The organism is Arcticibacter sp. (genome assembly GCF_045629565.1).
GTDB lineage: Bacteria > Bacteroidota > Bacteroidia > Sphingobacteriales > Sphingobacteriaceae > Arcticibacter.
On record NZ_JAZQRL010000028.1, the window covers coordinates 1 to 115343 of the forward strand.

104 protein-coding genes, 6 tRNA genes and 1 riboswitch (1 of these 111 running past the window's edge) are annotated in these 115343 nt (G+C 44.5%); of the genes, 44 read left to right on the forward strand and 66 right to left on the reverse strand.

Annotated elements, in window-relative coordinates; genetic code table 11:
• On the forward strand, window positions 1-1201 hold a 1201-nt coding region (locus tag ACKI5J_RS02950), incomplete at its 5' end, for a pseudouridine synthase (protein WP_407426345.1).
• An 83-nt stretch (window positions 1202-1284) separates the two neighbouring features.
• The gene (locus ACKI5J_RS02955) at window positions 1285-2406 is read left to right on the forward strand and encodes a lactonase family protein (protein WP_407426347.1); all 1122 of its coding nucleotides are present in this window, start codon (window positions 1285-1287) and stop codon (window positions 2404-2406) included.
• Between the two features lie 16 nt (window positions 2407-2422).
• Here ACKI5J_RS02955 and bshA read toward each other — a convergent pair whose 3' ends face one another.
• Window positions 2423-3562, reverse strand: coding sequence for an N-acetyl-alpha-D-glucosaminyl L-malate synthase BshA (gene bshA / locus ACKI5J_RS02960; RefSeq protein WP_407426349.1), 1140 nt, complete (start codon window positions 3560-3562; stop codon window positions 2423-2425).
• A 65-nt stretch (window positions 3563-3627) separates the two neighbouring features.
• Complete coding sequence (locus ACKI5J_RS02965) at window positions 3628-5448, reverse strand: serine hydrolase domain-containing protein (protein ID WP_407426351.1); 1821 nt, start codon at window positions 5446-5448, stop codon at window positions 3628-3630.
• Window positions 5449-5783: 335 nt separating this feature from the next.
• Between ACKI5J_RS02965 and mutL the strand changes: the two genes are divergently transcribed.
• The 6 genes from mutL (at window position 5784) to ACKI5J_RS02995 (ending at window position 12760) form a co-directional block, all read left to right on the forward strand.
• Window positions 5784-7634 (forward strand): DNA mismatch repair endonuclease MutL, encoded by a 1851-nt coding sequence (mutL, locus tag ACKI5J_RS02970; RefSeq protein WP_407426353.1) that lies wholly within the window; start codon window positions 5784-5786, stop codon window positions 7632-7634.
• A gap of 21 nt (window positions 7635-7655) precedes the next feature.
• Entirely contained in the window at window positions 7656-8378 is a 723-nt protein-coding gene (locus ACKI5J_RS02975) for a rhomboid family intramembrane serine protease (protein ID WP_407426355.1), read from the forward strand.
• Window positions 8379-8431: 53 nt separating this feature from the next.
• Complete coding sequence (locus tag ACKI5J_RS02980; RefSeq protein WP_407426357.1) at window positions 8432-9229, forward strand: rhomboid family intramembrane serine protease; 798 nt, start codon at window positions 8432-8434, stop codon at window positions 9227-9229.
• A complete protein-coding gene (locus tag ACKI5J_RS02985; protein ID WP_407426359.1) occupies window positions 9226-10353 on the forward strand; it encodes an endonuclease/exonuclease/phosphatase family protein in 1128 nt (375 codons plus the stop codon). The genes ACKI5J_RS02980 and ACKI5J_RS02985 overlap by 4 nt, the downstream gene beginning before the upstream one ends.
• A gap of 25 nt (window positions 10354-10378) precedes the next feature.
• Window positions 10379-11839, forward strand: a complete 1461-nt coding sequence (gene cysS, locus ACKI5J_RS02990; RefSeq protein ID WP_407426361.1) for a cysteine--tRNA ligase — start codon at window positions 10379-10381, stop codon at window positions 11837-11839.
• 66 nt (window positions 11840-11905) lie between these two features.
• A complete protein-coding gene (locus tag ACKI5J_RS02995; protein ID WP_407426363.1) occupies window positions 11906-12760 on the forward strand; it encodes a hypothetical protein in 855 nt (284 codons plus the stop codon).
• Window positions 12761-12853: 93 nt separating this feature from the next.
• On the opposite strand, the gene ACKI5J_RS03000 is transcribed toward ACKI5J_RS02995, so the two are convergent.
• The 3 genes from ACKI5J_RS03000 to ACKI5J_RS03010 form a co-directional block, all read right to left on the reverse strand.
• A complete protein-coding gene (locus ACKI5J_RS03000) occupies window positions 12854-14041 on the reverse strand; it encodes an iron-containing alcohol dehydrogenase (RefSeq protein WP_407426365.1) in 1188 nt (395 codons plus the stop codon).
• Window positions 14042-14129: 88 nt separating this feature from the next.
• Window positions 14130-15092, reverse strand: a complete 963-nt coding sequence (locus ACKI5J_RS03005) for an AAA family ATPase (protein WP_407426367.1) — start codon at window positions 15090-15092, stop codon at window positions 14130-14132.
• Window positions 15092-16459, reverse strand: a complete 1368-nt coding sequence (locus ACKI5J_RS03010) for a peptidylprolyl isomerase (RefSeq protein ID WP_407426369.1) — start codon at window positions 16457-16459, stop codon at window positions 15092-15094. The genes ACKI5J_RS03005 and ACKI5J_RS03010 overlap by 1 nt, the downstream gene beginning before the upstream one ends.
• 221 nt (window positions 16460-16680) lie before the next feature.
• Here ACKI5J_RS03010 and ACKI5J_RS03015 point away from each other — a divergent pair, with 221 nt between their 5' ends.
• Complete coding sequence (locus ACKI5J_RS03015) at window positions 16681-17178, forward strand: hypothetical protein (protein WP_407426371.1); 498 nt, start codon at window positions 16681-16683, stop codon at window positions 17176-17178.
• Window positions 17178-17753 carry an RdgB/HAM1 family non-canonical purine NTP pyrophosphatase gene (rdgB, locus tag ACKI5J_RS03020; protein WP_407426373.1) on the forward strand — a complete coding sequence of 192 codons (576 nt, stop codon included), beginning with the start codon at window positions 17178-17180 and terminating at the stop codon, window positions 17751-17753. Before ACKI5J_RS03015 ends, rdgB begins: the two co-directional genes overlap by 1 nt.
• 33 nt (window positions 17754-17786) lie before the next feature.
• Here the strand turns inward: rdgB and ACKI5J_RS03025 are convergent, their stop codons facing one another.
• Window positions 17787-19817 carry an OstA-like protein gene (locus ACKI5J_RS03025; protein WP_407426375.1) on the reverse strand — a complete coding sequence of 677 codons (2031 nt, stop codon included), beginning with the start codon at window positions 19815-19817 and terminating at the stop codon, window positions 17787-17789.
• 82 nt (window positions 19818-19899) lie between these two features.
• Here ACKI5J_RS03025 and tilS point away from each other — a divergent pair, with 82 nt between their 5' ends.
• Together tilS and ACKI5J_RS03035 are read left to right on the forward strand one after the other, a co-directional pair.
• On the forward strand, window positions 19900-21237 hold the full coding sequence (gene tilS / locus ACKI5J_RS03030; protein ID WP_407426377.1) for a tRNA lysidine(34) synthetase TilS: 1338 nt from the start codon (window positions 19900-19902) through the stop codon (window positions 21235-21237).
• 1 nt (window position 21238) lies between these two features.
• A complete protein-coding gene (locus ACKI5J_RS03035) occupies window positions 21239-21724 on the forward strand; it encodes a hypothetical protein (protein WP_407426379.1) in 486 nt (161 codons plus the stop codon).
• Between the two features lie 43 nt (window positions 21725-21767).
• Here ACKI5J_RS03035 and ACKI5J_RS03040 read toward each other — a convergent pair whose 3' ends face one another.
• Entirely contained in the window at window positions 21768-22730 is a 963-nt protein-coding gene (locus ACKI5J_RS03040; RefSeq protein WP_407426381.1) for an isopenicillin N synthase family dioxygenase, read from the reverse strand.
• A 158-nt stretch (window positions 22731-22888) separates the two neighbouring features.
• Here ACKI5J_RS03040 and ACKI5J_RS03045 point away from each other — a divergent pair, with 158 nt between their 5' ends.
• The 3 genes from ACKI5J_RS03045 (at window position 22889) to ACKI5J_RS03055 (ending at window position 26251) form a co-directional block, all read left to right on the forward strand.
• On the forward strand, window positions 22889-24982 hold the full coding sequence (locus ACKI5J_RS03045; protein WP_407426383.1) for a nitrite reductase: 2094 nt from the start codon (window positions 22889-22891) through the stop codon (window positions 24980-24982).
• A gap of 1 nt (window position 24983) precedes the next feature.
• Window positions 24984-25676: a bifunctional precorrin-2 dehydrogenase/sirohydrochlorin ferrochelatase gene (locus ACKI5J_RS03050; RefSeq protein WP_407426385.1), complete on the forward strand. Its 693-nt coding sequence runs from the start codon at window positions 24984-24986 to the stop codon at window positions 25674-25676.
• 71 nt (window positions 25677-25747) lie between these two features.
• Window positions 25748-26251 (forward strand): RrF2 family transcriptional regulator, encoded by a 504-nt coding sequence (locus ACKI5J_RS03055; protein ID WP_407426387.1) that lies wholly within the window; start codon window positions 25748-25750, stop codon window positions 26249-26251.
• A gap of 162 nt (window positions 26252-26413) precedes the next feature.
• Here ACKI5J_RS03055 and lnt read toward each other — a convergent pair whose 3' ends face one another.
• From lnt to rsmI, 3 genes are read right to left on the reverse strand one after another with little or no spacing between them, the layout of a single operon-like run.
• Window positions 26414-28030 carry an apolipoprotein N-acyltransferase gene (gene lnt, locus ACKI5J_RS03060; protein ID WP_407426389.1) on the reverse strand — a complete coding sequence of 539 codons (1617 nt, stop codon included), beginning with the start codon at window positions 28028-28030 and terminating at the stop codon, window positions 26414-26416.
• Window positions 28031-28672 (reverse strand): PH domain-containing protein, encoded by a 642-nt coding sequence (locus tag ACKI5J_RS03065; RefSeq protein WP_407426391.1) that lies wholly within the window; start codon window positions 28670-28672, stop codon window positions 28031-28033.
• Window positions 28662-29372, reverse strand: a complete 711-nt coding sequence (rsmI, locus tag ACKI5J_RS03070; RefSeq protein ID WP_407426393.1) for a 16S rRNA (cytidine(1402)-2'-O)-methyltransferase — start codon at window positions 29370-29372, stop codon at window positions 28662-28664. Before rsmI ends, ACKI5J_RS03065 begins: the two co-directional genes overlap by 11 nt.
• Before the next feature lie 69 nt (window positions 29373-29441).
• On the opposite strand from rsmI, the gene serS reads away from it, so the two are divergent.
• Entirely contained in the window at window positions 29442-30713 is a 1272-nt protein-coding gene (serS, locus tag ACKI5J_RS03075) for a serine--tRNA ligase (protein ID WP_407426395.1), read from the forward strand.
• A gap of 612 nt (window positions 30714-31325) precedes the next feature.
• Entirely contained in the window at window positions 31326-31694 is a 369-nt protein-coding gene (locus tag ACKI5J_RS03080; RefSeq protein WP_407426397.1) for a response regulator, read from the forward strand.
• On the opposite strand, the gene recO is transcribed toward ACKI5J_RS03080, so the two are convergent.
• Together recO and ACKI5J_RS03090 are read right to left on the reverse strand one after the other, a co-directional pair.
• The gene (gene recO, locus ACKI5J_RS03085) at window positions 31684-32412 is read right to left on the reverse strand and encodes a DNA repair protein RecO (RefSeq protein WP_407426399.1); all 729 of its coding nucleotides are present in this window, start codon (window positions 32410-32412) and stop codon (window positions 31684-31686) included. The two genes, ACKI5J_RS03080 and recO, sit on opposite strands and share 11 nt — an antisense overlap.
• Window positions 32413-32453: 41 nt before the next feature.
• Window positions 32454-32729, reverse strand: coding sequence for a signal peptidase (locus ACKI5J_RS03090; protein WP_407426401.1), 276 nt, complete (start codon window positions 32727-32729; stop codon window positions 32454-32456).
• A 193-nt stretch (window positions 32730-32922) separates the two neighbouring features.
• On the opposite strand from ACKI5J_RS03090, the gene ileS reads away from it, so the two are divergent.
• The 4 genes from ileS (at window position 32923) to ACKI5J_RS03110 (ending at window position 38158) form a co-directional block, all read left to right on the forward strand.
• Window positions 32923-36315 carry an isoleucine--tRNA ligase gene (gene ileS / locus ACKI5J_RS03095; RefSeq protein WP_407426403.1) on the forward strand — a complete coding sequence of 1131 codons (3393 nt, stop codon included), beginning with the start codon at window positions 32923-32925 and terminating at the stop codon, window positions 36313-36315.
• Window positions 36316-36318: 3 nt separating this feature from the next.
• Window positions 36319-36702, forward strand: coding sequence for a TraR/DksA family transcriptional regulator (locus tag ACKI5J_RS03100; protein WP_407426405.1), 384 nt, complete (start codon window positions 36319-36321; stop codon window positions 36700-36702).
• Window positions 36702-37352: a lipoprotein signal peptidase gene (locus ACKI5J_RS03105; protein ID WP_407426407.1), complete on the forward strand. Its 651-nt coding sequence runs from the start codon at window positions 36702-36704 to the stop codon at window positions 37350-37352. Before ACKI5J_RS03100 ends, ACKI5J_RS03105 begins: the two co-directional genes overlap by 1 nt.
• Window positions 37353-37459: 107 nt before the next feature.
• Window positions 37460-38158 (forward strand): SIMPL domain-containing protein, encoded by a 699-nt coding sequence (locus ACKI5J_RS03110; protein WP_407426409.1) that lies wholly within the window; start codon window positions 37460-37462, stop codon window positions 38156-38158.
• A gap of 49 nt (window positions 38159-38207) precedes the next feature.
• Here the strand turns inward: ACKI5J_RS03110 and ACKI5J_RS03115 are convergent, their stop codons facing one another.
• The 8 genes from ACKI5J_RS03115 to ACKI5J_RS03150 form a co-directional block, all read right to left on the reverse strand.
• A complete protein-coding gene (locus tag ACKI5J_RS03115) occupies window positions 38208-38576 on the reverse strand; it encodes a response regulator (protein ID WP_407426411.1) in 369 nt (122 codons plus the stop codon).
• A gap of 101 nt (window positions 38577-38677) precedes the next feature.
• On the reverse strand, window positions 38678-39151 hold the full coding sequence (locus ACKI5J_RS03120; RefSeq protein WP_407426413.1) for a DUF4112 domain-containing protein: 474 nt from the start codon (window positions 39149-39151) through the stop codon (window positions 38678-38680).
• Window positions 39152-39153: 2 nt separating this feature from the next.
• Window positions 39154-39984 (reverse strand): alpha/beta hydrolase, encoded by an 831-nt coding sequence (locus tag ACKI5J_RS03125; RefSeq protein ID WP_407426415.1) that lies wholly within the window; start codon window positions 39982-39984, stop codon window positions 39154-39156.
• 139 nt (window positions 39985-40123) lie between these two features.
• Window positions 40124-41416 (reverse strand): sugar MFS transporter, encoded by a 1293-nt coding sequence (locus ACKI5J_RS03130; RefSeq protein ID WP_407426417.1) that lies wholly within the window; start codon window positions 41414-41416, stop codon window positions 40124-40126.
• 30 nt (window positions 41417-41446) lie between these two features.
• A complete protein-coding gene (gene nagB / locus ACKI5J_RS03135; RefSeq protein ID WP_407426419.1) occupies window positions 41447-43366 on the reverse strand; it encodes a glucosamine-6-phosphate deaminase in 1920 nt (639 codons plus the stop codon).
• A gap of 152 nt (window positions 43367-43518) precedes the next feature.
• Complete coding sequence (locus ACKI5J_RS03140) at window positions 43519-44583, reverse strand: LacI family DNA-binding transcriptional regulator (protein ID WP_407426421.1); 1065 nt, start codon at window positions 44581-44583, stop codon at window positions 43519-43521.
• A 134-nt stretch (window positions 44584-44717) separates the two neighbouring features.
• Window positions 44718-46472, reverse strand: a complete 1755-nt coding sequence (locus ACKI5J_RS03145) for an energy transducer TonB (protein WP_407426423.1) — start codon at window positions 46470-46472, stop codon at window positions 44718-44720.
• 1 nt (window position 46473) lies between these two features.
• A complete protein-coding gene (locus tag ACKI5J_RS03150) occupies window positions 46474-46845 on the reverse strand; it encodes a BlaI/MecI/CopY family transcriptional regulator (protein ID WP_407426689.1) in 372 nt (123 codons plus the stop codon).
• Window positions 46846-47094: 249 nt separating this feature from the next.
• Between ACKI5J_RS03150 and ACKI5J_RS03155 the strand changes: the two genes are divergently transcribed.
• Window positions 47095-47799, forward strand: a complete 705-nt coding sequence (locus tag ACKI5J_RS03155) for a PRC-barrel domain-containing protein (RefSeq protein WP_407426425.1) — start codon at window positions 47095-47097, stop codon at window positions 47797-47799.
• Window positions 47800-48401: 602 nt separating this feature from the next.
• Here ACKI5J_RS03155 and ACKI5J_RS03160 read toward each other — a convergent pair.
• The 6 genes from ACKI5J_RS03160 to ACKI5J_RS03185 form a co-directional block, all read right to left on the reverse strand.
• Window positions 48402-48476, reverse strand: a tRNA-Val gene (locus ACKI5J_RS03160).
• A gap of 322 nt (window positions 48477-48798) precedes the next feature.
• On the reverse strand, window positions 48799-49059 hold the full coding sequence (locus ACKI5J_RS03165) for a hypothetical protein (protein ID WP_407426427.1): 261 nt from the start codon (window positions 49057-49059) through the stop codon (window positions 48799-48801).
• 309 nt (window positions 49060-49368) lie between these two features.
• Window positions 49369-49443 (reverse strand) — tRNA-Val (locus ACKI5J_RS03170).
• Window positions 49444-49535: 92 nt separating this feature from the next.
• On the reverse strand, window positions 49536-50045 hold the full coding sequence (locus ACKI5J_RS03175; protein WP_407426429.1) for a glutathione peroxidase: 510 nt from the start codon (window positions 50043-50045) through the stop codon (window positions 49536-49538).
• Between the two features lie 31 nt (window positions 50046-50076).
• Window positions 50077-51717 (reverse strand): NAD+ synthase, encoded by a 1641-nt coding sequence (locus ACKI5J_RS03180; protein WP_407426431.1) that lies wholly within the window; start codon window positions 51715-51717, stop codon window positions 50077-50079.
• A gap of 36 nt (window positions 51718-51753) precedes the next feature.
• Window positions 51754-52374 (reverse strand): outer membrane beta-barrel protein, encoded by a 621-nt coding sequence (locus tag ACKI5J_RS03185; protein WP_407426433.1) that lies wholly within the window; start codon window positions 52372-52374, stop codon window positions 51754-51756.
• A 23-nt stretch (window positions 52375-52397) separates the two neighbouring features.
• On the opposite strand from ACKI5J_RS03185, the gene gldB reads away from it, so the two are divergent.
• Entirely contained in the window at window positions 52398-53429 is a 1032-nt protein-coding gene (gldB, locus tag ACKI5J_RS03190; RefSeq protein WP_407426435.1) for a gliding motility lipoprotein GldB, read from the forward strand.
• 1 nt (window position 53430) lies between these two features.
• Here the strand turns inward: gldB and ACKI5J_RS03195 are convergent, their stop codons facing one another.
• From ACKI5J_RS03195 to ACKI5J_RS03205, 3 genes are all read right to left on the reverse strand, one after another.
• Window positions 53431-54093: a hypothetical protein gene (locus ACKI5J_RS03195; protein ID WP_407426437.1), complete on the reverse strand. Its 663-nt coding sequence runs from the start codon at window positions 54091-54093 to the stop codon at window positions 53431-53433.
• Between the two features lie 71 nt (window positions 54094-54164).
• Window positions 54165-54386 (reverse strand): hypothetical protein, encoded by a 222-nt coding sequence (locus tag ACKI5J_RS03200; protein ID WP_407426439.1) that lies wholly within the window; start codon window positions 54384-54386, stop codon window positions 54165-54167.
• Window positions 54387-54452: 66 nt separating this feature from the next.
• Window positions 54453-55445, reverse strand: coding sequence for an aldo/keto reductase (locus ACKI5J_RS03205; RefSeq protein WP_407426441.1), 993 nt, complete (start codon window positions 55443-55445; stop codon window positions 54453-54455).
• A gap of 147 nt (window positions 55446-55592) precedes the next feature.
• On the opposite strand from ACKI5J_RS03205, the gene ACKI5J_RS03210 reads away from it, so the two are divergent.
• On the forward strand, window positions 55593-56048 hold the full coding sequence (locus tag ACKI5J_RS03210) for a hypothetical protein (RefSeq protein WP_407426443.1): 456 nt from the start codon (window positions 55593-55595) through the stop codon (window positions 56046-56048).
• A 71-nt stretch (window positions 56049-56119) separates the two neighbouring features.
• Here ACKI5J_RS03210 and atpG read toward each other — a convergent pair whose 3' ends face one another.
• The 8 genes from atpG to ACKI5J_RS03250 all read right to left on the reverse strand — a co-directional run bounded on the left by atpG (window position 56120) and on the right by ACKI5J_RS03250 (window position 61907).
• The gene (gene atpG, locus ACKI5J_RS03215; RefSeq protein ID WP_407426445.1) at window positions 56120-57010 is read right to left on the reverse strand and encodes an ATP synthase F1 subunit gamma; all 891 of its coding nucleotides are present in this window, start codon (window positions 57008-57010) and stop codon (window positions 56120-56122) included.
• Between the two features lie 62 nt (window positions 57011-57072).
• Entirely contained in the window at window positions 57073-58647 is a 1575-nt protein-coding gene (gene atpA / locus ACKI5J_RS03220) for a F0F1 ATP synthase subunit alpha (RefSeq protein ID WP_407426447.1), read from the reverse strand.
• 71 nt (window positions 58648-58718) lie between these two features.
• Window positions 58719-59264 (reverse strand): ATP synthase F1 subunit delta, encoded by a 546-nt coding sequence (atpH, locus tag ACKI5J_RS03225; protein WP_407426449.1) that lies wholly within the window; start codon window positions 59262-59264, stop codon window positions 58719-58721.
• A gap of 26 nt (window positions 59265-59290) precedes the next feature.
• Window positions 59291-59800: a F0F1 ATP synthase subunit B gene (atpF, locus tag ACKI5J_RS03230; RefSeq protein WP_407426451.1), complete on the reverse strand. Its 510-nt coding sequence runs from the start codon at window positions 59798-59800 to the stop codon at window positions 59291-59293.
• Window positions 59801-59888: 88 nt separating this feature from the next.
• Window positions 59889-60104, reverse strand: coding sequence for an ATP synthase F0 subunit C (gene atpE, locus ACKI5J_RS03235; protein ID WP_109417643.1), 216 nt, complete (start codon window positions 60102-60104; stop codon window positions 59889-59891).
• 35 nt (window positions 60105-60139) lie between these two features.
• Complete coding sequence (atpB, locus tag ACKI5J_RS03240; protein ID WP_407426453.1) at window positions 60140-61273, reverse strand: F0F1 ATP synthase subunit A; 1134 nt, start codon at window positions 61271-61273, stop codon at window positions 60140-60142.
• Window positions 61274-61293: 20 nt separating this feature from the next.
• Complete coding sequence (locus ACKI5J_RS03245; protein ID WP_407426455.1) at window positions 61294-61626, reverse strand: hypothetical protein; 333 nt, start codon at window positions 61624-61626, stop codon at window positions 61294-61296.
• Window positions 61627-61664: 38 nt separating this feature from the next.
• A complete protein-coding gene (locus tag ACKI5J_RS03250) occupies window positions 61665-61907 on the reverse strand; it encodes an AtpZ/AtpI family protein (RefSeq protein WP_407426457.1) in 243 nt (80 codons plus the stop codon).
• A gap of 121 nt (window positions 61908-62028) precedes the next feature.
• Here ACKI5J_RS03250 and ACKI5J_RS03255 point away from each other — a divergent pair, with 121 nt between their 5' ends.
• The 3 genes from ACKI5J_RS03255 to uvrC are packed head-to-tail and all read left to right on the forward strand — an operon-like array spanning window position 62029 to window position 68817.
• A complete protein-coding gene (locus ACKI5J_RS03255; protein WP_407426459.1) occupies window positions 62029-64716 on the forward strand; it encodes a tetratricopeptide repeat protein in 2688 nt (895 codons plus the stop codon).
• Between the two features lie 4 nt (window positions 64717-64720).
• On the forward strand, window positions 64721-66979 hold the full coding sequence (locus ACKI5J_RS03260; protein WP_407426461.1) for a penicillin-binding protein 1A: 2259 nt from the start codon (window positions 64721-64723) through the stop codon (window positions 66977-66979).
• Between the two features lie 11 nt (window positions 66980-66990).
• Window positions 66991-68817 (forward strand): excinuclease ABC subunit UvrC, encoded by a 1827-nt coding sequence (uvrC, locus tag ACKI5J_RS03265; RefSeq protein WP_407426463.1) that lies wholly within the window; start codon window positions 66991-66993, stop codon window positions 68815-68817.
• On the opposite strand, the gene gldN is transcribed toward uvrC, so the two are convergent.
• The 8 genes from gldN to ACKI5J_RS03305 all read right to left on the reverse strand — a co-directional run bounded on the left by gldN (window position 68809) and on the right by ACKI5J_RS03305 (window position 76831).
• Window positions 68809-69681, reverse strand: coding sequence for a gliding motility protein GldN (gene gldN / locus ACKI5J_RS03270; RefSeq protein WP_407426465.1), 873 nt, complete (start codon window positions 69679-69681; stop codon window positions 68809-68811). The genes uvrC and gldN overlap by 9 nt on opposite strands.
• Window positions 69682-69687: 6 nt before the next feature.
• Window positions 69688-71211, reverse strand: coding sequence for a gliding motility protein GldM (gene gldM / locus ACKI5J_RS03275; RefSeq protein ID WP_407426467.1), 1524 nt, complete (start codon window positions 71209-71211; stop codon window positions 69688-69690).
• Window positions 71212-71248: 37 nt separating this feature from the next.
• On the reverse strand, window positions 71249-72067 hold the full coding sequence (gene gldL / locus ACKI5J_RS03280; RefSeq protein WP_407426469.1) for a gliding motility protein GldL: 819 nt from the start codon (window positions 72065-72067) through the stop codon (window positions 71249-71251).
• A gap of 27 nt (window positions 72068-72094) precedes the next feature.
• A complete protein-coding gene (locus tag ACKI5J_RS03285; RefSeq protein WP_407426471.1) occupies window positions 72095-73411 on the reverse strand; it encodes an SUMF1/EgtB/PvdO family nonheme iron enzyme in 1317 nt (438 codons plus the stop codon).
• 159 nt (window positions 73412-73570) lie between these two features.
• Window positions 73571-74335 carry a uroporphyrinogen-III synthase gene (locus ACKI5J_RS03290; RefSeq protein WP_407426473.1) on the reverse strand — a complete coding sequence of 255 codons (765 nt, stop codon included), beginning with the start codon at window positions 74333-74335 and terminating at the stop codon, window positions 73571-73573.
• Window positions 74336-74341: 6 nt separating this feature from the next.
• On the reverse strand, window positions 74342-75292 hold the full coding sequence (locus ACKI5J_RS03295) for a DUF4271 domain-containing protein (RefSeq protein WP_407426475.1): 951 nt from the start codon (window positions 75290-75292) through the stop codon (window positions 74342-74344).
• A 61-nt stretch (window positions 75293-75353) separates the two neighbouring features.
• Window positions 75354-75755 (reverse strand): hypothetical protein, encoded by a 402-nt coding sequence (locus ACKI5J_RS03300; RefSeq protein ID WP_407426477.1) that lies wholly within the window; start codon window positions 75753-75755, stop codon window positions 75354-75356.
• Between the two features lie 20 nt (window positions 75756-75775).
• Window positions 75776-76831, reverse strand: coding sequence for a nucleoid-associated protein (locus ACKI5J_RS03305; protein ID WP_407426479.1), 1056 nt, complete (start codon window positions 76829-76831; stop codon window positions 75776-75778).
• A 95-nt stretch (window positions 76832-76926) separates the two neighbouring features.
• Here ACKI5J_RS03305 and ACKI5J_RS03310 point away from each other — a divergent pair, with 95 nt between their 5' ends.
• Window positions 76927-77832, forward strand: a complete 906-nt coding sequence (locus ACKI5J_RS03310) for an AEC family transporter (protein WP_407426481.1) — start codon at window positions 76927-76929, stop codon at window positions 77830-77832.
• Between the two features lie 68 nt (window positions 77833-77900).
• Here ACKI5J_RS03310 and ACKI5J_RS03315 read toward each other — a convergent pair whose 3' ends face one another.
• Window positions 77901-78098, reverse strand: coding sequence for a hypothetical protein (locus tag ACKI5J_RS03315; protein ID WP_407426483.1), 198 nt, complete (start codon window positions 78096-78098; stop codon window positions 77901-77903).
• Between the two features lie 227 nt (window positions 78099-78325).
• Between ACKI5J_RS03315 and ACKI5J_RS03320 the strand changes: the two genes are divergently transcribed.
• From ACKI5J_RS03320 to ACKI5J_RS03340, 5 genes are all read left to right on the forward strand, one after another.
• Window positions 78326-78913 (forward strand): TetR/AcrR family transcriptional regulator, encoded by a 588-nt coding sequence (locus ACKI5J_RS03320; protein WP_407426485.1) that lies wholly within the window; start codon window positions 78326-78328, stop codon window positions 78911-78913.
• A 90-nt stretch (window positions 78914-79003) separates the two neighbouring features.
• Window positions 79004-80353, forward strand: coding sequence for a TolC family protein (locus ACKI5J_RS03325; RefSeq protein WP_407426487.1), 1350 nt, complete (start codon window positions 79004-79006; stop codon window positions 80351-80353).
• Between the two features lie 6 nt (window positions 80354-80359).
• Window positions 80360-81490 (forward strand): efflux RND transporter periplasmic adaptor subunit, encoded by a 1131-nt coding sequence (locus tag ACKI5J_RS03330; protein ID WP_407426489.1) that lies wholly within the window; start codon window positions 80360-80362, stop codon window positions 81488-81490.
• A gap of 24 nt (window positions 81491-81514) precedes the next feature.
• Complete coding sequence (locus ACKI5J_RS03335) at window positions 81515-84715, forward strand: efflux RND transporter permease subunit (RefSeq protein ID WP_407426491.1); 3201 nt, start codon at window positions 81515-81517, stop codon at window positions 84713-84715.
• A gap of 128 nt (window positions 84716-84843) precedes the next feature.
• On the forward strand, window positions 84844-85860 hold the full coding sequence (locus ACKI5J_RS03340) for a LacI family DNA-binding transcriptional regulator (RefSeq protein WP_407426493.1): 1017 nt from the start codon (window positions 84844-84846) through the stop codon (window positions 85858-85860).
• On the opposite strand, the gene uxuA is transcribed toward ACKI5J_RS03340, so the two are convergent.
• Together uxuA and ACKI5J_RS03350 are read right to left on the reverse strand one after the other, a co-directional pair.
• Window positions 85857-87044 carry a mannonate dehydratase gene (gene uxuA / locus ACKI5J_RS03345; protein WP_407426495.1) on the reverse strand — a complete coding sequence of 396 codons (1188 nt, stop codon included), beginning with the start codon at window positions 87042-87044 and terminating at the stop codon, window positions 85857-85859. The genes ACKI5J_RS03340 and uxuA overlap by 4 nt on opposite strands.
• A 20-nt stretch (window positions 87045-87064) precedes the next feature.
• Entirely contained in the window at window positions 87065-87907 is an 843-nt protein-coding gene (locus tag ACKI5J_RS03350) for an SDR family oxidoreductase (RefSeq protein WP_407426497.1), read from the reverse strand.
• Window positions 87908-88094: 187 nt separating this feature from the next.
• Between ACKI5J_RS03350 and ACKI5J_RS03355 the strand changes: the two genes are divergently transcribed.
• A complete protein-coding gene (locus ACKI5J_RS03355) occupies window positions 88095-88682 on the forward strand; it encodes a Crp/Fnr family transcriptional regulator (RefSeq protein ID WP_407426499.1) in 588 nt (195 codons plus the stop codon).
• Between the two features lie 5 nt (window positions 88683-88687).
• Here ACKI5J_RS03355 and yiaK read toward each other — a convergent pair whose 3' ends face one another.
• Complete coding sequence (gene yiaK, locus ACKI5J_RS03360; protein WP_407426501.1) at window positions 88688-89659, reverse strand: 3-dehydro-L-gulonate 2-dehydrogenase; 972 nt, start codon at window positions 89657-89659, stop codon at window positions 88688-88690.
• Window positions 89660-89762: 103 nt separating this feature from the next.
• Here yiaK and ACKI5J_RS03365 point away from each other — a divergent pair, with 103 nt between their 5' ends.
• Together ACKI5J_RS03365 and ACKI5J_RS03370 are read left to right on the forward strand one after the other, a co-directional pair.
• Entirely contained in the window at window positions 89763-90485 is a 723-nt protein-coding gene (locus ACKI5J_RS03365) for a pirin family protein (RefSeq protein ID WP_407426504.1), read from the forward strand.
• The gene (locus tag ACKI5J_RS03370; protein ID WP_407426506.1) at window positions 90485-90787 is read left to right on the forward strand and encodes a hypothetical protein; all 303 of its coding nucleotides are present in this window, start codon (window positions 90485-90487) and stop codon (window positions 90785-90787) included. The genes ACKI5J_RS03365 and ACKI5J_RS03370 overlap by 1 nt, the downstream gene beginning before the upstream one ends.
• Here the strand turns inward: ACKI5J_RS03370 and ACKI5J_RS03375 are convergent.
• The 3 genes from ACKI5J_RS03375 to ACKI5J_RS03385 all read right to left on the reverse strand — a co-directional run bounded on the left by ACKI5J_RS03375 (window position 90768) and on the right by ACKI5J_RS03385 (window position 92800).
• Window positions 90768-91373, reverse strand: coding sequence for a thioredoxin family protein (locus ACKI5J_RS03375; RefSeq protein WP_407426508.1), 606 nt, complete (start codon window positions 91371-91373; stop codon window positions 90768-90770). The two genes, ACKI5J_RS03370 and ACKI5J_RS03375, sit on opposite strands and share 20 nt — an antisense overlap.
• 1 nt (window position 91374) lies before the next feature.
• Window positions 91375-91818, reverse strand: coding sequence for a TlpA disulfide reductase family protein (locus ACKI5J_RS03380; RefSeq protein WP_407426510.1), 444 nt, complete (start codon window positions 91816-91818; stop codon window positions 91375-91377).
• Between the two features lie 154 nt (window positions 91819-91972).
• The gene (locus tag ACKI5J_RS03385; protein WP_407426512.1) at window positions 91973-92800 is read right to left on the reverse strand and encodes an energy transducer TonB; all 828 of its coding nucleotides are present in this window, start codon (window positions 92798-92800) and stop codon (window positions 91973-91975) included.
• A 259-nt stretch (window positions 92801-93059) separates the two neighbouring features.
• Here ACKI5J_RS03385 and purL point away from each other — a divergent pair, with 259 nt between their 5' ends.
• Window positions 93060-96728 (forward strand): phosphoribosylformylglycinamidine synthase, encoded by a 3669-nt coding sequence (gene purL / locus ACKI5J_RS03390; RefSeq protein WP_407426514.1) that lies wholly within the window; start codon window positions 93060-93062, stop codon window positions 96726-96728.
• Between the two features lie 59 nt (window positions 96729-96787).
• On the opposite strand, the gene xth is transcribed toward purL, so the two are convergent.
• Window positions 96788-97597 (reverse strand): exodeoxyribonuclease III, encoded by an 810-nt coding sequence (gene xth, locus ACKI5J_RS03395; protein ID WP_407426516.1) that lies wholly within the window; start codon window positions 97595-97597, stop codon window positions 96788-96790.
• Window positions 97598-97820: 223 nt separating this feature from the next.
• Here xth and ACKI5J_RS03400 point away from each other — a divergent pair, with 223 nt between their 5' ends.
• On the forward strand, window positions 97821-98138 hold the full coding sequence (locus ACKI5J_RS03400) for a hypothetical protein (RefSeq protein ID WP_407426518.1): 318 nt from the start codon (window positions 97821-97823) through the stop codon (window positions 98136-98138).
• A gap of 107 nt (window positions 98139-98245) precedes the next feature.
• On the opposite strand, the gene ACKI5J_RS03405 is transcribed toward ACKI5J_RS03400, so the two are convergent.
• From ACKI5J_RS03405 to ACKI5J_RS03460, 12 genes are all read right to left on the reverse strand, one after another.
• Window positions 98246-98404, reverse strand: a complete 159-nt coding sequence (locus ACKI5J_RS03405; protein WP_407426520.1) for a FeoB-associated Cys-rich membrane protein — start codon at window positions 98402-98404, stop codon at window positions 98246-98248.
• 216 nt (window positions 98405-98620) lie between these two features.
• Entirely contained in the window at window positions 98621-99739 is a 1119-nt protein-coding gene (locus tag ACKI5J_RS03410; RefSeq protein ID WP_407426522.1) for an ABC transporter permease, read from the reverse strand.
• Entirely contained in the window at window positions 99736-100842 is a 1107-nt protein-coding gene (locus tag ACKI5J_RS03415; RefSeq protein WP_407426524.1) for an ABC transporter permease, read from the reverse strand. The genes ACKI5J_RS03410 and ACKI5J_RS03415 overlap by 4 nt, the downstream gene beginning before the upstream one ends.
• A gap of 10 nt (window positions 100843-100852) precedes the next feature.
• Window positions 100853-101599 (reverse strand): ABC transporter ATP-binding protein, encoded by a 747-nt coding sequence (locus ACKI5J_RS03420; RefSeq protein WP_407426525.1) that lies wholly within the window; start codon window positions 101597-101599, stop codon window positions 100853-100855.
• Window positions 101596-102516 carry an ABC transporter ATP-binding protein gene (locus ACKI5J_RS03425; protein ID WP_407426527.1) on the reverse strand — a complete coding sequence of 307 codons (921 nt, stop codon included), beginning with the start codon at window positions 102514-102516 and terminating at the stop codon, window positions 101596-101598. The genes ACKI5J_RS03420 and ACKI5J_RS03425 overlap by 4 nt, the downstream gene beginning before the upstream one ends.
• Complete coding sequence (locus tag ACKI5J_RS03430; protein WP_407426529.1) at window positions 102513-103457, reverse strand: HlyD family secretion protein; 945 nt, start codon at window positions 103455-103457, stop codon at window positions 102513-102515. The genes ACKI5J_RS03425 and ACKI5J_RS03430 overlap by 4 nt, the downstream gene beginning before the upstream one ends.
• Window positions 103458-103459: 2 nt before the next feature.
• A complete protein-coding gene (locus ACKI5J_RS03435) occupies window positions 103460-104728 on the reverse strand; it encodes a TolC family protein (protein WP_407426531.1) in 1269 nt (422 codons plus the stop codon).
• Window positions 104729-104738: 10 nt separating this feature from the next.
• Window positions 104739-105356, reverse strand: a complete 618-nt coding sequence (locus ACKI5J_RS03440; RefSeq protein ID WP_407426533.1) for a TetR/AcrR family transcriptional regulator — start codon at window positions 105354-105356, stop codon at window positions 104739-104741.
• A gap of 428 nt (window positions 105357-105784) precedes the next feature.
• Window positions 105785-105856 (reverse strand) — tRNA-Glu (locus ACKI5J_RS03445).
• Window positions 105857-105891: 35 nt separating this feature from the next.
• Window positions 105892-105967, reverse strand: a tRNA-Met gene (locus ACKI5J_RS03450).
• A gap of 70 nt (window positions 105968-106037) precedes the next feature.
• Window positions 106038-106109: transfer RNA gene (locus tag ACKI5J_RS03455), tRNA-Glu, on the reverse strand.
• 42 nt (window positions 106110-106151) lie between these two features.
• Window positions 106152-106224: transfer RNA gene (locus ACKI5J_RS03460), tRNA-Met, on the reverse strand.
• Between the two features lie 132 nt (window positions 106225-106356).
• Here ACKI5J_RS03460 and era point away from each other — a divergent pair.
• The 3 genes from era to ACKI5J_RS03475 all read left to right on the forward strand — a co-directional run bounded on the left by era (window position 106357) and on the right by ACKI5J_RS03475 (window position 108832).
• A complete protein-coding gene (gene era / locus ACKI5J_RS03465; RefSeq protein WP_407426535.1) occupies window positions 106357-107235 on the forward strand; it encodes a GTPase Era in 879 nt (292 codons plus the stop codon).
• Between the two features lie 87 nt (window positions 107236-107322).
• The gene (gene der / locus ACKI5J_RS03470) at window positions 107323-108624 is read left to right on the forward strand and encodes a ribosome biogenesis GTPase Der (RefSeq protein WP_407426537.1); all 1302 of its coding nucleotides are present in this window, start codon (window positions 107323-107325) and stop codon (window positions 108622-108624) included.
• A 1-nt stretch (window position 108625) separates the two neighbouring features.
• Window positions 108626-108832, forward strand: coding sequence for a hypothetical protein (locus ACKI5J_RS03475; RefSeq protein ID WP_407426539.1), 207 nt, complete (start codon window positions 108626-108628; stop codon window positions 108830-108832).
• A 9-nt stretch (window positions 108833-108841) separates the two neighbouring features.
• On the opposite strand, the gene ACKI5J_RS03480 is transcribed toward ACKI5J_RS03475, so the two are convergent.
• Window positions 108842-110455 (reverse strand): S41 family peptidase, encoded by a 1614-nt coding sequence (locus ACKI5J_RS03480; RefSeq protein WP_407426541.1) that lies wholly within the window; start codon window positions 110453-110455, stop codon window positions 108842-108844.
• Window positions 110456-110576: 121 nt separating this feature from the next.
• Between ACKI5J_RS03480 and ACKI5J_RS03485 the strand changes: the two genes are divergently transcribed.
• From ACKI5J_RS03485 to metH, 3 genes are all read left to right on the forward strand, one after another.
• A complete protein-coding gene (locus ACKI5J_RS03485; RefSeq protein WP_407426543.1) occupies window positions 110577-110747 on the forward strand; it encodes a hypothetical protein in 171 nt (56 codons plus the stop codon).
• A gap of 211 nt (window positions 110748-110958) precedes the next feature.
• Window positions 110959-111525 (forward strand): hypothetical protein, encoded by a 567-nt coding sequence (locus tag ACKI5J_RS03490; protein WP_407426545.1) that lies wholly within the window; start codon window positions 110959-110961, stop codon window positions 111523-111525.
• 62 nt (window positions 111526-111587) lie between these two features.
• Window positions 111588-111701, forward strand: a riboswitch (SAM riboswitch).
• Window positions 111702-111772: 71 nt separating this feature from the next.
• Window positions 111773-115343 carry the 5' portion of a methionine synthase gene (gene metH, locus ACKI5J_RS03495; protein ID WP_407426691.1) on the forward strand. Its footprint extends 113 nt past the window's final position, so only the first 3571 of its 3684 coding nucleotides appear in the window; its start codon is at window positions 111773-111775; its stop codon lies beyond the right edge, outside the window.

A 115343-nucleotide genomic window follows, 5' to 3' on the forward strand; every position in this document is an offset into this window, starting at 1 on the left:
ATTTGGTGGCGATAAGAGAGAAGGATTTTCAGGAGGGCGCCCGCAGGGTGACCGTCCGTATGAAAAAAAGCCTTTCGAAAGAAGACCCCTCGGCGAGGATAGAAGAGGAGGCGAAAAGAAATCGTTTGAAAGAAGACCATCAGGCGATGATAGAAGAGCAGGAACAGCAGGAAGCAGACCGCAAAGCGACCGTCCTTTTGAAAGAAAACCGTTCGGCAGTGATAGAAAGCCTTTCGGAGAAGACAAGAGAGAGAGACGTCCATACGGCGATGACAGAAAGCCGGGAAGACCATCTGACAGGCCACAGTCGGACCGTCCGTACGAGAAGAAGCCTTTTCGTGCTGATGAGAGAAGAAGTGGCGACAGACGGCCTGCAGACCGCCGTACAGATACAGGTGAGAACCGTAACTGGACTTCAGAGGAGCATGTAGGCAAACCTAATCTGCGACTCCGTAAGAAAACGACAGCACCTTCAGCGAATTCAGACCTGATCCGTTTGAACAGATACATTGCAAATGCCGGGATATGCTCGCGAAGAAAAGCAGATGAGCTGATTGAAGCAGGCGTTATCAGTGTAAACGGTGAGAGCATCACAGAGCTTGGCCATAAGGTCAACCCGATGAAAGACGTCATTCGTTACAATGGGGAGACTCTGAAGCGTGAAAAGATGACCTATGTGCTTTTGAACAAGCCCAAGGATTACATCACCACCACTGAGGATCCACAGGAACGCAGAACGGTTATGCAACTGGTCGAAAAAGCTTCAAAGGAGCGTATCTACCCTATCGGAAGATTGGATAGGAATACGACAGGTCTGCTATTGATGACGAATGATGGTGACCTTGCTGACAAGCTTTCTCATCCACGTAACAATATTACCAAGATCTACCAGGTAGAGCTTAATAAGAGCTTAAGTCAGGGAGATCTGAATAAAATCGCTTTCGGTCTGGAACTGGAAGATGGCCTGATCAAGGTTGACGAAATAAGTTACGTAGCGGGAGGAAGCAAGAAAGAGGTCGGCGTTCAGATTCATAGCGGTAAAAACCGTATTGTAAGAAGAATATTCGAACATCTTGGTTACGAGGTGGTGAAACTAGACAGGGTTGTATATGCAAACCTTACGAAGAAAGACCTACCAAGAGGCCGATGGAGATATCTGGAAGAGAAAGAAATCATCCAGCTTAAACATCTGATAAAATAAAAAAAACAAAACCCCGGAACATTTCGGGGTTTTGTTTTTTATAGGGGGTATAAAGTGTTTATCTTAGTGTATAACCCTTATAAATGAAAAGAAACATCTTCATTCTGCTTATGGCATCTATTACTGTTGGAAGCACGTACGCACAAAAGCGAAATCTCGTTATCGGTACCTATACGAAAAACGGAAAGAGCGAAGGCATCTATGTTTATGAGTTTGATAGCCAAACGGGCAAAGCAACTTATAAGAACAAGGCGACCGGGGTTACTAATCCATCTTATCTGGACATCAGCAAGGATGGAAAATTTGTTTACGCGGCGAATGAAAACAAAGAAGGCGGCGTAAGCGCGTTTTCTTTTAATCCTGTCAGCGGAGCCCTGCAGCTTCTGAACAGCCAGCCAACACATGGTAGCGCAGCTTGCTATATTGACATAGATAATAGCAGGAAATTTGTGTTTTCAGCAAATTACGGCTCCGGTAACCTGGTTGTATATCCTGTGCAGAAAGACGGATCACTGGCCGAGGCGGCACAGGTAATTCAGCATACAGGCAGCAGTGCCGACAAATCCCGTCAGGAGTCTCCGCACGTGCATTCGACCATCCTTTCACCAGACCAAAAGTTTCTCCTGGTCAGCGACCTGGGTACTGATAAAATTTCAAGCTATGCTTTCGACGACAGGAATATTAAGAAGCCATTAAGCCCGGCTGATCCTCCTTTTGCTACTGCGGCGCCCGGGAGCGGACCAAGGCACCTGGACTTCCACCCCAACAGCCGTTTTGTGTATGCACTGATGGAAATGACGGGGGATGTTATTGTCTATTCTTATAAGAACGGCACGATGAATACCGTTCAGACTATTTCCATGCTTGCGCCGGAATTTAAAGGAAAGACGGGGGCAGCGGACATCCATGTGTCGCCGGACGGAAAGTTTGTATATGCCTCTAACCGGGGCGACGCAAATGAGATAGTCGTATTTGCTATTGACCAGGGTACAGGGAAGCTCAGGCTTGCAGGCCGGCAGTCAACGCTTGGTAAAACGCCAAGGAACTTTGTCATTGATCAGGCAGGCAATTATCTACTGGCCGCTAATCAGGACAGCGACCAGGTGGTGATATTCAGGAGAGACCAGCAGAGTGGCTTGCTAACGGATACCGGTGAACGAATCGACGTAGGTATGCCCGTTTGTTTAAAGCTAACCGGAAAATAAAAAGTTTACGGTGCCCTTATTTGGTCACCGGGCTTTTTTCCAACACCTGTCTGTAATAATCCTCATAGATCGGAAGGATAAAACTCAGGTCAAATTCTTTAGCCCTGGCCAGCGCATTCGCTTTAAACTCTGCCAGGCGCTCTCTGTCTTCGAGAATATAAATGGCATTTCGTGCCATATCTTCCACGTCTCCGACATCGCTCATAAAACCGGTAACACCCTGTACATTCAGTTCTGGCAAGCCCCCCGCGTTTGAGGAAATAACAGGTACCTGACAGGCCATAGCTTCCAGTGCAGCTAGTCCAAAGCTTTCTGATTCGGAAGGCATCAGGAAAAGATCTGCAACGGAAAGGATTTCTTCCACTGCTTCTTGCTTTCCAAGGTATCTGACATTGTCGCAGATGCCGAGTTCCCGGCACAGCCTCTCGCAATTTGCGCGGTCAGGTCCATCCCCTACCATCAGCAGCTTGGAAGGAATGGTTTCGAGCACTTTATGGAACACCCGAACAACATCCTTTGCTCGCTTCACTTTTCGAAAGTTAGATGTATGAACCATTATCAATTCATTGTTTGGCGCTATTGCCTTCTTGAAATGGTCCTTTCGCTTTTGACTGAAACGGGTGAGATCAATGAAATTGGGAATCACTTTGATATCATTAGTGATTTCAAAATGATCGTAGGTATCTTTTCGGAGGTGCTCTGATACAGCTGTTACGCCGTCAGATTTGTTAATAGAAAATGTAACAACGGGTTTGAATGTGACGTCCTTCCCTACCAGCGTAATATCTGTCCCGTGCAAAGTGGTTACCACAGGTATATTTATTCCGTATGTAGCCAGGATCTGCTTGGCCATAAACGCTGCAGAGGCGTGAGGAATGGCGTAATGCACATGCAGCAGATCGAGTTTTTCGAACCGCACCACATCTACCAGTTTGCTGGCCAGAACCAGTTCGTACGGCGGATAATCAAATAATGGATACTGAGAAACAGACACTTCATGGTAAAACAAATTCTCCGAGAAGAAGTCTAGTCTGGCTGGCTGACTGTAGGTGATAAAATGGACCTGATGTCCGTTATCTGCCAATGCCTTGCCCAGCTCAGTGGCCACTACTCCGCTTCCGCCAAATGTCGGATAGCATACGATTCCAATTTTCATTTCGCAAAATAAAAGGAAAAAGATGAAGATATTGTTTGGTTCGGGTAAATTAAATAGCTCGCGGACTATAAAACGGCTTTATTAATTGCCTTATAGATAGCGTCCTGGATTTTGGGTCTTACCCGAAGACTGCTCAGCTTGTTAGCGGGTTGCTGATATAACCGGTTTGACAAAAATATATAGATGAGTTTACTTTTGGGATCCACCCAAACACATGTGCCGGTAAAGCCGGTATGCCCATAGGTCTGTGGAGATGCGAGTTCTGACGGGTATCTGTTAGCCGGGTCAGGGTCCCACCGGTCGAATCCAAGCCCCCTCCTGCTGATATCGCTCTGCCGGCTGGTGAACATGTCTATTGTTGATGGCTGAAAGTACTGCTTCCCCCCATAGATTCCACCGTTCAGCATCATTTGGAACAGGATTGCCAGGTCGTTTGCTGAAGAGAATAGTCCTGCATGTCCGGCAACTCCGCCTGCAAGTGCCGCTCCCTGGTCATGCACATATCCCTCAATAAGGGTTTTTCTGAAGTACGTATCATTCTCTGTGGGTACAATCTCGGACTTACTGAAGCGCATGCGGGGAGTGAAACCGGCATATTTCATACCAAGTGGTTTATAAAATTCGTTTTGTACATACTGATCCATGGGCTCGGAGGTCTGCTGTTCAATGACTTCCTTCATGAAATACATACTCAAATCGCTATAGACGTATTTGCCTGCGGGACGCAGTCCGCTGTTGAGCATTCTTGGCAGCATAACGTCATTGTAGAAATTGCGTCTTATGTAATAGTTGTCGGCTACCTTAACCGGAAACACATCGGAAGAGTCGCGGCTATACTCTCCAGGCTTCAGTGAACTGTGAAAAGGAATGTACGATACCAGGCCAGCCTGGTGCAGCATCAGGTCGCGAACGGGAATGGACCTTTTGTTAGTTTCTCTTGATAAGGGCACGTAATAGCCCATAGTAGAATCAAGACTCAGCTTATTTTGCTCATAAAGCCGCATGGAAGCAATGGTTGTTGCTGCTATCTTGGTGACTGAAGCCAGGTCAAAAATATCATCAATGCGTGTTTCCCTTGTCTTTTCGTATGTATGAGACCCGTAAGCCTTGTCGAATATTACCCGGCCATCTTTCACTACCATCACCACAGCGCCTGGGGTGACACGCTGAGCAATTGCCGATCTGACAATATTGTCTATCGGCTTTTCCAGATCGCCGGAATTTATTCCGAGCTCTTCGGGTACGGTGTAAGAAAGTCTGATCGATGCGGTATGAAAGCCGTCTCCAGCCTTAAATTTTGGTGAGACCGTTACCGGTAATTTTGAGCCCGCCGCCGCTCCGCCGAATATAAGCTGGGCCGTAAGGCTGGCGGAAGAGGGGGAATCTGATGCCGACCAGATGACGGGAGATTCCAGACTGTCGAGCCGGGCCAGAATATTAGCGGGACCGTAAAGGACCACGATAAGCTGCTTGCTGCGTTCCATATCCTGGAGGAACCTCCTGGTGCTCTCTTTATAAATGGCTTCCTGGCCGACCTGCACGATAACTGAATGATAGAGTTTCAGATCAGCACCCAGCAGATTCAGATCAGCGTGGGAGTTGTACGCTTCTGCAGAAAAGCGGTCGACTGCTGTGTATTTATTGGCAATGCTGTCGAAAGTCGTTGCGTTTACAGATCCAATATTCACACTCGCAAAGCGTTTATTGTCCAGATCAATCACCGGGACAAGTGAAGAATCGTTGTTTAATAACACCGTTGATTGACGACTTGCTTTCATTTGTTCCAACCAGGTCAGGGATGGATTATGACAAGATGACGCAAATGAGCTGAGCGTGATAAACAGGGAAAGGATGGATATTGAGGAGTATAAACAGTACTTAAACATATAAAACTTGATAGATTATGACTTAAACGAATTTTTAAGAAATAATTGTCTTAAAACAAGAAAGCCCGGGGGATCCCCGGGCCTGGTTAGTTTGAGTGTTTTTCCCATCTCAAAGACAGCTCGGCTTCTGGCCGGCTTACGAGGCAAGCCATTTTAATGAATTTTAAAGCTGAGTGGTTAACTAAATATTAGTTGTTGATTAAGAGTTTGTAAACATGAAAGTCTGAAAAAAAAATGAACAATACAAATATTACTTACATATTTTGTAAAATGAAGGATACGAAGATGAGCAGGATGATGCTGGTTTATTTTGATTATTTTTGCCATTAGAAATTATGTCTGATATTATACAGCTTTTACCAGATTCCGTTGCCAATCAAATAGCCGCGGGCGAGGTAGTACAGAGACCATCTTCGGCAGTCAAGGAACTGGTTGAAAATTCAATAGATGCGGGTGCCGGAAAAATCCAGTTAATCATCAAGGATGCAGGTAAATCCCTCATTCAGGTTATTGATGATGGATGCGGTATGAGTATTACGGATGCCCGGATGTGTTTTGAGCGTCACGCGACGTCCAAGATCCGGAAGGCAGGGGACCTCTTCGCCATCCGGACTATGGGTTTCCGAGGGGAGGCCATGGCTTCTATTGCAGCGATCGCGCAGGTAGAAATGAAGACACGCCGTCATGAGGACGAACTGGGAACTCATATCTGTATCGAGGGATCGGAGATTGTGAAACAGGAACCTGTATCTTGCAGTGCGGGCACGAGCATCAGCATAAAGAATCTTTTCTTTAATACACCGGCCAGACGCAATTTCCTGAAGGGGAACCCTGTGGAACTGCGCCATATAATAGATGAATTTCAGCGCATCGCACTGGCTCATCCCGAAATACATTTCACGCTTCATCATGATGGTAACGAAATGTTCCATCTGCCTAAGGCTAGCCTGAAGCAGCGAATTGTTCATTTGTTTGGGAATGCCTACAACCAAAAGCTTGTTCCTATTGAAGAAGATACCAGCATCATCGCGGTTAAGGGCTTTATTGGGAAGCCGGAGTTTGCCCGCAAAACGAGAGGAGAGCAGTTCTTTTTTGTAAACAAGCGCTTTATAAAGGACCCCTACCTGAATCATGCCGTGGTTACAGCTTATGAGGAATTACTGCCTGAAGACAGCTTTCCGCTTTACGTCCTGTTTATTGACATCGACCCGGCGAAGATTGATATTAATGTACATCCGACGAAGACGGAGATAAAGTATCAGGACGAAAAGGCCTTGTATGCCATCATCAGGTCTGCAGTTAAGCGCTCGCTGGGACAATACAACATCACTCCGACGCTCGACTTTGATCAGGAGACCGGCTTCAGCCACATGATCACCCAAAAGGCTCCAGAGGAGATCGTGCCACCACAGATCACTTTCAACCCGGATTTCAACCCTTTCCAGGCTGACAAAAAAAGTGGAAGATCTACTTCATACTCCCGCAATCTCGGCGAAGATCAGGGTGAGGTGAGCAAAAACTGGGGATCTCTTTATGAGATTGTTGACGAAGCCAGGGACAGACAGCAACAAACAATTCTCGAAATTGAAGATGCTGAGGCTGCACAGATAAAAAAGGAAGGCCGTCATTTCTTCCAGCTTCACAGCAGATTGATTATTTCGCCGATCAAGTCGGGTTTCATGCTGATTGATCAGCAGGCTGCGCATGAGCGCATCCTCTATGAGCGTTTTTTGCAGCAGCTTGAGAACCGTCAGGGTGCCAGTCAGCAAAGTTTGTTCCCACAAACGGTCACGCTTAACGCGGCGGACTTTGAACTGGTAAAAGAGCTCCTCCCCGACATACAGTCTCTGGGCTTCCAGATCAGGGAGTTTGGGAAGAACACCGTTATTGTAGAAGGCATTCCTGCAGATATCAGTGCAAATGTGAGCGAGGTGGAGATGCTTGAACATCTAATTGAAGGATTTAAAAACAATTTAACCTTGCTGCGCTTGGATAAACGGGATAATCTGGCGCGAACACTCGCACGGAACGCAGCCTTGAAGGCAGGCACCAGGTTATCTCAGGAAGAAATGAACAACCTGATCGATCAACTGTTTGCTTGTGAGAGACCTAACTCTTCTCTGACGGGTAAGCCGGTTATCATTAAATACTCCATTGAGGAGCTTTTACAGAAATTTGAAAAATAGAACCTTACTTCAAGGAAACGAATGAACAGTTACAGACAGTCACCTTTTTCCAATATTTCACCGGTCGTTAAGAACCTGCTGATCATTAATGCTATCTTCTATCTGGCTACCATGCTGTTTATGAAGAATGGGCAGTCGCAGCTTATTCCGCTATTTGGTGTCTTTTACTTTGACTCTGAACTATTCAGAATCTGGCAGCCTGTGACCTACATGTTCATGCATAGTGACCAGTCTTTTGCGCATATCTTGTTTAATATGTTTGCTTTATACAGCTTCGGATCTGCTTTAGAGTATATTATGGGCTCAAAGCGTTTTTTGAATTTCTATCTTATAACCGGGCTGGGTGCTCTTGCACTGCAGATGATCGTTCAGGCTATTGAGGTTCATTCGGTTGTGGGCAGCATTACCGTTGACATCCGGTCTTTTCCGTTTCAAAGTCAGGAGGATTTGAATAAAGTCGCGTCGATATACTTAACACCAATGGTGGGTGCTTCGGGAGCCATCTTCGGTTTGCTGGTCGCATTCGGACTGCTGTTTCCGAATGCTGAATTATTTTTATTATTTATTCCCGTTCCGGTAAAAGCTAAGTATATTATTCCCGTTTATGTCGTTATAGAATTATTCCTGGGTGTAGGGCAATTTTCGGGTGACTCTGTCGCACATTTTGCACACCTGGGCGGAGCATTATTTGGTTTTATCTTAATAAAATATTGGAGGATTCACCGTCCCGGAGGTTTTATATGAAAAGATCGGCTGTCAGCGAACTTTGGTATAAGGTGGCTCAATCAGGAAGCCGCATGAACTTATTTATAGGAATCAACACCGCAATCTTTGTCGTAGTTGGATTCATTTCTGTTGCTGAATGGTTATTTACCCGCAACACGGCAACAGCAAATCTTATAAAAGAATATATCTCTATGCCTGCGTATCTCCCGGAGCTTCTGTACAAGTTCTGGACGCCACTGACTTATATGTTCGGTCATTCGGGATTTTTCCATTTTATATTTAACATGCTATGGCTGTACTGGTTCGGCCAGATCTTCGAAGATTTTCTAAGCGCCAGACAGCTTACATTTACTTATTTAAGCGGCGGGCTGGCAGGCGCTGTCCTTTTTATCGCCTTTTATAATATCTTCCCTGCCTTTTCAGATATTCTTCCGGTGGCAACCCTGATTGGCGCTTCTGCAAGCGTGATGGCTGTCGTTGTGGCTACTGCTACGCTGCTGCCAGATTATAGCATCAGGCTACTTTTATTTGGCAATGTAAAGCTGAAGTTCCTGGTTATAGCCTTTATCGTCATCGACATTATTGGTATTGCTGAACTAAATGCAGGAGGCAGTATTGCACACCTGGGCGGCGCGCTGATGGGATTTATCTTTATTAAGCAACTCCAGAACGGAAACGACTGGAGTAAGATCTTCGCCAAGAAGAAAAAATTAAAGGTTGCTGCTACCAACTACGGCCATAAGGTTCCTGCCGGTCTTCCTGACCAGGAAGTGATTGACAGTATACTCGATAAAATATCCAGATCGGGGTACGACAGCCTGAGCCGCAAAGAGAAGGAAGAATTATTCAAAGCGAGTAATAAGGAATGAGGCGTAAAAAAAGGAGGAAAGGCCTGGGATTTGGTAGAAGGTCAATGCTGTTCATCAACATGGCATTTGTGGTCCTTATGCTCCTGAGCTATCTCTCTTCGGTTGTGAATCCAACGCATGTCTGGCCGATGGCATTCTTTGGCCTCGCGTACCCATTTCTTCTTTTTATACATGTGCTGTTCATCGTCTTCTGGATTCTTAGCCGACCTGTCTTCGCACTCATTTCTTTGGCGACTATACTGGTAGGTTGGAAATTTCTGGCGCTGACGATTGGCTTCCGTGAGTCGCAAGCTATAGACGTACCGAAGTCTTCACACGATATGATTAGGGTAATGACCTGGAACGTTCATGAGTTTAAAGCATTTGGCAGCAAGGCGGATAAGCCCGTCAGGGATCAGATGCTGGCAATAATCAGGAATGAGCAGCCTGACATTCTTTGTATGCAGGAATACTATTCCAAACGGCGCGGCGAATCCAATGTTAAAAAAATGATTGCGGAGATTATGTCTGCAGAGCACTACCATGTGCGTGAGGACTTTGGAAATCCCTGGGAACTGAAAGGCATGGTTATATTCTCGAAAATTCCATTTACAGACACCGGATCAGTGGTTTTCCCGAATTCATCCGGAAGTAATGAAGCGATATATGCCGACTTTGAATTCGACAAAAAGAAATTCAGGATTTATAACGTGCATTTACAATCGATAAATTTCAAGCCGGAAGACTATAAATATATTAAAACTATTAAAGAAGAAATCAATACCGATGTAGAATCTTCTAGACGCATTGGTAGCCGGCTTAAACGTGCCTTTATCAAAAGAAGTGAGCAGGTTAACTACCTTTCGGACCATATTAAATCTTATTCGGGTCCGGTGATCATAGCTGGGGACTTTAATGACACGCCTGCGTCCTTTGCGGTAAATAAACTATCTTCGGGCATGAGGAACGCATTCCGCGAGAAAGGAAGTGGCTTTGGGATTACGTATAATGGTGAATTTCCAAACTTCCAGATCGACTACATTTTAGCTTCTAAAGACTTCGAAGTAAAAAGCTACCTTACCGTCAATAAAAAACTTTCGGATCATTATCCTGTCAGAAGCGATTTGGAATTCCGGACTCCATAAATATACAATTTATTAAGTTTGCACAATGACTAACAACCTGGTTGTTTATAATACGTTATCAAGAAAAAAAGAGCCTTTTGAGCCTTTAAATCCCCCGTTCGTGGGAATGTATGTTTGTGGACCTACTGTGTACAGCGACGTTCATCTAGGGAATTGCCGGACGTTTGTATCTTTCGATTTAATATACAGGTACCTGACACACCTGAAATATAAGGTTCGTTATGTCAGAAATATAACGGATGCAGGGCATCTTGAAGGGGACCGTGACGAAGGGGACGACAAGTTTTCGAAGAAGGCCCGCCTCGAGCAGATTGAGCCTATGGAAATCGTCCAACGTTATACCATCGGATTTCATGACGTAATGAGGGTATTCAATACCCTACCGCCGAATATTGAGCCCACGGCAACAGGTCATATCGCTGAACAGATTGAAATGGTAAAGGAGATCCTTGCCAACGACTTCGCATACGAGGTAAATGGCACTGTATATTTCGACGTGGAAAAATATAGTAAAGAGCACAATTATACGATACTGACCAACCGGAACATCGACGAACTCATTGCGAACAGCCGTGATCTTGGAGGTCAGGACGAGAAGAAGGGAAGACTCGATTTCGCGTTATGGATCAAAGCGAAACCTGAACATATTATGCGCTGGCCGTCACCCTGGGGATGGGGATTTCCCGGATGGCACATCGAATGTTCTGCCATGAGCAGTAAATACCTTGGTGATTCCTTCGATATTCACGGCGGAGGAATGGATCTGGCTGCAACGCACCATACTAATGAGATTGCACAGTCTAAGGCATGCAACCATAAAGAGCCCGCTAAGTACTGGCTGCATACCAATATGCTGACGGTTAACGGCACGCGTATGTCTAAGTCGGCAGGAAACGGCTTTTTGCCTCATGAACTGTTTACCGGAAACCACCCTTTATTAACAAGAGGGTTTTCTCCGATGACCGTAAGGTTTTTTATGCTCCAGGCTCATTACCGCAGTACGCTCGACTTTTCCAATGAGGCATTGGAAGCATCGGATAAAGGTTTTAAGCGGTTGATGAATGCCTGTGCCCTGCTGCCGAAGCTAAAGGTTTCAGATAAGTCTGACTTCGACATCCAGCAGATCGCTCAGCGCTGCTACGACGCTATGAATGATGATTTCAACAGTCCTGTCGCAATCGCAGAGCTATTTGAAGCAGCAAGAATCATTAACAGCGTACATGACGGAAAGGGGGGCATCACCCAATCTGACCTGGATGCCTTGAATTCGCTGGTAAATGATTTCATATATGGTGTACTTGGTCTGAAGGCGGAAACTGCGCAGACAGACGAAATTGGACCGCTTATCGACTTCGTGATCAATTTACGCCTTCAGGCAAGAGCTTCGAAAGACTATGCAACGTCAGACAGAATAAGAAATGGCCTGCTTGAACTGGGTATCCAATTAAAGGACAACAAGGAAGGCACATCCTGGAGTAAGTTATAACAACAGAAGCCCTTTTATGCAGGGGCACTATGGTGGTATCCCAATAAATCAAAACATCAAAATTTAATGAAATTCACATTATTCATAATTTGCTTCATCACCTTGCTATCGCCTGCGTTTTCGCAAACTCCTGAGGGAGTAGACCAGTTAATAGCGGCGGAGAACTATTTTAATTTAAAGGTTGAAGAAAAAGGCCTCAAGAAAGCCTTTTTGACAGTGTCTGACGACTATACAATTGCATTCAGACCGGGGCCTGTTCCGGCGAAAAAATTCTACAAGGAACAACCAGACAGTATCGGCTATCTGAAACTTCAGCCCGTATTGGCAAAAATATCCAAAAGTGACGATTGGGGCTTCACAGCGGGACCCTATGTTTTCAAGCAAAGTCCATCAGCGTCTCAATCATTCTATGGCACCTACCTGTCTGTGTGGAAGAAGAATAAGCGGGGAATCTGGCGGCTGGCTATGGATGCAGGGGTAGCACATAAAAAGCCGACAAAGAAACTCAAGAATTCTTTCTCGACACCGACTGATAAAGATTATATACATCAGAAGTCGGATAAACGCCTTCAACAAAGAGAAGATATTGTACTTAGCTCTGACAAGTTGATGTCTACAATAATGAAAGCAGATAACCGCATAGCACAGACTGAGTTTTTAACGGATGACACTTGGCTGTTATTCCCTGGCTATGAGCCCATGACAGATAAGAAAACGATCATGGCATTCTGGAAGACAAAGGGTTATAAAGCCCTTACCTATCCGGTTAAGGCAGACCGATCTTTAAGCGGCGAGATTGCGTATACATATGGTAACGCGACGATACTTGCAAAGAAGTACAATTACATTCGTGTTTGGGAGGTTCAGCCTTCTCATAAATGGAATGTCATCGCAGAGGTATTTACAGAGGAACTTCCGTAAAACTTGTTTAGTAAATTATAAAAAAAGGTCCTGCAATGTACTGCAGGACCACACAACACCAAATTCCGGGGATCAAAGGCGGGCAAACTTCAATTAACCCCGGAAAGCCTTCAAATAGATAGCCTGAATATCGGCTACAGTGACGTCCCTTGGATTGCCGCCTGTACACACATCGGCAAATGCCTGGACGGAAAGTCTTTCCACATCATCAGGATTAAAAGCAGTATCCTTTAGTAATGGGATGTTAAGCTTAACTGCCATCTCTTTCAACGCCTTGATGGCTTCATTTTTAGCTTCACTAACCGTAAGGCCTTCAACGTTTCTTCCCAGCGCCTGGGCAATATTTTTAAATTTCTCTTCGCAGACGACGGAATTAAATTCTTCCACGTAAGGAAGTAGAAGTGCATTTGCTACGCCGTGAGGAAGGTCATATTCTGAGCCAAGTTGGTGGGCCATGGAATGGACAATTCCAAGACCGGCATTGGAAAACGACAATCCTGCGATATAAGATGCCCATGCCATCTTAGAGCGCGCTTCAAGGTTTTTTCCATCTTTAACAGCGTCTTCGAGGCTTTCTCCAATCAAGCGTATAGCTTCAAGAGACAGCGTGTCTGACAGTCTGAATGCGCCCTTTGTTATATAGGATTCGATAGCATGAGTGAGAGCATCCATACCTGTAGCAGCGGTCAGACCTGCCGGCTTATCTACCATAAGCTCAGGATCATTGACGGCAACGCTCGCCAGGGAATTGGGGTCTACAATGACCATCTTGATCTTCCTCTCCTCATCGGTTATCACATAGTTAATGGTAACTTCTGATGCAGTGCCAGCTGTAGTATTTACTGCCAGGATAGGTACCGACTTCTTTTGCGATTTACCAATTCCTTCGTAATCGGGAACTTTTCCGCCGTTTGTCTGCAGGATACCGATAGCCTTGGCCGCATCCTGAGGAGATCCTCCACCAATAGATAGTATACCGTCGCAGCCAGATGACTTATACAAGTCAAGTCCCTTATAAACGTTTTGTGTAGTCGGATTTGGCTTGACATCATCAAACACAACATAAGTTATGTAAGCAGCGTCCAGTACATCTGTTACCTTCTTGACGACGCCGATAGCCTGTAACATCTTATCTGTTACTACCAGTAGCTTCTTAAGTTCTAGTTTCTTTATTTCTACTGCAATCTCTTTGACTGCTCCCGGCCCAATAAGGTTGATAGCCGGAAAATAGATTCTTCTGAAGGGTTCCATACAATATCGAATGATTAGATATATGTTCATTCAAATTTACCTTTAACTCCGGCATGTAAAAATGATGGCTGTTACTTAATGGAATGACATGTCGCATGCATATCGCGGGAACGCCGCGTTAATACAGGCCTCTGATGATATCATCGGCACTCAAGCCCTCGGCTTCGGCCTTGTAATTACGAACTATTCTATGTCTTAGAATTTGCATCGCAACTGCCTGTACGTCTTCAATATCAGGAGAATATTTGCCCATGATGGCTGCATGGCACTTGGCTCCCATAACCAGATATTGAGAGGCGCGGGGCCCTGCTCCCCAATGGAGATATTTATTTACATGAGACGTTGCAAGTTCAGTGCCTGGCCTGGTCTTTGCAGAAAGGGAAACTGCATATTCAAGAACGTGATCGGTGATAGGCACGCTTCGGATGAGCCGTTGGAAATACAATATCTGTTCAGCGGTAAGAACTTTGTGCAGTTCCGGCCTGCAATTGGTTGTTGTGCTTTTTACGACCTCTATTTCATCCCTAAAAGATGGATACGACAGCGTCACGTTAAACATAAAACGGTCAAGCTGGGCCTCAGGAAGCGGATATGTCCCCTCCTGCTCTATGGGATTCTGGGTCGCCAGGACAAAAAAAGGATTTGGCAGAGGATAGCTTTTGCCTCCTACTGTGATGATCTTTTCCTGCATAGCCTCAAGCAGTGCCGCTTGAGTCTTAGGGGGAGTCCGGTTGATCTCGTCAGCCAGGATGATATTGGAAAAGACGGGCCCTTTCAAGAATTTGAATGACCGGTCTTCCCCCAGAATCTCTGACCCGACGATATCAGATGGCATCAGATCAGGTGTAAATTGCACTCTGTTATAACTCAGGTCGAGGACTTGCGCTATAGTATTGACGAGTAAGGTCTTTGCTAAGCCAGGCACACCGATAAGCAGGCAGTGACCGTTGCTAAGTATAGAGATGAGTACCGCTTTCACGACCTCATCCTGTCCGATAATAACCGTAGAGATCTCTTTGTTCACCTTTTTGTAAGATAAACTTAAAGCGTCTAAACCTTCTACATCCGACATATAGTTCATTAGTTCACCTGCGCTGTTTCATTGGGTAGCCACATCTTAAGACTTTCACATGTTTGGAACTCAGGGTCTATCTTAATATAAGTAGACGTCCTTCGTTTCTCAAACCAGCTGCTTACTTCGCGTTGGATCTTGTCTTCAAACGCGATTTCCTTGATCTTAGGAAAATCCTGATCAAGGTTGGCTCTGTGAGGATCAGTTTTGGATTTAAGATATACAAAACGGTATCCTTTCTTGCCATCTCTTGCAGTGAACTCGTAAGGTTTGGAGTAAGTTCCGACTTTCATCGTGTCGATAGCGAAGAAAACCGACGGATCAAGTTTGTCAGTCGGAATAAAAGTAGTTCTCGATGAAACATTCTCTGCATTCAGCATCATTCCACCGTTGTATTTAGTATCATTATTATCGGAATACATGGAGGCCGCTGTCGAAAACGGAAGCTTCTTGTTCACCACATTTTCGTAGATGCTGTCGATCGCCACTTTGGTGCGTACCAGGCTTTCTGGCGGAGCTTCCATTTTGATCAGGATGTGACGGGCACGAACTTGCTCACCGCGGCGTTCCATCACCTGCAGGAAGTGAAATCCAAAGTCTGTTTCAAATACGGGAGAAAGCTCATTCACCTTAAGTTTGAAAGCCAACGCCGTAAATTCTTTTACCATCGCGGTCCTGTCAAAGAACCCCAAATCCCCTCCTTCAGGTGCTGATCCCGGATCTTGCGAGTAGAGTCGTGCCAAGGTGGCAAAGTCTTCTCCTGCCTTGATACGAAGACGTAATGCTTCTGCCTTGTCTCTAAACTTTTCTTTTTCTGCCTTAGTGAGCTTAGGGTAAACGACAATCTCTCCTACCTCAACTTCTGTGGGGTATTCAGGAAGACTATCTTTCGGGATGGATTCGAAGAACCGCTTAACCTCTAACGGTGTAATGCCTACATTCTCGGTTATTTTGGAATGCATGCGGTTAGCAACCAACTGTTCTTTAACGTCAGGACGGATCTCGTCTTTATATTGCAGCACAGAGCGATTCAAAAACTGCTCCAGACGCTCCTGTCCTCCGGCTCTCTGAATAAAAGCACGCATACGCCTGTCTACTTCATTGGTCACCTCGTCATCTGTCACGGTGACCGAGTCAATAACAGCTTGCTGAGAAAGGAGCTTCTGTGTCAGCATCTGCTGTAACACTCCACATTTCACTTCCTCATTTTGTGGATTACCTTGCAGGATATAATTGGCATATTCACGCTCTATATCCGATTGTAAGATGACATTATCACCAACGACAGCTGCTATTTTATTAACTGTAAAGTTTTGAGCGAAAGTGAGGTTGATAGATGTTAACAGAAAAAAAAGTATCCCTACGGTTTGTTTCATTATGTTTATGTACGTTATAGCATCCCGGACCTTTCGGGCCCGCAATAACAAATATGCAGTATATTCCAAATGGTAATCCTGCAAAACTAATGATATAATCTTTGATTTGCTGAAGAAAATATTTGATTTACACCTTCATAAAGGTAAGCTTAATTTCTGCTTCCATGCAGGCGCTGCGGCTGATTTAACTATTTTTAACAAAGGATTACTACTTTTGAGTAATGAGTGAAATGAAAGCATCCGATCCTGCAGCGCTTCAATACCTGATGACAGAGGATATCTATCTGGTCAACGAGAGGGAACTAGCTGCAACCTCCACAACGAATCAGGAAAGTAGCCCTACATTTAATTATCTTGGAGAGAATAACAAGTTCATGCTTCTATTGATTCAGGAAGAAAGTCATCCGAATCTTCGCTCCAACGAGCTTGAGGCACTGGCCAACATTCTCGGTGCAAAGAGAATGAGCATCAAAGATGTTGCCATAGTTAACCAACGCAAGTACAGCACATCCACATGGAAAGAGTTTAAAACTTACTTTGCCTGCAGCAGCATTGTACTTTTTGGAATTGATCCTCAAGAGGTCAAAATAAGGCCTTTACCAAAAAACGTAATTACAGATTTTGAGGGGATTCAGGTGCTGTTCACCTACAGCTTCGCAGAAATGCTGAGTAGTGTTGATAAGAAAAGAGAATTTTGGAATCAAATGAAAAAACTTTAATGAGAACATTAGTATTTGCAACCAATAACAAGCATAAGCTGGAAGAAGTTCAGGCACTGATTGGTAATAAATTCCAGCTCAAGACCCTTGAAGAGATTGGCTGCACGGATGACATCCCCGAAACCGGTGATACTTTTCAAGATAACGCTTCGCAGAAGAGCCGGTATATATGGGATCGTTTCCAGATCGATTGCTTCTCGGATGATTCAGGTCTGGAGGTAAAGGCTTTGAACGGTGAGCCGGGAGTCTATTCTGCGCGCTATTCCGGCTCACGTGATCCGGAAGAAAACCTGCAGCTTGTAATGAGCAAAATGAAGGACGTGAGCGACCGCTCCGCCAGTTTTAAGTGTGTGATTTCCATTGTCCTTGATGGCAAGGAACATCTATTCGAAGGCTCTGTTGAAGGCGAAATCACAAATACCCGCTCAGGCTCTGCAGGTTTTGGCTATGACCCAATTTTTAAACCTCAGGGTTATGACGTTTCTTTCGCGGAGATGCCTGCTGAAGAGAAGAACCGAATCAGCCACAGAGCAAGGGCGGTTGAAAAACTTGTCGGGTTTCTGAATCAGCAGTAACCAGCGGTAAGTCCTGACACCTACGGTCAGGACTTACCTCCTGGTTACTGCTTTGCTCGGCTGCTGAGGTTTTGAAGGCGTCTTCCCGGAAGCGGCTGGTGACTTTTGGGGCTGCAGCGCAGGAATAATCTCTTCTTTCGATTTTGGCCGGTCTTTGGGCTTCCAAATAAAGCCTTCGAGAATTTCCATATCCTTCGGCGCCTTCTCAATAGGATAGTATTTTCCTTCGGGCTTTCGTACCAGCACCACGCGTTTCAGCTTACTGTCAGCAAATTCAAGCTTCATTCTGCTGCTCAGCGACCGGTTAAAACCTGTATATACGCTATCTTCGAGCGTATAATAGATACTTTCGGCATTGCCATCCACGAACATACTTTCCAATTTACTATCCTTGAACAATCCCGTCAGCACTTTCCCCTTCACCTGGTTAAAGCGGCTCGAATCTCCTTCAGCACTCACAATAAGGCCGTTGTTCTGCAAAAGCATATTGTCTAACTTCTGATTTTTCATTTGCAGAAAAATCGTATCAGCAGTCAGCTGGGTTCCTTGTGTCCAAATGATCGGGTTGTTATAACACCTGATAATTGAATCTGCATAGCTATAAAAAGTAGAATCTGACCGGGATTGGAGATCTGATTTGAAGATCTTCACTTTGTGGTAAGCGTTAATAATCCTTGTCTTTACAGTATCCTGCGGATTGAAGGTCGCTTTTTTGCCTGTGGTATCTGCACTGGCACCCTGGGTCAGGCTGCCGCGACTTCCAGCAACTTTTTTTGACAAGCTATCTGTAGCTGGAGTAATACTGTCAGTTGCCAGTCGTGTTTCTGTAGTGTCCAACACGTTGGTGCTGTCAGTAACAGCCATGGACACACCTGCCGGTTGTGTATCTTCAAGTGGCCTTTCTGCTTTCGATGCTTGGTCCTGCTCTTTTTTTCTTTTCCTGTCCCTTTTGGAGACTTTTACTTCAGGTTCCTGTTTTGGCGGTGCCGGAGGAGGCGCCAATCTTTTAGGGATGGCGATTCCGCCGTCTTCAACAATCGCACCTTCCGGATCTTCTTCGATCTCCTCATCAGACTTAAGCTCTTCTGGATTTGCGGGAATCAGGTCCTTTTTATAAATCATCTTCGTCATCAGGGTATCAGCGGTCATATAGATGGAATCTACAGAAGCGGAATCTTTTTCAACCTCCATAACGACATAAGCGTTTCGTGTAACCAGTGCACTTTCGTCGGCTCGCCTGTAAATGCCCTGATTACCTTTCAAGATAACCTTTTGAACGGTGTCAAGAAACGTGATGTTGTTAACAGCTTTGCCCATCCCTGCCTTTCCATCGTAAAACAGACTATCGCCCTTAAGCGATTTAGAACCCTCCGTATACAAGTTCTTTTTACCGAACCATGCCTGATCAGTCATGGTATTATATCGGCCGTTTTCTGTGTATAGCCGCGATGCTTTATTTGCGTTTTTACCATTAATGGTGGTAGGCCCATAAAAGTAAGCAACCTTCGAGTTAGTGTTGTACTTAAGCGTATCGGTGTTTATAAGGGCATCGGGGGTATTAACAACTACATCAAAGCGAAAATAAGCATCATTGGTAGAAGCAAAGTAGTAGCCGTTCTTACTTGTGAGAATATCTTTTCCATTCTCTATCTTACCTCCGCCGATATAGGTACCAATTCTATTTGCCATCTTGTACGTCAAATGATTAGTGGTCAGAACCGACGTTTTATCAACCATGCGGACGTTGTTGGTCAGGATGGCCGTCCTCGTGTTCCCGTCATAGTTCAACAGATCTGAATAAATTACAGTCCCATCCGGCTGTGTAATAACCACATGCCCAAACGCGTCGAAAGCATTACCTGCCTGGTTGTAGTCGGAACTGTCGGCTCGAAGGGTAGAACCCTCCTGGACAAACACCGGATTGATAACTCTGAAAAATTGGACCCCGTTTCTCTCAACTCCTTTAATTTCGGTAGAACTGGTTAACTGGACCTGGCTTCTCTTCTGTGCTGAAACATGACAAACACATAAAAGAGCGATAAAAAGAAAAAGCAGTTTTCTCACAATACAAAATTAGTTTTTTTGAGCATGTAATTTGTATGTATGTCGTCAGCATTATTTACAGTTTATTTAAATAGTTTTGACCATGCTTCCAACAGATAGGTTTCTTTCATACATCTCGCAGCACAATTTGTTCGGTCATGCCGACCGGCTGCTGCTTGGTGTCAGCGGAGGAAAAGACTCTGTACTGTTGGCACACCTCCTTTACGCTTCAGGATACCAGTTTGGTATAGCGCACTGTAATTTTTGCCTTCGGGATGAGGAATCTAACGGAGATGAGGTTTTTACCAGGGAGCTGGCCTCACAGCTTAACGTACCCTTCCATTCAATCAGGTTTGATACTCCTGCGTATGCATCATCGAATCAGATTTCGATACAGATGGCGGCAAGAGAATTACGATACGCCTGGTTTGAGCAAGTCAGACAAGAACATGGCTACCACTATATAGCTGTTGCTCAGCACAAAAGTGATGCTACCGAAACCATACTGCTCAACCTCATCAGAGGAACGGGCATCGCAGGCCTTCATGGAATACTGCCAAGAAGGGATAGAATCCTGAGGCCTCTCCTCTTTCTGACCGCAGAGGAGATTGATGCTATTGTTTCAAACAGCAGCATTTCCTACCGAGAGGACAGCTCAAATGCTTCTATCAAGTACGCCAGAAACAAGATTCGGCATGAGGTGATTCCTAAGATGAAGCAGCTCAATGAAGACCTTGACCTCACATTCGAAGAAAACAGCCGGCGCTTCCTGCAGGTTGAGATATTTTTAAATCAGGAAGTTGAGAAGTTGAGGAACAAATTCTTTCATCATACAAGCGTAGATACGATTGAAATCGACGTTGATCTGCTGGCAGATCTAAATCCGCGGGATTTATTACTTTACGAATTGTTGAAGCCATATCAATTCAATGAAACTACGATCCAGGATCTGGTGAGCGTATGGCGCACGCAATCAGGTAAAATTTTTGAATCTAAGAGCCATGTTTTGCTGCTGGACAGAAGCACATTGATCTTAAAGAAACGTTCAAGTGCTGAAAGCCCTGAAATCGCCATCTTGAAGGACACGAAAAATTTTGAATGGAACGGCATGAAGTATACTATCAGCCGTGTCACTCCTGAAGAACTGCGTTTCTCAGGAGACGGTAAAATTGCATATTTGAACGCTGACTTGTTACAATTCCCCCTTAATTTGCGTCTATGGAATAAAGGTGATTATTTTCACCCCCTGGGAATGACAGGGAAGAAAAACATCAGCGATTTCTTTATCGGTCAGAAGCTAAACCGCTTTGGAAAAGCCGAGATCGGAATACTGGAAAACGGGAATGGTGATATCTTATGGGTGGTCGGTTACAGATCCGACAACCGGTACAGGGTAACCAGTGATACGCAAAATATTTTCATTATTGAAACATCCGAATAACATGACAGATCAAGTAACCTTTACAGAAAAACAGTATCTGGGCAGGGACTATAACCGTATCAGCGTTCGGCTCACAATGGCTCTTTTCTGTTTTGGCGCCTACTTTCTGAGCTCTAACAAGGAAAGAACGGCCGAAGTGCTCGTCCTCGTCGGCATCGGTATCTTAGTTGGTTCTGTCGTCATGCTGTTTATGGTTCATTTCCGCACCACAGTGAGGAATAAGAGTATAATCATTGACGGACTTTGGACAACCAGGCTGGTAAAGATTGATTTGAATAGCATTGTAAAAGTTGAACGCACGAAGTACAGCCCCTATCTCATAAACAACCCGGTATATAATTTGCATACCAATGGAAAGATAAAATTCTATGCCGGAGGAAAAGAAGCTTTAAAGCTAACTGACCGCGACGGATTGGAATATATTATCGGAACACAATGCCCGGACGAGTTTGAACAGGCCCTGGGTAAAGAGATGAACAATTATTAGCAGGATCTGAAGGTGAAAAACCCTCAGACCCTTACTATTTTTATCACATTTTCAGACCGATTTCTCTCAAACGCTCATCGAGATATTCGCCTGCAGTCATATCACTATATGCCTTCGGACAATCGTTGCTAATACAAATATCCAAACAAGTCAGGTCCATATCCAGCTTCGGATGCAGGAAGAAAGGAACAGAGTATCTTGACGATTTCATTAACTCCCTTGGTGGATTTACGACACGGTGAGTAGTAGACTTAAGTTTATTATTTGTCAAACGCTGGAGCATATCCCCTACATTAACGACAATATCTTCTACTTGCGCTTTCACTGGATACCAAGTTCCTGTGCGAGTCAACACCTCAAGACCATCCGCACTGGCACCGATCAGTAAGGTAATCAGATTGATATCTTCATGAGCACCTGCCCGCACAGCGTTAGGAGCCAAAGCATCGGGATCAAGAATCGGGAAATAATGGATTCCGCGCAATATGGAGTTGCCATTATGCACTTTAGGCTCAAAATAATTTTCATCCAGACCCATATATACTGAAATGGCTTTCAGCAAGTGCCTTCCTGCCACTTCCAGCCGTTCGTAAACCTCACGCGTAACTTCATTAAAACGTGGCAATTCTTCTACCAGAATATTGTCAGGATACTGCGCTTTTACCGGATCACCGTCAGTTACAGTTTGCCCCCTCTGCCAGAACTCCTTCAGATCCGCCACTGGCGCACCCTTTGCTTTTTCCTTTCCTTTACTAGTATACCCCCTCTGTCCTGCCAGCTCCGGCTCTTCATACTTGCTCTTCACTTCCTCCGGAAGCTCAAAAAACTTTTTAATTTCCACGTAGAGCTCATTCATCAGTTCCTGCGTCATTCCGTGATTCGCGATCGTGACAAATCCAGTTTCCGTAAAAGCCTTGCCTATGTTTTCTGCAAACTGCTTCTTCTGCTCAGCAGATCCGCTCACATAGTGGTTCAGGTCCAGTCGTGGAATATTTATCTCAGCCATTTTCTGTTTGTTTTGTTGATGCTCAAAGATAAAGAAATTGAGGAGGCAAACACCGACACTGAGAACGCCCTTCAGTCATATACGGATCAGGTTTTAGAAATATTTCTGATAGTGCGTCATTATTGCTATTTTTGATAATCATATCAACTCTATAGAGAATGCAAGGTTTCAGAACAGAGCTAGAGAATCCGCTGGTACAGAAAGACATAATTGAACTTGAGAAAAAGATCCGACTGTTCAGAGAGGGACAAATTCATGAAGAGAAGTTCCGTAGTCTGAGGTTGGCAAGAGGCGTTTACGGCCAGAGGCAGCCTGGTGTACAGATGATCAGGATCAAGCTTCCTTACGGAAGAATGACCGTTCAGCAGCTATATCGAATCTCCGATGTATCAGACAATTATGCTACCGGCAACTTACATATTACTACCCGACAGGACATCCAGCTGCATTACGTGAGCTTGGAACGCACACCTGAGTTATGGGCTGAGCTTGAAAAAGATTCAGTAACCTTACGCGAAGCCTGTGGAAATACGGTGAGAAATGTAACCGGATCGGCAATGGCGGGCGTGGATCCTGATGAGCCGTTCGATGTAACTCCTTACGCTCATGCTACGTTTGAGTATTTCCTGCGCAATCCGATCTGTCAGGATATGGGAAGGAAATTCAAGATGGCCTTTTCTTCTTCGGAGAAAGACTCCGCGTTTGCTTTTATGCATGATATTGGTTTCGTCCCGAAAGTAAGATTCGAAAACGGCGAAGAAGTCAGAGGCTTCAAAGTCGTACTTGGCGGCGGACTTGGTTCACAGCCTCATATCGCCGAAGATGTTACAGACTTCATGCATGAAGATTTGATAATTCCTTTTGCCGAATCGGTTATCCGAATCTTTGATCGCTATGGAGAGCGTGCAAAAAGAAACAAGGCACGCTTGAAGTATCTTATTCAGGACATTGGAAAAGATACATTTCTTGAGCTTGCAGAGAATGAACGTCTCGCTCTAAAAAATAAAACTTACAAAATCGATCGCCACATTGCGTTTGCGGAACCCGAGGGCAATATATTGCCAGTTCCTGAAATCAGCGATCCGGCTAAGTATGAGAGATGGCTTAAAACCAACATCTTTGAGCAGAAACAAAAAGGCTTTGTTAGCATTGGTATCCGTGTTCAGAACGGAGACATCAAAACACCTGTTGCCAGAAAGTTTGCTCAACTCGTACTCGAAGCTGCAGGTGACGATATCCGCCTTACCAATTCACAGGGCATCATGTTACGCTTTGTGAAAACTGAAAATCTTCCCTACGTATTTCAAAAGCTGAATGAACTGGGTTTAGCAGAACCTGGGTTTGAAAGCGTTATCGACATCACATCTTGCCCGGGCACCGACACTTGTAACCTCGGAATTTCAAATAGCACAGGCATCACACGTGAACTGGAGAGAGTCATTGCTGCTGAGTATCCCGAGCTTATATACAATAGAGACATTACCATAAAAATCAGTGGATGCATCAATGCTTGCGGACAGCATGCAATGGCCGCCATAGGATTCCATGGCTCCAGTATGAAAATCGGAAAAATGGTAGCCCCTGCGCTTCAGGTACTGCTTGGAGGCGGACCAACCGGTGATGGAACTGGTGTTGCATCGGAGAAGATCGTGAAGGTACCGAGTAAACGCGGACCGCAAATTCTGCGCACGCTTCTTGATGACTATTTCGATAATCGCCTCGACGGAGAATTGTACAACGCCTACTATACCCGTCAGGGAAAGATCTATTTTTATGACCTATTGAATCCTATCGCTAAATCAGAAGATATCACTCCCGACGACTTTATCGATTGGGAACATACTGAAGCATACAAACCAGCTATCGGGATCGGTGAATGTGCCAGCGTCATGATTGACCTTGTTGCGACCTTGCTTTTCGAAGCTGAAGAGCGTATTGACTGGTCGAGAGAAGCATTAGAAGCAGGAGAATACGCTGATTCAATTTATCACTCTTACACCGGGTTTGTAAATTCAGCAAAAGCTCTTTTGGTTTCTGAAGGATTAAAAACAAATACTCAGGCTGGAATTATTCGTGACTTTGATTCTGCATTTGTAGAAACAAAGAAGGTTGCTCTTCCTACAAGCTTTCATGATCTGGTATATCAGATGAACCAACAGGAGCCGACTAAGGAATTCGCCACCTACTATTTTCAGCAATCTGAATTATTCAACCTGCAATTGAAAGACTACAGAAATCTTCAATTAGCATAAGATGACTGATCTGCAGGCAACGAATCCGTTGTTTCCTATATTCGTAAAGCTACATAACCTCAACCTCCTTCTGGTGGGCGGCGGTTATGTAGCTCTCGAAAAACTTGGCGCCCTACTGGCTAATAGTCCGCAGGCTAATATTAAACTAGTGGCACAGGAGATTAGCGCCGATGTGCTGAATATCCTCCAGCTTCACAACATTCCTTATACAGAACGCGCGTTCGAACCAGGTGATCTTAATGGTATGGATCTCGCGATTGTCGCTATAAACGACAGCGACATCAGCTCCCGCATTGCCTCAATCTGCAAAGAGAAAAGGGTATTAACTAATGTTGCAGATAAACCCGATCTGTGCGACTTCTACCTTGGCTCGATCGTACAAAAAGGCAACCTGAAGATCGCTATATCCACCAACGGCAAATCTCCCACCATTGCCAAGCGTATCAAAGAAGTACTGAACGAGACCATACCTGATGAAATGGACGATCTGCTGAACAATATGCAGCGCATCAGAGACGGCCTGAAAGGCGACTTCAATGATAAAGTAAAACGCCTTAACGATATAACCAGTGTCATGTCTGTTAAGAGGAAAAAGACGTCTGCATTCAGGAAACTAATCTATTTGCTATCCTTCATTATTGCAATCGCCTTTCTGATACTTGCCGGCTATTATATCCTTTTAGCGGTTTCATAATATATATACAGCTTTCTGCGTTGCTAATATTTATATAGTATCTTTGCTATTGACTTTATATACTATTTGCTTTGCTAACGAAGAAAACCAAATATGCAGTAAAAGCCCTGATGGCTTTAGCAAGAAATAAAGGGAATTCTCCGATGCTCATTTCGGCTATTGCGGCTAAAGAGCAGCTTCCCAAAAAATTCCTGGAAGCTATTTTGCTGGAGATGAAGCGAAACGGCATACTTGCCAGTAAGAAAGGTGCCGGCGGAGGTTATTATCTAATGAAGAAAGCCGAAGAGATTAAACTTGCTGCTATCATTCGGATCATCGACGGTCCAATTGCACTCCTCCCATGCGTTAGCCTCAACTTTTATGAACGATGTGAAGAATGTACAAGCGAATTATATTGCGGGATACGGGACGTCATGAAAGACGTGCGCGACGCCACTCTGAAGATTCTCGGCGAAACCAGCCTCGCAGACATGATCGAACGCGAAGACAAAATGAAAGCACTCCTTCTTGAGAATCAAGCCGAAAATATCACCGAAGAAGACTTCAAAGGAAATCTCGGCGGTGTCACAGAATAAAAAAGGGTTGTTCTTATGATGAGTGAGACAACCCTTTTTCAAAAAAACCTAGCTTAAAACTACTCTATAAGTCAAATCACTTAACTTATCTTCTTCTACGGGTAAGATCGCACAAGGTTTCAAAAAAAATAGCTTAGAGCCTGTTTTACACCTCTTTGCAAATTACGATCCCACCGATCTGCGGCGAATCAGCATTAAAATAATCAGTCCTACCGCTAATACACAACCTGCCCAGGCTATCCAGTCTCCGTAACGAACGTAGAATGTCAGGTCACTGTTCAGGTTAATCTCCTGCTTCAATGCCGTCGGCACCCACCAGGGAGCAGCCTGTATAACATCCCCTCTTTGATTGATAAAAGCCGAAATGCCTGTGTTTGCTGATCTTGCCACCCACCGCCGGGTCTCAATGGCTCTTAAGCGGGCATAAGCAAGATGCTGATCTTTTCCCGAAGTATTTCCCCACCATGCATCGTTAGTGATGATGGCAATAAACTGCGCTCCGTCCCGAATATACTCAGCCACATAGCTACCCCAAATGGATTCATAACAGATTACCGGAGCAACGCCCATTCCACTCTGCGAAAAGAAAACAGATGGCTTGTCCTGCTTCCCGAAACCTCCCGATGAACCCCCAAATGCGGCGAATATTGGCTTCATAAAGCTTAATGCCGTTGCAAAGGGAAGAGACTCAACCCCAGGCACCAACTTCGACTTGTGATAAAACTGCACCTTGGAGGAATTCTCTATATGAATTGCGGCATTATAATAGTCGAGATATTTACCAAATGACTCATTATAAGCAGCACTTGGCGTTTCTGCCTTGTCATATAATTTAAAACTTTCAATACCGGAGAGCACATTACCATTTTTATACTTTGACAGGAAAGCCTGAATCTTAAGGAAGTTCAGATCACTATGAATCCGATACTCTTCAGTCATTCTGGAGATAGCGGTTTCCGGCCAGATAAAATATTCAGTATTGGCCTGTCCTACTGAGTCAGAGAGTCTTATCAGGTCATCAATCTGCTTCTCCGGCGACTTGCTCCACTTATCATAGGGGTCAATATTCGGCTGTACCACCACTACGTTTGCAGGATTAGAAGTCTCCACATAACCGGTATACATCATGACCGAACCAGCAATTGGAATAGCCACCCAAATAGACAAAGCAACCGCTAGTTTTTTCTTTAGCTGGTAACCAAGCGTCGCAGAGTCATCCTGTTCACTTAACTCAAAAGCCAGAATATTAGCGACAAGAATCCACAGGGTTCCGCCATAAACTCCGGTAAACTCATACCACTGAACTAACCGCGGTGTTTCGGCAAAGCCATTCCCCAGATTCATCCAGGGAAACTGAAGGTCCCAACTTTGGTGCAGATATTCATAAGCAATCCAGAAGCTGATCAGACCGAGATAGCTAATCAGCTTACCCGACGTTCTGCGCAGCTGAAAATACAGCCAGAATGCAAGTGTCATCAATATTGCTGCCAAGCCGAACGGAATAAGCGAAATTAAAGACGCAACCCAAACATCAAGCACGGCGTTTAAGGAATTGAATACCCAGTAAATACAGGAAGTATTCCAGATCAGGAATGTCAAGCCCGACAGCAAGAATACCTTTCTTCCCTTTCGCGGAAGGGAAGATTGAATTACGTTTTCAACTGCCCTCAGCAGTGGCACTAATGCGACTAACAATATTGGCGCCGTGAACGACATAGGTGGCCAGGCCAGCCATAATAGAAATGCACTTATAACGGCAAGAAAATAGTTTCTTTTCACTTAAAACTGAGATAATATATCGGATTTTTTGGCTTCATATTCTTCCTGGGAGATCAGTTGTTTTTCGAAAAGCACCTTTAACTTTTTTAATTTCATCGTGATCTCGTCTTCAAATGGTTCAACAGGTTCAGGAACTATTGTCACAGCTTCGGAAATAACCTGCTGAGCAGCTTCAGCTTGAGCCCTGGCTTCTTTTTCTAACTGCTCTCTTCTTTGCTCTTGCTCCTTAAGATACTGCTCTTGCTTCAATTCAGCCTTCAATTTGTCTATCTGTTGGTTAGAAAACTGATAGAGCTTCCTTGCCTGAACCTTGGGAATGTAATCCACTGTAAAGTTCTCCCCGCTCAGAGGGACAGCGGTAAAGCGCGCACCAAAGAACTCCTCTTTGAAAGAAACTTCTTTGATGTCTTTCCACGAATAGATTTCAAAATTGGTGGTCAAGCCAAGGTTACCTGGAATACAAAAAAACAAACGCCTGCTGGTCACCGCTACCGTGTCAGGTACCAGCGTAACGGCGGGTTTTTTCTGCACTGCAAGATATAAAATCTCTTCTCCCGGGGTAAGCATATCACTTAGCTTAACAAGAATTTTTTCAACAGCTTTAGGGTCCTGTTCATCTATTAAAAACTTCTCAAAGTTCATTCGCTTTTTTATTAATGTTTTTCTTTCCTTCTTTCCCAGCTATTATAACCACAAACTCACCCTTTAAAGTATGTGACTCATAGTAAGATTTAACTTCCGACAAACTACCGCGTACGGTTTCTTCGAACAATTTCGTCAGCTCCCTTGAAACGGAGGCAGGACGACCTTCCCCAAAAACCGTGATGAACTCGTCTAAAGACTTCAGGAGCCGATGCGGCGATTCATAAATGATCATGGTCCGCGGTTCTTCACTAAGTTCCTTTAATCGGGTCTGACGTCCTTTTTTTACAGGTAAAAATCCTTCAAACGTGAAACGGTCAGTCGGCAACCCGGAATTAACAAGCGCGGGCACAAAAGCAGTCGCTCCGGGAAGACACTCAATTTCGATGTCATTCTTAAGCACCTCCCGAACCAGATAGAAACCCGGGTCGGAAACCGCGGGTGTTCCGGCATCCGATATTAATGCAATATTTTGCCCTTCCTGTAAAAATCTTACAATCTCCGAACTGGCCTTATGCTCATTATGCTGATGATGGGCGTAAACCTTTTTATCTATTCCAAAGTGTTTTAATAGCGGCGCACTGGTGCGTGTGTCTTCCGCAAGAATGATATCCACCTCCTTCAGAACCCGGATCGCCCTAAGCGTTATATCCTCCAGATTTCCAATGGGGGTGGGTACGAGATAGAGTTTCCCTGTCATATTCAAAAAAAATGCAAAAACTTCCTGCAAACAGTCAACTGATCATATCTTTGACAAAAATTTACAACGATGCTGCAAGTTAGTTATATCCGCGAGAACAGAGAGAAGGTTTTGGAACGATTGTCTGTTAAAAATTTCAAACAGCCTGAATTAGTTGACACTATCATTTCACTTGATGAAGAACGTCGTCAGACTCAAACCTCGTTAGACTCCATCTCTGCGGAAGCAAACGCAATGGCTAAGCAGATCGGTGAGCTGATGCGCGGTGGTCAGAAAGAACAGGCTGAAGAACTTAAAGGGAAGACAGCCGGACTGAAAGAGCAGATTAAGTTAATGGGAGATAAATTAACCCATGCCGAAGAAGAGCTTCATAAAAATCTGGTTCTGCTTCCTAACCTGCCCCATACCAGCGTCGCAAAAGGCTCAACTCCTGAGGAAAACGAGAACATTTTTGAATTCGGAGAGAAGCCTGTGCTGCCATTAAATGCACTTCCGCATTGGGAGCTCGCAACAAAATACGACATAATCGACTTTGAGCTCGGCAATAAAATTGCCGGAGCCGGCTTCCCTGTCTACAAAGGCAAAGGGGCTAAGTTGCAAAGAGCCCTGATTAACTTCTTTTTGGATCATGCTGAGGAGGCAGGATACCGGGAAGTTCAGCCCCCTATCGTCGTTAACGAAGCATCAGGATTTGGCACCGGGCAGCTACCTGACAAAGAAGGCCAGATGTATCATGTCGGTCTTGATAACCTGTATCTGATACCCACCGCCGAGGTTCCGGTTACGAATTTATATCGAGATGTTATTGTTAAAGAGGACGAACTCCCTATCAAAAACTGTGCGTACACACCGTGCTTTCGCCGCGAGGCAGGCTCCTATGGTGCCCATGTAAGAGGGCTCAACCGCCTTCACCAATTCGATAAGGTCGAGATTGTTCAGATCACACACCCTGATGAATCTTATCACACGATCGAACTGATGAGTGCTCACGTTCAGTCGCTGCTTCAAAAACTAGGCCTTCCTTACCGTGTTCTCCGTCTTTGCGGAGGTGATATGAGTTTCGCCTCTGCCTTAACATATGACATGGAAGTTTGGAGTGGGGCACAAGAACGCTGGCTGGAAGTTTCATCCGTATCTAACTTTGAAACTTTCCAGAGTAACAGGCTTAAGCTGCGGTTTAAAGGAAAAGAGGGCAAGGCCCAACTCGCTCATACCCTAAACGGAAGTGCTCTGGCTCTGCCACGTATTGTAGCGTCTCTTCTAGAAAATAATCAAACAGAAAAAGGCATTAGAATCCCCGAGGCACTTGTTCCCTACACGCGCTTCGAGTGGATCGACTAATACGTTTTCGAAATAAATTGAGGGGCTATTCGCTTTTACAGCAAAGCGGGTAGCCCCTTATCTATACCCATAGACCGCCTAAAGTCACTGATACCTTTTCAGCGATCCTTTGTCAAGCTCAGCATATAAAAAATCCCTCTCGTTATGCTGTACAAATGCGAGAAATAGCGTTGAACACATGTTAAAATAAAGTTCTCACTTCGGTTTCTTATTCTGAAAAAACATGCCGTGAACCCAGGTAGTCGGTTTTGAAAAGAACTGGTCGCTAAGGATAGACTAATCTAAAAATTTGAACAAAAAATAAGCTCCTGATGGGCAGGAGCTCAAACTAACCAATTATAAACCTAAATCTTAAAAGAAATCTTTAAAAAGAATTTTTCTAAAACTTTATGTGTCAAAGATACATTTAAATCTTACCCAGCACAAATATTTTCACATTTTTTAACATTAAAGCAATGAGAAAAAAACATCAGACGCTGATAATCAGAACGTTTCAAAAAATAGGTATCACCGTTTTTACAAAAAGGAATTTTTTTCAAAACATTACCCCATTAGTTTGGTTATAATCGTCTAAAGAAATCGTGTTACGCGACTTTAACTAAGGGAACTGGAATGTCTAAACGGATACTAATATTTGACGACGATACCGATATACTGTCAATTTGCACTTACATACTTCAGGAGCTAGGCTGGGATGTTAAAACTTCCCCACATTGCAACGACATTGTAAACACTGTGAGGGCTTTCAATCCTAACGTAATACTAATGGACAACTGGATTCCGGATTCAGGAGGTGTGGTAGCGACGCAGGCGATCAAAGCAGAGACCGACCTGAAAGATATTCCTGTTGTCTACTTCTCCGCAAACAACGATATCCAGTCGCTCGCCAATAAGGCAGGTGCAGATACTTACCTCGAAAAGCCCTTTGATCTTAATGAACTTGAAAACGTCATTGAGCGGGTAGCCGGATTTAAGGACTAAGAACCTCCTCGATAATTTTATGAGAGCGCACTTCTGAGAAATTGTCGACGTGGAGCCTGTAATAATCAAGAATCCGGGTCAACAACTCACGTCTTTCTATATTGCTTATTTGCAAAATATGTAATGCATTAATGTTGGTATCCAGTATTTCAGCAAATTTCTTTGTCAGGCTGCCATGCAGGAAATGCACGTGTCCAGGGGGCACGTTAGTGAAGACACCGTTTCTCAGGTCAAAATAGGCCGACATACGCTCATTAGTTCTTTCCGGATAAAATCCCAGATACCTGCTAAGATGAAGCAGAAACCAAAGGTGAAAGTTATTGAGCCCCGCCTCCATGCGATCCAGCAGCGCTATACTATGAAACATAAATTCAAACAATGGCTGGTCATCATGGTGCTGCTTCACAACCTTATAGAGCACCTCATTTAAGAAAAGCGCCAAACTACTCTTCGTCAGATCATAAGGCAGCGACTCAAACAGCGGTAGATTACGAATTTCTGATATGCGCTGAATACCTCCGTCCGGCTTATGATAAACCACCATATCCAGCAAATGCAAAGGCTGAATCATGTTCATACGAATCTTCGCGCGGGGTTTTCGCGCGCCGTTCACCAGATATGATTGCAACCCAAATTTCTCTGTAAAAATCTGAACAACAACACTGCTCTCCGAATAATCGGTCGTCTTGAAGACGATGCCCCTTGTCTTATGCAACATATCAGGCAGCAGAGTATCCTAAGGCCCTTAGGAAAGAACTATTATGGCTGTGCCGGTACACTCGCTGAATTATCGCTTTCATTCAAGTCATTTTCTCTTTGTTCCTTTTTCTCTGCCTCTACAGCACGCTCTTCGATAATGCCCTTATATTCAACCTTTCGTACAAATGAATAGAAAATGGACACAAAACCAATCCCAAACGACAGTGTTCCGAGGATCATAGCCCATCCGTAGTCTTCAAACGCGTTCCGTTTGATCGAGTACCCAAGAAGGTTTAGGCCGACTCCAACCGCTACCAGAATCAAACCCCGTTTCATAAACTTATTCATAACCAAAACTACGCAAAGCACGTGCCACAAGCAAACTCGTCACGACCCGGCAACCCATATGCGACAACCCGTCGTAAAAACATGCACCGCTCTGGCTCTTAATACCGCTTTTTCCGGCTTAATTTAATTATTGCCCCGTATTTTCTTAACTTTGCACCTCAAAATTTGGGTTAAAGCGCTGATGTACAAAGAATATAAACAACTAAATTTATCTGCTACAGGAAAAGACATACTCGAATACTGGAAAAACAATCAGATTTTCGAGAAGAGTATTTCGAACAGACCGGCTTCCAAACCATATACGTTCTACGAAGGGCCTCCCTCTGCCAATGGTATGCCAGGGATCCATCACGTAATGGGACGCAGCATTAAAGATATCTTCTGCCGGTATAAAACACTCAAGGGGTTCCGCGTGGAACGCAAGGGCGGATGGGACACTCACGGTCTTCCCATTGAGCTTGCTGTCGAAAAGACCCTCGGGATCACCAAAGAAGATATAGGGAAGAAAATCACCGTGGAAGAGTACAATGCTGCCTGCCGCAGTGAGGTCATGCGCTATACCGATGCTTGGAACGACCTAACCGAAAAGATGGGCTACTGGGTCGACCTCGACGCCCCTTACGTCACTTACGAAAACAATTACATTGAGTCTCTTTGGTGGATCCTGAAAGAGCTGTATAACAAAAAATTACTATATAAAGGATATACGGTTCAGCCCTTTTCTCCTGCTGCAGGAACCGGACTTAGTTCCCATGAGCTGAATATGCCCGGCACGTACCGTAATGTGAAGGATACGTCTATCGTTGCACAGTTTCGTCTAAGGAAAGACCAGGTTCATCCCTTAATGTCCATCCTTTTTCAGAACGAAGCCGAAGACACCGTGATGCTGGCCTGGACAACTACTCCATGGACACTCCCGTCTAACTCTGCACTTGCCGTAGGGAAGAATATCACTTACGTGAAAATAAGAACATTCAACCAGTACACCTACGCACCTGTAAGTGTAATCCTCGCGAAAGATCTTGTCTCCAAACATTTCAAAGCAGAGGGTCGGAATGCTTCTTTTCAAGACTATAAAGGCGGCGACAAACTTATTCCCTGGGAGATTGCCGCTGAGTTCAGAGGGGAAGACCTGATCGGCCTACGCTATCACCAGCTTATGCCTTATGTAACGAGCGAAAAGCTTGAGAAAGAAGCCTTCCGGGTAGTCCCGGCCGATTACGTAACCACCGAAGATGGAGCAGGTATTGTACACATAGCAGCTGTATTTGGTGCGGATGACTTCCGTGTTGCAAGGGAAAACAATATCCCCTCTGTCATGATCACCGACGAACGCGGTAACGAGTTGCCACTGGTCGACAAGCAGGGCAGATTCGTTGATCAGGTAACAGACTTCGCCGGAAAATATGTAAAAGAAGAGTTTTATGCCGACGAAATCAGAAATCAACCAGGTTTCAGACCTACCGATGTACTAATAGCCATACAGCTTAAAGAAGAAAATAAAGCGTTCGATGTTAAAAAATACGAGCACAGCTATCCGCATTGCTGGAGAACTGACAAGCCTGTATTATACTATCCGCTTGACAGCTGGTTTATCAAAACCACCGCCGTTAAAGAACGAATGGTTGAGCTTAACAAAGAAATCAACTGGAAGCCGGAAGCTACCGGAACCGGGAGGTTCGGCAACTGGCTGGAAAACCTCGTCGACTGGAACCTCTCCCGCTCCAGATACTGGGGAACTCCTCTTCCTATCTGGCGTACTGAGGACGGAACGGAAGAACTTTGCATCGGCTCAGTTGAAGAGCTGAAGGCTAAAATCGCCGAGGCTTTATTGTCAGGCACGCTGACAGCAGAAGAAACAGCAAAGCTTTCTGTGCTGGAAAGCACGTATGCTCAGGGCACATTCGATCTCCATCGCCCGTATGTAGACGACATCATTCTCGTTTCACCTACCGGCCAGAAAATGTACAGAGAGCCCGATCTGATCGACGTATGGTTTGATTCAGGCGCCATGCCATTCGCACAATGGCACTATCCTTTCGAAAACAAGGATCTGTTTGAAAAAGCCTACCCGGCCGATTTTATCGCCGAAGGAGTAGACCAGACGCGTGGCTGGTTCTTCACGTTACACGCCATTTCCGTCATGCTTAACGACTCCGTGGCGTTTAAGAACGTAGTATCAAACGGACTGGTACTCGACAAAAACGGCAATAAGATGTCCAAGCGTCTGGGCAACGCAGTAGATCCATTCGAAACGATCGAAAAATACAGTGCCGATGCCACCCGCTGGTATATGATTAGCAACGCATCTCCATGGGATAACCTCAAGTTTAATGAAGAAGGTCTCGACGAAGTGCGCCGTAAATTTTTCGGAACACTTTATAACACTTACGCTTTCTTCGCCCTGTATGCCAACATAGACAAGTTTACATATGCAGAACCAGAGATCTCATCAGCATCACGTCCAGAGATCGACAGATGGATCATATCCAGGTTAAATACGCTCGTAAACGATGTCGACGGCTTCTATGACGACTTCGAACCTACCCGTGCAGCACGCGTTATTCAGGAGTTTGTCGACGAGCACCTGAGCAACTGGTATGTGAGACTGTGCCGCCGCCGTTTCTGGAAAGGTGAATATACCGAAGACAAGATCTCCGCCTATCAAACACTCTACACCTGTCTGAACACCATTGCCAAACTCATGTCGCCTATTGCGCCGTTCTTTAGTGAAAGACTGTTCCTCGACCTGAACACCATAACCGGAAAAGAGCCATCGGAATCTATTCATCTGACAGACTTTCCTACTTACAATAGAACACTCGTAGATACCGGCCTTGAAGAGCGCATGTCTCTGGCTCAGAACATCTCTTCCATGATCCTTTCACTGAGAAAGAAAATAGGAATAAATGTACGTCAGCCTCTTAATAAAATTCTTTTGCCGGTGCTCGACAACCATTTTCAGCAACAGGTTGAACAGGTAAAAGAGCTGATCCTTTCAGAGACAAACATCAAGACGATCGAGTATATCAGCGATACCGCTGGCATCATCAAAAAGAAGGTTAAACCAAACTTCAAGTCGCTGGGCCCTAAGGCGGGCAAGTCTATGAAGGATGTGGCAGCTTACATCAACTCATGGACTCCTTCAGAGCTTGCATTGTTTGAAGAGAACGGGGTGGCTACCTTCTCAAAAGACAACCTGACTGTGGACATCTACCCTGAAGATGCAGAAATCATCGCAGAAGACGTTCCCGGATGGCAAGTTACAAATCTCGGAAAACTAACAGTAGCATTAGATGTTACGATAACAACTGAACTGAAACAAGAAGGAATCTCAAGAGAAGTCATTAACAGGATTCAGAACCTGCGAAAAGAGCAGGGACTGGAAGTAACAGATAAAATACAGGTCGAGGCAGTATGCCCCGCCACGGTATCTGAAGCTATAATAAATAATTTATCCTATATTAAGGCCGAAATTCTCGCCGACTCTTTTGAAATAGTACCTGATCTGGCAAACGGCGACAAAGTGCAAATAGACGAACAGGAATTAACGATTTTGATTACAAAGGCATAAAAGATGGAAAACAACCTAAAAACCCGCTACTCAGACTCCGAATTAAAGGAATTTAAAGAAATCATATTAGAAAAACTGCGCGTTGCGAAAGAAGAGCTTGCATCTTTAACGCAGTCGTTGAGCAATCCTAATTTGAACGGCACTGATGATACTGCCGGAACGTATAAAACACTCGAAGACGGATCTGCAACGCTTGAAAAAGAGCAGATCAATCAACTTGCGGCACGCCAAAAAAAGTTTATCGAAAACCTCGAAGCAGCGTTGGTAAGAATCGAGAACAAGACTTATGGGGTTTGCCGTGAAACAGGCAAACTGATTCCTAAAGAACGCCTTCGCGCAGTACCTCATGCAACATTGAGCATGGAAGCAAAAATGAGACAGAATTAATGAAAGCTTATTTTAAGCCTTTTCTGGCTATCTTCTTAATCTTAATAGCTGACCAGGTCCTTAAGTTCTGGATTAAATTGAACATGAGCCTCGGACAGGAATTCCATATCCTGGGCGACTGGTTCATTATCCATTTTACCGAAAATAATGGCATGGCCTTCGGTATGGAATTTGGTGGAGAGGCCGGAAAACTAGCCCTTACACTCTTCCGGATCGTAGCGGTTTGCGCTATCGGATATGGCGTAGTTCATCTCGTAAAACACAAGTACCATAGGGGGCTGATACTCAACGTCGCCCTGATCTTCGCAGGTGCGATGGGAAATATCATTGATTCTACCTTTTACGGAATAATTTTCAGTGAAAGCACCTATTTTCAACCTGCAAGGCTTTTCCCTGTTGAAGGAGGCTATTCCAGCCTTTTCCACGGAAAAGTGGTTGATATGTTTTATTTCCCGATAATTCAAGGCACCATTCCACAGTGGTCGCCAATATGGTCAGGAGAAAACTTCATCTTCTTCAGACCGGTCTTCAACATCGCAGATGCCGCCATCTCGATTGGTGTCATTTCGATACTTATCTTTCAGAAAGCCTATTTCAAAGAAGAGAAGCAAGAAAATATATATCCTCATAATGAGATAATTGAGGAATAATCAGCTAAGCTTTTAACTGTAGCTTAATTAAAAGGGATGATCGTTTGTGGAATATGCAACAAACAATCATCCCTTTATTAAGTTAAACACACAAATACAAAACACACATGAAGCAGTTTATCATCCTTGCTATATTTAGCATCTTCACGACACAACTCTTTTCACAAACTGTAGATACCAGGCGTAAGATTGAAGTCAGCGGCTCTTCCGAAATGGAAGTCACTCCCGATATCATCTATCTCAGCATCTCCCTGAAGGAATACTTCAGAGACAATAACAACAAGAAGAAAGTAGAAATAAACACGATTGAAACACAGCTTTACAATGCTGTTCAGGCAGCCGGTATCCCCAAGGAGAACCTCACCATTAACAACATCTCAGGATACAACTATCAATGGGAAAAGAAAAAGAACCCTGATTTCCTGGTTGCTAAACAATACAGGTTGAAAGTTACTAATCTGAATAGCTATAACAAGCTGATGGATGCCATAGACGCAAAAGCTATTCAATACACTAATGTCGAAAGTTACGATTACTCCAAGATTGAGCCATTAAAAAAAGAGCTGAAGATCAAAGCGCTTAAGGCAGCGAAAGAGAAAGCAGATTTTATGGCAGCAGCACTCAACAACAGAGTGGGCGAACCATTGGAAATACAAGAGATAAATAACGAGTCTTACCCTCAACCTATTTACCGCACGAGCATGATGATGGCCAAAGCATCCGACGAGGCATTTTCTCCAGAAATAGACTTCAAGCAAATAAAGCTAAATTATCAGATGCGAGTAGTGTTTGAATTGATAAAATAACAGAATTCAACTAATATAACAACCATACTTATAAACAAAAAGCCTCTGATTAATCAGAGGCTTTTTGTTTATAAGTATTAAGCATCGCCTCCAGATCGTTTAGATCGAAAGGCTTTGCAAGCCAGGAATCCGCGCCAGCTTCTTCCGCTAAGGCCTTAATGTTGTTATTGGCCGAAAAGTAAATGACTGGTATATCCTTGTACCGTTCATTGCTCTTCAAAAGCTGTGTAGCAACAATCCCACCCTCTTCCGGGATCCAGTTATCCATTAGGATAATATCCGGTTCACATCGCTCAACCGTCGCCAGCAAATCGCTGCAATCGCGTCGCGTATGCACAACCCAACCATTTTCCTCCAACAGATATATCAGAATATCCAGAATGTCTGCATCATCATCAAATATCAATATACGCTTCATTAAGGCTAAAAATAAAATAAATATGGGGAGTCTGCATGGATTATTAATATGCGTCCAAACATCTATTTCATTTGTTACGATAGTGGGAATCAGATGGGAATCTAGAAATAACTAATAACCCACTCAGCGATTTTAACGAAGAGATATACCAGCCCGGCCAGCACCGCAAATAGGACCAAAAAGATACAAACGATAAGACCCCAACCGCTTCCCTGATGCTTCCCTTCCTCATAATGCTCCCTAAGAAGCCGTATATTGCGTGCATTCGATTTATAATAGAAATCAAATATATTTCCAAGTAAAGGAATAGCTCCTATTACTGTGTCGATGATAATATTCAGCGCCATAAGAATAGCTAACTTTCGGCTTACACCGTGTTTCAGCATGGTAGCCAAAATCACCGAGGAAAGCAAAAGACCCGAAATGTCTCCGAGCACAGGCACCAGATTAAGAATGGGATCAAGGCCAAATCTAAAGTTAGTTCCTGGAAGTCTAAACTGATTATCGAGGAGCCGCGCAAGGCGCTCTACCCAAATCAGACGGCTGGTGGGGGGCAAAGAATCTGGTCTTTCCAATATCAATTGTTGTTTATAGATTTTTTAAAGAACTTGTCCATGAACAACAACTGAAAGTCAATAGAGTTTACCCAGTAATCCCAATTGTGTACGCCTGCCCGGGTGATATAATCGTGAGGAATGTTGCGCTCCAGCAACAACGCATGCAGCTTCTCATTCACATCATAAAAGAAATCACCTGTGCCGCAGTCTATTATTAACGATAAAGAATGAGGTGTAAGCAGATGCAGCAAATTTACAACAGTGTGCTTCTCCCAGTTTATCGGAGAGCTTGCGTAGGTCCCCAACCGCTGAGAAAGCTGCCAGTTCTGAGGAAACGGACGAATGTCGACCCCGCCACTCAAACTCCCGGCCGCACCATATACGTCCTGATTTCTGAATGCCAGATACAGCGCGCCATGTCCTCCCATACTTAAGCCTGCGATGGCCCGTCCGGAGCGTGAGGCCACCGTCCGGTAATTCTTATCCACCCATGCTACCAGCTCTTTTGACAGATACGTCTCGTATTTCCAGGCAGGATCTACGGGACTATCCAGATACCAGCTTCCGATTCCACCATCCGGACATACTATAATCATCCCGTACCGGTCGGCTGCCTGTGCAAGCTGAGGAGCTTTCGTTGCCCAATCCCTGTAATTTCCGCCAAATCCATGAAGAAGGTAAAATACCGGATAGGAATTTTTATCAGAGTAAGAATCGGGAGTAATAACAACTGCCTTTATGGTCTTATTCATAGCAGCGCTTCTGGTACTTACCGTATCTATTTTACCCGCGTAAGTAATACCGGCAAACAAAAAGACCGGCAGGAAAAGGAACAAGCGTAGAAGGTTCATATCGTGATTTACTGCCTAAAAGTATATATTTTAAGTGAATCCGCCTAACGTCGACACCAACGAAGTACACACAAAATACCTCAAAAAAGAAGGCAGCCTGTTTTACAGAACTGCCTCAAATGTCTCTTGTATAAGCTAATTATAAGTGTGCCTTTACTTTCTTTCCGACGTTATAACCCTTCACCGCATAAAACCAGATAAACAGGTAACATGGAACAGCAATCCAATACGCCTCACGTGGATCCCAGGTGTCGGCAAGGTGTCCGTAAACAAGCGGCAATATGGCTCCCCCGGCTATACCCATTACCAGGAGCGAAGATCCGATCTTGGTAAAGCGACCCAAGCCCGACAATGCCAAAGGCCATATCGCAGGCCATACCAGGGAATTAGCCAAACCCAACAAAGCAATGAACATCACAGATACAAACCCTTCGGTAAAGATAGCACCCAGCGTAAAGGCCAAACCCATCATAGCGAATACTTTCATAGCCGTTTCCTGAGAGAAGTATTTTGGAATACAAACAATACCCACCAGATAGCCGACAATCATACCCACCAAAGTCATTGTCGTAAAGTACTTGGCAGTAGATAACGCAATGCCCTGTGAAGCCCCATAGCTGATGATCGTATCGCCGGCAATTACTTCAACACCTACATAGAAGACAATGGTAAGTACGCCTAACAACAGATGCGGAAACTGGACAATACTCGTCTTGCCGGTATTAGCTGCAGCTACGGTTTCATCTTCAGCATCCGTATCCACCTCCGGAAGACTGGATTTGCTTACCAGCACCCCTAAGATCACCAGTACCACCATAATAATGATGTAGGGAAGAATCACCCGCCCGGCGAGCATGTCGAGCTCCGCAGCCTTCTCTATAGCCGTCATGGTCTTGATCCGTATCTGCAGCGCATCCGCGTCTTTCAACGCAACGGCGCCCAACACGATCGGAGCAATCGCACCGGCCACCTTATTACAGATCCCCATAATACTGATTCGCTTGGCCGCACTCTCCGGAGGGCCCAGAATAGTAATATAAGGATTAGAAGCAGTCTGCAATAAAGCAAGACCCGTACCCTGAACGAATAAGCCCAGCAAGAACAGCTCATACATGCGGATCATAGCCGCCGGAATAAATACCAGCGCCCCAAGAGCCATAATGCCAAGCCCTAACGCCATCCCTTTCTTGAATCCAGTGATTTTCAAAACCCATGCAGATGGAATTGCCATCACCAGATAAGAGATGTAAAAGGCAAATGTCACCAGGTATGACTCAAAGTTATTGAGCTCACATGCTATCTTCAGGTATGGAATAAGTACCGAGTTCAACCAGGTAACAAACCCGAAAATGAAGAACAAAGCTCCGATAATAGCTATTGGAGGAATGCCGGACTGTCTCACCGGCTCAGAGTAGGTAACTGGCTTTCCCATTTTTTAGTTAAAGGCTATAGCTGCTAAGATCTAAAATTTATATCGTATAAAAGCTTCCATTGCTTCATATTCTGCTAGTCCCAGCTGATCATAAGCCAGGGCCGTTTCGCGGTTACGCTCTTCTGCCCTCACCCAGAACTCTCTGGCATCATCACCCGGAAAAACCGGAAGATCCTTTTGCGACTGGTGCTTAAAGATAGCGAGCTTCTTGCGCTCAACCTCCTGCGGAGATAAAGGAACCGCCATTTCAATTTCATGTACTTCAAACTCATGCCATGCACCTCTATAAAGCCACATCCAGCAGTCATTCACCCACTCCTCTGTATCTTTCAACCGCTTCAATGCTTCCAGGATGATATCGAAACACACCTTATGCGTACCGTGAGGATCGGCGAAATCCCCCGCAGCAAAAACCTGCTGAGGTTTAACCGCGCGAAGAAGCTCCATGGTCTGCTGGATATCGTCTTCATACGATACTTTCTTAGTGGTCTTCTGCCTGTCGTAAAACGGAAGGTCCATAAAATGAATCTTCTCATCAGGAAGACCCGCAAAACGCGCCCCCGCAATCGCCTCCCCTTTTCTGATCAGGCCTTTAATATTGCGTATTTCCAAAGTGTCAGGCTGATTAGGCTGTTTGATCTCAATGAACTTACGCATATCTTCATAAGACTGCTCCTGAGCCGTCGTATCTTCTCCCCTTGCCCTGGCATAGTCTATCGCAAACTCCGTAAAACGAAGAACATCCTCGTCCCAAACAGCCGTATTACCGGAAGTTTGATAAGCCACATGAACATCATGCCCCTGATCAGCCAGACGAATGAACGTTCCGCCCATAGAAATTACATCATCATCAGGATGCGGCGAAAAAATAATCGCACGCTTCACAGCAGGAAGGGCACGCTCGGGCCTCTGACTGTCATCCGCATTCGGTTTGCCACCCGGCCATCCCGTAATGGTGTGCTGAATCTTGTTGAAAATATGGATATTGATATTATAAACCGGTCCGCGCTCGGTTGCGAGCTGGGCCATGCCGTGATTATTATAATCCTCTTCGGTAAGTTTAAGAATCGGCTTTTTAAGCGTTTTGGCTAACCAGATAACGGCTTTCTTGACCAGTGCTTCCGTCCAGACACAGTCCTTAACCTCCCATGGCGTATCGAAGCGAGTTAGTTCAGATGCAGCCTCCTCGTCAAGAATAAACTCCACATGATCTGACAACTGCAGATATGTCGCAGGGACGTCTGAAGAAATCTCACCCTCCACAGCCTTTTTTATAATTCCTGCTTTTTTCCTGTTCCAGGCCATTAAAACGATCTCTCTGGCCTTGAATATGGTGCCGATACCCATCGTTATTGCCTTAGTAGGCACCTTTTCTTTGCCTCCAAAGTCATGGGCGGCATCGCGACGGGTCAGGTCGTCCAGGGTCACCAGGCGCGTTCCGGAGTTGGGCGCAGAACCTGGTTCATTAAATCCGATGTGCCCGGTACGTCCGATACCAAGAATTTGCAGATCCAGCCCGCCATAAGCACTTATCTTCTGCTCATAGGCCAGACAAAATGCCGGGATCTCTTCCTGTGCCAGTGTACCGTTAGGAATATGCACGTTGTTCATATCAATGTCGATATGATTAAACAACTGCTCCTTCATAAAATGCACATAGCTTTGAGCTGCATCCGGCTGCATAGGGTAATATTCGTCCAGATTAAATGTCACTACGTTAGCAAAGCTGAGACCCTCCTCCTTGTGAAGGCGGATCAGTTCCGCATAGACCTTAACCGGCGTTGCTCCGGTAGCAAGTCCTAAGACAGTAGTTTCTCCTTTAGATTGTTTTCGTCTGATCAAATCAGCGATTCTTTTCGCCACAGAGCGGGACGCGGACCCTGAATCAGGGTATACGGTAACCGGCAATTTCTCGTAACGCGTTTCTTCTAATAAGTTTAATCTTGACATGATAATATTTTGCTATTCTCAACTCTTTACCCAAACCTAGGCAATAATATTCACTATATCAAGATGTGTGTGCGCACAAACTGAATATTCCACGCAATAAATGCGCATAAAACTCAAAAAAGTGTTTCCGCACACACCTTCCCCTAAATATTTTATTCTTCGTGAATAAAATAATTCAGGTTCTCTTTTGCAATTATATCCAGAGGCATATACTTAATCAAAGGCACCTGCTTTTTAAATACCAGGTAGTCTGCCATATGGTTAATGCTCCAGTATCCCTGTCCACGCGGATTTTGATTTATAAGAAAGCTGATGATTCCCCTGTTCAAGAAATGAATGTTCTTTGGTACCAGATCATAACAGATAAGCTTCAACCCTTTAATATGACGCTGCTCCAGATAGGTAGCAATGGCATATCCTTTAGAAGTAGTTACGTAGACTCCTTGCAGATCCGGATTATTTTCAATCAGGTCATCCATCTGCCGTTGAAACAAAGCATAGTCCTTCCGCTGAAGCTCTACCCGCTGAAGTTTATATTTACCTGAGAGATTATTGTGACTGAAATAATTACGAAAACCCTGCTCCTTTTTCATCAGGTGCGTGGCGTTTCCTATATCCTCATCAATATGCGCGATCAAAAAGGTACAGGGGTCAGAATGAAGCTGGCTCAGCAATCTGCCTGCCAGCAGTCCGCTCTGGTAAGAATCCTGCCCGATATAACTCAGCGGATTATACTCGGAAATCTGCGTATTGAAGATAATGAAGGGGATACCGAGCGTATTCCATTCATCAAAGAAAGGCAGCGTCTCTTTATAAAAAAGCGGGGCAAGGATGATCCCATCAGGTTCTTTCGATGTTAACTCCTTGGCCTTTTCGACAAAGGAAACCACCTCATGAGGGTTAAAACTATATCTGATAACGGTGATGCCATATTGCTTCAGCTCCTTCTCCGCCTTCTCTATCCCCAGAATAGCCTGATTCCAGTAAGAATCTGAAGAGTGGTTAGGCACGAGGGCGGCTATGGTATATATCTTATTGGATCCGAGAGCCCGGGCACTATAGTTCGGCTCGTAATCCATTTCCTTGATAATCTTTAAAACCTTCTCTTTTACATCCTGAGACACGCGCCCCCTGTCATGCAAAACCCGGTCAACTGTGCCGGTTGACACACCAGCTCGCTCCGCTATATCTTTTATTCGAACTACTTTATTACTCATAAGATCTTGCTTCAGGCGATTGACTAGTTATCAGGTTAATCACCTGAAGCAAGTTTAAGCAATTTTGCGAAATTATAATATCAGGAACAAAGCGTATGAAATTACGGCTCATTCATTTGACTGCCCTAAGACCCTTATTTCAACTCAATAACCAGAACACCATCCTTTCCACTCATTCCATATTTAGCGATAGCATCTGAGCCATTCAGCACATTCATTGACTTTATCTTATTGGGGTCAAGGGAATTCAGGCTAAACGCCTGGTTTTGTAATTTTCCATCGACAACAACCAGCCCGTTGAACCTATTCGCAAACTGGGCGTTTTTCCTCCCGGCCGCTTTTGTGGTAATTCTCACCAGCCCGTTCTTTGCCTTATCGGCATAAATGGCAGTAGCGGATGTCCCTTTGAAAACTTGAAGGGATTCAATATCGTCAGGATGCAGCCCGTCTGCTTCCGCCCGATCAACTACTTTCCCGTCCACTTCGTAAAGCGGCACTGCAACCTTGGTTTCCGCGTACCCCATTACGGCTATTTCATTTAAGGTTTTGCCCCCTTTCCATATAGAGTCTATTTCACCTTTGATCTCCTTCGCTATTTGATTGTCTAAATTCAGGGCGATGGGCAATGTATACTGCACGCGCACCGGTTTGTCATTCTGCATCCCCGGATTCCATTTCGGCGACGCCTTCAGCACCCTAATCGCTTCTTCGCCGGTTCCCGCTCCCAAATCCCGAAGGACCTTGAAATCGGTTAAGGTACCATCCTTTTCTACAACAAAGCTTATGATCAACCTGCCGGATATGCTGTCCCTCCTTGCGGCGTCAGGATATTTAAAATTCACGCCAATGTATCTATAAAAAGCAGTCATCCCTCCGGGGAATTCGGGTAGTTTTTCTATCGAAGAAAAATCGTATACCACTTCTTTCCTGGTCGTGTCTGTAGTTAAGGCCTTCACCATAGGCTGCAGAACCGCTCTACCCACGTCGAAAGCTTCCCCAGCTTCCCCTATTTTCTTCAACGTAGTGACCGGCTCTGCAACATCCGATTTTTTGATAAATTCTTTGCTCTTTGCGTCAATTCCTGCGGAAGAAAACACCAGCATACAAGTAAACAATGGCACAGACAGCCCGTATTTCAACAACGCAGATCTGTTAGACTTCTTTTTGTGGAGCATCATAATTCGTCTTTTTAGGAGTGATTGGTTAAAAAAATGATTAACAAGCTGATTTACAGGAACCCCTAGCGTACTGCTTAATAGCAGCATCGCATAATCTTCTTTCCTTTCCTCCCGACATGCAGCCTCGTCGGCAATAAATTCGTGAATGTGCTTTATAGATCGCTTATAAAGGTAGACCACCGGATTATACCATAATACTATCGACAGGATCTCCAGCAGGATTACATCCAGAGAGTGGTATTGCCTTACGTGCGTTTCCTCGTGTTTGATTACAGCCGGATAGCCTGCCAGAGACTCAGCAATGAATATCTTATTAAAGAAAGAGTAGGCCGCACTCTTTTCGTAGACAGGCTTCAGCACGATATAACATAGCTTGAACAGAAACCGGCAAGACATCAACAAAGCGACGGTCAGATACACAATAACGATAAAATCAGTAAGTGTCCAGGCATTATCTGCATCCTCCACTATCACCGTCGGAACCAGCAGCGCATTGATAAACACCTTCGTTTCCGCAACTGGCTGCGAGCCAAATATTGCGTCAATCCAGTCGGAATGCAGTATCGGTATCAGAAAGGATAATACCGCCCCCCCCATCAGATACGCACGGTTGAGATTAAAGAATGTTTCGTTCTTCAAAAGCAAATGAAAGAAGCCGTAGAATAAGATCAGGTAACCGTTCACCTGAACGAAGTACTCGAAAGCATTCATATTATCTTTTTTTAAGGTTTTCGATTAGTTTCAGAATCTCATCAGCCTCTTTCAAATCGATCTTCTTTTCTTTCACGAAGAAGGAAAACATATTCTCAACTGAATTACTGAAATAGTTATTTAGCAATTTACCCGTCGCAAAACTTCTGTAATCCTCTCTGCTGATAACCGGGAAATAACGGTGACTCTTTCCAAATGCTTCATGATCTATAAAGCCCTTTGTTTCTAAAATGCGAATAATCGTCGATACCGTATTGTAAGCTGGCTTGGGTGCCGGGAGCTCCTCTATTACATCCTTTACAAAACCTTTCCCAAGGTCCCACAAGACCTGCATAATTTGCTCTTCAGCTTTAGTTAGTTCCTTTATTTCCATGTTCTTTGCATTACTAACCGAATATATAACTAAATACATAGTTTAACAACTATTTGTTTAGTTTATTTTGGATATGATTCCAGGTCTTAGCTGATACCGTTGAGAAAGTGAGCCATTTCAGACATGAACGACTCATCCGATTGGATGTAAGCGATCTGGCCTCTATCCATTCCGGGCCAGTATTTTGTCGAAACAAATCATGTACTCATATGTAATATAACTAGTTACACTAAATTAGAAAGGATAGTTATGCTACATAGCCTTCACCGCTTACTTGGATTCTCCATCGGCGCTACTGATGGAGAGATCGGTCATGTGAAAGATTTTTACTACGATGATAAGACCTGGACTGTACGCTATCTGGTTGTCGAAACCGGCAACTGGCTCTTCGGGCGTAAAGTGCTTATTTCGCCCGTCGCATTACTTCAGCCTGATTGGGATAAGAAAGTTTTTCCAGTTAACCTAACCAAGGAACAAGTACAGTCGAGCCCCGACGTTGATCTTAGTCAACCTTTGTCATTTGAGCAGACCGAGGGTCTTTACAGCCACTACTCATGGCCATATCCTGAAGAATCAGGCATTGGTTTCATGACAACCGGTATGGTAGGTGGAGTAGTGGCTCCCGGAATTCCACTTGATGAACGGATCTCGGATGAAATGCATCATACCACAACGAGAGGAAATGCCTCCCATCTGCACAGCATTAAGCACACCACGCGTTATAACGTAAATGCCACTGATGGAATAGTTGGGGAAGTAGCTGATTTTCTCATTGATGACAACTGGCAAATCACATCCGTGGTGATTGATACCGGAACCTGGTTTGCCGGTAAAAAGATCCTTGCGGATATCAGCCATGTACAGCGGGTTGAATGGGAAACTTCAGCTATTTACTATAACCAGCCTCTGGAATCGATGAAAGGCGCCGAGGAATACCATGAAAATGTGTTGTAGCACACCTGCCGGCTGAATATTCCTAAACGAAGCTGGCACCAAACGGATGCTTTTTCTATTCCAGTCGGCTTGCGAACATCCAGGATACCGATTGGATCTGCTTGCATGCAGCTTAGGGGCGGCTTGAGGGCAGCTTGGGAGTGGCTTGAGGATGCAGCCACTATGCAACCACGATGTAGCCACGTTGCAGCCACCTTTTTCTTATAAAACGTGGCTACAACGTGGCTACACTGCGGCTAAAGTGTGGCTACACCCACCAGCTGCCCACTAGCTGCCCACCAGCTGGTGACAAGCTAGTCACAAGCTGATGAGAAACACGTCTTCAGGAAGACAGAATCCAACCGAAAGTATACATCAGGCCTCTGTGTCAGATGAGCAGTAAAATCCCCTGCCTAAAGAGACCTGATCATCCTCCTCGATAAAAAGCAACACTTTGACGTCTTTATCAGATTCAACTAAAACCTTAAAGGAAAGAGGATTTCAAACGGGATAAGTTTAAAGACACGAAGGAGGATACGGGTAAAGGCCTGTCGTTGCGGGTAACAGCCGGCCAATAAACCAGAAAAGCCATCTTTCTTATCGAAAAATGGCTTTCTTAGATGTGGAGGCTACTGGGTTCGAACCAGTGACCCTCTGCTTGTAAGGCAGATGCTCTGAACCAGCTGAGCTAAGCCTCCGTTTCCTTTCCTTGTTTCGGATCGGGACTGCAAATATAGTAAGGTTTGTTAAAAAACCAAGATATTCTTCATTTTTTAAATTTTCCGGATTGATGCAAAAGCGGCTGAACGCATGGCAGGCTTATTTACGCCGACGCCATGCAGGCACAGAAATACCAGGTCCAACTGCATAGGGTCTTAGGACCAGCTCTGCTATCGCTATCGCTTGAGATAGCCGCTGAGTAGCTTACCAGGCTAGTGGAAAGCAAGGACCTGTCAAGAAGCACTTCCTATCCGAAGCAGGCCTTAGCAAGGCGTTTTACAATCGATAATTGCTGTTTGATTATAAAATCGCATAAATAGTAAGCGCTAAGATTAGTTGCCCCACTACGATGGCTAACCATACAAGCTTGGTTTCCTTTGAAGACAACGGGATCCCGTCATTTTCGTCAAAGGCATGTGCCGGCACTTCTTCTGTGTCAACCAATAAATGGCATTTTTTATCTGAAGATTGGTAAAAACGATGTTTCTTCTCTGATGCTACATCACCTAAGTTGCCTGGCAGAACATGAGTCTGCGCGTGATGACTATTAGTAAAATCCATAAAAATACGTTCAAGTCACAATAGTACCTAAAGGGCTAATAGCAAAATATGACGAGCGTCATATTTAGATGTGATATAATTTTAACCAAAATGTAAATACCCGGCGAATATATTGCCCACTCTTGCTCATTAGAATCAGGCTATTACCCAATAAAGGGCCTAAAAAAACGTCGGAGGGTTACTCCGGTGGGAGTTTGGAGCCTAATGCTTCTGATCGAGTGCCGACAGGTATGTCTCAGGCTAGAAGCAACTCTATAAAAAAGCTACAAAAGTAAAAAGCTCCTCAAACGTCATGCTTGAGGAGCTTTGTGGAGGCTACTGGGTTCGAACCAGTGACCCTCTGCTTGTAAGGCAGATGCTCTGAACCAGCTGAGCTAAGCCTCCATTTCCTAACCTTGTTCGGTTTGGGATTGCAAATATATCATCATATAGGTACTTTCCAAAAAATAAATTTAAATAATACTTATATATCTGGCTTACAGATATTTTGTTAATTCTGGAGATAACGGCTCTACCTTGGATCGGAAGCGGTGAATAAGCTTCCCGTTCTCATCGATCAAAAACTTCTCAAAATTCCACTTAATATCTCCGGTAAAATCCGGATTTCCGGCTGCGGTTAAGTACTTGAAAAGGTCAGCCTGCCCTTCGCCCTTAACGGTTACAATGTCGCTCAGAAGAAAGCTGACGCCATAGTTCGCTTCGCAAAAATCCTTTATCAACTCGGCCGAACTGAGCTCCTGTTTGAAATCGTCTGCCGGAAAACCAATCACCACCAGCTTGTCTTTGTACTGTTTAGCGAGTGCCTCTAAGCCAGCATATTGTTTAGTATAACCACATTTTGAGGCAGTATTTACTATAAGGATCTTTTTGCCTTTGAAGGCCTTCAGATCAACGTTCTGCCCGTCGATCGACCGGATCTTGAAATCGTGCACTGACTTTGGCGGAGCAAAGAACAGCGTCATTAAAAGAAAAGCTAATATCTTCATTGCGGTATGTATGTATAATTTTTTTGCGGTATTAAGACAGGTATTTTCCTACCAGGGGCATTCTTCTTCCCATACCAAACGCTTTAGGTGATACTCTCAGTATCGGAGCAGTCTGATATCTTTTAAATTCGGCCATATTGACCATTTTAAGGGTTTTTCTCACCAAGTCTGCATCAAAACCTTGCTCAATGATTTCTTTGGAGCTTTTCTTAAGCTCGATATACTGGTAGAGCAAAGCATCCAGTGTATCGTAGTCTGGTAACGAATCGCTATCTTTCTGTCCGGGTCTGAGCTCCGCTGATGGTGGCTTTACAATACTATTTACAGGAATAATCTCGGCATCCCGGTTGATGTACTCAGCGAGCTTATAAACCTGTGTTTTGTAAACATCACCCAACACGGAAATGGCACCTGCCATGTCTCCGTACAACGTTCCGTAGCCCACAGCGCACTCGCTCTTATTCGAAGTATTGAGTAGGATGTAACCGAACTTGTTGGAGAAGGCCATGACGACGATGGCACGACTTCTGGCCTGGATATTCTCTTCTGTGGTGTTGAATGGGAGACCTTTGAATGCCGGTTCCAGCATCCGTTCAAAGGCATCTGTTGCGTCCTTGATGGCGATGGTGTAGTGCTGACAGCCCAGCTTATTGACCAGATCCATCGCGTCATTAACGGAGTGGTCGGTTGAGTACTTAGACGGCATCAGCACTGCCATCACATTCTGCGGACCTAGTGCTTCAGCTGCCAGGGCGCATACTACGGCTGAATCTATACCTCCCGAAAGGCCCAGAACTGCCTTACTGAAGCCCGATTTGGTAAAGTAATCTTTGATACCGAGGAGTAACGCCCGGTGAATTTGTTCTATGTCTGACAGAGGAACATAGGGTACGGGTTGCAGCCCCAGTATTTCTCCATCGTTGAATTCGAATATCTTAAAGTCCTCTTCAAAATATTTCATATGATGAAGCAGCTGCCCTTCTTTGTTAAATGCAAAAGACCCTCCATCGAATATAATTTCCGTTTGTGCGCCTACCTGGTTAACATAAAGCAGCGGAAGCTCATACTTCTTACAGTTTTCACTCAGTACCTTGACCCGGTTATCATCATGTACGTATGAAAATGGCGAGGCGGCGATGTTGAGCATCAGTGAAGGCTTTTCCTTAATCAGCTCGTCCATAGGCGACCTCAGATAGAGCGGATTATCTTTCATATTCCACAAGTCTTCGCAAATGGTGAGGGCTATGCGCTCCCCTTTGACTTCTATGCATTTGAATAGAAGACCAGGCTCGAAATAGCGATACTCATCGAAGACGTCGTAGTTTGGCAAAAGGGCTTTGTTTACCTTGGAAACTACTTTCCCTTCTTCCATAATATAAGCCGAGTTGAAGAGGTCCTTCCCTTCTAAGCGATCATTACGTGTTGGTGCTCCTAATACACATACAATACCCGTACACGCTGCAGCAATCTTGTTGACCGACTCCTCACAGAGGTCTACAAATTCTGAGAACTCAAGAAAATCACGTGGAGGATATCCACAAACAGCTAATTCTGCAAAAGCGATTAGGTCGGCTCCTTCTGATTTCGCTTTGTTAATTGACTCAATGATCTTCGTTGTATTTGCTTCGAAGTTGCCTATATGATAGTTCAACTGCGCAAGAGCTATCTTCATGTGAATGGTTTTTTAAATGTGTTAACTGTGCGGCTTTTAAAAAAAGACCCCAAGCGTTAGCGCGACGTAGGAGTTCTTTAGTTTGTCGCCTTGCTTATTCATGGTGGTGAAACCGTTGTTGTATGTAACACCCGTAATAACATTTAAGTTTCCGTTTACTTGCCATTCTACCCCTGCACCTGCAATCATACTGAGCCGAAAGAAATTGACGTCCGATGATATATCAACATCGTTTCTTTTAGGTGTCCCCGGTCCGTCACTGATGTCTCCCTTTGCGCCAATCTTAAATCCCGTACCTAATCCGAACTGTCCGTAATACCGTCCCATATTTGTCGGCTCGCTTTTTAGCTTTAGCGTAAGCGGAACTTCAATATATCTGACTTTGTAGTTTATCGAGTTTGCATCAGTAACAGCGCGACTGTTGACAGAAGTGATGGTGAAGCCCGATGCGAAGTAGTAATTTGAACTAAATGCCAAGTCGGCCAATACACCGTATGCGATCCCCGAACTGGTACCGTCACCCGGAGAACCCTCACCCGTTACCCACCCCAGATTAGGCGATACCGTAAACCCAAGCTGTGTGTTATCGCCCGCAATCTGAGCTGAAGAAACAAAGGGTATTAAGAAGCATACAAGCGCAAAAAAAAGATTTTTCATATTTTCGTTTTCTCAATTAAATTATGTCCTGCAAAAGCATTGTCCAAATCTACTTGTTTTTTTTAACTGCAATAATCCTAAGCGGCTGTCAGAATAAAAAAGCAGTTGACGTGAGCCACATAGATGTGAACATCCGCATCGAACGGTTTGACCAAGACCTGGATACTTTACATCCCCAGAACATTGCTACTGGTTTACCTGTTTTAGAAAAGAAATATTCATCATTCTACCGGGATTATATTGAGGGGATGCTCGGCGCCGGAAGCACAGCAGACACGGCATACTACTCCAATATGCGTCTGATACTAGGCAACGAAGATTTCGCCGCACTGAAACGTGAGGTTAACGGCACATTCAAAGACCTTAAGGAAAAGGAGAATGAGCTGGGTGACGCTTTCAGACATATAAAATATTTCTACCCAAAGGTGCAAGTCCCGCGGATTATATCCTTCTATTCGGGTTTTTCGGTTCAGGTTCCGTTAGGTGAAAACTATCTGGGAATCGGCCTTGATATGTTTTTAGGTGCTGATTCCAGGTTCTATCCTGCTTTGCGACAAAGTATACCTCAATACATTTCAAGACGATTTACGCCTGAGAATATCACTCCACGACTGATTGAAACTTTTGTGAGAGAGGAGATGTTTCCGGAACCGGATGATTTGCATACGCTCCTGGACAGGATGGTTTATAATGGCAAGGTGTTGTATTTCATGCAATCGGTACTCCCTGAAGTGCCAGATTCATTAATCATGAACTATACATCGGACCAGAAGAAATGGGTAGATAAATATGAGTCTGACATCTGGGGTTACTTCCTTGAGAATGATTTACTTTACGAGAGCGACTACATGAAGATCCAGAAGTTTCTGACGGAGGCTCCCTTTACACCGGGTATAGGAAACAGGAACGAGTCTGCCCCAAAGCTCGCATTGTTTACCGGATGGCAGATCGTAAAAGAATATATGGACAGGAATCAGGATGTAGATCTGCCGGCCCTTATGAAAAACACCGACTACCAGCAGATCTTAACCGATTCGCGGTATAAACCAAGATAATCTACCGATCCAGACTGGTTACTGCTTGTAAGGTAGTTTTGCCATCTGATCCATAGCCTCCGGAATATACTCTTCCGTTTGCCAACTGTCCTAAAGGTCTTCCAGGCGATCCCGACCTGATCTGTCCGAATATAACAGCGAGATCCGACTGTGGGTTGGTACGATACCCTCCGCCGCGATTTTCGATTTCTATATAGGCGGACTGCTTGGAAGTCTGAATTTGAGGTATAACACCTGAAGATAAATAGTTGATCACTACGTTTCCTCCATTCCCGTTGTCAAACTTCCGGTTCGCGGATTTCGCGTCCTGGCCGGCAACATTGATGGTAAGATTCTTGAGGGTGGCGAAGTTTATGTCAAGTGTGACATTGGTGCCATTGTTTTTCCCATCACTTCCTCCTATCCATGCTCCTTTTTCAATTACAGCATGACGGACAAGCATTGTCACATCCTTCTTGTTTAGGAATCTGATCTTAGCATCAGGATGCATAACAAGTGTATCTATTTTTATAGATACACTTGAGTCCTTTGAGGAAAATTCATATGAGTCTCGCTTGTCGATGACAAGCTTCTTGATTTCGATAACTCTTGGTTTCAGCTTAGTCTGAGAACTAGCAAGAAACGGGGCGAGCAAGCCCATTAATATCACTAACCGCTTCATCATAAAATCATTAACGATTAAATGATGCCATTCGTTTGATTATTCCATAAACATGGACAAATAAATGTTAATTTCTATTGAAGCACTTTGTATACTGCTCTTAAGCATATACCAACTCCCACAACCAGGATCAAATTAGAAACGGCATCAATTAGCGCCCAATCGCCAAAAAAGCGAAGAAGCACACCTATCAAGGTAATGATAATACCTATGGTTAACAGCTGGTAATGAGCTGGGTTATTTGCGTTGTCGTTTTGTTCGCCAAGATTACGGGTAGTTCTGTCTGTATTTTCCATTCTTTTATAATGCTGCGCTAAGTTACAAACTTAGAGAAAATAAATCTAATGCTTTCTACAAAAGGGTCAAACCAGCTGAAGTTCGTCAAGCCTTGCATTTATAAACGCCATTTCATCAACAGCCAGTTTGACTTCGGCCGCCTTTGCGTTTTGAATTGCTTGCTCAGCATTCCTGGCACCTGCAAGAGCAATGGTAATACCCGGCTTATCTACAGTCCATCTGAGTACCAGCTGTCCCAGACTAACACCTTTATCATCAGCAATTGGCTTAATGCTTTGAAGAAAAGCGTTTACGGCTGCAATATTCTCCGCTTGATAATATTTCAGTCCGGCACGATGATCTCCGGCCGCAAAAGAATGTCCTGGTTTAATCTTTCCGGTTAGAAGTCCTCTTTCCAGCGGACTATATGCAATAATAGACTTTTTGTTTGCGAGAGCAAAAGGAATAACAACTTCCTCAATACCTCTGTTTACCATGCTGTACGGAACTTGATTGGATACAAGGTTTATTGTTGTCATTGCTTCCGCCATTTGTGATTCGTCATAGTTACAGACTCCTGCATAACGGACTTTTCCTTGCTCAATCAGACGCTGAACGGCCTCCATGCTCTCACTAATCGGAGTAGTGATGTCGGGCCAGTGTATTTGATAGAGGTCGATATAATCCGTTCCTAATCGTCGGAGACTATCTTCACATTCTTTAATAATACTTTCTTTACCAGCGTATTTATAAACATCTATAGGTTCTCCTCGGTTATTCTCCGACTTAAACCCAAAGTCGCCTTTTTTAACATCCCACCTCATTCCATATTTGGTCAGTATCTGTACCCGGTCTCTGGGAATATCTTTGATCGCTTCCCCTACAATCTCCTCACTGAGTCCCTGCCCATAGATCGGCGCCGTATCGATTGATGTTACCCCTTGTTCATAGCACGCACGAATTGCGTTTACCGATTGGTTTCTTTCCGTTCCACCCCACATCCAGCCTCCGGCTGCCCAGGCACCAAACGCAATTACTGAGACTTCCAGATCTGACTCTCCTAGTTTTCTGTGTTCCATATATTCGATTTCTGTGTTAACAACGACAGTAAAAATAAGTTTATCCGGATGATATTTGATGGGACAACTGTAGCAGTCAAGCGTTAATGTGCGTATTGAAATATGAACAGTCCTGCAAATAAGAATAGCAGGTTTGTAGTTCCATCTATGATAAAGAAAAAATTACTTCTATTTCTGATGCCCGGCTTGATATTATCTGGCTGCAGGACAGATGAGACATTATGTCAAGCGGCCGACTGCCTTGCTCCGGTGGTTACGCTTAAAATAAAGCTTGTTGATAAGGTTAACAATACCAACTTGCTTAACAAGAATACATCATTCAATCTCACGGACTTAACTATCAACAGCACGGCTTACAGTACGAGCCTTGCGCTTAAAATTGATAGCACTGAACTGAACAACAGGTATGTAACGATATTGTCCTCAGGCACAGAAACGTTCACGCTTAATTACAAGAACTATCCCTCAGACGTAATCGATATTCGTTCAAGACTGGTGAAAAGCGGTTGCTGCAAAATACTGGATGTTCAGTCGATCCTGCTCAATGGAAAGCCGGTATGTCCGAAATGTACAGCAGTGGAGGTAATTGAAATTCGAAAATAAAGAGTCTATCCTCACAAAAAAAGGTCCTGACGATAACGCCAGGACCTTCCCTTTAAATATAGTAATTTTTATTAACCGTTTGAAAGAGCTGCAGCCCCACTTACAATTTCTGTAAGCTCTGTCGTAATAGCAGCCTGACGTGCCTGGTTATAAGATAACTTCAGCGATCTCAGGAGTTCACCGGCGTTATCTGTGGCTTTATCCATTGCAGTCATACGCGCGCCGTGCTCTGAAGCATGAGAATCTAATACTGCCTTATATAGCTGGATTTTGATCGATTTTGGAATCAAACTACTCACAATCTCTTCTTGAACAGGTTCAAGTATGTAATCAACTTTAGATCCCACAGGTCCCTTGTCAGGAGAAGGAGCCGGCTTTGGCAAAGGCAATAGCTGCTCGGCTGTCAGAATTTGCATAGCTGCATTCTTGAACTGATTGTAAACCACCTCAACACGGTCATAGTCTCCGTTAACAAAGCCGTCCATAATAGACTGCGTTACAGTAGAAACATTCGCGAATGATAGATCGGCGAACAGCTCAGAATGATTTCCAATCGTCTTGTATTTACGGCGTTCGTAGAAATCCTGTCCCTTCTTTCCAATAGCTAAGATACTTACATTACCATTGCGAAACTGTTCAGCGTACTTCTCTGCGATAAGCACATTGGCAGTTTTGATGGCATTTGCATTAAACGCTCCGGCCAGTCCTCTGTTTGAAGATACTACAACAATTAACACACGAACAGGTTCGCGTTCCTGGATGAATGGAGAATTTGAGTTCTCAAGGCTTGCAGATAAATTACTCAGGATATCCTTTAACTTAGTTGCATAAGGACGCATCTGAACAATCGCATTTGTAGCCCTTTTAAGCTTTGCAGCAGATACCATTTTCATGGCCTTTGTAATCTGCTGAGTTGAACTTACAGACGCAATCCTATTTCTTACTTCTTTTAAATTAGCCATTTTTTAAAATTTAAACTATAGGTTCAGAAGTACTTTTGTTCTTCTGAACCTAAGAGCACGAACTAGTAGTTCGCAGCAAGTTCCTTTGCTACAGTTTCAAGAACTCCGGTAATAGAATCATCAAACTTACCAGCCTTCAGGCTTTTCAATACCTCAGGATGTCTTACTTCTAGTTGTTGAGTATACTCTGCTTCGAACTGCTTCACCTTGTTTACAGGTACCTGACGCAAAAGTCCTTTAGAACCAGCGTAGATAATGGCCACCTGCTTCTCCACAGATACGGGAGAGAACTGGCCTTGTTTCAAGATCTCCACGTTTCTGGCTCCTTTGTCTAATACTGCTTTAGTCGCAGCGTCAAGATCAGAACCGAACTTAGAGAATGCTTCAAGCTCACGGTACTGAGCCTGATCAAGCTTCAAGGTACCGGCAACCTTCTTCATTGATTTGATCTGTGCATTACCACCAACACGAGATACCGAAATACCCACGTTAATCGCTGGTCTAACACCCGCATTGAACAAGTTAGACTCCAGGAAGATCTGGCCGTCAGTAATAGAAATAACGTTTGTAGGAATGTAAGCTGATACGTCTCCCGCCTGAGTTTCGATAATTGGAAGAGCGGTTAAAGAACCACCACCTTTTACGATATCTTTAATAGAGTCTGGAAGATCATTCATATCTCTGGCGATTGCGTCAGATGAGTTGATCTTAGCCGCACGCTCTAATAGACGACTGTGCAGATAGAATACGTCTCCAGGATATGCCTCACGGCCTGGTGGACGACGAAGCAACAGGGATACCTCGCGATATGCTACTGCTTGTTTTGACAAGTCATCATAGATGATTAATGCCGGACGTCCAGTATCACGGAAGAACTCACCGATTGCTGCACCTGCGAATGGCGCGAAGAATTGCATTGGAGCCGGATCTGCAGCCGATGCCGCAACAACGATCGAGTAGGCCATTGCACCGTTCTCTTCAAGGGTACGAACGATGTTCGCAACGGTCGAATTTTTCTGACCAATAGCCACGTAAATACAATATACCGGCTTACCTTCTTCGTAAAATTCTTTTTGATTGATGATAGTATCGATACATACAGCTGTCTTACCAGTCTGACGGTCACCGATTACCAACTCACGCTGGCCACGACCAATAGGAATCATCGCGTCGATCGCTTTAATACCCGTTTGAAGCGGCTCAGTTACCGGCTGACGGTAGATAACACCCGGAGCCTTACGCTCGATTGGCATTTCATAGGTCTTTCCAGTAATAGGCCCTTTTCCATCAATAGGTTGTCCTAATGTATTAACCACGCGGCCGAGCATTCCATCTCCCACCTGGATTGAAGCGATTCTTCTGGTACGCTTCATGGTGTCGCCTTCTTTGATCTCGTCATAAGAACCCAGCAATACAACACCGACGTTATCTTCCTCAAGGTTCAAAACAACACCCTGTAATCCGTTATCAAATTCAACCAGTTCTCCTGATTGAACTTTGGTTAGTCCGTAAACCCGGGCAATACCATCGCCCACCTGCAATACGGTACCTACTTCTTCAAGTTCAGCCTCTGATTTAAAGCCTGACAATTGCTGACGCAATATTGCCGAAACTTCATCTGGTCTTACCTCTACCATAGTTTTATATTAATATTTTGTTTTAACTCTGTTAATTATTAATGCCTGTAAATACTTGTCTGCAACAGGATCTAGACTACCTTCTGAGTAAACTCTTTCTTAAGCTTGCTTAAGCTGCTGGAGATACTTGCATCAAACTGCTTATCGCCAACGGTCAACACAAAGCCGCCGATCAGGTCAGGTTCCACCCGCGTTTGAAGCACAACCTTTTTTTGCGTTGCTTGCTCTACTACCCGTTTAATTTCAGCCTTGTTCTCATCCGTTAATTGCACAGCTGAGACAACCGAAGCTTTTATTACTCCGTTGATCCTATTATATCCGTTTACAAACTCTTTTGCTGTCTCATACAGGACTTCCGCACGTCCTTTGCTGATCACTATCTTGAAAAAGCTGATAACAATCTCCTGAACGGACGGACCAAAAACCTCCTTAATAATCGAAAACTTTTTGTCAGGACTAATAATCGGGTTTCTCAAGACAGCCCTTAATTCAGGTGTCGCCTTTAAAACAGCTAAGAAAGAATCGAGATCAGACTTTATGGCTTCAAGTGAGTTTCTCTCTTTTGCCAGGTCAAGTAATGAATTTGCGTACCTTGATGCTACTTGTATTTCAGACATCTTATGTTATGAATTTGAAAAGCTAATTAATTTAACTTTACTTCTTTTAATAGATCAGCGACCAATGCTTGTTGCTTGTTCCGATCTTCAAACTGGTTGCGAAGGATCTTTTCAGCGATCTCTATCGAAAGCGTAGCTACCTGGTTTTTCACTTCGTTAAGAGCGGCAACCTTCTGGCTATCGATTTCTTGCTTTGCCTTTTCTATCATCTTCGCTCCTTCAGTCTGGGCGTTGGTACGAGCTTCAGCAACAATCTTATCTTTTAATTCTTTCGCTTCTTTTAAAATCAAATCACGCTCTGCACGTGCTTCCTTTAATAAACTTTCGTTCTCATTGGTAAGGCGGGCCATCTCTTCCTTTGCCTTTTCAGCAGAGGCAAGTGCATTCTCAATGAAGCGCTCGCGTTCTGAAATCATTCCAAGGATCGGTTTCCACGCTAGTTTTTTTAATATAACAAGCAGCAGCAGGAACGCTACAGATGCCCAAACTACAAAGCCGAGGTGGTGATTAAGTATACCCTCAAATAATTCTCCCATTTTCTATCAATATTTTTTTGATTGCAAAATACAAGGACCGGAAAATAACCAATCGTTAATCTCCGGTCCTTAGACCGAAGTCCCTTGCTTATTGAGGATTGTTACCCAATAAAGCTACTACCACACCAAACAAAGCAACACCTTCAACAAGGGCTGCAGCGATGATCATAGCAGTCTGAATTTTAGAAGCAGCTTCTGGCTGACGAGCAATACCTTCCATTGCTTTACCACCAACCTGACCAATACCGATACCTGCACCGATTACTGCTAAACCTGCACCTAATGCAGCAATTGAACCTACCATAGTTGTATTTATTAAAATTTAAAAAAAGTTTCTAATTAATGATGATGCTCGTCAACAGCTGTTCCAATGAACAAAGCGGTCAGCATCGTAAAAATAAAGGCCTGTAAAAAAGCTACCAGGAGCTCGAGCACATTCATGAATAACACGAATGCGACGGATACCGGAGCTATAGCCAGTGACTTAAAAATAAAGATAAGAGATATCAGACTGAGTATAATAATGTGACCGGCAGATATGTTGGCATAAAGACGGATCATCAATGCGAACGGCTTTGAGATAACGCCAATAAGCTCAACCGGGATCATAATCGGATACAGCCACCATGGCACATCAGGTAGTAAGATATGTTTCCAATAATACTTATTACCGTTCAAGTTGACCACAAGCAGTACAATAAATGAAAGCACGAATGTCAGGAATATATTTCCCGTAACGTTTGCTCCTCCAGGAAATATCGGAATCAGCCCCAAGAGATTGTTGATCCAAATGAAGAAGAACATTGTCAATAACAGAGGCATAAACTTAGCATATTTATAGCCGATGTTCGGAATAGCGATATCATCCCTTACAAACATAATGAAGGGCTCAATAACAGACTGCAACCCCTTTGGCGCCTTACCCTGCCTTTTCTTATACGAAGAGGAGACAGAAGTAAAAATCAAAATAAGTATGGCTACAGCGATCCAGAGAGATGCAACGTTCTTTGTTATCGAGAAATCGTAAATTCTGGATGAAGCTTCTTTATCAATATTCCCTTGTTGATCTACAACAAATAACTTATCTTCGATAAGCTTGTAAGTATAGTGGGTTCCCTGGTAAGCATCCTCTCCATGGTGGAATTTTGAAGATGAAAAAACTTCCATGCCTTTATCAGTAATGATTATAACTGGTAATGGCAGCGAGGTGTGTCCCCACAAATGCCAATAATGGGAGTCAGCAATGTGCTCCATAATGGCGGCGGTAGGGTCAAACTTTTCTTCCCCATGACTGTTTTCTACATGTTCAACACCGGGTATCTGGCTATCGCTTTCGACGGTAGAACTTGCTGCAGAGTCACTGGTGTGGTGCTGAGCTACTAAAGAGGGACTAATACTGAATAGAGTGAAAAAAAAAGCGCAAACTGCGAAGAGTCGAACTTTTCCTGAACTCAAAATACGCGTAGAGATCATCTAATTGGAGATTTTACTATTTATTTTGGTGGGCGCAAGTTAAGTAACAATGATTTAACTTCAAAGGCAGTAAATAAGAAATATAAAGAAAAAAACTCAAGGGCGAAAAATGTACCGTTTACGCGATGTTTCTGGAGGTAAATTACCACAAATAATAAACTGACAATCAGTTTGATAAAGATTGCTGCGAGAAGAACATAAACAGACAATTCGCCTCCCGATTTGATTCCGGCATAGGAAGCTGCATAAGCCACTATTGTAAGACCGGCAAGGAACCCAAATATCAGCCAGAACTGGGGAACTAGAAGAGAATAATACGCATCGAGTGCTAAAGCAAGAACTGCTACTGCCAACAGCACTCCGGAGAACTGAAATAGAAATTTTTTAATGCTCAATTTTTGTTTTTATTTACTGATCTTATGACCAAATACATGGAAGCACATACACCGAGAAGACTCAGGAATGCTGTAAAGATGGGTGTATCACTGTCTCTTCCTGCATCAATTTGATAGCCGATAAACGCGAATATTCCGATCACCGCGATCATTTGGAATCCCATACCCGAGTAGTATGCATAACTGTTCAAGGCCTTTTTACCTTTATCTTTTCGCTCTTTTTCTTCAGATGATTCCAACTTCGATGTTTTAGGTTTGCCAACTGCGTCAAAATTAGTAAATCATTTTCCTATTATCGTGGTAATCTCTTTTTGTTTTCTTGTCCTATAACAATCTGATTATGGATAAAATATTGTAAAATTGCCCTTTACGCAAAATGATCTCTCCAAAGTGGATAATTGCCGTTCCTTACAGTTTTCCTGTTATCTCGTATTCCTGATCCTGCTGGCTACAGGATGTGCTTCCAGCCAGAATGCGAATTTTCAGAACCTGACATCCCGATTTAACATCATGTATAATGCGGAAAGGCTGTTAGGCGATTATATGAATACGGGTGATGTCTTTGTCGCCGATGACTATAGTGAACTACTTCCCGTTTTCAGAAAACTAAGGAAGGATAGAGATACAAAACTTCTTGACTCTGTCATTCTAAAAGCCAATTCGATCATCTACAACAAGGCACAAAGCGACTTTCTAGACGACGCATACTTCCTGATTGCGGAAGCAAATTTTTTAAAAGGCAACTTTTTTGATGCTGCGGAATTTTACAGCTACGTATATTCAACCTATCCCAACGACCCTGAATTAGCCCAGCTTTCGCGAATCAATAAAGCACGCGCCCTAATGTTATTGAATAACGTCAGCGGGGCGACTGCAGTGCTTGACAGCGCATTCAAGTATGCCGAAACATCTGATAATATCCATCCTGATCTATTTGCATGGAAAACTCAGCTCCTGATTGCTCAAAATCAATTTGATGAAGCCGAATACATTCTTAGCCGGGCTCTGTCTGCCAGGCCTGACAAGTTGAACCGGCAGCGATGGACTTTTTTACTCGCCCAGCTACAGGAAAAAAACAATAAAAAGCATCTTGCCTTAGGGAACTTTAAAAAACTAAAAAAAAGCTTCGCACCTTCGGACTTAAACTTCCATGCGGATATAAACTATTTAACGTTATATAGTGAACTATATGGCAACAAAGTGGACAAAATCCAGATTTTACGAGGTCTTCTGGATGAGAACCGGTATATAGACTTTAAAGACTGCATCTATTATAGGATAGGAAAAGTTCAGGAGCAGATGATCGAAATGGCCGATGCCTTGATGAGCTATAGAAACTCGGTTAAGGCAAGCTCAAAAAATAGCAATCTGAAAGGCCTTACTTACACCTCCCTGGCGGATATCCATTTCAAAAGTGGGCTTTACAAGCGAGCGCAATCCTACTATGACAGCGCTTTGACTTATCTTCCTTCTTCCCATTCCCAGTATGCCGACATCCGCAAAAAATCGGAAGGTCTCAACCATCTCGCAGAGATATTCGAAAAGGTGGATTTTGAAGAAACCCTCCAGAGAATAGCGGCGTTGCCAGAAGATCAGCGGCAGCATGAGGTCACAGAGCTAATTCGGAAGAGAAGTTATGAAGAAGCGGAACAGTTAACCGCGAGTATACTGCCGGAAAGAGACGCGGAGGGCGGACGGGCCGATTTTTTTTACTTCAACAACGCAAAAGCGTTAACGCAGGGAGAGATTGACTTCAGGGAAAAATGGGGAGACAAAACATTGAGGGACAACTGGCGGTATGAAGCATCCGAAGGCTCAACTACCGAACCAACACTATCAGGCACAGGCCCAGCTCGAACAGGTATGGGTATTGAACTGCCTGCAGGAGCTGGACGGAGGTTCGAAGATTACATAAATAACCTTCCAATCAGCCAGGAGGCAATCGAAGCATCAAATGAACGTATCGCAGCATCCTTATATGAGATCGGGATGTTTTATTTAAACAACCTGCAGGATGAACAGCAAGCTTCAGCTGCATTACAAAGAGTTGCAGACTACTTGACAGGAACGAGCTACGCATTGCCGGCGTACTACCGCTTATTCTTGATGAAACGCCGTACCGAACCTTTATTAGCCAATCACTACGCAAATATTATTCTTTCAAGATATCCTCAAACAGAAATTGCGGACCTGATTCAGCATACAGCATCAGGTTCGAAAGACCCGGCATTTACCTCAGCGGATGCGATCTACACGGATATCTACAGCCTTTTCGCTAACAAACAGTACGGAGAGGTTATCAGGCAGGTCGAAACGAAGAGGGAAGAAAAGCGATCAGGAAACTTAAGCTCGCAACTAGACTATCTTTACCTGATCTCTATGGGGCACACTCAAAGTCCCCGGGCATTTGAAGACTCCCTTCAATCATTTGCCTTCAGATATCCGAAAGATTCACTTGTAACACCACTTGTCCGCCAGCATCTCGAATATATCAGGCAAAACAGCGAATCGTTTTCAAAAAGAACAGTGGCGTTGTTAAATAATGAGATGATGGGCTCAGATAATAGTCTCCCACAGATCCACATGCGCGAAACGACTCCTAAGATCCCGAAAAATGCTGCAACTCCGAAAGACGGGAACGAAAGCGGGCCCGTTCAGCAAAATCCCGGAGCTTCAAACACGACCCTGGCCACAAAGGCAAGGGTGCCGCATTATTTTGTGGTAAATATCCTAAGTGCAACAACGAATCTCAGCCCATCACGCTTTGGGATAGGTCAATTTAACCGCTCCATGTACCCTCAACTTGCAATAAAACATCAATTAAAAGTGGTGAATAAAGAAAATCAACTGATATTTGTAGGTCCCTTCCAGGATAAGGAGGAAGCACAATCATATGAAGCCCGGATTCTTCCTATGATTAAAACTATCATGAAGATACCTGAAGAAACATATAACTCTTTCGTCATTTCTCAAGAAGGACTTGAGCGATTGAATACACGTGAACAGATTCAAGCGCAAATAGAACACACTACTAAGAACATTAAGTAATCATATGCCACAAAAAAAGACTTCACTTACAAAGCAGGAGATCACTAAATACACCATAACATTTTGGAAGATTGTCATCGGAGTTATAGCCTTCGGAATCATCCTGATATTTAGCATCGGTCTTGGGCTTTTTGGTAAGCTACCGTCATTTAGAGATCTTGAAAACCCGAAGAGCAACCTTTCTTCAGACGTTATTTCGGATGATGGGGTGGTCCTTGGATCCTACTTTGTTCAGAACCGGTCGAATGTCCGTTATGACGAGATTTCTCCAAATGTCATTAATGCGCTGATCGCGACGGAGGATATTCGCTTTTACAGTCATTCGGGAATTGACTTTAAACGCATCTTTACCATTGTATTTTATAACCTCATGGGCAATAAGCAAGGTGCAAGTACCATCACTCAGCAGCTGGCCAAGAACCTTTTCCCGAGAGAGGGCGTTAACGGATTTTTCAGCATAGTAATTGTAAAATTCAAGGAGTGGATCATCGCTTTGAAGCTCGAAAGGAACTACACAAAAGAAGAGATCATCACCATGTATCTGAATACTGTTGACTTTGGATCCTACAACAGTTTCGGCATTAAATCCGCAGCTCAAACGTATTTCAACACTACTCCCGACAAGCTAAGCCCTGAACAGGCCGCCGTTCTCATCGGTATGCTGAAGGGCCCCTCATGGTACAATCCTGTTCGTAATCCAGACCGTTCTCTTGCCAGAAGAAACACCGTTCTTGAAAACATGGGAAAAGCGGGCTACCTGTCAGATCCGGAAACTGAAGAATTGAAGCAGAAGCCCCTGGTTCTCTCTTTTAAGGCAACCCATCACTTCGACGGGTATGCAGCCTACTTCAGAGCTGTTCTTAAAAAAGAAATACAAAAAATATTTGAAGATCAGGAGATCGTTAAAGCTGACGGCACCCCCTACGACTTGGATCGCGACGGATTAAAAGTATACACTACCATCAATGCGCGAATGCAAAAGTACGCCGAGCAAGCCCAGCGTGAGTATATGAAAACGCTTCAGAATGATTTTACCAGAGAATGGAAAAATCGCAATCCTTTCCAGGGCGAAGCCGCTAAATTGCTCAAGATTGGCATGATGAGGTCTGATAGATACCGGCAGCTCAAAGACGAAGGCGTATCTGAAGAGGACATAGTGAAGAACTTCAACACACCGGTTAAGATGTCTATTTTCTCCTGGAATGGGGAAGTTGAAAAAACAATGACTCCAATGGACTCTATCAAATATTATAAGTTGCTTCTGCGCAATTCAATGATGTCCATGGAACCACATACAGGCTTTGTTCGCGCCTGGGTCGGTGGCATAAGTTTCGAGCACTTCAAGTACGATCAGGTTAAAATGGGTACCCGCCAGGTGGGATCTACTGCAAAGCCGTTTACCTATGCTGTCGCCATAGAGAATCAAGGATACTCTCCATGCTATATGGCCCCTAATGAGCCGGTAGAAATTGAGGGATATAGGCCCCGGGCTTATAAACCGATTCCCGGCTATATTTCGTTAAAAACCGCTCTGGCTTACTCCCAAAACTATGTAACGGTGTTTTTGATGAAGCAGGTTGGTGCTACGGCCGTTTCAACGCTTATTAAAAGGATGGGTATCACCAGCGACGTACCCGCTTATCCATCTATTTCTTTGGGTAGCTTCGAGGCATCTGTGTATGATATGGTGGGTGCTTATTCGGCTTTCGCCAACCATGGTATATGGACAGAGCCTACTTATCTCAGCCGCATTGAAGATAAGAATGGAAACGTGCTGTACGAGAGAAAGCCGCGTGTAGTAGTTGCTTTGAATCCACAGACAGCATACGCCATTACGGATATGCTGAAGGAAGTTGTACAAAGAGGTACCGGTCGCCGTCTTAGAACTAAATACAACCTGACGAATCCTATCGGCGGCAAAACGGGAACTACGCAGAACAATTCTGATGGATGGTTTATTGGCATTACTCCTCAATTGGTAACGGGTGTGTGGACAGGAGCTGAAGACCGTGCTATTCACTTCGCAAATACGAGCCAGGGCGGTGGTGCTAACTCTGCCTTACCCATTTTCGGTTTGTACATGAAGAAAGTATATGCAGATCCGACGCTTAAGTATACCAAAGGTGATTTTGAACCTCCAAAAGGAGGAAGTACCATAACATTGAATTGTGATGCATACGCGAAGAAACCAGGAAGCGACTCTACCGCTACAACGACACCTGCTACTGAACCTGTACTTCCCATCACCGAGCCGGCTCCATAAAGCGTAAAAGAATGAAGTTTGATTATCGTGAGGCGCTGAAGAAGATACCGCCCAAACCGGGCGTTTATCAATATTGGGACGGATCAGGCGAGCTGATCTACATTGGAAAGGCTAAAAACCTAAAAAACAGGGTAAGCTCCTACTTCAATAAAGATAACTATCGCATCAACTCCAAAACCAGGGTATTGGTTAGCAAGATAGCCGATATCACTTTTACAATTGTTGACACGGAAATAGATGCCTGGCTGCTCGAAAACAGTTTGATAAAAAAACATCAGCCGAGGTATAATGTTCTTCTGAAAGACGACAAGACATATCCCTGGATTGTCGTCAAAAATGAGCCGTTCCCCAGAATATACTGGACAAGGCGGATTATTAAGGATGGCTCCAAATATTTCGGGCCTTATGCTTCGATAAGTATGATGCATACCATCCTTGATCTCATCAAGGAAATATACCCATTGAGAACATGTAATCTTCCTCTAAACCAGCCAAACATCGCTGCAGGAAAATTCAAAGTTTGCCTCGAGTATCAGATCGGTAATTGCAAGGGGCCTTGTCAGGCTTACCAGTCGGAGGAAGACTACAATCAGAGTATCGATAGCATTCGTGACATCCTGAATGGGAAAATTGGCCAGGTAGTCAGAAGCCTGAAATCTCAGCTGGAAACCGCATCCCTGGAACTGAACTTTGAACTCGCTCATAAGCTTAAACGCCAGTATGATCTGTTGGAAAAATACCAGAGTAAGTCTACCATCGTCAACTCTTCCATCTCTGATGTTGATGTCTTCAGCATAGCATCAGATGAAAAGCTGGCGTTCGTAAACTACCTTAAGGTTATGAACGGAACGGTCATCCAGACGCAGACTCTTGAACTCAAGAAAAGGCTAGATGAAACGGATGAAGATCTACTGAGTATCGCCATCTCTGAATTCCGTACTCGCTTTAACAGTACTTCAAAGGAAATTATTGTCCCGTTCGAATTAGAATTGGAAGACTCCTCCCTGAAGTTCACTGTGCCTAAACTTGGGGAGAAAAAGAAACTTCTTGATCTCTCACAAAAGAACGTCAGCTTCTTCAAACGCGACAAAATAGAGCAATATGAGAAGCTGAATCCGGAGGTGCGAACAGAAAGATTGTTGAATCAGATGATGAAAGATCTGCGTCTGAATCAACTACCAAGACATATTGAGTGCTTTGACAACTCAAACTTTCAGGGCAAATATCCGGTGTCGGCAATCGTGGTCTTCAAAGACGCAAAACCATCAAAGAAGGACTACAGGCACTTTAATGTGAAGACCGTGGAAGGCCCAAATGATTTTGCAACCATGGAGGAAGCGGTGTACAGGCGATACAAACGAATGCTTGAAGAAGATACACCTCTTCCGCAGCTCGTGATTATCGACGGCGGAAAAGGACAGCTCTCTGCAGCTATGAAAAGTCTGAAGCTTCTGGGTATTGAAAAGAAATTAACGGTGATCGGAATCGCCAAAAGGCTGGAAGAGTTGTTCTACCCCGGAGACCAGTATCCCCTGTATCTCGACAAAAAATCCGAAACCCTGAGAATCATTCAGCAACTTCGTGATGAAGCACATCGCTTCGGTATCACCTTTCACAGGTTGAAGCGCGACAAGGGAACTTTGGTGACCGAACTGAATAACATCCCGGGCATCGGTAAAACTACCGCTGACAAACTCCTTTTGCACTTTAAATCAGTAAAGAAGATCCGTGAAGCAACACCCGAGGAACTCAGGTCGGTCCTGAACAAAAAACAAACAGAATCGCTACTTAGCTATTTCGCTGCAGACAACGCTGAACCGGGTTCTGATCTAATATGACCAAAGGTCATGCTCATAGTCCATGAGCTCTTTCTTAATCCTCTCCGACTCGTAAAGACGGTCTATCCCTGAAGCATAATCTTTAATTCGCAAATCGTCAGGATTAGACTCTTTAACAATGTAGCTCGAAAACAAGCGCTTCATGAAAATGTCATCGTAACTAAGTCCCGTTGCGTCGTTATTTCGCGTACTAACCGCTTTGGTTACGAAGATATGGCGGGCTTCAGGGAAATAAATCCAAAATGCGGGTTGCTCACCAAGATCCTGACCTGCCGCTTTTATCTTAACCATAGGAGCGATTCCAATGATGCGAGGCTCGAAGACCGATCTTTGTTTGTCGAATATCCAATCTTCCTTAATCTGAAACTTCGTTACACTGTCCGGATTGAACTCACCACTTTCCATGTGCGAGCCAATTTCTTCGCCCATATCATTGAATTCAGGAACTACTACGCTATCAGCAAATTTGGCCATCACCTGGCCTGGAGGCAGAATCGTCCCGAATGAGTCGCCATTAGGATCTGACTTTGTGCTTACTGCGTCATAAGCGGTGAGCTCACCTGCTTGCACAGCCTCCATTATCACATCAATTAATCGTGATTTAGGTGAAGCATAAATGTGGTTCATCTTCTCTCGCAGATCAATTTCTCTCCAAACACGTCTGGAGAACATCACGTCTACATCCCTGACGTTTGCATATGGGGTTACCCGGGCATTTTCAATATTCGCTTGTTTGAAATAACCATCCACTGGCCTTTCAACTTCAGCTGCCTGCGGAGTCTGCGAATTGTTTAAATTGGGACTCTGTGCATTTGCTGCAACAGCAAGCAGAGAGAACATTCCGATTATGCATAAGCTTCTCATCTCAATTTAATTAGCTGTTAACGCAATAGAATTTAAAGATCGTTGCGAACCATCAGGACCAACTGCAATAATGTTATCAAAAATAACTCTGGAACCAGGACCAATACCCGCAAGCGCCGACTTCATTGCGGCACTCAAAGTATTTCCCGACGTACTTAAAACCACCGCATCTGCCCTTGGTTTGGCAATGATCAATGTGAAACGGGTCACGTCAAACCGGGCGTCAAAGTCAAAGTTCTCCAGCATCGCAAATACTTTACTTTGGGATTTTATCGCTACAGAACTTGCGACTCCACCCGTTTTCCCGACAAACTTGGCCACAGGGTCAGGAATGCGCTTTACACGAAAGTCTGTAGTCCCAACAGTCTGAACCTTACCTGGTGCAATCTCAGCAGACACAGACACCTTCGCCTGCCCCGGAGAATTTACAGTGACAACATACTTGCCGCCTGCCCCTTTAATAGACCCGCCCTGCATACTCACCCGAAGATTCTCTTTAGGGATACCAGGCGCTGATACCGACACCGGATTTGCAACACCTATATAGAATACGTTCATTTTATCAGGAGAAACCACTGCAGATGGACGCGCAACCTGGTATTTCTGCTCAGGGGTACGGTATTCCTTTATCGTGCCATCTGTCTGTTTAACTTTCACAATTCCAGACCACGAAAACATCCCCTCGCGTGTCGTTGGCACGGAGTAAATTCCCTTACCATCTCTTAAGGGAAGATTAGCTCCTCCGACGGTAATTGACGGGCTCGTTCTTGAGTCATAAGCTGTCAAAAAAACTTCAGCAGTGTAAGGCTGACCTTGAATCAGATACGAAGTAGGTGCAACCGCAACCGCTGCAAATTTATCAAGATTAACCACCGCCTGATCCATTTTTCCCAAAATACGCTTAATCACGTCTGCTTCAGCATTCTTCGCATCTGTTTGAATCTTAGTCAGAATGGTCATCGCTGCAGTCAGAGGTGTTCCTTCTCCAAAATTAATATCCTCCCATTTACGGCGTCCTTTAGCGGGATCATTCGCCTGCAGCGCCAGGTTGAGACCGGTTCTGTCTGTTTCATCCAACAAGCGGGTGAGCTTTTCGCGCGTTTCATTAATCTTCGCTTTAAGGGCAGCTCCCTTCTTCTGATTAATCATTATTCCTTGAGCGATATCTGTATTATCGCGTTGAACAAGATCGCCTGTCTCCTCACTATAGCCCTGTCCGGCCGTGGCAAATTCTTTCTTTAGCTCTTCTATGTAACCGTTCAACTCTTCAGAAACCGCCTGAGCCTGTTTTGCCCGCTCGTAAATAGGACGGGCGCGTTCAGGTTCCTCCTTTAGCTTCGTTGCCTCAAAAGACGAAAAAAGCTGCGTCACGCTGGTATTTACGTTTGAGCGGGAAGTTTCTAAACTATCATTAATGTTCTTAAACGCATTGAGTATACTATCTGACACATTCAACGCGAGCATAGCCAGCAATACCAAATACATGATATTGATCATCTTCTGTCTCGTCGTTTCTTTACCTGCAGCCATCTATTTAATTCTTGGATTGATCATGTACATCACTAATTTAAACGCGTGGCTGGTTCATTGCTGAAAGCATATTACCATAAATCGCGTTCAAAGAGGCAAGATTCTTGGCAAGGCGCCCAACTTCTTCTTTAAATTGCTTGGAGTCTTCCATCGACTCATTGAAATTCTGCATGGTCAGCGAGACGTTCTGATAGAATTTGTTCATCGATTTCAGGTGGGCACTCGAGTCTTGAAGCTCCAATTCATAAACAGCATTTAGTGCCGACAAGTTACGAGCCAGATTATTTACCTGCTCATGGTACGATTTCGTGTCTGCATTAGTGTTTCCAAGTTCAGCCAGATTCTCTGTAGCCTTAGAAAATGCAACATTAAGCTTGTCGAAACCACTTGATGCGCTTTTCACCTTAGCGGTGTACTCGTTAGTTGCGATAGAAGCGTCGGCAACTGTAGATATTGAGGCTACCTTATCACCAAAAGTTCTTAAGCCCTCTCCCAGGCTTTGAATCAACTCAGGACCAACTTTCGCATCCGCGAGCATTTTATCCAACGCCGCAGACGCCGGTGCTGTATTCGCTACCGGTGTCTGGCGAACAGCCTTTGGCGATGACTCACCACTGAAATCATCAGCAAGTTCTGGATAGACCCTGGCCCATTCCGGGTCTTTAGCAGGAGGAACAAACCCTGTTAAAAAGAACAAGAACGCTTCAACTCCAAGCCCTATACCAATCATGTAATTGCCCCAAATACCCCCTATATGAAGAATCTTAAACAATGCACCCAAAATAACAATACTTGCACCCCAGGATATTGCTTTATGCAGGAATGCCTCAAATCCTGTGCTTTTCTTCTCAGCCATCTTACTAGATATTTATGTTTTTTTTAATTAGAATGTACTTTTATCCCGGATATCCCTTCCTGGATAACGGGTTACACAACGAAAGCCTATGTAGGACTTGGAAGTGTCCTGATATTCATAGGTCCTGGTCGAATTTTGAAGAAAATATCCGATATCTTTCCAGGATCCACCTCTCACTACTTTACGTTTCATGGTTTCGGGATCACCTGCCTTGGCCTCATAGCTGAACACAGGGTTCATATCATGTACAAACGTAGATGCCGATTCATCGTACGCCGAGGATGTCCACTCCGCAACATTTCCGGCCATATTATATAAGCCGAAATCATTAGGAAAATAAGACTTCACATTCACTGTGGTTGCCCCTCCATCATCGTTATAATTTCCTCTCCCCGGTTTAAAATTTGCCATCAGACATCCTTTTGCATTTCGGATATAAGGACCACCCCAGGGATAATCCGTGCCTACCCTACCGCCTCGTGCGGCATATTCAAACTCTGCTTCAGATGGCAAGCCGTAGGGCAATCGTGGACTTCTCTGAGCTTGTTTAGAATTCTGATAAAGCCTTGTACGCCATACCGTAAAGGCTCTTGCCTGCCTCCAGGTAACACCTACAACCGGGTAATTCGCATAGGAAGGATGAGTGAAATACCCTTCAGTCAAGGGATCGTTCTGTGCATAAGCAAAATCTGCCAGCCAGGCCAACGTATCAGGATAGACCGCCACGGTGTCGCGGAAAATAAAATCAGACCTTCTCTTAGTCCGATCGGCTCTGTGATTTGCTGCGTCCTGCAAATTCACAAACGCGAAGTTGTATTTAAGAAGGCGCACGTCTATCTCATTCTGGTCAAAGATCCTGTCCTCACCCTGATAATACATTCCCTGGAGCTTATTTGCGTTTGCAGGACTTCGTTTGTTACTCCAGATAATAGATCCGTCCCCTACTTTGGCCCAATCGATATAGCGCTGACTCGGGTTACCCGATGCTTGATTTCCCGCCTGAATAAATAATTGAGGATCCTGAAGATAGTCAGTGATGGCTATAGAATCCCGCACCCAATTTACAAACTGACGATATTCGCTGTTCGTTATTTCTGTTTCATCCATATAAAAAGCCTGGACGGTAACTTGCTTATTTTGAGCGATCTGCGAGAAAGTGATGTCCTGGTCAGTCTGACCCATCACAAAAGTGCCAGCCGGCACATAAACCATACCATAGGGAGCCTGGTTTGTACTTACTTTCTTATTTTTTACTCCTACTAATTCTCCTCCTGATCCATTTCGACCGCAGCTTGCTGCCACTATGGAAATGAGAGAAAAAGCAATCATGTAAACTCTTCTCATCTATGCGCTGAACCTGGTTAAAAATTGTCTTGTTTGGGGACTAATATATTAAAACTCTTCACATCTGATTCAAATTTCGCACAGAATTAACTAACTATGTCCCCTCTTTAGACAAACATAAAAAAAAGGGGTTAGTTTGAAAGAATAAAGTGTTCAATTTTACTTGTTTGCGAGCTTTATATACTGTTCTATCGCCATTGTCATACTTGGCGCAACTGGTGTAGGAGCAGGAATATCGAGTATTAAATCACGCTCTTGAATAGCCTTTTGCGTGCTTGCGCCAAACGCAGCTATACGCGTGTCATTTTGCACAAAATCCGGAAAGTTTTTGTACAGAGATTGTATACTTGACGGACTAAAGAAAGCAATTATATCGTAAAAGACATCTGCAAGATCTGATAGGTCACTGCATACAGTTCTGAATAGAACCGCAGGAGTAATATCGTAACCGTTATCCTGCATAAACTTCAGCGTCTCTTCCGCAGCTACGTCCGAACACGGAAAAAGGAATTTTTCCGATGCATTCTTTTTCAGCACTTCAGCAAGATCTGATGCGGTCTGTTTTCCAAAAAAGATTTTCCGCTTTCGATATTGAATGTATTTCTGCAGATACAAGGCGATATTTTCCGAAAGACAGAAATATTTCATATCTGAAGGTACTTCGTACCTCATCTCCTCGCATATTCTAAAAAAATGATCTGCCGAATTTCTGCTAGTGAAAACTACAGCTGAAAAGTCGGCAAGATTGATTCTGTCTTTTCGAAAATCTTTTGCCGGGACACCTTCTACATGAATAAAAGAGCGAAAATCTATTTTAACATTATACTTTTTCGCCAATTCAAAGTAAGGTGACTTGTCTGTTTCCGGTTTTGGTAAGGTTACCAAAACACTCTTTACCTTTTTTTTCCTGTCTGATAACTGCATCTTTATTTAGAACCTGAGAGCTTTAATTAACACCAATATTGGGCAGATTTCAAGGGCACAAAGATACAAAATTAAATACAGCTTAGGAAACTTGTAGCTGGACAAGATGTTAGAAATAGCCCTGGTGAACTGAAAAAAAACAATAAAAAAGATCAGCAGAAAGGAAAGATAAATATAGTAGGGGGCAAAGCGGGTTGGCGTTAAGCTAAAAGCAATAACGATCGGAAGAAACAACAGGGCTGCATTAAAATAACTGAGAAACAAAATAGAAATATATTCTTTGACAAGCTTCACTGAGTCGAATAGAAAACCGAGGAATCTCAACAGTATTACTTTCACTGTAAACACCCCGATAACAATCATCGACAGCCTTAAAAACCATTGAAAGCCGCTATATGAATACGAAAGCTGAAAGTATTTCCCGCACTGGTACAAAAACATTCCAATAGTAAATCCAAAGAGCAGATAAAGAAACACAAACGGCCAGGAGTTAAAAAACTTTTCTTCTTTGTTTATCTGACTGAGGACTCGGTTACTGAAAAAAGCGTGGATAATAGCAGACAACTCGTTAAAGAACATATGCCTTAAAATGGCAAACAGGATAAGTGAAACCAGTACGAACCCAATCACCCAAAGCTCACCCTTCTTCCTAAGCTTTCCTGCTTGATACTGCTGTTCTGTCTTCCTAAACCTCGACTCCCATTCCGAAAAGTCTAAGTTCGTTACCAAATTAGCTTTAAACAAGCTGTCGCGGAAACGGTTTTCCCTCCCAGGATCCGGCTTTTTAATCCACAGCATTGACAAAGAATCGCCGATATGCCGTAGCGAATCATTAATTCGCTTCTTCTCCTCCTGTAACAACCTCCACCTGTTAATCCGCGATTCCCTATAAGCTGAAGATGAATCGGGAACAGAATCAACCTGAGCCTGCACAGCACCTGCAGACAATGCTATCATGAAGACTATTAGGAGACGCGAGAAGAGATTCATATGCAATAAGCGTCAAAGGTAGCTATTTTCATTTCAGTTTCCTCGCCGTAACTCGTACAGCATCCGCCTCCATTGTTTGAAACACAAGAATGTCGTCCTCAAATTTCTTAATTAAAAATCTGATTTTCCGGCTACCCCTTTCTTTTAAGTTCTCCTGATAGTTGATAACAGGATACTCAATATGGTATGTACCTTCAGACAACACCTTCCCTCCCCAAATCATTTCCAATTTGTTCCCTTCACTGAATCGAATGGAAGGATCGTTCTCTTTAAGCTCCTCATCAGGTGTTACTTCACCTTGATTGGGATTTTCAATCTTAATGTACTGCCAAATGCCCAGAACTTCCTCATCTTTCACAGAACGGGTGCAGGCTGAAGACACAATTACTAAACTCAGCACGCTGAAATAAAAAATTCGCGATAAACTCATGGTCTGTCAAGCTAATGAAACTATTGCTCTTCCTTAAAATAAACCTTATAAAAGTTCATCGATCGCCCGTCATCAAAGCCTTTCTCAATCAACTCTCTGTCACCGTGAATATATATATGGAAGTTTTTATCCAACTTCAAAATGCTCTTGAATTTTCGTGACTGCGTCTTAACGGCAGCGTCAGAGATATCGAATGAATCGTTGATTTCCGTATTGAACTCCTGTTCATAGCTGCTCTTATACGCTTTGAAGGAAGCGATTGCATCCGGATTAACGATCACTTCATTTGAAAATTCATCCAGATCAAAGCTCTCCTTCTCCTTGAAATACTTCATCGATTTATTAAGCAAGTCTATTTTGTCAGCTTTTGTCAACTCAAACTCTTCGTCCACACGAGTAGTGATAAAATCTTTATAGACACCAAGGGTGGTTGAAGTCTGGTTATAACTATCGTTACGTATATTAAGTTTCAGGAAGTCGTCTTTCCAATAAACAGCCTCAGTACTTCTGTTAGTCTGATCTGTTACTAACACCTTATAACCTTCCGATTTATCCGTTTTAAATATGAGAGCTCCTTTGTCCAGTTTATGAATATTGATGCCCTCCTGTTCGTACTCCACTTTGAAACCTGCTTTTTCGGGGAAAACCTTTAAATAAGTTTCCTTTGTCTCAGATTTGAATACACCAATCGCGTCGAGCACCTCACCTTCAATCTGGACGTTTTTAAAAAACACAACATACAGCTCTCCCGACTTAATCTTCGGATGACTCGAAACATCATACAGGAATTTAGCCATCATCTCCGAATTCTCGTGAAACCGGGCCGGATTGTCGAAAATTTCCGAACAGAAATGAAACATTTCGTTAAGCTCCAAATTACCACTTGAATGAATGAAGTGATAAACTTCGTTAACCTTCTCAAAAGGCTTCAGGAAGTATTGCATCAATAAGTTATTCAAGAGTTCATCTTCAATATGCAAAGATTCATCAGATAAAACATAAAACTCTTCCTGCATTTTATTTCCTATCCTATGAATAGACAAATATTCTAATGCTGCTTCAAAAAAGGTGACCATAATCAATTTGTAAAAAGGCGTGAAACATAAGGAAATATTTCATCAATCAGCTACTTTTGCCAATATTTTCTAACACCCTCAGGGGTTCATACAATATGGTCAACTTTATTTTGATAGCAGGCTCGCTCCTGATGGGACTGCTGTTCAACATCTTTGGGTCATTACCTAAAGATTCATACAAAGGAATCAATGCATGGGTTTTGTTCGTCGCTCTTCCCGCCCTTTCACTTAAGTACATTCCGGCGATTGAATGGAGTCCCCAAATGATCTTTCCCGCCCTAGCTCCGATCATCGTGTGGGTAGGCGCCTGGCTTGCTGTAACTGCTTATGCATGGAAGTTCAAAACTGGCAGCACTACCAAGGGGTCCCTAAAGCTGTCAACCGGCCTTGCCAATACTTCTTTTTTAGGCTTTCCTCTGGTGATAGCCTATTTCGGAGAAGAAGCATTAAGTATTGCAATAATCTCCGATCAAGTTACGTTTATGCTGCTCACAACTGTGGGTATTATCACTGCATTACGGGCGGCGGACGGCGAGACGGTCTCGGCAACAGTTATCATTAAAAAAGCTGTCAAATTTCCTCCTTTCATCGCTTTCATCCTCGCGCTTATACTCCCTCAATTCGTTGACCTGAGCCCAATTAACCCTTTGCTTGACCGGCTTATCGTCACAGTCGGACCTCTTGCACTATTTTCTATTGGACTGCAACTCAAATTCTCTGAATGGAAAAGCGAATGGAAGAACCTTTCTTTCGGACTGGCACTTAAATTATTTATAACGCCTGGACTGGTACTGTTAGCGGCCCTTATCTTTAATATAAAAGGTACAATTCCACAGGTAAGTATCTTTCAAGCGGCCATGCCTACTCTCGTAACAGGAAGTCTGCTGGCTGATGAATATAAACTGAACCCCCCACTAGCGAACATGATGGTTGGTCTGGGGATATTCCTGGCTTTTTTGTCAACTGCCTTTTGGTGGCATGTCATGCAATTCCTGCTTTAATATCAGAAAAGAGGAAGATGGCCTTCCTAATTCTGTCATCATGATCGGGATAACAATCGACCTGGGGTCTAGTCAAAAAAAGCAGGGACGTCTTCCTCCTCAGTGATCAGGCTCTCAATCTTTAATCCGCACTCTGAACACTCAAAATAATCTTCCTGAATTCTCAGATCATCGTTTAAAACCTGGATATAGTTCAAAGCTGCATTACAGCAATTGCAGGTGAAGGCTGTGGCAGATACTGTTGAGATTACTTTATGAGTTTCCATGACGGGTAATTTTACTTACAAAACTAGCCCCAAAGGAACGACTATGAGCTGACGCAGATCATTTTTCCTATTGATTGTTGACATGCATTGTTTGATTAAGCTAACACTTTGGCAACAAGATCCGCACATAATTAAATAATTTTCATCCAAACGGAATTATCATTAGACTGTCATTATCGGAGCAACCAATTATAGTTTAACATCAAACTACCTATCTTCGCACCCGAATGAACGTTCAATTAGACACTATTAACTGTAAGAAGACAGCGATTTTTGAAAGTACCCTAAGCCTGATAAAGGTGAATGGCTTTCATGGAACGCCTATGAGCCAGATAGCCAAAAACGCCGGAGTTGCTGCGGGTACGATATATCACTACTTTGAAAGTAAAGACGCGTTAATCCAGTCTTTGTACCTCTATGTAAAAGAACGGATGAGTAACATCATTCCTAATCAGGAGGATAACAAACCTTATAAAGAGCTATTTCTTCATTTCTGGATTTCGCAGTGTGAATATTTTATTGAAAATGAGAATGTTTTGTACTTCATCGAGCAGTACATGACATCACCTTACAGGCATTGCAATCCGGAAAATGAGAGCAAACTTTTATCTTCCGGAGTTGTTCCTTTTTTTCAAAGGGGCATAAATTCTGGATTCATCAAAAATCTTGACTATCAACTACTTGTACCGGTTATACATGGCAGTATCATAGCAGCTGCAAAATATCATCTATCTGGACATTATGAGTTTACAAAGGACCGTCTACGCGAAACCGCTCTAGTCATCTGGGACGGCATTAAAACAATAAATAATTAACATCTCTCATACCAAAATACGAATATCATAACGGTCTATTTTAAGTGCGTCTATATGAACGCTTAAACCGGGCTTAAAACAAATTTTTCAATGAAAACAAGAAAGCTAATCTTTTCATTAGTATTTGGAATACCGCTGATGGCTCCGGGCATCCTTTCTGCGCAAATCACCAATGCAGATTCTACATTAGGCAACGCTACCCTTGAACAATGCATAGCGTATGCGTTAAAAAACCAACCGTACATCAACCAGGCACGCATTGATGAGGAGATTGGTGAGCGGGATATCAAATCCGCTCTTTCGGGCTGGCTTCCGCAGATCAATGCGAACGGAAGTTATAACCATAACTTCAAACAGCAGGTAAGTGTTCTGAATAATAACGGAGAAACCTCTTTTCTGACAATTGGCGCGAAGAATACTTCTACATTTTCACTTCAGGCAGATCAGAAGCTACTGGACGCAGGTCTGATCCAGGCATCTAAGTCAGCGAAATACTTCCGGGAGCAGTATAAGCAAAGCACAGAAAATACAAAGATTGCTACCGTGGTAGATGTTAGTAAGGCTTTTTACGACATTTTAACCAGCCGAGAGCAGCTTAATATCACCGATGAAAATATTGCACGCCTGCAAAAGCAGCTGAAAGACGCTTTTGCGCAATATGAGGGTGGTTTAGTCGATAAGACTGACTACAAAAGGGCACAAATTAGCTTAAGCAATTCTCTGGCAGATAAGAAGAGAATCTCGGAAATGCTTAAGTATAAGTACGCATACCTCAAACAGCTTATCGGGTACCCCGTAACCCGCGATCTAACTATAAATGTTGATAATGCGAGCATGGAAAATGAAATCTTATTAGATACTACCCAGCAGCTGAATTACAGAAACAGGATTGAATATAGACAGCTTGAAACTCAGAGGGAACTGCAACGCATCAACACCAGCTACAACAAGCTCGCTTATCTTCCAACTCTTTCTGGTTTCATCAACTACAACTGGAACTACATGAACAGCGAACTCAGTAATCTCTATGATACCAGCTATCCGAGCTCGGTCGGAGGTCTGACTTTAAGGATACCCGTATTTCAGGGTACGAAGCGGATCCAGGAAATTCGCAAGGCACAACTTCAGGAGAGAAGATTGGAGCTCGACCTTGTAGATGTCCGCAATCAGATCCAGAGCCAAACTGAGGCTGCGATGGCTTCGTATAAAGCAAACCTGAATGACTGGAAAACAGCACGTCAGAATGTAGGCCTGTCTCAAGAAGTATACAACACGATCAAAGTCCAGTATAACGAGGGAATAAAGACCTACTTGGAGCTAATGACAGCAGAAACGGACTTACGTACTTCCCAGATCAACTATCTCAACGCCTTATACAGTCTCCTTTCCAGTAAATTAGACGTTCAACAAGCTTTAGGAACCATTACCTTTCAACAATAACTTATCATGAACAATAAACTAACATTCGCTTCTATAATCTTTGGCTCGGCATTACTTACAGCCTGCGGCGGATCAGACCAGAGCAAGCAAGCTCCTGCGGCACCTCCTGCAGTAACCGTTAGCACGTACACCGTGCAAAAAGAAGAGGTTAACGGTATCGATTCTTATCCTGGAACCATAGTCCCCTTGAATGAGGTTGATCTCAGAGCAGAAGTGAACGGCTACATCACGAATATTTTTGTAAGAGATGGCCAGCAGGTTTCGAAAGGCCAGAAGCTTTACGAAATTGACAGGAGCAGATACCAGGCTGTCTACAACCAGGCAAATGCGCAACTGCAGATTGCAAAAGCAAATCTTGCTAAGACCCAGAAAGACGCTGAACGTTACACTCGCCTTGCCGAACAAGATGCGATAGCCAAACAACGTGTCGATTATGCTCAGGCAGACCTTCAGACAGCACAGGCACAAGTTGCTTCAGCTCAGGCAACCCTTTCCAATGCGGCTACAGATCTTCGGCGATCCACCATTGTCGCTCCTTTCTCCGGAAAGATCGGCATCTCGATGGTAAGAAGAGGGGCACTGGTTACCGCAGGCTCTACCCTCATCAATACCATATCTGCCCCCAACCCTATGGGAGTGGATATCAATATAAATGAGAGTGACATCGCTTACTTCTCCCAGCTTCAGCAGGGAAAAGCGACGAGCTTTAATATCATCCTTCCAGATAACTCTAAATATACGTCAAGCGGAAAAGTGCTTGCTGTAGATCGCGCGGTAGACCCGCAGACTGGAACGATACGTGTACGTGCCAGCTTCCCCAACGCAAACGGCAAGCTGGTGGCAGGTATGAACTGTACGGTTCAGGTTGCAAACAAACAATCAGGTGAGCAGATCACGGTTCCATATCAGGCTGTTACCGAACAGTTAGGTGAATTTACAGTATATGTAGTTGGAGACAGCAATAAGGTCGCACAACGTCAGGTTAAGTTAGGGATCAAAGTAAACGATAAGATAGTCATTCAGGATGGCCTTAAAGAAGGCGAAGTTATCGTAAGCACCGGAACTCAAAACCTCAGAGAAGGTGCGGTAATCCAGACAGAAGCACCAGGTCAACCTGATGCTGCACCTAAACAATAATTATTTTATAGTAGACAAATCTATATGATCTCAGAAGTATTCATACGGCGACCCGTCACCGCTATTGTCATCTCGATTCTGATTGTAATGATAGGTGTTATCGTATTAACAACCTTACCAATCAGTCAGTATCCCAATATTGCTCCGCCAACGGTTACCGTAACCGGCACCTATACAGGAGCGGATGCAGAAACTGTTGAAAAGACAGTCACAACGCCGATAGAAAGTCAAATCAACGGTACTCCGGGCATGTCGTACATGTCATCGAACAGTACCTCCGATGGCCGTTCATCGATTACCGTAACCTTCGATGTCGGTACCGATATTGACATCGCCACCCTTGATGTTCAAAACAGGGTAGGTATCGCAGAACCTGCACTGCCTGAAGCGGTGCGACGTCTTGGAGTAACTACCAGAAAGGCCAACACTGATATCTTGATGGTACTGGGACTATATTCTCCTAAGGGTACCCACGATATGAAATTCATGTCCAACTACGTTAACTTGTACCTCAGAGATGCGATTATGCGCGTCGATGGTGTGGGTGATGTACAGGCATTCGGACAACCTTTCAGTATGAGGGTTTGGCTTGACGCAGGAAAATTAGCGCAGCTTAATCTCACTCCTGCAGATGTATCAGCTGCTATTCAGGAACAAAACGTACGTGTTCCGGGTGGTAGCGTAGGCGGCCCCCCTCAACAATCGTCTCAGGTATTTGAGTTCCCTGTAATCCTCGATGGAGACCTTGACACTGAGGAAGAATTCGAAAACATAGTAATTAAGACGGGCGCTGAGGGTTCTATTGTTTATCTTAAAGACGTAGCGAGGGTTGAACTGGGAGAATTTTCTTACGCTACGCGTTCCATGGTGAACGGTAAAACTGCTTCCATGATGGCTATCAGTCAGATGCCCGGCGGAAATGCCGTGCAAACTTACGAGGGTATCGAAAAGACGCTACAGGAGCTAAAAAAATCGTTCCCGAGTGACCTTGATTACATCATCAGTTACGAAACCGTATCCGTAATCAATGTCTCTATCAATTCCGTTATCCATACCCTCATAGAAGCGCTTATTCTGGTAACGCTTGTCGTGTTCCTCTTCCTTCAAAGCTGGAGGGCAACACTGATACCCGTTCTTGCTATTCCGGTATCAATTATTGGTACCTTCATCTTCTTTACGCTTTTAGGCTTTTCCATCAATACCCTTACGATGCTGGCATTCGTACTCGCTATTGGTATTGTGGTCGATGACGCGATTGTGGTAGTGGAGGCCGTCCAGCACTACATTGACCATGAAAAGCTGTCTGCAAAAGAAGCAACCATGCGTGCAATGAAGGACATAACAGCGCCGGTAATAGCCATCGCGCTTATTCTTGCGGCTGTTTTCATACCCGTAGGGTTCATTCCTGGCATGGTCGGGCAGCTTTACCAGCAGTTTGCCATTACGATTGCGGTATCAGTAATCATCTCGGCGTTCATAGCACTGTCTCTTACACCGGCTCTTTGTTCCATTCTCCTCGTTCCGATGAACCTGAATAAGGAATCTAAAGGAATGAACAAATTTTTCTATAAGTTCAACAGCTGGTTCCACAGGGTTACGAACAATTATTCCGAGGGAGTGAAGTGGTGCATCCGCAAAGCTCCAATGGTCATCATCATCCTGGTTTGTATATATATCGGAACAATCGGATTATTCAGAAGTAAATCAGCAGGGTTCATCCCGTCTGAAGACGCAGGTATATTCCTGATGGGTATTACACTGCCTGAAGGGGCATCTGCATCCCGTACTGATGAATTCTTATCCAATGTTACACAAAGAATCCAGAAAGAGATCCCCGAAGTAAAGAACATCACCTCTATCGCCGGAATTAACATTTTGAACAGATCGTTCAAATCCAATGCAGGTACATACTTTGTGCAGATGAATCATTGGGATGAACGTAAGCGTACTGTTCAGGAAGTACTTGGGCAGATTCAGGGAATGTTTGCGGGCGCAAAAGAAGGTAGTGTACTGGCTGTCGCCCCTCCGGCTATCCCCGGACTTGGTGTAAGTGGCGGTTTCAACATTCAGATTGAAGAACAGCAGGCTGGAGATATCAAAGACTTCCAGGCAGCAGTGTTCAAATTCCTGGGAGCTGCTAATCAACGCCCGGAAATCGGCATGGCATATACACTGTTTAATGCTAACACACCAAACTATCAGCTGACAGTTAACAGAGATCAGGCGAAGAAAATGGGAGTATCGGTTGGTACGATCTATAGCACTATTTCCAGCTATCTCGGAAGTGCATATATCAATGACTTCACCCGATACGGGCGAAACTTCCGTGTGGTAACTCAGGCCGACACTACTTACCGTCAGCATATTGAGGACATCGGAAACCTGTATGTCAAGAATGTAGCAGGGAGCAACGTTCCATTAAGTGCTTTGGTTACCTATGAAATGGTCCAAAAACCATCTATCATCAATCACTACAACTTGTTCCGCGCTATTGAAGTGAACGGTAGTGCCGCACCTGGTTACAGTAGCGGTGACGCCTTAACTGCGCTTGAGGAAGTCGCAGCGCAGACCCTGCCTCAAGGTTATACTTATAGCTTCTCAGGACTAAGCGCCCAGGAGCAGGAATCCGGAAATAGTACGATGTACATTTTCGCTCTTTGTATTGTGTTCGTGTTCCTTTTGTTAGCCGCGCTTTATGAAAGCTGGTCGGTACCGTTCTCTATTCTGTTATCAGTTCCTTTGGGGGTATTCGGAGCGATCCTCGCGTTGACATTCCTTCCGAAAATTGATAACAATATCTTCGCGCAGATTGGGTTAGTGACACTTATCGGATTGGCAGCCAAAAACGCCATCTTGATCGTCGAGTTTGCCAAAGAGCGTGTAGATTGGGGGATGGAGCTGGTTGCGGCAACTATTGAAGCGGTTAAGCTACGTCTACGCCCGATTATCATGACTTCTCTTGCATTCATCCTGGGTATTGTTCCTTTGATGTTGTCAACGGGAGCAGGAGCAGTGTCCAGACAGACGATCGGATGGACAGTGTTCGGTGGTATGCTTGCTGCAACGATACTGGCTATTTTCATCGTACCCGTACTGTTTATATTGATCACACGTTTCGCGTATGGAAAAGAGAAATTAGCTGAACTTCAGGCAAATTACAACCCTGACGATCATAAGGATACTCTGCATGCAGATGACAATGATGAAAACGACGGCAATTATTAATTAAACGTCACCCCTATAAAGCCGGCCCATTTACTAATGGAGCCGGCTTTTTTTTTGTAACGAGCCTGGGTACTTTCGTCTTCATTCCGAACATTCAGTTATATAATTGATATCTTCGCAGCGGGATTATGGACCAAGTAAACTTAAAACGGCTTGCTAAAGAATTAAACCTGGCAATATCTACGGTCTCCAGGGCTTTAAGCGATAGCTATGACATCAGTGAAGAAACAAAGAAGAAAGTCGTTGCCCTCGCTAAAAAGCTTAACTACCAGCCAAATCCTTTTGCCAGAAGCCTCAGAAACCGCAGCAGTAAAACGATAGCTATTATATTACCGGAGATCGCAAACAACTATTTCTCTGTGGCGATCAATGGCATTGAGGAAGTTGCACAGGCTAATAATTATCATGTGCTGATCTATATCACACACGAAAACCTTCAGAAGGAAGCTGATATAGTAAAGCTACTATTAAATGGCCGCGTGGACGGTATTCTGATGTCGCTGTCCGGCGGACCAGAAGACACAGAGCACCTTAAAGAATTGCAGGAAAGCAAGGTGCCTGTCGTATTTTTCGATCGGGTATCCGACACCATTGAAACCGTTAAAATAACTACCAACAACTTCGAAAGCGGCTATCTGGCTACGAGCCATCTCATCAGCAGAGGGAGCAAGAAAATAGCTTACCTCACCTATTCAGGCGATTTATCGATCGAACAACAGCGCATGAAAGGATATATGGAATCCGTCTCCAAGTGTGGACTTCTGCACCGGGAAGAGTTTATTGTTCGGTGCAATACAAATTCCGCAGAGAACTACAAAAAAATAAAAGACATTTTTAGTGATAATGACAGGCCTGATGGTGTATTTGCTTCCGTAGAATCCTTAGCTATATTAGCTTATGAGGTATGCGCTGAACTGGGTTTACGCATACCGCAGGATGTGAAGATAGTTGGCTTTTCTAATTTAAGAACAGCATCATTGCTAAACCCTGCATTAACAACAATTACGCAGCCTGCCTTTGACATGGGGAGAGAGGCGGCAATCGCTTTGTTTGAAGCCCTCAAGAAGCCTCATTTTAAAATGGAAAACCAAACAATAGTTCTTCGCTCAAACCTGATTGAGCGAAGATCTACTGCATCTAACTAAATCCCTTTGTTTCTACGGATGGCGACTTCAAGACCTCGCAGTTCTGCAAGACCACGTAACCGGCCGATGGCTGAATACCCCGGATTAGTCTTCTTTTTAAGATCATCCAGCATTTTATGACCATGATCCGGGCGGAACGGCATACGCAGGTCTGTTCTTCCTGCTGCCTTACGCCTCTCCTGCTCCTCTACTAAAGCCTTCATAACGGCATACATATCTACATCTCCGTCAAGATGATCTGCTTCATGGAAATTTCCCTCAGCATCCCGGCGGGTACTTCTCAGGTGGATGAAGTGAATTCTGTGACCCAAACGTTCAACCATCCCTGCAAGATCATTATCTGCTCTAACGCCGAAAGAACCGGTACAATAAGTCAACCCGTTATTTGGACTGTCCACAGCCTCAAATAGCTCCACAATATCGGCTTCCGTACTTACTACGCGGGGTAAGCCAAGGATGGGAAACGGAGGATCATCAGGGTGGATACATAATAAGACTCCCGCTTGTTCAGCGGCAGGAACGATCTCCGATAAGAAGCTGTACAAATTCGCTTTCAGTTCTTTAGGTCCGGTCGCATCATATCCGGCCAGCACTTTCAGGAAATCTTCCAGAGAGTAGCCCTCCTCAGAACCCGGAAGTCCTGCGATAATGTTTTTTACGAGTGCTTTCTTATCCTCTTCCCCTAAAGACTCGAAGTACGCTTTTGCCTTTTGCTTCTGCTCGTCCGTATAGGTCGCCTCTGCACCCGGTCTGTTTAAAATATAAAGCTCGAATGCTGCAAACGCCGCCGCTTCAAAACGCAAAGCGGTAGAACCGTCAGGCATTTCGTAATCAAGATTGGTTCTTGTCCAATCCAAAACTGGCATGAAGTTGTAACATACGATGTCAATACCGCATGCACCCAGATTAGTCAGCGTCTGCTTATAGTTGTCTATATACAGCTGATAATCTCCTGTACGTTTCTTGATATCCTCATGAACAGGAACGCTCTCCACCACAGACCAGCTCAGCCCTGCAGCTTCCACTTCCTGCTTTCTTTTCATGATCTCCTCTTTAGTCCAAACCTGACCGTTTGGAACATGGTGCAGCGCGGTAACAATACCCGTAGCACCTGCCTGTTTGATATCTGAAAGAGAAACCGGGTCCTTTGGACCGTACCATCTCCAAGTTTGTTCTAATGCCATATACTCGATTTTATTACTGATTAAACACCTGAAAACGCACTAAAGCCGCCATCTATCGGAATGACAACACCCGTAACAAACAGCGATCCATCACCACACAGCCATAACAACGTGCCGGTAAGATCATCCGGTGTTCCGAAACGACTCATTGGAGTATGAGAGATGATGGTATTCCCACGGTCAGTAAGGCTCCCGTCTGTATTCGTAAGCAATGTCCTGTTTTGTTCTGTCAGGAAGAAGCCGGGCGCTAAAGCATTTACCCGAATACCCACTTTAGAGAAATGAACGGCAAGCCATTGTGTAAAGTTCGATATCGCTGCTTTCGCACCACTGTATGCAGGGATCTTTGTCAACGGAGTAAACGCATTCATAGACGATATATTAATGATAGACGCCCCGCTTTTACCAATCATATCTTTGGCAAACACCTGCGTTGGCAATAGTGTACCAATAAAGTTCAGATCGAAAACAAACTTGATTCCTTCAGGATCCAGATCAAAGAACGTCTTCAGTCCCTCTTCCGTAGAGCTAAGGTCTTCTGCCAGCAGGAAGCTTTTTGACGTCGTTCCTTTTGGATGATTTCCACCTGCTCCGTTAATCAGGATATCGCAAGGGCCAAGTAGCTCGTTCACTTTCTGATGAGCAGCTTTCAGACTCTCAACGTCCAGAACATTACATGCAACGCCCACAGCATCGCCGCCTTTTTCTCTGATCTCCGCCGCAACCCGTTCGGCTGTTTCTTCTCTCAAATCTAAAATGGCAATCTTTGCTCCTCTGTCTGCTAAAGCTTGAGCCATTGTACTGCATAGCACGCCACCACCACCGGTTACAACTGCTACTTTACCTGAAAATTCTGATGACATATCCTTATTTGGTTATTTAAATTGTTGTTTGCTCAGTAAAATTGATGAAAATATCCTTGTGAAGACAGCGTTTGACCGGATTTATTTACGGAATCGTTTTCGGGAAAAAGCTTAAAATCAGCCCCCGTTTGACATAGGAGCGCACTATTCCCGTAACCCTAACATTTTTGTTATAACTTTAGCTATTATGACCGGAACAGACCTGATACTGGAAAACATTGCATCTTTCATTTCACTTGAGCCCAGGGAGAAGGACCTGTTTGTGTCGCTTTTGAAACCCGGCCTGATCCCCAAAAAGAAAGTGACTCTCCAAACCGGAGAAATCTGCCGTTATTCAACCTTTGTAACGCGGGGCTGCCTCAGAGGATATAGTTACGATAAAAACGGAATGGAACACGTGTTGAACTTCGCTCCAAAAGGTTGGTGGATAGCCGATATGTATAGCCTGATTTCGCAAAAACCCGGCATGCTGAACATAGAAGCACTGGAGGAAACGGAAGTCTTAAAGCTGTCAAAAAATAACCAGGAGCTCCTTTACAGAGAGGTTCCAAAATTTGAACGCTTCTTTCGGATCATAATAGAAAAGTCGCTCGTCGCATCACAGCAGAGAGTACTCGACAACTTAAGCCTCACCGCAGAAGAGCGCTACACCAAATTTTGTGATAAATATCCCAGTCTAACGGAATACATACCCCTCAAACAGGTAGCCTCGTATATTGGTGTAACTCCCGAGTTTTTCAGCAAAATGAGGAACAACCTGCTTAAAAAAAAGTAGGCTGACTACAAATTCAGTATGTCGTTCCAGATCCTTTCATTTACAGGGATCCCGCCAGTCGCATGCTTGTTTCGTTTAGAAAGTGTACTTTCACCCGGATATCTCACCTCTTCCGGATGGCCGAGTTTCGTGAAGTCAAGGATTTGCTCTACAAGGGCAGCATTTCCTGACCCTTGCTTTATCGCAATAAAACATTGCGAAACGCCCGACTCGGAGCCTCCTCCGGTAATAACCCCTGTGGATCTTCCGCCGCTAAGAGCGGTGAGCAAGACGTCGACCAACAACGACAATCCTGACCCTTTCCAGTATCCGATCGGCAAAGCCCGCTGCGTCTCGATGATCTTGACCGGATCTCTTGTCAGCTCCCCTTCCTGGTCATAACCACCCGGAAACGGGAGATGTTCGTCCCGGAATTTATATTCCTGGATCTTGCCAAAAGAATACTGAGATACGGCCATGTCCAAAACGATGTGGCCTCCAACCCGGGGTACGGCAATAACGATCGGGTTATTACCTAACCGCGGCTCCGTCCCGCCCCAGGGAGTGACATTGGCAATTGTATTGGTGAAACAGATGCCAATGAAGCCCGCTTCCGCTGCTTGCCAGCCGTAGGTTCCCCCGCGCATCCAATGATTCGTATTTTTAATGAACACACAACCGATACCAAACTCGCTGGCCAGAGATATTGCCCTATCCATACAATGGATTGCATTCGAAATGCCGGGAGCCAGGTGCCCTTCCCAGTTCTCAAGGGCAGACATCCCGTCAATACGTTCCGGCTCAGCAGACGGATCAACCAACCCCTCCCTCACCGCCTTTACAAACACCGGAAACCGGTTCAATCCGTGGGTATGAACACCATCTCTGCTATTTTCTGCAAAGGTCCGGGCACATAGTTCCGCCTTCGCATCTCCAAATCCGTTTTTCAACAAGACTCTCTTAAACTCCTGCTGTAGCGTAGTAAAATCAACATTCATATCTGCATAGCTTGATTCACATCAGGTTAAAGGTATCGATTGCATCTCGCTTTTCTTAACCTAAATTAAGTGCCCGGTGTTTGCACAGCGATAACTTTGTAGTATGAAAAAATCAGTATTACATCAAGCAGCAACAAGAGGTTCAGCCGATCATGGATGGCTGAAAAGCTTCCACACTTTCAGCTTTGCGGGATACTACAATCCTGAACGCATCCACTTTGGTGCGCTGCGAGTGCTGAATGACGACACAGTAGATGGAGGAAGAGGCTTCGGCGACCATCCCCATGATAATATGGAAATTGTATCAATCCCTCTCGAAGGCGAACTTCAGCATAAAGACAGTATGGGAAACGTCGCTGTTATAAAAGCCGGAGAGATTCAGGTCATGAGTGCCGGTACAGGAATCTATCATGCAGAATATAACAAAGACCCTAAGGAGCCTGTAAAATTCCTTCAAATCTGGATATTTCCAAATAAGAGGGATGTTACTCCCCGCTATGATCAGATTAACATGAACATCGATAATAAACCGAACGTTCTTAATCAGATCCTCTCTCCAAATAAAGATGACGAGGGAGTCTGGGTTCATCAGGATGCATGGTTCCACATAGGACGCTTTGATCAGGGCAAACAGGCTACCTATAACTTAAAAAAAGAGGGAAACGGCATCTATTTCTTTGTCCTGAAGGGTAGGCTAAGGGTGGAAGGACAGGAGCTGGAAACAAGGGACGGCTATGGCCTATGGGATGTTTCAGATGCTCAGCTTGAAGCAACATCCGACGCTGAATTTCTTATTATGGAAGTTCCCATGGAAGTTCGTCTCTAATGCGGAATATAAAAATTCTCGCCATCGGCACCAATGAGCAGATTATGGAGACGATTTTACGCCTAATCAATCAGAACCCCATGTGGCAAGGGGATATAGCCCTGTCTTCGCAGACAGCGGGGATGATGTTAAATGCACCAAACTACGATCTTATCCTATTGGGATCAGGATCAGACGAAAGTGAAATCCGCCTGATCCTGAAAGATCGAATGCTAAACATCCCCGTTGTATTACATTACGGAGGTGGAAGTGGATTGCTGTTATGCGAAATCAATCAGGCCCTTAAGCCTTCTTCCATTTAACGGTGCATCCAACCGCCTTCGTTTTGCTGACGGAGGGTTTCTTTCCGTTCATCAGTTCATTCACCGCATTCTTAACAAATGTCGACCTGGAAGGATTGCTTTCATCCTGATCATTGTCAATGGCGCCGGTATATTCAACAACATTTCCTTTGGCTGTCTTCGACAGAATGTATACCGTTGGCGTATGGGCGGCACCAAATCGCTTAGTCAATTGCTGATCAGCATCCACCAGGTACGGAAACTTGAAATTCTTTTCTTTCGCGCGCTCCTGCATCTTTCCAAAACTGTCTCCTGGCGAGGCAACCGGATCGTTTGTATTGATGGCAATCACCGGGTAACCCTGAGCAGCGTACTCATCGTTAAGAGCGACAATACGGTTCTCATAATCTTTGGCAACCGGACAGGTATTGCAGGTAAAGACCAGAATAAAGCCCTTAGCTGATTTAAAATCAGCAAGTGACACCATTTTGTCGTCAACATTTTTTAAACGAAAGTCTTCCACAACCGAACCAACGGTATATCCTTGTGCGGATAGCTTCATGCAAACAGCAAGCAACAGGAAGCACGACATAACAACTTTTTTCATCTTAATGGGGTTTTATAGTTAGCGTTTTAAGTTCTTCAAAAGAGAATTCCCGTTCATAAAAATCACGCCTTGAAGAGGCTGCATGGACGATAAGAGTTGCCGGCACAGAACCGCTCCAACTTTTATTTACATGGTCTATGAACTTCTGTTGATCCGGCTCGTCAAAAATATACACTTCTGATTGGAGCTTATGGGTTTTTACAAATGGATCAACAACTTGGGATAGTTTGGATTTCGAGTCAACACTAACCAAAATCACTTTAAGGGGCGATGAGCTCTTCTCTGCCTGCAGCCTTTCAAAATGCGGCAGCTCCTCCACACAGGGCGCACACCATGTGGCCCAAAAATTGACAACAAAGGTAGTATCCTTACCGCTTGCCAATCTTTTATCAAAATTTTCAAGGCTAAGCAGCTTCACCTGGGCATTGCCAACTGAAGCTATCATACAGACCATAATGATACACAGGTATTTCATAGTATAGGCTGGTGTCTATACAAACTTAGGCATTAAATAAAAGCGAATCAAAAGTTTAGCCTTATTTAATGCCTGACACCTTCATCTTATGAAGACCAGAGCCCCCGCCTCCGGGCTGCACCTGCTATTGGGCTTCAAGATTCAACATAATCGGAAGTGTATATTGAACCCGTACCGTTCTCCCGTTCTGCACACCTGCCCTCCATTTAGGTGATTTCTTCAGCAGGCGCATCGCCTCTTCGCCGGTTCCCAATCCCATATCTCTGAGAACTTTTATATCCGTCAGACTTCCATCCTTCTCCACTATAAAGCTTACAATCACTCTTCCTGAAACTCCCTGCTCCCTAGCAGCTGCCGGATAATTGTAATTTTTACTGATATAGCCATAGAATTTGGATAAGCCTCCCGGGAAATCGGGCATCTGCTCAATGGATACAATACTATAAACCTGTTCATCTTCAATAACCGCAGCATGAGTTATTGATGAGGTTCCTACCGCCTGGTCGATTACAACCTCTGCCCCGGGATCTCCCTTTACTGTCTCCGGACCGGGATCCGCAACTTTTAAGTCGTCTATCGTAGGGATTTCATCCACAACCTGACTGGCAGGAACCACCCTGGGAGGAACGAATTTGACCTGATCAGTACGTGGCTTGGGGGGCTCCACCACGGGCGGTGGTGGAACACTCTCGTCGATCGCCGGCGGAGATATCAGGACAACATCTGTTTGCAGGTCCGGACGTGCAGCCGACAGTTCAGAGTCAGCACCCTTCAAATATCTCGAAATCAGAGGAGCGCTCATCGCAAGAATAAAAAATGCCGATCCGAAAAGCATCGACTGAACAGTCGTGCGACTATTATTTTTGCGCAGCTGGTACGCACCATAGGCCTGATTTCGCCCGGTAAAAACGACATCTATCCATTGCTGATTGAAAATATCTAATTGTGCCATTGTAATTGAGTTTTAAATGATCCATTCACACGGGAATCATATCTAAAAACCCATTATCCTAGCGGTACCTCTACAGATGATGTGATTTAAAGAAGATCCTGATCCACTTTCTAGTAGGATGGCTTATGTCATAGAATTCCACAACATAAAACGCAGATTTTGAAAAAGCGCTTAAAAATGACTGAAAAAAATGGTTTATTCCCCTCATTCATTAGGCATTCCAAGCATTAAAACTAAATTTGCAAATCAAAACATTACAATGATCTATTTCTTCTCTAGTCAATCCAACATAGTTTTCGCAGTACAATCACAACAACAGCTGTCTGCGGGCGATATTCCCAAGCTGGAATGGTTATTTGGTGGTGCAAGCCTCAGTAATGAAAGCACTTTAACGGCTTCATTCGTTGGTCCCCGTGCTGCTATGATCACCCCGTGGAGCACCAACGCTGTGGAGATCACTCAAAACATGGGTATTCAGGGCATCATCAGGATCGAAGAATTCCACCGGGTAGAAGATAGCTTTACCGGCTTTGATCCTATGCTGTCTCAGAAATACAAAGAGCTGAATCAGGATCTGTACACCGTTAACGTAAAGCCTGAGGAGATCAAAGAAATTCAAGACATTGCTGCTTATAACACGCAGGAAGGACTCTCCCTGAGTAATGAAGAAGTAGATTATCTGATCAGCCTCTCTCAACGACTGGGACGCCCTCTCACTGACTCCGAAGTCTTCGGCTTTTCTCAGGTTAATTCCGAGCACTGCCGTCATAAAATATTTAACGGGAAATTTGTGATAGACGGCGAGGAACAACCCTCTTCCCTCTTTAAACTGATCAGAAAAACTTCTGAAACACATCCAAACGACATCGTATCGGCCTACAAAGACAACGTCGCTTTTATCAAGGGCCCTAAAGTTCTTCAGTTTGCTCCTAAGCGTGCCGATGTGCCCGACTACTACACAACAAGTGAATTCGAGTCAGTTATTTCCATAAAAGCCGAAACACATAATTTTCCTACTACCGTCGAACCATTTAACGGGGCGGCTACCGGTTCAGGAGGTGAAATCCGGGACAGGCTTGCCGGCGGACAAGGTTCATTACCTCTGGCAGGTACCGCTGTTTACATGACCGCTTTATCCAGACTGGAAGAAAACCGCCCCTGGGAAAAGGGCATGGAAGAGAGACAGTGGTTATACCAGACACCAATGGATATCCTGATCAAGGCATCTAACGGTGCTTCTGATTTCGGTAACAAGTTCGGACAGCCATTAATTACAGGATCTGTCCTGACATTCGAACATACCGAAGATAATCGCAAACTTGGATTTGACAAGGTGATTATGCTTGCAGGTGGAGTCGGCTATGGAAAAGCAAGCCAGGCGCAAAAGCAGAAGCCTTCAACCGGCGATAAAATCGTTATCCTCGGCGGAGAAAACTACCGGATCGGTATGGGGGGCGCAGCTGTATCATCTGCAGATACCGGTGCTCTTGGTTCAGGCATTGAACTTAATGCTGTTCAGCGGTCGAATCCCGAAATGCAGAAAAGAGCAGCAAACGCTGTTCGCGGTATGGTAGAAAGCGATAATAACACCATCATCTCCATTCACGACCATGGCGCAGGCGGACATTTGAATTGTCTTTCAGAGTTGGTGGAAGATACCGGCGGTAAGATCGATTTGGATAAACTACCTGTCGGTGACCCAACTCTCTCCGCTAAAGAAATTATCGGAAATGAGTCTCAGGAGCGTATGGGTCTCGTCATCGGACAAGAGAACATTGACACACTGAAAAGAATAGCTGATCGCGAAAGATCCCCGATGTACACCGTAGGGACTGTCACAGGCGATCACCGCTTTACATTTGAATCAGCAACTACCGGCATCAAACCAATGGATCTGGAGCTGAAAGATATGTTCGGCAGCTCTCCAAAGGTGATCATGGAGGATAATAAAATTGAAAGAAAATATCAGCCGTTGACTTACGATGCAGCAAACTTTAATACGTACCTTAACCAGGTATTGCAGCTTGAGGCCGTAGCATGTAAAGACTGGTTAACAAATAAGGTAGATCGCTGCGTAGGCGGACGTGTTGCCAAGCAGCAATGTGCAGGACCGCTACAGCTGCCCTTAAATAACTGCGGTGTTATGGCACTTGATTTCCAGGGAAAAGAAGGTATCGCAACATCAGTAGGCCACTCCCCTTTGACAGCACTGATCGATGCCGCCGCAGGAAGCCGTAACGCCATTGCAGAATCACTTTCCAACATCGTTTGGGCGCCTCTAAAAGATGGCCTGACCAGTGTTTCCCTATCCGCCAACTGGATGTGGGCATGTAAGAATGAAGGTGAAGACGCACGCCTTTACGAGGCTGTAAAAGCGTGTTCAGACTTCGCCATAGACCTCGGCATCAATATTCCAACAGGAAAAGACTCGCTGTCCATGAAACAAAAGTACAAGGACGGCGATGTAATTGCTCCGGGTACCGTTATTATATCAGCAGGTGGTAATTGCAGCGATATCACCGCTGTGGTCGAGCCGGTTCTGCAAAAAGATGGTGGTAACATCTATTACATCAACCTATCCGGTGATGACTATAAACTGGGTGGTTCCTCCTTTGCCCAGATACTGAACAAAATCGGCGATGAAGCGCCTGACGTGAAAAACGCGGCAAACTTCAAAACAACATTCAATACTCTTCAGGAACTGATAAAAGATGGCAAAATACAGGCCGGCCATGATATCGGAAGTGGCGGTCTCATCACTACTCTTCTTGAAATGTGTTTCGCTGACAGAGAGCTGGGAGCAGATATCGACCTCACCTCTCTCGGTGAGCAGGATATTATCAAGCTCCTTTTCGCTGAAAACATCGGCGTAGTGTTTCAAGCAGCCAGCGATGTGGAAGAGACGCTGTCTGTTAACGGCATCGGCTTCCATAGAATCGGTACAGTCAACGGTACCGCCAAACTGAACCTAACCAGCCGGGGGTCCGCTACATTAAACCTCGACATTGACGATTTACGCGACGTCTGGTTTAAAACCTCCTACCTCCTGGATCAAAAACAAAGCGGCCCTATAAAGGCTAAAGAACGTTTTGATAACTATAAAAACCAGCAACTGAAATACTCATTCCCCTCTCATTTTGATGGGAAGAAACCTGTTTTGGAAGAAGGCAAACCACGTATAAAAGCAGCTATCATACGGGAAAAGGGAAGCAACTCAGAAAGAGAAATGGCTAATGCCATGTATCTGGCAGGCTTCGACGTGAAAGACGTACACATGACCGACTTAATCTCTGGTCGCGAAACCCTGGAGGATATCCAATTTATTGGTGCAGTGGGCGGATTTTCCAACTCCGATGTACTCGGATCCGCTAAAGGATGGGCCGGAGCTTTTCTGTATAACGAAAAGGCCAGAATTGCGCTCGAAAACTTCTTTGACCGTCCAGATACCCTCTCTGTCGGTATCTGTAACGGTTGCCAGCTCTTCATCGAACTGGGCCTGATCAACAAGGACCACCAGAACAAACCTAAGATGCTCCACAATGATAGTAATAAACACGAAAGTGGATTTACTTCACTGACTATTCAGGAGAACAACTCCATCATGCTATCAAGCCTTGCCGGAAGCACCCTTGGCGTGTGGATCTCCCATGGGGAAGGTAAATTCCAGTTACCAATGGATCAGGATCAATACCAGATCGTAGCGAAATACGGATATGAGAACTATCCTGCTAATCCGAACGGATCAGGATACAATACCGCTATCCTATGCGATGACACCGGTCGTCACCTGGTGACCATGCCACATATTGAACGTTCGATATTTCAATGGAACTGGGCTCATTATCCGGCAGGACGGAAGGACGAGGTTACCCCATGGATAGAGGCTTTTGTAAATGCCAGAAAATGGCTTGAAGCGCATCAGAAATAGCCATAAAGGATTAATAAAAAAAAGAGCAAGCAGAATACACACTGCTTGCTCTTTTTTTATTAATCCTTTTTTATCCTGCCAGCTCGTTTAGCCATACCGTCTGCAAGCTCCATCCAAACCGGAGCATGGTCACTGGTCTTTTCCCAACCCCGTACATGCTTATCCACTCCCGCCGCAACCAAACGCTTGTCGAGCTCAGGGCTTAATAAGAAGTGATCGATACGCAGTCCTGCATCCCGTCCGTAGGCATTTCGAAAATAATCCCAAAACGTATATATTTTCTCCTCCGGATAAAGCTTTCTCAAAGCATCTGTCCATCCCTGATCAACAAGATTTTTAAACGCCTGCCTGACCTCCGGTCTGAACAAGGCATCTTCCACCCATCGTTCAGGTTTATATACATCCAGTTCGGTTGGCATCACATTATAATCGCCAGTCAAAACAACGGGCAGACCAGATTGCAATAGCTCAGCTGCATGCGTAGTCAGTCTTTCAAACCAACGCAGTTTATACTCAAACTTCGGTCCCGGAACCGGGTTTCCATTAGGCAGATACAAGCAGCCGATCAACATGCCGTCCACCATTGCTTCGATGTACCGGCTATGTTCATCCTCCGGGTCTCCGGGTAGTGCCCGTGACACCTCTTTAATTTCACGGTTCCGTGCAAGAATGGCCACCCCGTTCCAACTCTTTTGGCCATGCCAGATGGCGTTATACCCGGCATCCTGGATGGCTTGCCCTGGAAATTTCTCCTGCGGCGCCTTAAGCTCCTGAAGGCATACAATATCGGGCGCCGACTCTTCGAGCCATCGAAGTAAAACCGGCAGCCTGCCGTTAACTCCGTTTACATTATAAGTTGCTATTTTCATATCATGGAATACAAAAGTACACCGTTCTGTCTGTATTGTTTTCTGAAATATAAATCGTATACGCGCTGCCCCAGCCAGCAAACAGCTGACACCGGGAGGCCATTCTAAATTACTTAAAATCTGTCATTGCAAAATTGGCCAACGAAAGACGAGACTTTAACGTCAACATAGCAAACAGAACCATGAAGCTGCTTGTTATAAACTGGTATTTAACAAGATAGCTATGAAAACGATATGGAAAAGCCTGCTCTTGGCGTTAGTGATGAGCATGTCATTTGAGGCGATCGCTCAAAGCGGAAAAGACACCCTTGAAGTGAATCCGGACCCCGCAATTAAGAAAACCGCTAAGAAGGTCGGCAACAAAACTTCCGAGATTGCGGCGAAAGGGGCAGCCAAAGTTGTTGATAAAACGTATAAAGATAAAGTTGGACCGCAGGGTCAAACGATATATATCGACAATAAATCCCAATATTATTATGTTGATGCAAAAGGCAAAAAAGTTTACGTCAGCAAGGCCAAACTAAAACCTTCAGGAAAATAGCCTGATATGCGGGCACCTTCCATTAAACAGTTGTATAGAATGTTAATCAAACATTCACCACGAACCACATGCGAGGCTTAAGTCAGCTCCTTTTATAAATGGCTGCCTTAAGCCTCATCGTCGTTATGCTTGTCCGGTTTCAGTTCAGCCCGTGTGATGTCTTTCTGCAATTTTCTGCGATCCTTGCTATTTCTCCGGATCAGATAAACAACTAACGCAAGAACTGCTATTAATACCAAACCGGCAGTTAAATAATGAATATCCATAAGTTGGTATGTATTAAGATGAAACGAATTAACGCGATTTACGACTCGAGTGATATAAAAAAAAGCCAAAATCAGCTCGTTGGGTTAAGCAATCATGTACTTCCCTGCAAAGGTAAAAAACCAGTGTTAAGCCTCTGAGATCAATCTATTAACTTTTTGTCAAGCTTATCGGAACAAGGGCATCAGTCGCCCCAGAATACCAGCAAAACGTCATGTTCAACTCCTTTTATGATAACTCAAAATAGCCCATCCGTTTAGTAACAGGCCAAAACCAAGCATAGTAAAAATATGCCTTGATATATCCTCCAGGCCACTTCCTTTCAAAATGACCATTCGCATCACTTCCACAAAATAAGTCACGGGATTCAACCGCGTGAACCATATGGCCCAATTAGGCATGCTATCAATTGAAGTGTAAATCCCGCTTAGCAGGATAAGAACCATCATCAAAAAGAAAGAAATAAGCATGGCCTGCTGCTGATTGCTGGAATAATTAGAAATGAGCAGTCCCAAACCCAGTATGGCTAACAGATAGACGGCCGCAAAAACATAAATCACGTAGAAATGACCTACAGGTATAATACCGTAGATCACCCTGGCGATAAATAAACCAACAGTTAAAATCAATATTCCCAAAACCCAGAAGGGAATCAACTTTCCGAGAATAAAATAGTGCCTTTTTATGGGGGTAACGTTTATCTGCTCAATGGTTCCTATTTCCTTTTCTTTTACAATGTTTAAAGTGGCCAGAAAAGACCCCACCATCGTGATCAGCACAACCAGGATTCCCGGCACCATAAAGTGCTTGTAACTCATTAGAGGGTTAAACCAATGGGAATAAGTAACCTCAACCAGCGGTTCCGGATTCATCCTGGGGAACTCCAACCACTTCAGGCGGACATCCCGGTTGAAGTCCTGAATAATCATCCCCATATACGCGCCGCCTAAATTTGCCTTGACTCCGTTTATGGCATTTACCGACATGAACAGCGTATTCTCACTTTCCCTCACCAAATCTTTCTCAAACCTGAATGGGATGGTGAGTATCAAATCCGACCGGTCTTCTTCAATATCGTTCATTGCTCCTTTATAGGAAGCGCTGAAGCCGGTCAATTTGAAATAGCCTGAAGCGGTGATTTTAGAAACAAGCTGCCTGGAATAAGATGAATGGTCGAGATCTACGACACTAAGTTTGATATCTTTCATTTCATAATCTGCTGCAAGGGGGAGAATTAACAACTGCATGACAGGCATTATGAAAATGATGCGCAGAATCGCCGGATTACGGAAGATTTGCCTGAATTCTTTTTGAAGCAGAAATTTCAATATCCTCATACCAGCCTGATTTTAAACTTTTTAATACTAAGTATAAGCAGGAACATCATCATAGCCGCCAAAACCAAGGTTTCTTTCCATATAACAAAAAAGCCAACCCCCTTGATCATGACCGATTTCACAATGATATAGTACCATTTGGCCGGAACGATATTCGACAAAATCTGCAAGGGTAATGGCATGTTCTCAATCGGGAACATAAATCCGCTCAGCATAATCGTCGGCAGAAACATCCCGGTAAGTGAGATGAACATAGCCGTCTGCTGAGAATCGGTCGCGGTAGATATAAGAAGGCCTAAAGCCAGAGAAGTGAGCGTAAACAATATGCTTTCAAAGAGCAGCAGGGTAATACTCCCGTTAATAGGAACGTGAAGCACAAAAACGCTGAGCAGCAAGATACTGCAAATGTTTACCACCGACAACAGGAGATAAGGCACTGCTTTTGCAATGATGATTTTAAGTGGACGGACGGGAGATACCAACATAACCTCCATCGTACCGATTTCCTTTTCCTTTACAATGGTAATCGCTGTCATCATGGTACAGATAAGCATCAGAACCATCGACATAACCCCTGGAACAAAACTGTAGGCACCCTTCAACTGCGGATTATAGAGCATCCGGTATTCCATTTTAATGGTGTATGGAAGCTGGAGGCCGTCATTCATCCTGTTCTGGTAATCTCTGATAATGGAGGCTGCATAGGAATTTATTGTGCTGGCTACGTTTGGGTCCGAAGCATCGGTGATAAACTGTACTTGTGCCTTATTGAAGTGCCTTAAATCTTCAGAAAAGCGTTGAGGAAATACCAGAACCATTTTGATTTTACTCTTTCTGAATTCGGCTTCGATTTCTTTATAGGAGGAGAGCTGCTTTTGAACCGTAAAGTAGTCGCTGGCATCAATCTGGCTGATTAATTCAATACTTGCTGCATCCTTTGACTGATCAAGGACAGCAATAGCCGAGTTTTTCACTTCATTCGTTAAGGCGAAACCGAAGATAATAATCTGGGCGATAGGCATTACCAGCAGAATGAACAGCGTCCGCCGATCCCGAATGATGTGGTAAACCTCTTTCTTAACAAACGAAGAGAACTGTTTCATTAGAATAGTATTAATCTGCAGTTCTTACTGCTTTTCGTGCCAGCTTCAAAAAAACCTCGTCCATTGATTCTGCTTCGAAAGTCCTTTTCAGTCCCGAAGGCGTGTCCAGGGCTTCAATCTTCCCGTCTACCATAATAGAGATACGATTACAATATTCCGCTTCGTCCATATAGTGGGTGGTTACAAACACCGTTATTCCCTGCTCTGCTGCCTGATAAATTAAGCTCCAAAACTCCCTGCGGGTAACCGGGTCCACGCCGCCGGTGGGTTCGTCAAGAAACACGATGCCGGGTTCATGAAAGATCGCCACAGAAAATGCCAGTTTCTGTTTCCAGCCCAATGGAAGTGACTTAACCAGCTTTTTTGCCTCCTGTTCGAGATGTAGTTCTTCCAGTACATAGGCCGTCTTTTCCTTAATGAAGGCATCACTCTTTCCGTAAATACCTCCGTAAAACTGCATGTTTTCCTTTACGGTAAGATCCTCATAAAGCGAAAACTTCTGACTCATGTAACCAATGTTTCGTTTGATGTCTTCGGTTTGCTTATAGACATCGAAGCCTGCAACAGAAGCATTTCCGGAAGTTGGCCGCGAAAGCCCGCATAACATTCGCATAGCTGTTGTTTTTCCTGCGCCATTGGCACCCAAAAAGCCGAATATTTCGCCTTTTGCTACTTGAAAAGAAATGGCGTCTACAGCAGTGAAACGGTCGAACCGCTTGGTCAAATTTTCAGTGATGATGGCACTTTCCGTTTTCATGAGGTTTTCATCAGGGCAATAAAACAATCTTCAATCATAGGGCTCGTCGCACATATTTCAACATCTTCATGCCCTTTCGAAACAATAAGCCGGCGGATATCTTCCTTATCTGTGTTACCTTTAAGCACCAAATGGTGGTACTCACCAAAAGCATACGCATCCTCCGCAAATTCAAAAGCTTTCAAATCATTCAACAAGCGATACATTTTGGAGGAGCGTACCGCCAACAATGGCTTTCCGAAGCTCCCAGTTATCCCTTTAGGACTATTGACAGATAAAATATTGCCTGCTTGCAACAGGGCCACCCGGTCGCACAATTCAGCCTCGTCCATATAGGGGGTAGATACCACAATCGTAATCCCCTGTTGCTTTAATCCCTTGAGCATATCCCAGAATTCCTTACGAGATACCGCATCAACACCCGTAGTGGGTTCATCCAAAAAAAGCACCGAAGGCCGGTGGATCAGGGCGCAGCTTAAAGCGAGCTTCTGCTTCATCCCTCCTGATAGCTTGCCTGCTTTTCTGTCTTTAAACGGCTCAATCTGCGAATAAATATCTTTTATCAGGTCGTAGTTCTCTTGGATGGAGGTTTCGAAGATGGTAGCAAAGAACTCGAGATTTTCTGCTACCGTCAGATCGTGGTAAAGAGAGAACCTTCCGGGCATATACCCTACTCGCTTTCTGATGCTTTTATAATCCCGTACTACATCAAAGCCGTCTACTGTGGCCCTACCCTTATCAGCCAGAAGCAGAGTAGTCAATATCCTGAACAAGCTGGTCTTCCCTGCACCGTCGGGTCCGATAATACCATACAGCTCGCCCTGCTCAACCTCAAAAGAAATATTATTTAAAGCGCAGGTGAAAGCGTTTCTGCTGCCATACATTTTTACTATATGCTCGGCTGTTAAGGCTTTCATCTGATGTCTTTATTAAGAATCGCTTCGCCGTACATCCCTATTTTGAGATAGCCGTCATTCCTGACTACTACCTTCATGGCATATACCAGGTTTGCACGTTCTTCTTTAGTTTGAATGGTTTTTGGAGTAAACTCTGCCTGGTCCGATATCCAGGTAACGGTGCCTGCAAATTCTTTGTACTCATCTTCACCCTTATCTACCCGGACGTTAACACGCTGTCCCAGTTTAACGTCCGAAAGCTGGCTTCCGCTGATGTAAGCACGAAGCGTAATCATGCTCAGGTCAGCAATCTTATAGAGTGCTTTTCCCGGAGACGTCACCTCCCCTGCTTCGGCATATTTGGTAATCACCGTTCCACTGATCGGGTTCGTGATGTTGGCACGCTTTATCTGATCGTCTATCTGCTCTGCACGCTTTTGCAGAGGCCCACCCTCACTAAGGATGCTTCGGTTCTGTGTGCCAACGGTGTTTTTCTGCACACTAATCTGCTGACGGGTAACTGCCATCTCCCTTTCTAAAACATCAATCTGCGCATTGAGATCATCGAGTTGCTTTCCCGTAGCCGCATCTTCAGCCAGGAGATTAGCGGTCCGCTTTCGTTCACGCTGAAGGCTTGCAAGCCGCGAAGTCTGCACGAGTAACTGATTCTTGAGCAATTCAACCTGCGGACGAACATTCGTCATCTTTTGTTGCAGGGCTTTTATGCTTGCTTCCACCTGTGCTTTCTGAAGTATCAGGTTCTCAGCATCAATTAATCCAACTATTTTACCTTTTGACAATGCCTGGCCCTCTTCCAGATCAAATGAGATTATCTTACCGCCTATTTCTGAGGAAACCACTACTTCTTCGGCTTCAAATGTTCCTGAGGCATCTGCTTTATCCGGATCTTTGTTGCAGGATGCGAGTCCTGCCACAAGTACTAAAGTTAAAAGTCTGCTCATATTTAGTTTCCTGCTAGGGTATTATAATCTACTTGTGCCTGGATCAGCTGCAGCCGGTGGATGATTAAATCCTGCCTGGCCTGATCCTCGGCGTTCACTTCCCGTATATAATCTGCTGCATGGATGACCCGATTCTCCAACTGCGCTTTAGCAGCGGTTTTTACCTTTTCCCGCAAAGCGATAATCTGCTTATCGGTCTCGACGAGCATCTCCAGCTTTTCTATTTCGGCCTTTTGCTGGCTTAGCCGGGAATTGGTATTTAACAGGAACGTTTCCTTTTGGATATTGACAGATTTAGCGTTGATATCGTTTAGCTTTCTTTCTTCTTTGGCTGTATACAAGTTGCTGATGTTCCAGGAAAACCGGACTCCGGCGAGGTAAAACCAGTCAAATTCGTTCCGCAGCATATTCAAACCGGGTCTGCCATACCCACCCTGTCCGAAAAAGATCGCTTTGGGCAAATTTTTAGCACGCAGCAATTGCCTGTTCTGATGAATCAATTCGGTTTGCTTCGTGTAGAAATTGATCTCAGGACGCCTGATTTCCGAAACGATTATTGTCGGAGACGGAGCCCGCAGCTGAACATTTTCATCGATGGGTGCTTTCAGGAAGAGAGACAATGTTTGCACTAATCCCTTTTTCGAAGATTTCAGCTCTATATTTCGCTGTTCTATCTTCAGCTTCTCGGCCTCAAGACTATTCAGGTCGGAGCGGAAAGCGACTCCGTTCTTTACCAGCGCACTAGTCTGACGGATCCCGGTCTCTAAATCCGACTTAACAAGGTCGATTTGTTTAATCTGCTCGTCAAGTAACAGAATGCCGAGATATAACTGGTTGATACGCTCACGAAGGTTATACAGCTCCACTTCATTTTTTTCTTTTTCCACCTCGGCGTTCAAGCGTTGCAGCTGCTTTTGTTTACTTATTAATCCTCCGTCAAACAATACCTGGCTTATATCCGCAATCGCTTTATACTGATCCTTGCTCATCGGATCTACCAATACCCCGGGCAGTGATATATTGACTCTGGTGACTTCAGATTGGTAGGCAGCTTGTCCGACTAATGAAAGCTGAGGATAATAAGCTTTATTTAAATTTTGAATGGTTAGTTCGGCGGTCTCCTTAATTAAGTCTTTCTGTTGAATAGCCGGATAGTTGTCGCGCGCCCGTTCCTGTACCTCTTCCAGGCTTAATCCCTGCGCAGATAAACTCCATGGCACTATTACGAATGCCCCTGCAACCAAATAATTGAGCCACCTGATTAATTTCATGGCAAGTTTTTTAAATTCTCAGTGCCTGTATAATAAATTCAGGAACGAGCTTTTTCCGCTCCTTCATGAAGAGGAAAAATTCTTTATCATTCGTTCCGGTTATCATCTGGAGCATGGGCTTTCCTATAAACGGAAAAACGCAGAGTGCCATAATGTTCATAAGAAGCTGAGCGGGATGTATTGGTCTGATCTCCTTCGCTTCGATCGACTGTTGTATTTGCAGCATAAATTTTTCTAGTCGTGGTTTGCTGCCACCCCACATCTTCCTTAAAAACTCCTCGGGCTGCTTGTGCATCTCATTCATAACGAAAAGCGGTAAATAAGGATTAGCTATAATCCTTTCGATATATTCATCAGCAAAAGCTTCAATCTTTTGCTGCCATGATAAATCAGCATTCATTATCTCGTTTATTCTCGGAACCAGACGGGAGACCGTTTCCATAAAGATCACCTCGAACAGTTTATCTTTACTTCGAAAATAATAATGCAATAGGGCCTTGTTAATGCCGGCTTCATCGGCAATATCCTTCATACGCGCTCCAGCCATGCCCTTAGAAATAAAAATTTTCTTCGCAGCATCCAATATTTTTTCTTCCGTAGACCGATCCTTTACCATTAACCAAGACATTTAACCACTTGGTTAAATGTAGAGATAATTTCACTAAAACAAAACGATTACGTTTTTTGGTCGAGGCTTAGAAAATGTCCAACTGGTCTACTCACCGAATTACTCACGAGATGCATATCAAGCAGCGAATAATCAGGCGATGCTTTAAATCAAAAAACCCTGCATATGATGTCATTTGCAAGGTTTAATTCTTTGGTATGGATGAAAGCAGCCCGCAAGGGGACTAAAAATATTGTTTATCGTAGTAAACCCCGCTCCCAGTAATCTTTACCAGATGAAGAAGAGCCAATAATATTTTTTCCTGTAATTAGGTAGTTCTCTTTGTCGAATTTGGGTGAGTACCGGCGAACCGTATAAAACGGGAAACCGCCTTTAAACAAATTAAAGGCGGTTTCTGAATCTTCCGGGCTCTCTTTGGAGCCTCTCAGTAGCCCGCAGGGGAATCGAACCCCTATTTCCAGAATGAAAATCTGGCGTCCTAACCGGTAGACGAGCGGGCCATTAAAAGCGACTAACATTACTGCCATGCTTTCTTTGGTAGCGGGGACCAGACTCGAACTGATGACCTTCGGGTTATGAGCCCGACGAGCTACCAACTGCTCCACCCCGCACTGTTTTATGTCCGGATAATCATTCCTGATCATCCTTACTTTGCTCCGCTTTCTCAAGCTTCACGTGTTGTAGTCCATAGGGGAATCGAACCCCTGTTACCAGAATGAAAATCTGGCGTCCTAACCCCTAGACGAATGGACCATTCAAGCTAAGCAAAAGATAAATCTCTATGCTTACTTCAGGTAGCGGGGACCAGACTCGAACTGATGACCTTCGGGTTATGAGCCCGACGAGCTACCAACTGCTCCACCCCGCACTATTTTTTTCAATCAGCAACAGCTTTTTTTTCTGTTTTAGCTTTGAAGAATAACTTCCAGCACTGTTTGAATTGGACTGCAAAGATATATTTCGTTTCTTTGCAGTCCAAATCTTTTTTAAAAAATATTTCATGTCACATAAAGCCGGATTTGTAAGCATAATTGGGAAGCCCAATGCAGGGAAGTCAACATTGATGAATGCCCTCGTTGGTGAGAAGATGTCTATCATTACACCCAAAGCCCAAACCACCAGACACCGGATTCTGGGAATCGTCAACGAACCGGATTATCAGATCGTATTTTCGGATACCCCAGGAGTGATCAAACCGGCATATGGCTTACAGGAAAGCATGATGGGTGCAGTCAACGATTCGTTGGTAGATGCCGACATTATTTTATTCGTCACCGATATCAACGAACGTCACGACGAGTCAGACGTAATAGAGAAGTTAAAGAATACCCAGTCTCCGGTAGCTGTCATCATTAACAAGATCGACAAATCACAGCAGGAGTATGTATTCCCCAAAATTGAGTACTGGAAACAGGAATTGAATCCAAGCGCAATCTTTGCCGTATCGGCCCTTCATGAACATAATGTTGCCGGCGTAATGGATTATATCATTCAGAACCTGCCCGAGCATCCTCCCTATTACGATAAGGATACGTTGACCGACCGCAACCAGCGCTTCTTTGTATCTGAAATCATCAGAGAAAAGATTTTCACCCTTTACGCACAAGAGATTCCTTACAGTACAGAGGTGATCGTCACCGAATACAAGGAGGAGGAAAAAATGGACCGGATCAGTGTCGAGATTATGGTCGAGCGCGATTCGCAAAAGAACATCCTCATCGGGAAAGGCGGCGAGATGCTTAAAAAAGTGGGAACCTATGCCAGGCGCGACATTGAGGAGTTTATCCAGAAGAAGGTATTTCTCCAGATGTTTGTCAAGGTAATTCCAGATTGGCGCAACCGCAAGAACTACCTGAAGAGATTCGGGTACGAAGATTAAAAAAAACACTTAAGCCACAAATGGCTTATCTTTACCAGCAAACAAACAGGCTGTTAACGGAAATACGGACCTGAAATACAAATAATAATGAGCAATATAGTAGCCATAGTAGGACGTCCAAACGTTGGAAAATCAACTTTATACAATCGCCTGACGGAAACCCGGAAAGCAATTGTAGATGATATGAGCGGCGTGACAAGAGACCGCCATTACGGACTGGCAGAATGGATCGGGAAACCCTTCACAGTAGTAGATACAGGCGGATACGTGGCGCATTCAGAGGATGTCTTTGAGGCCGCAATCCGCGAACAGGTAATGATCGCAATCGAAGAGGCCACAGTAATCCTCTTCATGGTAGATGTAACCACCGGAATAACAGATCTGGACGACAGCATCGCCGATATACTCCGCCGAAGCAAAAAACCGGTATTAGTCGTTGCCAATAAGGTCGATAACAATGCGCTGATCAACGAATCGCATATTTTTTACAGCCTCGGACTTGGCGACATCTACTGCATCTCGTCAATGACAGGCTCAGGCACCGGCGAATTGCTGGACGAGGTCGTAAGCCACTTCCAGGAAATCCAGGAAGAAGCTAACACACTTCCTAAATTCACCATCGTAGGTCGCCCCAACGTAGGTAAATCATCTCTAATCAATGCCCTGATCGGAAAAGAAAGGAACATCGTTACCCCTATAGCAGGCACCACGCGTGATTCTATTCACATTCACTACAACCAGTTCGGCCATGAGTTTATGCTGATTGACACTGCAGGTCTTCGTAAGAAAACGAAGGTGAAGGAAAACATCGAGTTCTACTCCGTAATGAGGACAATCAAGGCGATTGAAGAAGCGGACGTGAACATCCTGATGATTGACGCGGTTGATGGCATTGAGTCTCAGGACATCAATATCTTCCACCTTGCTGAAAAGAACAAGAAAGGCATCGTGATCCTGATCAATAAATGGGATTTGATTGAAAAAAATCACAAAACCACTAAAGTTTTCGAGGAAACAATCAGAGAACGCTTATCCCCTTTTACCGACGTACCCATCATCTTTACATCGGTGATCGAGAAACAACGTATCTTCAAGGCTCTTGAAGCGGCAATGGCAGTTTACGAGAACAAAACCAAGAAGATCTCTACATCAAAGTTAAATGATGTAATGCTCCCTATCATAGAAAACAACCCTCCGCCGGCGTTGAAAGGAAAGCATATCAAGATTAAATATATCACACAGATTCAGGCAAGCTCACCGATGTTTGCTTTTTTCTGTAACCTGCCGCAATATATCAAAGACCCGTACAAGCGGTTCCTGGAAAACAAGCTGCGTGAGAACTTTGACTTTACCGGAGTTCCTATACAGATATTTTTCAGACAGAAATAAAATGAAATCCAAGCTAGTTAGCTTGCTACGCTTCTCGTTCATCCTGCTAATGGCAGGATGTGCGACAGGCAGCAGCAAGAGGGATATCGAAATCCAGGACTCCCTGGAAACAGTCAGAATTGCAGACTCTCTTCTTAACCTTGAACTTAGCCTTGAAGACAGTCTTGAATGGGAGATTGATACCGCTTCAAGCCCTGCGAAACGGTAAAGGTAAAGCTTATTTCAGTACGGCGATTGACTTTTCGATCATACTATCCGTTTCATTCAAAACCCGGTAGTAAGCGTCTTCACCAAAGTAGAAGCGTGCTAATAGTGCCTTCATGTCAAGCATAATGGCCCCTTTGGCCTCCTGAAATTCCGTTGCTGTGAATGTGATCTTTCTTTTGTCCGCAAGGGCTCGCAGCTGCTTATAATGACTGCTGTTTAAGCTGAAGTTATCCAGGAGATCTTTCAGACTTTCCGGCCTCGCCTTTTTAATCAGATAGCTATATACCAGCTCATTTAATACGGCGTTACTGCTTAATGAATAATAAAGTGGCGTATGTCCGACTGTATCAACAGGAACATAAATATCCGGCATCACACCACCGCCGCCGAATACTACTCTTCCCGAAACCGTTTTGAAGTACTTACTTTTAGTCGCATACAGGCTGTCCATCAGATGTTTCTGATCGAACACCAGTTCACCATTCTTTATCCGGTTTGATATTTCTTTAAAATATTCGATTTTTCCGCGGGTATACGGCTTTTGAATGGATCTGCCCGAAGGGGTATAATACCTGGCTACCGTCAGGTTCAGGGCTGATCCGTCTCCGAAGTTGAATTGCTCCTGCACCAATCCTTTTCCAAAAGACCGGCGCCCCACAATGGTCGCCCTGTCCAGATCCTGGAGCGCCCCTGCGACAATCTCACTTGCCGATGCGGTACCCTCGTCTATCAGAATAACCAGCTTCCCTTTCTCATAATCCCCTGCACTTGTAGCAAAGTAGTCGGTACGTGGCTCGTGTTCTCCCTGTGTGTAAACTATTAACTCCTGGTCTCCTAAAAATTGATCCGCCAAAGCAGTAGCCGCGTTCAGGTATCCGCCCCCGTTTCCCCGAAGATCTACGATGAGCCCCTGCATACCCTGTTTTTTAAGGCGTCTCATCTCGAAAAGGAAATCCTCGTCTGTCTTCGCCCCGAACTTGCTGATTTTAATATATCCCACACGGTTCTGGATGAGATAGGAAACATCGATGCTGCTTACCGTTACTTTTTCACGTGGAACTTTAAATACGATATCTTCACCGGAACCATAACGCCTTACTGTTAACCTTACAAGTGTGCTTTGCCTCCCCCTGATTAAGCTTACAATTTTGGTTGGTGTTATACCAACACCTGCAATGTTTTGGTCCTCTATCTTAACAATCTGGTCACCGCTCTGCAGCCCCGCTTTTGACGCAGGTCCGGTTTTATTAATATGGGTAATGATTAAGGTGTCGTTCAACAACTGATATTCAATACCGATACCGTTATAGTTACCCTCCATATCATCCGTAAACATTCGCGCCTCAACGGGTGGAAGATAGGCGGAATGCGGATCCAGATTATTCAGAATCTCATCGATCGCCAGGTTTTGCAGGGTATCCGTCTTGATGGGGTCTACATAGTTTTCTCTGATAATATCCAGCACCTGCTCCACTTTACCTCCATCTCCAGCCGATCGGAAAATTTTAAACGAGCCGTTTCTGGAGTTCACATCCTCCTTATGAAACTTGGGCCCTAAAATCATTCCTAACACCAGCGCACCCGAATAACAGGCAGCTATTAACAAATTTTTCCGAGTAGACAATGCGTGATTATTTCGATGCTAAATTAACACTTGGAATGTCAACTTTCCGTCCTCTTTTTAAATAGTTTGCAGATTTAAAAGAAAATTCAGGCCCGATTGACTGAGCGGGTTAATTCGATGATTGACGCGCATAAACGCCTGGCTCTATCTTGATGCAGGGCAGCTCCTGACCAGGTTAAGGGCAGCTCCTGACCAGGTTGTAGGTGCAGCCACACTGAACCCGCCCTGTAGCCACAGTGTAGCCACGTATTTGTGGAAAAAGGTGGCTACAACGTGGCTACAGGGCGGCTAGAATATGGCTGCACCCACTAGCAGCCCACCAGCAGCCCACTAGCAGCAGGCCAGCAGACAGGAAGGCGGTTACCTATTGCTTACCTATAAGCCAGGGTTGATGGCATCAATAGCAAACAAAAATTCCCGTCGGCTTTCGTAAGGTTCAAAAGAAATGGCCTTATATTTGCCTTTGCTATCAATAGAAAAACATTTAAAAATACGATCTCAAAATGCACGAAATAGAACCATTTTATCGCTGGCGGGATGATTATGTAGCTGCGGAGGATGAGCTTTCACCCTTCTATCAGACAGAGTATAGTGAATTTGAGTTCGATAAAAAGATCTACAACTATTTCATACATCCGCAGTGGGATTATTTTGGATCCCAGACCCTTTATCTGAAGGTCCTGTTCGTCGATTATGAGCGCAACTTCGCCATCATAGAGTTCATCGGTGAATGGAACGACACCATCTACAATGATATCATGCTTTTGAAACGCGAGATCATCGAAATGATGATGCACGAAGGGATTAACAAGTTTATACTGCTGGGGGAGAACATTCTGAACTTCCACTCGTCAGACGATTTGTATTACGAAGAATGGTTCCAGGACGTAGAGGACGGATGGATCGCGGCTATCAACTTCCGGGAGCATGTTATCGAAGAATTCAAGAAAAGCAATATCGATTATTATATCAACTTTGGCGGTTCTCTGGACAACATCCCCTGGCGCACACTCAACCCGCAACAGCTGTTCTCCAGAATCGAAGATCAGCTAACCAGGCGGCTTTACTAGTCAACTTGAGTATCCTTTCAGCAAGCATTTGCTTTTGACTGAATTATATCGCATTTTTGCAGTGCTTATAAAGAAAGACGGAGGGAGTAGACCCTGCGAAGTCTTAGCAACCTGTGCTTACAAGGTGCTACATTCTATCTCGATTTTATTCAAAGAAATAAGGGAAAAGATAAGTTAATGGCAGAATCCGAAGGATCTTTCTAAAATAAGCTTTATGCAGGCATACCTGCTTAATGCTAAATACAACATGGATATCAGGAAAGAATTAGAAAAACGCATTCTCGTGATTGATGGAGCAATGGGGACTATGATCCAGCGCTACTCCCTTTCTGAGGATGATTTTCGTGGCGAGCGATTCAAAAACCACCCTTGCGACGTAAAGGGAAACAATGACCTGTTGAATCTTACCCGTCCCGACATCATTAAAGCCATTCATGCTGAATATCTGGAATCAGGCGCCGATATTATTGAGACCAATACGTTCAGTACGCAACGTATCTCAATGGCTGATTATAAGATGGAGGACCTTTCCTATGAGCTCAGCTTTGAGGGGGCCAGAATAGCAAAAGAAGTAGCTACTGAGTTTACACTGCGCAACCCGGATAAACCGCGGTTTGTTGCGGGTGCTGTTGGTCCTACCAACCGCACTGCTTCCATGTCTCCTGATGTAAATGACCCGGGATACCGGGCGGTGACCTTCGATGATCTTGTCGGCGCTTATGATGAACAAGTCAGGGGTCTGATCGATGGAGGTGCGGATGTGTTGCTTATCGAGACTATCTTTGATACACTTAATGCCAAAGCCGCAATATTCGCTATCAAGGAATACGAACAGGTAATTGGACGAAAAATCGATATTATGATCTCCGGCACCATCACGGATGCGAGCGGAAGAACACTATCGGGACAGACTGTTGAGGCTTTCCTGAACTCCCTTACACATGCCAACCTGCTCAGCATTGGCTTGAACTGTGCGTTGGGTGCTAAGGAAATGAGGCCGCATATTGAAGAGCTTGCTGCTAAAGCTCCTTGTTATGTTTCGGCTTACCCAAATGCCGGACTTCCCAATGAATTTGGTGCGTACGACGAAACGGCTCATGAGACGGCTCACCTCCTGGAGGATTTTATAGAAAGCGGCTTTGTGAACATCGTGGGTGGCTGTTGCGGAACCACACCCGAGCACATTGGCTGTATCGCGGACAAGGCAGCAAAAGTTGCGCCCAGGAAGATACCGCAGGTAGAGCCTTACATGCGTCTGAGCGGCCTGGAACCTGTCACGATCAAGCCGGATACGATGTTTGTTAACATCGGGGAACGTACCAATATTACGGGCTCGCCCAAGTTCTCGAAACTGATCCTGAGCGGCAACTACGAAGCGGCGTTGGCAGTAGCCCTGCAACAGGTTGAGGGCGGTGCCCAGATTATTGATGTCAACATGGATGAGGGGATGCTCGATTCGGAAGCCGCCATGACCCGTTTCCTGAACCTGATCGCTTCAGAACCCGATATTGCAAAGCTTCCTATAATGGTCGATTCTTCTAAATGGACGGTCATAGAGAACGGACTGAAATGCCTGCAGGGAAAAGGAATCGTGAACTCGATATCGCTCAAAGAAGGTGAGGAAAAGTTTGTCCGGAGCGCTCAAACGATCATGAAATATGGAGCTGCGATAGTGGTGATGGCATTTGACGAGCAAGGTCAGGCCGACAACTACGAACGACGCATCGAAATATGCAAGCGCTCCTATGATATATTGGTGGATAAGGTGGGCTTTCCTCCTCAGGACATCATCTTTGACCCCAACATCCTGACAGTAGCGACAGGACTGGAAGAACATAATAATTACGCTGTTGATTTCATCAACGCCACCCGCTGGATCAAGGAAAACCTTCCTTATGCAAAAGTAAGCGGTGGGGTATCCAATATATCCTTCTCCTTCAGAGGGAACAATGTGGTGCGTGAGGCCATGCACTCCGCTTTCCTATACCATGCCATCAAGGCAGGTCTGGATATGGGGATAGTAAACGCCGGGATGTTAGAAGTGTATGAGGAAATACCAAAGGAACTGCTCGTGCGCGTGGAGGATGTCCTGCTCAATCGCAGGGAAGACGCCACGGAGCGCCTGGTGGACTTCGCCGAAACGGTAAAAGCGAAGGGAAAGGAAGTGGTGAAGGATGAGGAATGGCGTAAGGGATCTGTGGAAAAACGCCTGTCGCATGCACTTGTAAAAGGTATAACGGAATACCTGGACGACGACGTAGAGGAGGCGAGACTGACCTACGCACGGCCTTTGCAGGTTATCGAAGGGCCGCTTATGGACGGAATGAACATTGTAGGTGACCTCTTTGGTGCCGGTAAGATGTTTTTGCCTCAGGTAGTAAAATCGGCCCGTGTTATGAAGAAGGCGGTTGCTTATCTGCTTCCTTTCATTGAAGAGGAAAAGCTGCTGAATCCTTCAGATACCAGTTCAAGTTCGGCAGGAAAGATTTTGATGGCCACTGTAAAGGGTGACGTGCACGACATCGGCAAGAATATCGTCGGTGTGGTACTGGCCTGCAACAACTTCGAGGTGATCGACATGGGTGTGATGGTTCCGGCCCAGGAAATCTTAAAGCGGGCAAAAGAAGAAAATGTCGACATCATCGGACTTAGTGGACTGATTACTCCTTCTCTCGATGAGATGGTACACTTTGCCAAAGAAATGGAGCGCGAAGGCTTCACCATGCCGCTGATGATCGGCGGTGCCACTACTTCGCGGATTCATGCTGCCGTGAAAGTAGCTCCTAATTATTCGGGGTGCGCTATACATGTACTTGATGCTTCACGAAGTGTCTCTGTTTGCAGCAACCTGATGAATCCGGAAACGAGGGACGATTATATTCAGAAAGTAAAGGATGAGTATGCTAAGGCAAGAGAAGCTCACTTAAACAAACGGACAGACAAAAAGCTGAAGACGATTGAAGAGGCGCGGGCGGACAGGTTCCGGATTAATCTGGACGCTGTAGTGCAAACTGCCCCAGCGTTCACAGGAACGAAAACGTTTGAAGATTATCCCCTTGAAGAGCTCCTTCCTTATATTGACTGGACTCCTTTCTTCCATACCTGGGAGCTGAAGGGAAGCTATCCGAAGATCTTTAATGATCCTAACGTAGGACCTGAAGCAAAAATACTTTTTGACGATGCTCAGCTTTTGCTGAAGCAGATCATCGACGAGAAGCTATTGAAAGCAAAGGCCGTGATCGGCTTTTGGCCAGCTTATTCGGATGGGGATGATATTGTGCTTGACCTATCCGGCACAGGGAGCTTTGATGCGGATAAGACAGCCACGATATACACACTAAGGCAGCAGGCCGAGAAAGTAAAGAACGACCCGTACTACGCTCTGGCCGATTTTATTGCACCGAAAGAGTCAGGCGTCAAAGACTATTTTGGTGGTTTTGCAGTGACTGCGGGAATCGGTACGGATGAACTGGTTGAACGGTTTGAAAAGGTGCATGACGATTATAACAGTATCATGGTTAAAGCCCTGGCGGACCGTCTGGCGGAGGCTTTCGCCGAAAGGATGCATGAGCTGGTAAGAAGGGAGTACTGGGGGTACGCGAAAGATGAGGAGCTCACGAACGCCGATCTCATCAAAGAGCAGTATCAGGGAATCAGACCGGCACCGGGATACCCGGCTTGTCCTGATCATACCGAAAAGCGAACCTTGTTTGATCTCCTGGAAGCGGAAAAGAATGCGGAGATCCATTTAACCGAGAGCTTCGCCATGTATCCGGCATCGTCGGTGAGCGGGTTTTACTTTTCGCATCCTGAGGCTC

Coding starts and splice junctions, on each gene's coding strand:
- serS (WP_407426395.1), top strand. CDS start 29,442: ATGCTGCAAGTTAGTTATATCCGCGAGAACAGAGAGAAGGTTTTGGAA.
- uxuA (WP_407426495.1), bottom strand. CDS start 87,044: ATGGCATTAGAACAAACTTGGAGATGGTACGGTCCAAAGGACCCGGTT.
- ACKI5J_RS03140 (WP_407426421.1), bottom strand. CDS start 44,583: ATGAGTAATAAAGTAGTTCGAATAAAAGATATAGCGGAGCGAGCTGGT.
- ACKI5J_RS03015 (WP_407426371.1), top strand. CDS start 16,681: ATGAGTGAAATGAAAGCATCCGATCCTGCAGCGCTTCAATACCTGATG.
- rdgB (WP_407426373.1), top strand. CDS start 17,178: ATGAGAACATTAGTATTTGCAACCAATAACAAGCATAAGCTGGAAGAA.
- ACKI5J_RS03100 (WP_407426405.1), top strand. CDS start 36,319: ATGGAAAACAACCTAAAAACCCGCTACTCAGACTCCGAATTAAAGGAA.
- recO (WP_407426399.1), bottom strand. CDS start 32,412: ATGTTGCATAAGACAAGGGGCATCGTCTTCAAGACGACCGATTATTCG.
- ACKI5J_RS03080 (WP_407426397.1), top strand. CDS start 31,326: ATGTCTAAACGGATACTAATATTTGACGACGATACCGATATACTGTCA.
- gldB (WP_407426435.1), top strand. CDS start 52,398: ATGTCCTGCAAAAGCATTGTCCAAATCTACTTGTTTTTTTTAACTGCA.
- ACKI5J_RS03175 (WP_407426429.1), bottom strand. CDS start 50,045: ATGAAGATATTAGCTTTTCTTTTAATGACGCTGTTCTTTGCTCCGCCA.
- ACKI5J_RS03105 (WP_407426407.1), top strand. CDS start 36,702: ATGAAAGCTTATTTTAAGCCTTTTCTGGCTATCTTCTTAATCTTAATA.
- ACKI5J_RS03005 (WP_407426367.1), bottom strand. CDS start 15,092: ATGAACTATATGTCGGATGTAGAAGGTTTAGACGCTTTAAGTTTATCT.
- ACKI5J_RS03430 (WP_407426529.1), bottom strand. CDS start 103,457: ATGAGCAGACTTTTAACTTTAGTACTTGTGGCAGGACTCGCATCCTGC.
- rsmI (WP_407426393.1), bottom strand. CDS start 29,372: ATGACAGGGAAACTCTATCTCGTACCCACCCCCATTGGAAATCTGGAG.
- purL (WP_407426514.1), top strand. CDS start 93,060: ATGATCTATTTCTTCTCTAGTCAATCCAACATAGTTTTCGCAGTACAA.
- ACKI5J_RS03155 (WP_407426425.1), top strand. CDS start 47,095: ATGCTACATAGCCTTCACCGCTTACTTGGATTCTCCATCGGCGCTACT.
- ACKI5J_RS03110 (WP_407426409.1), top strand. CDS start 37,460: ATGAAGCAGTTTATCATCCTTGCTATATTTAGCATCTTCACGACACAA.
- ACKI5J_RS03125 (WP_407426415.1), bottom strand. CDS start 39,984: ATGAACCTTCTACGCTTGTTCCTTTTCCTGCCGGTCTTTTTGTTTGCC.
- ACKI5J_RS03490 (WP_407426545.1), top strand. CDS start 110,959: ATGCACGAAATAGAACCATTTTATCGCTGGCGGGATGATTATGTAGCT.
- ACKI5J_RS03000 (WP_407426365.1), bottom strand. CDS start 14,041: ATGAACATATATCTAATCATTCGATATTGTATGGAACCCTTCAGAAGA.
- ACKI5J_RS03380 (WP_407426510.1), bottom strand. CDS start 91,818: ATGATAGCTTCAGTTGGCAATGCCCAGGTGAAGCTGCTTAGCCTTGAA.
- ACKI5J_RS03130 (WP_407426417.1), bottom strand. CDS start 41,416: ATGGGAAAGCCAGTTACCTACTCTGAGCCGGTGAGACAGTCCGGCATT.
- atpF (WP_407426451.1), bottom strand. CDS start 59,800: ATGGGAGAATTATTTGAGGGTATACTTAATCACCACCTCGGCTTTGTA.
- ACKI5J_RS03355 (WP_407426499.1), top strand. CDS start 88,095: ATGACCGGAACAGACCTGATACTGGAAAACATTGCATCTTTCATTTCA.
- ACKI5J_RS03385 (WP_407426512.1), bottom strand. CDS start 92,800: ATGGCACAATTAGATATTTTCAATCAGCAATGGATAGATGTCGTTTTT.
- atpG (WP_407426445.1), bottom strand. CDS start 57,010: ATGGCTAATTTAAAAGAAGTAAGAAATAGGATTGCGTCTGTAAGTTCA.
- ACKI5J_RS03065 (WP_407426391.1), bottom strand. CDS start 28,672: ATGAACTTTGAGAAGTTTTTAATAGATGAACAGGACCCTAAAGCTGTT.
- ACKI5J_RS03330 (WP_407426489.1), top strand. CDS start 80,360: ATGAACAATAAACTAACATTCGCTTCTATAATCTTTGGCTCGGCATTA.
- gldM (WP_407426467.1), bottom strand. CDS start 71,211: ATGGCTGCAGGTAAAGAAACGACGAGACAGAAGATGATCAATATCATG.
- ACKI5J_RS03400 (WP_407426518.1), top strand. CDS start 97,821: ATGAAAACGATATGGAAAAGCCTGCTCTTGGCGTTAGTGATGAGCATG.
- atpH (WP_407426449.1), bottom strand. CDS start 59,264: ATGTCTGAAATACAAGTAGCATCAAGGTACGCAAATTCATTACTTGAC.
- ACKI5J_RS03115 (WP_407426411.1), bottom strand. CDS start 38,576: ATGAAGCGTATATTGATATTTGATGATGATGCAGACATTCTGGATATT.
- ACKI5J_RS03050 (WP_407426385.1), top strand. CDS start 24,984: ATGACTGATCTGCAGGCAACGAATCCGTTGTTTCCTATATTCGTAAAG.
- ACKI5J_RS02980 (WP_407426357.1), top strand. CDS start 8,432: ATGAACTTATTTATAGGAATCAACACCGCAATCTTTGTCGTAGTTGGA.
- ACKI5J_RS03210 (WP_407426443.1), top strand. CDS start 55,593: ATGATAAAGAAAAAATTACTTCTATTTCTGATGCCCGGCTTGATATTA.
- atpA (WP_407426447.1), bottom strand. CDS start 58,647: ATGGTAGAGGTAAGACCAGATGAAGTTTCGGCAATATTGCGTCAGCAA.
- ACKI5J_RS03295 (WP_407426475.1), bottom strand. CDS start 75,292: ATGATAGCATTGTCTGCAGGTGCTGTGCAGGCTCAGGTTGATTCTGTT.
- ACKI5J_RS03340 (WP_407426493.1), top strand. CDS start 84,844: ATGGACCAAGTAAACTTAAAACGGCTTGCTAAAGAATTAAACCTGGCA.
- bshA (WP_407426349.1), bottom strand. CDS start 3,562: ATGAAAATTGGAATCGTATGCTATCCGACATTTGGCGGAAGCGGAGTA.
- nagB (WP_407426419.1), bottom strand. CDS start 43,366: ATGTCAAGATTAAACTTATTAGAAGAAACGCGTTACGAGAAATTGCCG.
- ACKI5J_RS03410 (WP_407426522.1), bottom strand. CDS start 99,739: ATGAGGATATTGAAATTTCTGCTTCAAAAAGAATTCAGGCAAATCTTC.
- der (WP_407426537.1), top strand. CDS start 107,323: ATGAGCAATATAGTAGCCATAGTAGGACGTCCAAACGTTGGAAAATCA.
- ACKI5J_RS03425 (WP_407426527.1), bottom strand. CDS start 102,516: ATGAAAGCCTTAACAGCCGAGCATATAGTAAAAATGTATGGCAGCAGA.
- ACKI5J_RS03375 (WP_407426508.1), bottom strand. CDS start 91,373: ATGAAAAAAGTTGTTATGTCGTGCTTCCTGTTGCTTGCTGTTTGCATG.
- mutL (WP_407426353.1), top strand. CDS start 5,784: ATGTCTGATATTATACAGCTTTTACCAGATTCCGTTGCCAATCAAATA.
- ACKI5J_RS03420 (WP_407426525.1), bottom strand. CDS start 101,599: ATGAAAACGGAAAGTGCCATCATCACTGAAAATTTGACCAAGCGGTTC.
- ACKI5J_RS03315 (WP_407426483.1), bottom strand. CDS start 78,098: ATGGAAACTCATAAAGTAATCTCAACAGTATCTGCCACAGCCTTCACC.
- atpB (WP_407426453.1), bottom strand. CDS start 61,273: ATGATCTCTACGCGTATTTTGAGTTCAGGAAAAGTTCGACTCTTCGCA.
- ACKI5J_RS03285 (WP_407426471.1), bottom strand. CDS start 73,411: ATGAGAAGAGTTTACATGATTGCTTTTTCTCTCATTTCCATAGTGGCA.
- tilS (WP_407426377.1), top strand. CDS start 19,900: ATGCTTCCAACAGATAGGTTTCTTTCATACATCTCGCAGCACAATTTG.
- ACKI5J_RS03185 (WP_407426433.1), bottom strand. CDS start 52,374: ATGAAAAATCTTTTTTTTGCGCTTGTATGCTTCTTAATACCCTTTGTT.
- ACKI5J_RS03370 (WP_407426506.1), top strand. CDS start 90,485: ATGCGGAATATAAAAATTCTCGCCATCGGCACCAATGAGCAGATTATG.
- ACKI5J_RS03180 (WP_407426431.1), bottom strand. CDS start 51,717: ATGAAGATAGCTCTTGCGCAGTTGAACTATCATATAGGCAACTTCGAA.
- ACKI5J_RS03435 (WP_407426531.1), bottom strand. CDS start 104,728: ATGAAATTAATCAGGTGGCTCAATTATTTGGTTGCAGGGGCATTCGTA.
- ACKI5J_RS03010 (WP_407426369.1), bottom strand. CDS start 16,459: ATGAAACAAACCGTAGGGATACTTTTTTTTCTGTTAACATCTATCAAC.
- ACKI5J_RS03150 (WP_407426689.1), bottom strand. CDS start 46,845: ATGGAAATAAAGGAACTAACTAAAGCTGAAGAGCAAATTATGCAGGTC.
- ACKI5J_RS02965 (WP_407426351.1), bottom strand. CDS start 5,448: ATGTTTAAGTACTGTTTATACTCCTCAATATCCATCCTTTCCCTGTTT.
- ACKI5J_RS03365 (WP_407426504.1), top strand. CDS start 89,763: ATGAAAAAATCAGTATTACATCAAGCAGCAACAAGAGGTTCAGCCGAT.
- ACKI5J_RS03405 (WP_407426520.1), bottom strand. CDS start 98,404: ATGGATATTCATTATTTAACTGCCGGTTTGGTATTAATAGCAGTTCTT.
- gldN (WP_407426465.1), bottom strand. CDS start 69,681: ATGAGAAGCTTATGCATAATCGGAATGTTCTCTCTGCTTGCTGTTGCA.
- ACKI5J_RS03290 (WP_407426473.1), bottom strand. CDS start 74,335: ATGCAGTTATCAGACAGGAAAAAAAAGGTAAAGAGTGTTTTGGTAACC.
- xth (WP_407426516.1), bottom strand. CDS start 97,597: ATGAAAATAGCAACTTATAATGTAAACGGAGTTAACGGCAGGCTGCCG.
- era (WP_407426535.1), top strand. CDS start 106,357: ATGTCACATAAAGCCGGATTTGTAAGCATAATTGGGAAGCCCAATGCA.
- ACKI5J_RS03045 (WP_407426383.1), top strand. CDS start 22,889: ATGCAAGGTTTCAGAACAGAGCTAGAGAATCCGCTGGTACAGAAAGAC.
- ACKI5J_RS02995 (WP_407426363.1), top strand. CDS start 11,906: ATGAAATTCACATTATTCATAATTTGCTTCATCACCTTGCTATCGCCT.
- ACKI5J_RS03305 (WP_407426479.1), bottom strand. CDS start 76,831: ATGGTCACCTTTTTTGAAGCAGCATTAGAATATTTGTCTATTCATAGG.
- ACKI5J_RS03195 (WP_407426437.1), bottom strand. CDS start 54,093: ATGATGAAGCGGTTAGTGATATTAATGGGCTTGCTCGCCCCGTTTCTT.
- ACKI5J_RS03035 (WP_407426379.1), top strand. CDS start 21,239: ATGACAGATCAAGTAACCTTTACAGAAAAACAGTATCTGGGCAGGGAC.
- uvrC (WP_407426463.1), top strand. CDS start 66,991: ATGAAGTTTGATTATCGTGAGGCGCTGAAGAAGATACCGCCCAAACCG.
- ACKI5J_RS03440 (WP_407426533.1), bottom strand. CDS start 105,356: ATGTCTTGGTTAATGGTAAAGGATCGGTCTACGGAAGAAAAAATATTG.
- ileS (WP_407426403.1), top strand. CDS start 32,923: ATGTACAAAGAATATAAACAACTAAATTTATCTGCTACAGGAAAAGAC.
- ACKI5J_RS03090 (WP_407426401.1), bottom strand. CDS start 32,729: ATGAAACGGGGTTTGATTCTGGTAGCGGTTGGAGTCGGCCTAAACCTT.
- atpE (WP_109417643.1), bottom strand. CDS start 60,104: ATGGTAGGTTCAATTGCTGCATTAGGTGCAGGTTTAGCAGTAATCGGT.
- ACKI5J_RS03300 (WP_407426477.1), bottom strand. CDS start 75,755: ATGAGTTTATCGCGAATTTTTTATTTCAGCGTGCTGAGTTTAGTAATT.
- ACKI5J_RS03310 (WP_407426481.1), top strand. CDS start 76,927: ATGGTCAACTTTATTTTGATAGCAGGCTCGCTCCTGATGGGACTGCTG.
- ACKI5J_RS03350 (WP_407426497.1), bottom strand. CDS start 87,907: ATGTCATCAGAATTTTCAGGTAAAGTAGCAGTTGTAACCGGTGGTGGT.
- ACKI5J_RS02985 (WP_407426359.1), top strand. CDS start 9,226: ATGAGGCGTAAAAAAAGGAGGAAAGGCCTGGGATTTGGTAGAAGGTCA.
- ACKI5J_RS03165 (WP_407426427.1), bottom strand. CDS start 49,059: ATGGATTTTACTAATAGTCATCACGCGCAGACTCATGTTCTGCCAGGC.
- ACKI5J_RS03205 (WP_407426441.1), bottom strand. CDS start 55,445: ATGGAACACAGAAAACTAGGAGAGTCAGATCTGGAAGTCTCAGTAATT.
- ACKI5J_RS03260 (WP_407426461.1), top strand. CDS start 64,721: ATGCCACAAAAAAAGACTTCACTTACAAAGCAGGAGATCACTAAATAC.
- yiaK (WP_407426501.1), bottom strand. CDS start 89,659: ATGAATGTTGATTTTACTACGCTACAGCAGGAGTTTAAGAGAGTCTTG.
- ACKI5J_RS02955 (WP_407426347.1), top strand. CDS start 1,285: ATGAAAAGAAACATCTTCATTCTGCTTATGGCATCTATTACTGTTGGA.
- ACKI5J_RS02975 (WP_407426355.1), top strand. CDS start 7,656: ATGAACAGTTACAGACAGTCACCTTTTTCCAATATTTCACCGGTCGTT.
- ACKI5J_RS03145 (WP_407426423.1), bottom strand. CDS start 46,472: ATGAATGCTTTCGAGTACTTCGTTCAGGTGAACGGTTACCTGATCTTA.
- ACKI5J_RS03335 (WP_407426491.1), top strand. CDS start 81,515: ATGATCTCAGAAGTATTCATACGGCGACCCGTCACCGCTATTGTCATC.
- cysS (WP_407426361.1), top strand. CDS start 10,379: ATGACTAACAACCTGGTTGTTTATAATACGTTATCAAGAAAAAAAGAG.
- ACKI5J_RS03320 (WP_407426485.1), top strand. CDS start 78,326: ATGAACGTTCAATTAGACACTATTAACTGTAAGAAGACAGCGATTTTT.
- gldL (WP_407426469.1), bottom strand. CDS start 72,067: ATGGCTGAGAAGAAAAGCACAGGATTTGAGGCATTCCTGCATAAAGCA.
- ACKI5J_RS03325 (WP_407426487.1), top strand. CDS start 79,004: ATGAAAACAAGAAAGCTAATCTTTTCATTAGTATTTGGAATACCGCTG.
- ACKI5J_RS03200 (WP_407426439.1), bottom strand. CDS start 54,386: ATGGAAAATACAGACAGAACTACCCGTAATCTTGGCGAACAAAACGAC.
- ACKI5J_RS03415 (WP_407426524.1), bottom strand. CDS start 100,842: ATGAAACAGTTCTCTTCGTTTGTTAAGAAAGAGGTTTACCACATCATT.
- ACKI5J_RS03475 (WP_407426539.1), top strand. CDS start 108,626: ATGAAATCCAAGCTAGTTAGCTTGCTACGCTTCTCGTTCATCCTGCTA.
- ACKI5J_RS03040 (WP_407426381.1), bottom strand. CDS start 22,730: ATGGCTGAGATAAATATTCCACGACTGGACCTGAACCACTATGTGAGC.